At 42.1% G+C, this 115,343-nt stretch carries 109 protein-coding genes, 8 tRNA genes, 3 pseudogenes and 1 riboswitch (2 of these 121 running past the window's edge); of the genes and pseudogenes, 90 read left to right on the top strand and 30 right to left on the bottom strand.

Annotation, left to right across the window (positions count from 1 at the left end):
* The 4 genes in view from H8Z79_RS09520 to H8Z79_RS09505 are tightly spaced (at most 25 nt apart) and all read left to right on the top strand, a layout consistent with a single transcriptional unit that may run on beyond the window.
* Positions 1-647, top strand: the final stretch of a protein-coding gene (locus H8Z79_RS09520) for an aminopeptidase (protein WP_118039011.1). The gene continues 745 nt to the left of window position 1, outside the view; the window shows 647 of its 1,392 coding nt (coding positions 746-1,392); its start codon lies off the left edge, out of view; its stop codon occupies positions 645-647.
* 25 nt (positions 648-672) lie between these two features.
* The gene (locus H8Z79_RS09515; protein ID WP_015543155.1) at positions 673-1,386 is read left to right on the top strand and encodes an ABC transporter ATP-binding protein; all 714 of its coding nucleotides are present in this window, start codon (positions 673-675) and stop codon (positions 1,384-1,386) included.
* A complete protein-coding gene (locus H8Z79_RS09510; RefSeq protein WP_118039012.1) occupies positions 1,383-3,200 on the top strand; it encodes an efflux RND transporter periplasmic adaptor subunit in 1,818 nt (605 codons plus the stop codon). The genes H8Z79_RS09515 and H8Z79_RS09510 overlap by 4 nt, the downstream gene beginning before the upstream one ends.
* Entirely contained in the window at positions 3,200-4,432 is a 1,233-nt protein-coding gene (locus H8Z79_RS09505) for an ABC transporter permease (protein WP_118039013.1), read from the top strand. The genes H8Z79_RS09510 and H8Z79_RS09505 overlap by 1 nt, the downstream gene beginning before the upstream one ends.
* Positions 4,433-4,540: 108 nt before the next feature.
* Here H8Z79_RS09505 and sdaAA read toward each other — a convergent pair whose 3' ends face one another.
* Complete coding sequence (sdaAA, locus tag H8Z79_RS09500) at positions 4,541-5,413, bottom strand: L-serine ammonia-lyase, iron-sulfur-dependent, subunit alpha (RefSeq protein ID WP_118039014.1); 873 nt, start codon at positions 5,411-5,413, stop codon at positions 4,541-4,543.
* 12 nt (positions 5,414-5,425) lie between these two features.
* Positions 5,426-6,094: an L-serine ammonia-lyase, iron-sulfur-dependent subunit beta gene (gene sdaAB / locus H8Z79_RS09495; protein WP_118039015.1), complete on the bottom strand. Its 669-nt coding sequence runs from the start codon at positions 6,092-6,094 to the stop codon at positions 5,426-5,428.
* 256 nt (positions 6,095-6,350) lie between these two features.
* Here sdaAB and H8Z79_RS09490 point away from each other — a divergent pair.
* The 3 genes from H8Z79_RS09490 (at position 6,351) to H8Z79_RS09480 (ending at position 8,292) form a co-directional block, all read left to right on the top strand.
* A tRNA-Arg gene (locus H8Z79_RS09490) sits at positions 6,351-6,424 on the top strand.
* A gap of 774 nt (positions 6,425-7,198) precedes the next feature.
* Positions 7,199-7,699, top strand: a complete 501-nt coding sequence (locus H8Z79_RS09485) for a nitroreductase family protein (RefSeq protein ID WP_118039016.1) — start codon at positions 7,199-7,201, stop codon at positions 7,697-7,699.
* A 32-nt stretch (positions 7,700-7,731) separates the two neighbouring features.
* Positions 7,732-8,292, top strand: coding sequence for an NUDIX hydrolase (locus H8Z79_RS09480; RefSeq protein ID WP_118039017.1), 561 nt, complete (start codon positions 7,732-7,734; stop codon positions 8,290-8,292).
* A 76-nt stretch (positions 8,293-8,368) separates the two neighbouring features.
* Here the strand turns inward: H8Z79_RS09480 and H8Z79_RS09475 are convergent, their stop codons facing one another.
* Complete coding sequence (locus H8Z79_RS09475; RefSeq protein WP_225876952.1) at positions 8,369-9,013, bottom strand: Crp/Fnr family transcriptional regulator; 645 nt, start codon at positions 9,011-9,013, stop codon at positions 8,369-8,371.
* Positions 9,014-9,261: 248 nt separating this feature from the next.
* On the opposite strand from H8Z79_RS09475, the gene H8Z79_RS09470 reads away from it, so the two are divergent.
* Positions 9,262-11,052, top strand: coding sequence for a flavin reductase (locus tag H8Z79_RS09470; RefSeq protein ID WP_118039018.1), 1,791 nt, complete (start codon positions 9,262-9,264; stop codon positions 11,050-11,052).
* Between the two features lie 2 nt (positions 11,053-11,054).
* Here H8Z79_RS09470 and H8Z79_RS09465 read toward each other — a convergent pair whose 3' ends face one another.
* Both H8Z79_RS09465 and H8Z79_RS09460 read right to left on the bottom strand, forming a co-directional pair.
* Positions 11,055-11,423 carry a DUF3783 domain-containing protein gene (locus H8Z79_RS09465; RefSeq protein ID WP_118039019.1) on the bottom strand — a complete coding sequence of 123 codons (369 nt, stop codon included), beginning with the start codon at positions 11,421-11,423 and terminating at the stop codon, positions 11,055-11,057.
* Positions 11,424-11,446: 23 nt separating this feature from the next.
* Positions 11,447-11,719, bottom strand: coding sequence for a hypothetical protein (locus H8Z79_RS09460; protein WP_015543187.1), 273 nt, complete (start codon positions 11,717-11,719; stop codon positions 11,447-11,449).
* Positions 11,720-11,908: 189 nt separating this feature from the next.
* Between H8Z79_RS09460 and H8Z79_RS09455 the strand changes: the two genes are divergently transcribed.
* A complete protein-coding gene (locus H8Z79_RS09455; protein WP_118039020.1) occupies positions 11,909-12,898 on the top strand; it encodes an aldo/keto reductase in 990 nt (329 codons plus the stop codon).
* 372 nt (positions 12,899-13,270) lie between these two features.
* Here H8Z79_RS09455 and H8Z79_RS09450 read toward each other — a convergent pair whose 3' ends face one another.
* Complete coding sequence (locus tag H8Z79_RS09450; RefSeq protein WP_118039022.1) at positions 13,271-14,455, bottom strand: M20 family metallopeptidase; 1,185 nt, start codon at positions 14,453-14,455, stop codon at positions 13,271-13,273.
* A gap of 397 nt (positions 14,456-14,852) precedes the next feature.
* On the opposite strand from H8Z79_RS09450, the gene H8Z79_RS09445 reads away from it, so the two are divergent.
* The 14 genes from H8Z79_RS09445 to H8Z79_RS09380 all read left to right on the top strand — a co-directional run bounded on the left by H8Z79_RS09445 (position 14,853) and on the right by H8Z79_RS09380 (position 28,200).
* Positions 14,853-15,698, top strand: coding sequence for a hypothetical protein (locus H8Z79_RS09445; RefSeq protein ID WP_015543191.1), 846 nt, complete (start codon positions 14,853-14,855; stop codon positions 15,696-15,698).
* Positions 15,699-15,947: 249 nt separating this feature from the next.
* Complete coding sequence (locus H8Z79_RS09440) at positions 15,948-16,706, top strand: Ig-like domain-containing protein (protein ID WP_118039023.1); 759 nt, start codon at positions 15,948-15,950, stop codon at positions 16,704-16,706.
* Between the two features lie 84 nt (positions 16,707-16,790).
* Positions 16,791-18,854 (top strand): CAP domain-containing protein, encoded by a 2,064-nt coding sequence (locus tag H8Z79_RS09435; RefSeq protein ID WP_182279201.1) that lies wholly within the window; start codon positions 16,791-16,793, stop codon positions 18,852-18,854.
* A gap of 553 nt (positions 18,855-19,407) precedes the next feature.
* Complete coding sequence (locus H8Z79_RS09430) at positions 19,408-20,196, top strand: SH3 domain-containing protein (protein ID WP_147348539.1); 789 nt, start codon at positions 19,408-19,410, stop codon at positions 20,194-20,196.
* A gap of 140 nt (positions 20,197-20,336) precedes the next feature.
* Complete coding sequence (locus H8Z79_RS09425) at positions 20,337-20,993, top strand: hypothetical protein (RefSeq protein ID WP_118039025.1); 657 nt, start codon at positions 20,337-20,339, stop codon at positions 20,991-20,993.
* 164 nt (positions 20,994-21,157) lie between these two features.
* Positions 21,158-21,355, top strand: coding sequence for a hypothetical protein (locus tag H8Z79_RS09420; RefSeq protein WP_015543198.1), 198 nt, complete (start codon positions 21,158-21,160; stop codon positions 21,353-21,355).
* Entirely contained in the window at positions 21,352-21,783 is a 432-nt protein-coding gene (locus H8Z79_RS09415; protein WP_118039026.1) for a hypothetical protein, read from the top strand. The genes H8Z79_RS09420 and H8Z79_RS09415 overlap by 4 nt, the downstream gene beginning before the upstream one ends.
* 75 nt (positions 21,784-21,858) lie before the next feature.
* On the top strand, positions 21,859-22,350 hold the full coding sequence (locus tag H8Z79_RS09410; RefSeq protein ID WP_015543199.1) for a hypothetical protein: 492 nt from the start codon (positions 21,859-21,861) through the stop codon (positions 22,348-22,350).
* Entirely contained in the window at positions 22,350-22,754 is a 405-nt protein-coding gene (locus H8Z79_RS09405; protein WP_015543200.1) for a DUF2500 domain-containing protein, read from the top strand. The genes H8Z79_RS09410 and H8Z79_RS09405 overlap by 1 nt, the downstream gene beginning before the upstream one ends.
* A 130-nt stretch (positions 22,755-22,884) precedes the next feature.
* Complete coding sequence (locus tag H8Z79_RS09400) at positions 22,885-24,096, top strand: hypothetical protein (RefSeq protein WP_015543201.1); 1,212 nt, start codon at positions 22,885-22,887, stop codon at positions 24,094-24,096.
* 17 nt (positions 24,097-24,113) lie between these two features.
* Complete coding sequence (locus H8Z79_RS09395) at positions 24,114-25,604, top strand: serine/threonine-protein kinase (RefSeq protein ID WP_118039027.1); 1,491 nt, start codon at positions 24,114-24,116, stop codon at positions 25,602-25,604.
* A 21-nt stretch (positions 25,605-25,625) separates the two neighbouring features.
* On the top strand, positions 25,626-26,486 hold the full coding sequence (locus tag H8Z79_RS09390; RefSeq protein WP_015543203.1) for a hypothetical protein: 861 nt from the start codon (positions 25,626-25,628) through the stop codon (positions 26,484-26,486).
* 285 nt (positions 26,487-26,771) lie between these two features.
* Positions 26,772-27,638, top strand: a complete 867-nt coding sequence (locus H8Z79_RS09385; protein WP_015543204.1) for a hypothetical protein — start codon at positions 26,772-26,774, stop codon at positions 27,636-27,638.
* Positions 27,639-27,696: 58 nt separating this feature from the next.
* The gene (locus H8Z79_RS09380; RefSeq protein WP_015543205.1) at positions 27,697-28,200 is read left to right on the top strand and encodes an NUDIX hydrolase; all 504 of its coding nucleotides are present in this window, start codon (positions 27,697-27,699) and stop codon (positions 28,198-28,200) included.
* Positions 28,201-28,249: 49 nt separating this feature from the next.
* Here H8Z79_RS09380 and H8Z79_RS09375 read toward each other — a convergent pair whose 3' ends face one another.
* Positions 28,250-28,912, bottom strand: coding sequence for a Crp/Fnr family transcriptional regulator (locus tag H8Z79_RS09375; RefSeq protein WP_015543206.1), 663 nt, complete (start codon positions 28,910-28,912; stop codon positions 28,250-28,252).
* 150 nt (positions 28,913-29,062) lie between these two features.
* Between H8Z79_RS09375 and H8Z79_RS09370 the strand changes: the two genes are divergently transcribed.
* The 3 genes from H8Z79_RS09370 to H8Z79_RS09360 all read left to right on the top strand — a co-directional run bounded on the left by H8Z79_RS09370 (position 29,063) and on the right by H8Z79_RS09360 (position 31,024).
* Positions 29,063-29,773: a 4Fe-4S dicluster domain-containing protein gene (locus tag H8Z79_RS09370; protein ID WP_118039028.1), complete on the top strand. Its 711-nt coding sequence runs from the start codon at positions 29,063-29,065 to the stop codon at positions 29,771-29,773.
* Between the two features lie 116 nt (positions 29,774-29,889).
* A complete protein-coding gene (locus H8Z79_RS09365) occupies positions 29,890-30,681 on the top strand; it encodes a ParA family protein (protein WP_118039029.1) in 792 nt (263 codons plus the stop codon).
* The gene (locus H8Z79_RS09360; protein WP_182001911.1) at positions 30,668-31,024 is read left to right on the top strand and encodes a hypothetical protein; all 357 of its coding nucleotides are present in this window, start codon (positions 30,668-30,670) and stop codon (positions 31,022-31,024) included. Before H8Z79_RS09365 ends, H8Z79_RS09360 begins: the two co-directional genes overlap by 14 nt.
* A gap of 101 nt (positions 31,025-31,125) precedes the next feature.
* On the opposite strand, the gene H8Z79_RS09355 is transcribed toward H8Z79_RS09360, so the two are convergent.
* Positions 31,126-31,608, bottom strand: a complete 483-nt coding sequence (locus H8Z79_RS09355) for a DUF2798 domain-containing protein (protein WP_015543209.1) — start codon at positions 31,606-31,608, stop codon at positions 31,126-31,128.
* Positions 31,609-32,032: 424 nt separating this feature from the next.
* Entirely contained in the window at positions 32,033-33,502 is a 1,470-nt protein-coding gene (locus tag H8Z79_RS09350; protein WP_118039031.1) for a helix-turn-helix domain-containing protein, read from the bottom strand.
* A gap of 312 nt (positions 33,503-33,814) precedes the next feature.
* Between H8Z79_RS09350 and H8Z79_RS09345 the strand changes: the two genes are divergently transcribed.
* From H8Z79_RS09345 to H8Z79_RS09320, 6 genes are read left to right on the top strand one after another with little or no spacing between them, the layout of a single operon-like run.
* Complete coding sequence (locus tag H8Z79_RS09345; protein ID WP_182279202.1) at positions 33,815-36,706, top strand: InlB B-repeat-containing protein; 2,892 nt, start codon at positions 33,815-33,817, stop codon at positions 36,704-36,706.
* A gap of 15 nt (positions 36,707-36,721) precedes the next feature.
* A complete protein-coding gene (gene lepB, locus H8Z79_RS09340; RefSeq protein WP_118039033.1) occupies positions 36,722-37,207 on the top strand; it encodes a signal peptidase I in 486 nt (161 codons plus the stop codon).
* 52 nt (positions 37,208-37,259) lie between these two features.
* Entirely contained in the window at positions 37,260-37,718 is a 459-nt protein-coding gene (locus H8Z79_RS09335; RefSeq protein ID WP_015543215.1) for an NUMOD4 domain-containing protein, read from the top strand.
* Between the two features lie 29 nt (positions 37,719-37,747).
* A complete protein-coding gene (locus H8Z79_RS09330; RefSeq protein WP_015543216.1) occupies positions 37,748-38,788 on the top strand; it encodes a DUF7601 domain-containing protein in 1,041 nt (346 codons plus the stop codon).
* Positions 38,785-39,549, top strand: coding sequence for a class B sortase (gene srtB, locus H8Z79_RS09325; RefSeq protein WP_015543217.1), 765 nt, complete (start codon positions 38,785-38,787; stop codon positions 39,547-39,549). The genes H8Z79_RS09330 and srtB overlap by 4 nt, the downstream gene beginning before the upstream one ends.
* Positions 39,546-40,283 (top strand): Spy0128 family protein, encoded by a 738-nt coding sequence (locus H8Z79_RS09320; RefSeq protein WP_015543218.1) that lies wholly within the window; start codon positions 39,546-39,548, stop codon positions 40,281-40,283. Before srtB ends, H8Z79_RS09320 begins: the two co-directional genes overlap by 4 nt.
* A 149-nt stretch (positions 40,284-40,432) precedes the next feature.
* Here the strand turns inward: H8Z79_RS09320 and H8Z79_RS09315 are convergent, their stop codons facing one another.
* Positions 40,433-40,711: a type II toxin-antitoxin system HicB family antitoxin gene (locus H8Z79_RS09315; RefSeq protein WP_015543219.1), complete on the bottom strand. Its 279-nt coding sequence runs from the start codon at positions 40,709-40,711 to the stop codon at positions 40,433-40,435.
* 469 nt (positions 40,712-41,180) lie between these two features.
* Between H8Z79_RS09315 and H8Z79_RS09310 the strand changes: the two genes are divergently transcribed.
* From H8Z79_RS09310 to H8Z79_RS09180, 28 genes and pseudogenes are all read left to right on the top strand, one after another.
* Positions 41,181-41,522, top strand: coding sequence for an Anthranilate/para-aminobenzoate synthase component I (locus tag H8Z79_RS09310; protein ID WP_015543221.1), 342 nt, complete (start codon positions 41,181-41,183; stop codon positions 41,520-41,522).
* Complete coding sequence (locus tag H8Z79_RS17415) at positions 41,512-41,736, top strand: chorismate-binding protein (protein ID WP_334298099.1); 225 nt, start codon at positions 41,512-41,514, stop codon at positions 41,734-41,736. The genes H8Z79_RS09310 and H8Z79_RS17415 overlap by 11 nt, the downstream gene beginning before the upstream one ends.
* Before the next feature lie 83 nt (positions 41,737-41,819).
* The gene (trpC, locus tag H8Z79_RS09305; protein WP_118039034.1) at positions 41,820-42,656 is read left to right on the top strand and encodes an indole-3-glycerol phosphate synthase TrpC; all 837 of its coding nucleotides are present in this window, start codon (positions 41,820-41,822) and stop codon (positions 42,654-42,656) included.
* Positions 42,657-42,676: 20 nt separating this feature from the next.
* Positions 42,677-43,312, top strand: a complete 636-nt coding sequence (locus H8Z79_RS09300) for a phosphoribosylanthranilate isomerase (RefSeq protein WP_118039035.1) — start codon at positions 42,677-42,679, stop codon at positions 43,310-43,312.
* 123 nt (positions 43,313-43,435) lie between these two features.
* Positions 43,436-43,858 (top strand): annotated as a pseudogene (locus H8Z79_RS09295) (hypothetical protein); the annotation flags it as partial.
* Positions 43,851-44,558, top strand: coding sequence for a tryptophan synthase subunit alpha (gene trpA / locus H8Z79_RS09290; RefSeq protein ID WP_118039036.1), 708 nt, complete (start codon positions 43,851-43,853; stop codon positions 44,556-44,558). The pseudogene H8Z79_RS09295 and the gene trpA, both read left to right, overlap by 8 nt.
* A 490-nt stretch (positions 44,559-45,048) precedes the next feature.
* A complete protein-coding gene (locus H8Z79_RS09285; protein WP_015543226.1) occupies positions 45,049-45,873 on the top strand; it encodes an AraC family transcriptional regulator in 825 nt (274 codons plus the stop codon).
* A gap of 180 nt (positions 45,874-46,053) precedes the next feature.
* A complete protein-coding gene (locus H8Z79_RS09280) occupies positions 46,054-46,671 on the top strand; it encodes a DUF4867 family protein (RefSeq protein WP_072522900.1) in 618 nt (205 codons plus the stop codon).
* Between the two features lie 58 nt (positions 46,672-46,729).
* Positions 46,730-48,211 carry an L-fucose/L-arabinose isomerase family protein gene (locus tag H8Z79_RS09275; protein ID WP_118039037.1) on the top strand — a complete coding sequence of 494 codons (1,482 nt, stop codon included), beginning with the start codon at positions 46,730-46,732 and terminating at the stop codon, positions 48,209-48,211.
* Between the two features lie 165 nt (positions 48,212-48,376).
* Positions 48,377-49,834, top strand: coding sequence for a xylulokinase (gene xylB, locus H8Z79_RS09270; RefSeq protein WP_118039038.1), 1,458 nt, complete (start codon positions 48,377-48,379; stop codon positions 49,832-49,834).
* 433 nt (positions 49,835-50,267) lie between these two features.
* Positions 50,268-50,350: riboswitch (ZMP/ZTP riboswitch) on the top strand.
* A gap of 67 nt (positions 50,351-50,417) precedes the next feature.
* A complete protein-coding gene (locus H8Z79_RS09265; RefSeq protein WP_118039039.1) occupies positions 50,418-52,103 on the top strand; it encodes a formate--tetrahydrofolate ligase in 1,686 nt (561 codons plus the stop codon).
* 397 nt (positions 52,104-52,500) lie between these two features.
* The gene (locus H8Z79_RS09260; RefSeq protein ID WP_118039040.1) at positions 52,501-53,259 is read left to right on the top strand and encodes an IclR family transcriptional regulator; all 759 of its coding nucleotides are present in this window, start codon (positions 52,501-52,503) and stop codon (positions 53,257-53,259) included.
* Positions 53,260-53,418: 159 nt separating this feature from the next.
* Entirely contained in the window at positions 53,419-54,417 is a 999-nt protein-coding gene (locus tag H8Z79_RS09255) for a sialidase family protein (protein WP_118039041.1), read from the top strand.
* Positions 54,418-54,439: 22 nt separating this feature from the next.
* Positions 54,440-55,360 (top strand): dihydrodipicolinate synthase family protein, encoded by a 921-nt coding sequence (locus H8Z79_RS09250; RefSeq protein ID WP_118039042.1) that lies wholly within the window; start codon positions 54,440-54,442, stop codon positions 55,358-55,360.
* An 18-nt stretch (positions 55,361-55,378) separates the two neighbouring features.
* On the top strand, positions 55,379-56,356 hold the full coding sequence (locus H8Z79_RS09245) for a Bug family tripartite tricarboxylate transporter substrate binding protein (RefSeq protein WP_178706139.1): 978 nt from the start codon (positions 55,379-55,381) through the stop codon (positions 56,354-56,356).
* A gap of 60 nt (positions 56,357-56,416) precedes the next feature.
* Positions 56,417-56,887 (top strand): tripartite tricarboxylate transporter TctB family protein, encoded by a 471-nt coding sequence (locus tag H8Z79_RS09240; RefSeq protein WP_117943328.1) that lies wholly within the window; start codon positions 56,417-56,419, stop codon positions 56,885-56,887.
* Between the two features lie 12 nt (positions 56,888-56,899).
* Positions 56,900-58,417 carry a tripartite tricarboxylate transporter permease gene (locus H8Z79_RS09235; RefSeq protein WP_118039043.1) on the top strand — a complete coding sequence of 506 codons (1,518 nt, stop codon included), beginning with the start codon at positions 56,900-56,902 and terminating at the stop codon, positions 58,415-58,417.
* On the top strand, positions 58,414-58,890 hold the full coding sequence (locus tag H8Z79_RS09230) for a YhcH/YjgK/YiaL family protein (RefSeq protein ID WP_118039044.1): 477 nt from the start codon (positions 58,414-58,416) through the stop codon (positions 58,888-58,890). Before H8Z79_RS09235 ends, H8Z79_RS09230 begins: the two co-directional genes overlap by 4 nt.
* Before the next feature lie 350 nt (positions 58,891-59,240).
* Positions 59,241-61,031, top strand: a complete 1,791-nt coding sequence (locus H8Z79_RS09225) for an aminopeptidase P family protein (RefSeq protein ID WP_118039045.1) — start codon at positions 59,241-59,243, stop codon at positions 61,029-61,031.
* On the top strand, positions 61,001-61,588 hold the full coding sequence (locus H8Z79_RS09220; RefSeq protein WP_118039046.1) for a TetR/AcrR family transcriptional regulator C-terminal domain-containing protein: 588 nt from the start codon (positions 61,001-61,003) through the stop codon (positions 61,586-61,588). The genes H8Z79_RS09225 and H8Z79_RS09220 overlap by 31 nt, the downstream gene beginning before the upstream one ends.
* 256 nt (positions 61,589-61,844) lie before the next feature.
* The gene (fucO, locus tag H8Z79_RS09215; protein ID WP_118039047.1) at positions 61,845-62,990 is read left to right on the top strand and encodes a lactaldehyde reductase; all 1,146 of its coding nucleotides are present in this window, start codon (positions 61,845-61,847) and stop codon (positions 62,988-62,990) included.
* Positions 62,991-63,499: 509 nt separating this feature from the next.
* Positions 63,500-64,051: a class IV adenylate cyclase gene (cyaB, locus tag H8Z79_RS09210; protein ID WP_118039048.1), complete on the top strand. Its 552-nt coding sequence runs from the start codon at positions 63,500-63,502 to the stop codon at positions 64,049-64,051.
* 188 nt (positions 64,052-64,239) lie between these two features.
* Positions 64,240-64,758, top strand: a complete 519-nt coding sequence (locus tag H8Z79_RS09205) for an RNA polymerase sigma factor (protein ID WP_015543233.1) — start codon at positions 64,240-64,242, stop codon at positions 64,756-64,758.
* The gene (locus tag H8Z79_RS09200; protein ID WP_118039049.1) at positions 64,758-66,230 is read left to right on the top strand and encodes a DUF4179 domain-containing protein; all 1,473 of its coding nucleotides are present in this window, start codon (positions 64,758-64,760) and stop codon (positions 66,228-66,230) included. Before H8Z79_RS09205 ends, H8Z79_RS09200 begins: the two co-directional genes overlap by 1 nt.
* 182 nt (positions 66,231-66,412) lie before the next feature.
* Positions 66,413-67,207, top strand: coding sequence for a pyrroline-5-carboxylate reductase (gene proC / locus H8Z79_RS09195; protein ID WP_118039050.1), 795 nt, complete (start codon positions 66,413-66,415; stop codon positions 67,205-67,207).
* A 274-nt stretch (positions 67,208-67,481) separates the two neighbouring features.
* Entirely contained in the window at positions 67,482-68,375 is an 894-nt protein-coding gene (locus tag H8Z79_RS09190) for a beta propeller repeat protein (protein ID WP_015543236.1), read from the top strand.
* A gap of 110 nt (positions 68,376-68,485) precedes the next feature.
* On the top strand, positions 68,486-68,875 hold the full coding sequence (locus tag H8Z79_RS09185) for a BlaI/MecI/CopY family transcriptional regulator (protein ID WP_118039051.1): 390 nt from the start codon (positions 68,486-68,488) through the stop codon (positions 68,873-68,875).
* 6 nt (positions 68,876-68,881) lie between these two features.
* Complete coding sequence (locus tag H8Z79_RS09180) at positions 68,882-70,627, top strand: M56 family metallopeptidase (protein WP_118039052.1); 1,746 nt, start codon at positions 68,882-68,884, stop codon at positions 70,625-70,627.
* Positions 70,628-70,667: 40 nt separating this feature from the next.
* On the opposite strand, the pseudogene H8Z79_RS09175 reads toward H8Z79_RS09180, so the two are convergent.
* Positions 70,668-71,003: pseudogene (locus tag H8Z79_RS09175) on the bottom strand (LysR family transcriptional regulator substrate-binding protein); the annotation flags it as partial.
* A gap of 68 nt (positions 71,004-71,071) precedes the next feature.
* Between H8Z79_RS09175 and H8Z79_RS09170 the strand changes: the two are divergent.
* The 4 genes and pseudogenes from H8Z79_RS09170 to H8Z79_RS09155 all read left to right on the top strand — a co-directional run.
* A pseudogene (locus H8Z79_RS09170) lies at positions 71,072-71,239 on the top strand (peptide ABC transporter ATP-binding protein); the annotation flags it as partial.
* A 67-nt stretch (positions 71,240-71,306) separates the two neighbouring features.
* Complete coding sequence (locus tag H8Z79_RS09165) at positions 71,307-71,762, top strand: MarR family winged helix-turn-helix transcriptional regulator (protein ID WP_118039054.1); 456 nt, start codon at positions 71,307-71,309, stop codon at positions 71,760-71,762.
* On the top strand, positions 71,759-73,057 hold the full coding sequence (locus tag H8Z79_RS09160) for a cytidylate kinase family protein (protein WP_118039055.1): 1,299 nt from the start codon (positions 71,759-71,761) through the stop codon (positions 73,055-73,057). The genes H8Z79_RS09165 and H8Z79_RS09160 overlap by 4 nt, the downstream gene beginning before the upstream one ends.
* 262 nt (positions 73,058-73,319) lie before the next feature.
* Positions 73,320-74,003, top strand: coding sequence for a DUF6198 family protein (locus tag H8Z79_RS09155; RefSeq protein WP_072523449.1), 684 nt, complete (start codon positions 73,320-73,322; stop codon positions 74,001-74,003).
* Positions 74,004-74,007: 4 nt separating this feature from the next.
* Here H8Z79_RS09155 and H8Z79_RS09150 read toward each other — a convergent pair whose 3' ends face one another.
* A complete protein-coding gene (locus H8Z79_RS09150; protein WP_187002813.1) occupies positions 74,008-74,481 on the bottom strand; it encodes a DUF1700 domain-containing protein in 474 nt (157 codons plus the stop codon).
* 228 nt (positions 74,482-74,709) lie between these two features.
* Between H8Z79_RS09150 and H8Z79_RS09145 the strand changes: the two genes are divergently transcribed.
* The 12 genes from H8Z79_RS09145 to H8Z79_RS09090 all read left to right on the top strand — a co-directional run bounded on the left by H8Z79_RS09145 (position 74,710) and on the right by H8Z79_RS09090 (position 89,879).
* Entirely contained in the window at positions 74,710-76,359 is a 1,650-nt protein-coding gene (locus tag H8Z79_RS09145; RefSeq protein WP_118039057.1) for a response regulator, read from the top strand.
* Positions 76,356-77,792, top strand: coding sequence for a sensor histidine kinase (locus H8Z79_RS09140; protein ID WP_118039058.1), 1,437 nt, complete (start codon positions 76,356-76,358; stop codon positions 77,790-77,792). The genes H8Z79_RS09145 and H8Z79_RS09140 overlap by 4 nt, the downstream gene beginning before the upstream one ends.
* 145 nt (positions 77,793-77,937) lie before the next feature.
* Positions 77,938-78,975 carry an ABC transporter substrate-binding protein gene (locus tag H8Z79_RS09135; protein ID WP_015543255.1) on the top strand — a complete coding sequence of 346 codons (1,038 nt, stop codon included), beginning with the start codon at positions 77,938-77,940 and terminating at the stop codon, positions 78,973-78,975.
* A gap of 164 nt (positions 78,976-79,139) precedes the next feature.
* Complete coding sequence (locus H8Z79_RS09130; protein WP_118039059.1) at positions 79,140-80,669, top strand: sugar ABC transporter ATP-binding protein; 1,530 nt, start codon at positions 79,140-79,142, stop codon at positions 80,667-80,669.
* Positions 80,662-81,720, top strand: coding sequence for an ABC transporter permease (locus H8Z79_RS09125; RefSeq protein ID WP_118039060.1), 1,059 nt, complete (start codon positions 80,662-80,664; stop codon positions 81,718-81,720). The genes H8Z79_RS09130 and H8Z79_RS09125 overlap by 8 nt, the downstream gene beginning before the upstream one ends.
* Entirely contained in the window at positions 81,720-82,733 is a 1,014-nt protein-coding gene (locus H8Z79_RS09120) for an ABC transporter permease subunit (RefSeq protein WP_118039061.1), read from the top strand. Before H8Z79_RS09125 ends, H8Z79_RS09120 begins: the two co-directional genes overlap by 1 nt.
* A gap of 107 nt (positions 82,734-82,840) precedes the next feature.
* Complete coding sequence (gene araA / locus H8Z79_RS09115) at positions 82,841-84,340, top strand: L-arabinose isomerase (protein WP_118039062.1); 1,500 nt, start codon at positions 82,841-82,843, stop codon at positions 84,338-84,340.
* 75 nt (positions 84,341-84,415) lie between these two features.
* Positions 84,416-86,020, top strand: coding sequence for a xylulokinase (locus H8Z79_RS09110; RefSeq protein WP_118039063.1), 1,605 nt, complete (start codon positions 84,416-84,418; stop codon positions 86,018-86,020).
* Positions 86,021-86,101: 81 nt separating this feature from the next.
* Positions 86,102-86,797 (top strand): L-ribulose-5-phosphate 4-epimerase, encoded by a 696-nt coding sequence (locus H8Z79_RS09105; protein WP_118039064.1) that lies wholly within the window; start codon positions 86,102-86,104, stop codon positions 86,795-86,797.
* A gap of 700 nt (positions 86,798-87,497) precedes the next feature.
* On the top strand, positions 87,498-87,929 hold the full coding sequence (locus H8Z79_RS09100; protein WP_182279203.1) for a hypothetical protein: 432 nt from the start codon (positions 87,498-87,500) through the stop codon (positions 87,927-87,929).
* 272 nt (positions 87,930-88,201) lie between these two features.
* The gene (gene surE / locus H8Z79_RS09095) at positions 88,202-88,993 is read left to right on the top strand and encodes a 5'/3'-nucleotidase SurE (RefSeq protein WP_118039065.1); all 792 of its coding nucleotides are present in this window, start codon (positions 88,202-88,204) and stop codon (positions 88,991-88,993) included.
* A gap of 22 nt (positions 88,994-89,015) precedes the next feature.
* Positions 89,016-89,879: a YitT family protein gene (locus H8Z79_RS09090; protein ID WP_207726345.1), complete on the top strand. Its 864-nt coding sequence runs from the start codon at positions 89,016-89,018 to the stop codon at positions 89,877-89,879.
* A 45-nt stretch (positions 89,880-89,924) separates the two neighbouring features.
* Here H8Z79_RS09090 and H8Z79_RS09085 read toward each other — a convergent pair whose 3' ends face one another.
* The 7 genes from H8Z79_RS09085 to H8Z79_RS09055 are packed head-to-tail and all read right to left on the bottom strand — an operon-like array spanning position 89,925 to position 97,204.
* Positions 89,925-90,440, bottom strand: a complete 516-nt coding sequence (locus tag H8Z79_RS09085) for a hypothetical protein (RefSeq protein ID WP_118039066.1) — start codon at positions 90,438-90,440, stop codon at positions 89,925-89,927.
* A 26-nt stretch (positions 90,441-90,466) separates the two neighbouring features.
* Positions 90,467-92,095: a BCCT family transporter gene (locus H8Z79_RS09080; RefSeq protein ID WP_225876951.1), complete on the bottom strand. Its 1,629-nt coding sequence runs from the start codon at positions 92,093-92,095 to the stop codon at positions 90,467-90,469.
* 14 nt (positions 92,096-92,109) lie between these two features.
* Positions 92,110-92,697 carry a glycerol-3-phosphate responsive antiterminator gene (locus H8Z79_RS09075; protein WP_118039224.1) on the bottom strand — a complete coding sequence of 196 codons (588 nt, stop codon included), beginning with the start codon at positions 92,695-92,697 and terminating at the stop codon, positions 92,110-92,112.
* 23 nt (positions 92,698-92,720) lie between these two features.
* A complete protein-coding gene (locus tag H8Z79_RS09070) occupies positions 92,721-93,929 on the bottom strand; it encodes an FAD-binding oxidoreductase (protein WP_118039068.1) in 1,209 nt (402 codons plus the stop codon).
* Positions 93,922-94,887 carry an FAD-binding protein gene (locus H8Z79_RS09065; protein ID WP_187002812.1) on the bottom strand — a complete coding sequence of 322 codons (966 nt, stop codon included), beginning with the start codon at positions 94,885-94,887 and terminating at the stop codon, positions 93,922-93,924. Before H8Z79_RS09065 ends, H8Z79_RS09070 begins: the two co-directional genes overlap by 8 nt.
* A 4-nt stretch (positions 94,888-94,891) precedes the next feature.
* Entirely contained in the window at positions 94,892-95,722 is an 831-nt protein-coding gene (locus H8Z79_RS09060) for an electron transfer flavoprotein subunit beta/FixA family protein (protein WP_118039070.1), read from the bottom strand.
* 12 nt (positions 95,723-95,734) lie between these two features.
* Positions 95,735-97,204 (bottom strand): FAD-binding oxidoreductase, encoded by a 1,470-nt coding sequence (locus tag H8Z79_RS09055; RefSeq protein WP_118039071.1) that lies wholly within the window; start codon positions 97,202-97,204, stop codon positions 95,735-95,737.
* Between the two features lie 501 nt (positions 97,205-97,705).
* On the opposite strand from H8Z79_RS09055, the gene H8Z79_RS09050 reads away from it, so the two are divergent.
* From H8Z79_RS09050 to H8Z79_RS09030, 5 genes are all read left to right on the top strand, one after another.
* The gene (locus H8Z79_RS09050; protein ID WP_118039072.1) at positions 97,706-98,968 is read left to right on the top strand and encodes an MFS transporter; all 1,263 of its coding nucleotides are present in this window, start codon (positions 97,706-97,708) and stop codon (positions 98,966-98,968) included.
* A 64-nt stretch (positions 98,969-99,032) separates the two neighbouring features.
* Positions 99,033-99,821, top strand: coding sequence for an SDR family oxidoreductase (locus H8Z79_RS09045; protein ID WP_072522931.1), 789 nt, complete (start codon positions 99,033-99,035; stop codon positions 99,819-99,821).
* Between the two features lie 45 nt (positions 99,822-99,866).
* Positions 99,867-101,297: an FGGY-family carbohydrate kinase gene (locus H8Z79_RS09040; protein WP_118039073.1), complete on the top strand. Its 1,431-nt coding sequence runs from the start codon at positions 99,867-99,869 to the stop codon at positions 101,295-101,297.
* 95 nt (positions 101,298-101,392) lie between these two features.
* Positions 101,393-102,196, top strand: coding sequence for an electron transfer flavoprotein subunit beta/FixA family protein (locus H8Z79_RS09035; protein ID WP_118039074.1), 804 nt, complete (start codon positions 101,393-101,395; stop codon positions 102,194-102,196).
* A gap of 2 nt (positions 102,197-102,198) precedes the next feature.
* On the top strand, positions 102,199-103,221 hold the full coding sequence (locus H8Z79_RS09030; RefSeq protein WP_118039075.1) for an electron transfer flavoprotein subunit alpha/FixB family protein: 1,023 nt from the start codon (positions 102,199-102,201) through the stop codon (positions 103,219-103,221).
* A gap of 389 nt (positions 103,222-103,610) precedes the next feature.
* On the opposite strand, the gene H8Z79_RS09025 is transcribed toward H8Z79_RS09030, so the two are convergent.
* Both H8Z79_RS09025 and uraA read right to left on the bottom strand, forming a co-directional pair.
* Positions 103,611-105,743: a glycogen debranching protein gene (locus H8Z79_RS09025; protein WP_118039076.1), complete on the bottom strand. Its 2,133-nt coding sequence runs from the start codon at positions 105,741-105,743 to the stop codon at positions 103,611-103,613.
* 11 nt (positions 105,744-105,754) lie between these two features.
* A complete protein-coding gene (gene uraA / locus H8Z79_RS09020) occupies positions 105,755-107,005 on the bottom strand; it encodes a uracil permease (protein WP_118039077.1) in 1,251 nt (416 codons plus the stop codon).
* Between the two features lie 388 nt (positions 107,006-107,393).
* Between uraA and H8Z79_RS09015 the strand changes: the two genes are divergently transcribed.
* From H8Z79_RS09015 to H8Z79_RS08990, 6 genes are all read left to right on the top strand, one after another.
* Complete coding sequence (locus H8Z79_RS09015) at positions 107,394-107,594, top strand: hypothetical protein (protein ID WP_015543263.1); 201 nt, start codon at positions 107,394-107,396, stop codon at positions 107,592-107,594.
* 167 nt (positions 107,595-107,761) lie between these two features.
* A complete protein-coding gene (locus H8Z79_RS09010) occupies positions 107,762-108,073 on the top strand; it encodes a rhodanese-like domain-containing protein (protein WP_118039225.1) in 312 nt (103 codons plus the stop codon).
* Between the two features lie 89 nt (positions 108,074-108,162).
* Positions 108,163-108,708, top strand: coding sequence for a phosphodiesterase (yfcE, locus tag H8Z79_RS09005; protein ID WP_015543265.1), 546 nt, complete (start codon positions 108,163-108,165; stop codon positions 108,706-108,708).
* A complete protein-coding gene (locus tag H8Z79_RS09000) occupies positions 108,705-109,856 on the top strand; it encodes a THUMP domain-containing class I SAM-dependent RNA methyltransferase (protein ID WP_118039078.1) in 1,152 nt (383 codons plus the stop codon). The genes yfcE and H8Z79_RS09000 overlap by 4 nt, the downstream gene beginning before the upstream one ends.
* On the top strand, positions 109,853-110,437 hold the full coding sequence (locus H8Z79_RS08995; RefSeq protein WP_118039079.1) for an XTP/dITP diphosphatase: 585 nt from the start codon (positions 109,853-109,855) through the stop codon (positions 110,435-110,437). Before H8Z79_RS09000 ends, H8Z79_RS08995 begins: the two co-directional genes overlap by 4 nt.
* Entirely contained in the window at positions 110,434-110,910 is a 477-nt protein-coding gene (locus H8Z79_RS08990) for a metallophosphoesterase family protein (protein ID WP_118039080.1), read from the top strand. The genes H8Z79_RS08995 and H8Z79_RS08990 overlap by 4 nt, the downstream gene beginning before the upstream one ends.
* A gap of 271 nt (positions 110,911-111,181) precedes the next feature.
* On the opposite strand, the gene H8Z79_RS08985 is transcribed toward H8Z79_RS08990, so the two are convergent.
* The 7 genes from H8Z79_RS08985 to H8Z79_RS08955 all read right to left on the bottom strand — a co-directional run bounded on the left by H8Z79_RS08985 (position 111,182) and on the right by H8Z79_RS08955 (position 111,862).
* A tRNA-Leu gene (locus H8Z79_RS08985) sits at positions 111,182-111,262 on the bottom strand.
* Positions 111,263-111,345: 83 nt separating this feature from the next.
* Positions 111,346-111,418, bottom strand: a tRNA-Lys gene (locus tag H8Z79_RS08980).
* Between the two features lie 11 nt (positions 111,419-111,429).
* Positions 111,430-111,501 (bottom strand) — tRNA-Gln (locus tag H8Z79_RS08975).
* Between the two features lie 8 nt (positions 111,502-111,509).
* Positions 111,510-111,583: transfer RNA gene (locus tag H8Z79_RS08970), tRNA-His, on the bottom strand.
* Between the two features lie 5 nt (positions 111,584-111,588).
* Positions 111,589-111,662 (bottom strand) — tRNA-Arg (locus H8Z79_RS08965).
* Positions 111,663-111,685: 23 nt separating this feature from the next.
* A tRNA-Gly gene (locus tag H8Z79_RS08960) sits at positions 111,686-111,756 on the bottom strand.
* A 31-nt stretch (positions 111,757-111,787) separates the two neighbouring features.
* Positions 111,788-111,862: transfer RNA gene (locus H8Z79_RS08955), tRNA-Pro, on the bottom strand.
* A gap of 276 nt (positions 111,863-112,138) precedes the next feature.
* Here H8Z79_RS08955 and H8Z79_RS08950 point away from each other — a divergent pair.
* From H8Z79_RS08950 to H8Z79_RS08940, 3 genes are all read left to right on the top strand, one after another.
* On the top strand, positions 112,139-112,873 hold the full coding sequence (locus H8Z79_RS08950; RefSeq protein ID WP_118039081.1) for a sigma-70 family RNA polymerase sigma factor: 735 nt from the start codon (positions 112,139-112,141) through the stop codon (positions 112,871-112,873).
* Between the two features lie 104 nt (positions 112,874-112,977).
* Positions 112,978-113,352: a metal-dependent transcriptional regulator gene (locus H8Z79_RS08945; protein ID WP_015543269.1), complete on the top strand. Its 375-nt coding sequence runs from the start codon at positions 112,978-112,980 to the stop codon at positions 113,350-113,352.
* Between the two features lie 20 nt (positions 113,353-113,372).
* Positions 113,373-113,537 carry a hypothetical protein gene (locus H8Z79_RS08940; protein ID WP_182279205.1) on the top strand — a complete coding sequence of 55 codons (165 nt, stop codon included), beginning with the start codon at positions 113,373-113,375 and terminating at the stop codon, positions 113,535-113,537.
* A gap of 78 nt (positions 113,538-113,615) precedes the next feature.
* On the opposite strand, the gene H8Z79_RS08935 is transcribed toward H8Z79_RS08940, so the two are convergent.
* Both H8Z79_RS08935 and H8Z79_RS08930 read right to left on the bottom strand, forming a co-directional pair.
* Positions 113,616-114,518 (bottom strand): DMT family transporter, encoded by a 903-nt coding sequence (locus H8Z79_RS08935; RefSeq protein WP_118039226.1) that lies wholly within the window; start codon positions 114,516-114,518, stop codon positions 113,616-113,618.
* Positions 114,519-114,684: 166 nt separating this feature from the next.
* Positions 114,685-115,343, bottom strand: partial view of an NCS2 family permease gene (locus H8Z79_RS08930; RefSeq protein ID WP_118039082.1) — the end only. The gene runs 718 nt beyond the window's last position; only the last 659 of its 1,377 coding nucleotides appear in the window; its start codon lies beyond the right edge, outside the window; its stop codon occupies positions 114,685-114,687.

Genomic DNA, 115,343 nt, shown 5'->3' with positions numbered 1-115,343 from the left:
GTGGACTTGACAGGAGCATGATTGCAGCATACGGACAGGATGACCGTGTATGTGCATACACCTCCTTTGCAGCAATGCTGGAAATGGAAACACCGAAACGTACAAGCTGTTGTCTGCTGACAGACAAAGAAGAGATTGGCAGCGTCGGAGCAACCGGCATGCAGTCCAGATTCTTTGAGAATACAGTCGCAGAGCTCCTTGGCGGAATGGGATGTTATTCAGATCTTGCACTTCGCAGAACACTCGGCAATTCCTTTATGCTTTCTTCTGACGTAAGCGCAGGTTATGACCCGGCTTATGGTGAGTGCTTCGAAAAGAAAAATGCAGCATATCTTGGCCGTGGTATCGTTCTTAATAAATTTACAGGGGCAAGAGGAAAATCCGGTTCCAATGATGCAAATGCAGAATACGTGGCAAAGGTACGCAAGGTTGTTGACGACAGCAATGTTGCATTCCAGACAGCAGAACTTGGTAAAGTTGATGTCGGTGGCGGTGGAACGATTGCCTATATCGCTGCACTTTACGGTATGAATGTCATTGATAGTGGGGTGGCTGTTCTGAGCATGCATGCACCGTGGGAGGTGACAAGCAAGGCTGATATTTATGAGGCAGAAAAAGCATATAAGGCATTTCTTGAAAATGCATAAAAGCTGACAGCAGAGGAGAACAGAAATGGATGATACGTTAATCAAAGTAGAGGATTTGTGCAAGATTTACAATCCCGGCGAAAACGAAGTGCGGGCACTGGATCATGTCAGCCTCGAAATTAAGAAGGGAGAACTGGTGGCAATTATCGGACAGTCCGGATCAGGCAAGTCGACATTTATGAATATGCTCGGCTGTCTGGATGTGCCGACATCCGGTAAATATTATCTGAATGGAACGGACGTGTCCGAAATGTCGGACAATGAATTGTCTGAGGTTCGAAACCGTGAGATCGGATTTATCTTTCAGGGATTCAATCTGATCGCGAATCTGAATGCGATTGAAAATGTAGAACTGCCGCTGATCTATCGTGGCATTGACCGTAAGACAAGACATCAGCTGGCAATCGATTCTCTGAAAATGGTCGGACTTGAAAAACGTATGGACCATAAACCGAGTGAGATGTCAGGAGGACAGCAGCAGCGTGTGGCGATCGCAAGGGCAATTGCCGCTCAGCCACCGGTCATTCTCGCGGATGAACCGACTGGAAATCTGGATTCTGCCTCAAGCAGGGAAATACTCGGAATCCTCAAAAAGATGCATAAGACCGGAAGAACGGTCATACTGATCACGCATGATAACGGGATTGCTGCACAGGCAAGACGCGTGGTGCGGATCATGGATGGCAAAATAGAATCTGATACGATCAACCCGGATTTTGATCAGGAGGCAGCTGAATGAAGGTAAGTGGGAAAAAGAAAAAATCAAAAAAGAAGCTTGTGATCGGAGTCGGTATACTGGCGGTTGCTGCTGTGGCAGGTGCCAATATTTGCGGAAGCAGAAATGCAGCAGAAAATGCAGTGCCACAGATTGAAGTAGTAAAAGCTGTACGCGATAATGTACAGCAAACGGTGGAAACCAGTGGAATGGTTGTAAGTGAAGAACAGAAGACTTATTTTTCACCTGTCAATGCGAAGGTTGATGTAGCTGATGTCAAAGAAGGCGAAACGGTAAAAGCAGGGACAAAGCTGATTGAATTTGACCAGAAGGATCTTGAGCGCGAGGAAAAGAAAGCAGAGCTGAATGTAAAAAGTGGAAAGCTGGATATGCAGAATACGCTGAATAAATCAGCTGAAGCTGTACAGAAGCAGCAGAATGCGCAGGGCAATGCTGCATCTTTGAAACAGCAGGTAGCTGCGCAGGAGGATTACATAGCAAATATAAAAGCAAGGATTTCTCAGGCAAATACGAATGCACAGGTGGCAGCAGCGCAGGAAGAGGCAAGAAAACAGGCGGATGCGACCGCGGCTCAGGCGGCCCGGGCAGAGGCTGTTCAGAAGGCATATGCGGCAGCACAGAAGAAATATCAGAATGAGACACTGCCGGCATATCAGACGCAGCTGAATACGCTTGCTGATGAAATGAATCAGGCACAGACTACATACAATCAGACAGAAACAGATTATCAGATGGCATTCCAGACATGGAGCAGTGAGCAGAGTGATGAGAATGCCGCGGCTTTAGACGTGGCAGAGAGTGCCAGAAACGATGCGCAGATTGCATATCAGAATGCAAAAAGTGCCTACGAAGATTACAAGACACAGAAACCGGCAGCACCTGCGATGAATGATGTAAACAGTGGAAGCGTTTCAGACGGAAACGAGGCAGACAGTATTTTTTCTGATTCTGCGGAGACTGTTACGAACAACGGTTCAGACACGACTGTGACGGCAGATACTTCTGCTCTGGAAGCTGAACTTGAAAAGGCAGGCAACACACTTGCTGAACTGCAGTCCAGACTGTCTTCACAGCAGGCAGTTGCGGAGGCTGATCCATCAGCAGTCACTGCAGAAGAAAAAGAAAAGATGGAGATTACAAATAACCTTTCCGAACTGGATCAGATGTCTGCACAGGAACTTGTCGAGGCGGCGAAAAAGGGTATTACAGCGGACTTTAACGGAGTCATCACAAAAGTTTCTGTAGTAGAAGGTGCGATGACTGCTCTCGGGACAGAACTTTTTACCCTTCAGAATACAGATAAAATAAATGTTAATATCAATGTTTCTAAATATGATTATGACAAGCTGAAAGAAGGGCAGAGTGCCGATATTACTCTGGCCGGCAAGACGTATGAAGGCGAAGTAACAAGTATCAGCCATGTGGCAACACAGAATGAAAAAGGTGCATCGCTGATTTCAGCAGATGTGCGTATCAAAAATCCGGATGCCGATATTTTCCTTGGTGTTGATGCAAAAGTAACAATTCATGCAGAAGAGGCCGATGATGTTGTGGTGCTTCCGTCAGAGGTAGTAAATATCGGAAAAGACGGTTCTTTCTGTTATGTTATTGAAAACGGTGTTATCACCAGAAGGGATATTACAACAGGAATCAGCTCAGACGATTATGTAGAAGTGACAGCAGGGATCAAAGAGGGAGATGAGGTTATTCGAGACCTCGGCTCACTTGAAGAAGGAATGCAGGCGGAAGCGGCTTTGCATGAATCTGCTGATAATGGAAGCCAAAGTAATCTGACAGATGCAGAGGAAGGTGCCTGATGGGCGGTTTATTTGAATATATAAAAATGGCTGTTCAGAATATCCGTGCCAATAAGGGACGTTCCTTTCTGACGATGCTGGGTATTATTATCGGTATTGCGTCGGTTATTGCAATCGTTTCTATCGGCGAAGGAACCAAAAATCAGATGAACAGTGAAATTGACGGTATCGGTGGCGGGCAGATTGCAGTCAGTGTCAGTAATGATGCAATAACAGAATCGGAGTTTATCACGGCAGAGGATGTGCAGGCCGTCCGGGAGATCAATACCGTAGAGGGAGTCAATGTGTCGGAGAGTTATGATGGAGAAACTGTGACAGGAAAAGGAAATTTTTCCATCATGCTGACGGCAGAAGGTCCGGATGCAAAACTGCTCAATAATTCCGAGATGAAATATGGAAACTATTTTGGCGAAAATGAGATAGAGGAAGGTAAAAATGTATGTGTGATTTCGGATGCTGATGCAAAGCGTCTGTTTGGGACAGATGACGTTGTGGGAATGAATCTCGATATCACCTGTTATGATTCATCAAAATCTTTTCGCATCATGGGTGTGACAACACAAAAGGAAAATGGAACGTTTGTCAGCTATACATATGATGGGATGCCTGTTGCTGTCAATATTCCATATTCGTCAATGGAAGATCTGGTCGGCGCGGCGGATGAGTTTTATTCACTGACGATACAGGGAGATAAAACGCTGGATTCTCAGATTATTGCAGATCAGGTAGTGCACGTACTTGAAAAACGTCATCAATGTGCAGGTGAAGAATATTTTCAGGTGCAGAGTTTTCAGGATGTGATGCAGTCAATGAATGAAATGCTTGGTATGGTGACAGCTTTTATTTCATTTGTTGCAGGAATTTCGCTTCTGGTTGGCGGTATTGGTGTTATGAATATTATGCTTGTTTCAGTTACCGAAAGGACAAGAGAGATCGGCATCCGTAAATCCCTTGGAGCAAAGACTTCCTCAATTATGCTTCAGTTTCTTGCAGAAGCTGCGATACTGACGGTAATCGGCGGTCTGATCGGAATTATATTGGGAATACTGGCAGCATATGGAATCTGTTCTTTCATGAGCGGAAGTATCGGAATGACGATCACCCCGGGAATCAGTCCGACTGTGATTTTTGCAGCAACATTGTTCTCCTGTGCAGTCGGTGTGTTTTTTGGTATTTATCCGGCGAAAAAAGCGGCGCGTCTGAGCCCGATCGAAGCGTTAAGGAGAAATTAAGTGAATTGATTTTATAAAATATAGGAAAATGTAAGTGAAGAACAATAACGAATCTGGATTAAGAGACAGATTCGTTATTTGTTCTTTACGGTTTTTTCCCTGTGTTGTTTAACTACATATATGACATGATTCACATGCGGACGGTGCGGTCGCACAGCCGCCGAGTGCAGTTTCTCGCAGTTCAGCCGGAAGTTTTTTGCCGACGGTGTACATGACGTTGATCATTTCATCGAGCGGAATCAGCTGTGTGATTCCGGCAAGCGCCATTTCTGCGGCAACGAGGGCATTTGCAACACCGGCGGCATTGCGGTTCTGGCATGGATATTCGACAAGACCACCTACCGGGTCACAGACCAGTCCGAGCATATTCATGAGAACAGTAGAAGCCGCGTAGGTACACTGTTTTGAGGTGCCGCCCAGCAACTCCGTAGCAGCAGAAGCAGCCATGGCAGCAGCAATTCCGGTCTCTGCCTGACAGCCGCCGACAGCGCCTGCGACTGTGGCATTTCTCATTGCAAGATAACCGATCGCACCGGCATTAAAAAGCGCCTGCTGAATCTGTTCATCAGAAAAATGATAATGTTTCTGGACAGCCAGAAGAAGTCCGGGTACGATTCCGGCGGAACCGGCAGTCGGAGAGGCAACGATCAGCCCCATGGAAGCATTTGTCTCAAGTGTTGCCATGGCATAAGTGATCGCGTCATCCAGAAGATTACCGCAGATACTTTTGCCGGAAGTTTGATGTAAGGAAAGTTTTTTTGCCTCACCGCCAATCAGGCCGCCCATAGATTTGACTGTTTTTTTGACTGGAGAAAAAGCAGCGTCTTTCATAATTTCCAATACACGTGCCATACGTGCATCTACATCTTCGGCAGTCGTTTCTCCGAGGATGATCTCACGCTGACGCATAATTTCAGAAATCGGAAGATTTTTTTCTGTACATAATGTCAGAAGTTCTACAGCATTTTTAAATTCTTTCATGATTTTCCCTCCTTACATCTGCACGATCATAACTTCGTGGATATTCTGGTTCAAACGAATCGTATCGTCGATATCCTCCGGAAGATGTCCGTCTGATTCTACGATCGTATAAGCAATTTTACCTTTGGACTCGCGGAAAAGACGCATAAAGGCGATATTGACGTTGCGGTCGCTGAGGCATTTGGTGATGTATGCCACAACTCCGGGTTTATCCTGATGAGTTACGATTACAGCACTGTATTCGCCCGTGAAATCAACCTGTACGGAATTAATCTTTACGATGCGTACTTTGCCACCGCCGAGTGATTCGCCGCGGACAGTCATTTCCTGATTTTTTTCGTTGATCATATGAATATCAACTGTATTTGGGTGCACATCCGTCTCAATTTCATTTGGTGTGAATGAAAAGGAAAGTCCATTATGGTCTGCAATTTCGAAAGAATTTCGGATGCGCATATCGTCTGTGGCAAATCCCATGATACCGCCGAGCAGAGCTCGATCCGTTCCGTGGCCTTTGTAGGTGCGGGCAAAAGAGCCGTAAAGAGTAAATTCTACTTTTTTCAGAGGCCCGTTGATCATTTTCTGCGCAAGAAAACCAATGCGGGCGGCGCCGGCTGTGTGGGAGCTGGACGGACCGATCATATTTGGCCCCATGACATCGAATACACTGATAAAAGACATGTTCATTCTCCTTAAAATTTGTATAAAAATAGTGTTTACACTTATGCAAAAAAATACAATGGATGTCCTTGTGATTGTATTGTATCATTCCCTGAAGAAGGAAGCAAATTTATTAAAAGGAAAACGGCAGAATAGAATATATAAAACTGTTTAAAATAAAAAAATAAAAAAAATAGAAAAAAGTGTTGACAAATTGTTTTATTTACAGTAGAATAAATTTTGTTGTGAGCGACAAGTACTTGCAAATCAATAAAATGTGCGTTTAGCTCAGCTGGATAGAGCGTTTGGCTACGGACCAAAAGGTCGGGGGTTCGAATCCTCTAACGCACGTCATAAAAAATGGGACAGGACATAAAGTCTTGTCCCATTTTTTATTCGAGTCCAGTCGGACTCGAACGGGTTCGATCTACATTTCATTTCGGTCGTTGCTAAACGCGTGCCACCGGCACGCAGCAACCTCTAACGCACGCTATGGCGAAAGGCTGGAAATCTTGAAAAATAGTTTCCGGCTTTTTTTGTGCTTGTTGATTTGAGTTCGAACCTGTGACTTCCTGTGACAAGGCAAATTCGGGCAAAACCAGTTGGCAAATGCCTTTTCCATGATACTCAAACTTTCTTCTGGAGTCAGTGGATTGTAGATATACCCTAATGTTGCTGTGGTGTTGTGTAGAAGATGACTGCGAGAGGAGTAAGTTGTCTGGAGGTCAACGAAAATATAGGGGCCGAATGACTATGGAAAGGATAAGCTGTGTGGAGACCAACCAAAATTGTGGTGCTAGATGACCTGGGAAAGAGTAAGTCTGCTGGAAACCAACATAATTTAGATAAAATGGTTGGCCAGTGATAGAGCAAGTATCTTGCAGGTCATTGAAGGTAATAAAATTGGATGGTTTGTATATGAGTAACACCAAATTAAGCCAATAAAATGAATATATAATGGTCCCTATAGTTGAAGTGATTTTACCAAAAAATCAGAAAAATATGATAGAAAAAAACTGTTATTGTGAGAATTAATTGCGGATGAAGTGAAGATATTTGTTAGCTTTATAAAATATACATGTTATAATAGAACTATCTTAAATAGTAAGCAAGGGGGCATGCAATATGAACAGTATTTTTCACAGAATCAGTGTAAGAAAATATGAAGACAGACCAGTGGAAAAGGAAAAAATTATGGAGATCCTGAGGGCGGGAATGCAGGCACCAAGTGCATGTAATCAGCAACCATGGGAATTTTACGTGGTGACAGATAAAGAAAAAATCCAGAAATTATCCAAAGTAACACCATATACCGGCTGTGCGGCAGGGGCACCGGTAGTCATCGTTCCGGTGTATCATACAGAAGGTCTTGTTGCGCCATCTTTTGCGCAGATTGATATGGCAATTGCGCAGGAGAATATCTGGCTGGAAACAGATGCGCAGGGTCTTGGCGGTGTATGGTTTGGTATCGCACCAGTGGAAGACCGGATGGAAGAAGTACACAAACTTCTGGAACTCCCGGAAAATGTGAAGGTATTTTCTATGTTTGCACTGGGGTATCCGGCAGAAACAAGACCTCAGCAGAATCGTTTTGAGCCTGAAAGAATACATTTCATTGAGAATTAAAAACTAATACGGATAAGAAGGAAAGAATAAAAATGGAATTATTTGATGTTATAGACAGCAAGGGTAATCCAACCGGACAGATCGCATCAAGGGAAAAAGCGCATGCAGAAGGAATTCCGCACAGGACAGCACATATCTGGATTATCCGTGAAAAAGAGGGCAGAGTACAGATACTCTTACAGAAACGATCACAGAATAAGGATTCCTTTCCGGGAAAATTTGATACTTCTTCTGCAGGTCATATTCAGGCAGGAGATGAACCATTGGAATCTGCACTTCGGGAACTGAAAGAAGAACTGGGAATCAGTGCAGTACCGGAACAGCTGCATTTTGCCGGAACCTTCCCAATATCTTTTGCCAGAGAATTTCACGGGAAAATGTTCCGGGACGAAGAGATTGCATTTGTTTATATTTTCAACGAACCTGTAAATACAGACGAACTTATTCTTCAGACAGAAGAGGTAGAGAGCGTTCAGTGGTTTGATCTGGAGGAAGTCTGTGAAAAATGCGAAAAACACAGGGATATCTTCTGCGTACCCACTGGAGGTCTGGAAGTGGTACGGAAATATCTGGATAAGGTAAGAACTGCATGAAAGATGGAAACCGTGCGGAGAGTAAGTCAAATGAAAGTCCGCGTAAATTGGATGTTCCAGACATGAGAAAATCCAGTCACTCCTGCAGACGGATATTCCTTCCTTTTTTGGTGAGAATCCCCTCTTTTTCCAGATTTTTCAGCTCTCTGGTCATGGCGCTTCTGTCCACGGTAAGATATTGAGCCAGTGCGGTATAAGACATAGGAATCTGTACGCTATGGCTGTGAGTCTGGCTGGAAAGGTTGTTCAGATATGCCAGTAATTTTTTTTTGGTCGTGGTTCTGGATAATACATAAATCCGTTCCATTTGCTGCCTGGACTGCATAGCCGCCATCTGCAGCAGATTGCTGACCATCTGACTGTGATGGTGGCATGCTTTTTCACATCTTTTGATCACATGATCATAATCAATGAACATTACCTTTGTTTCTTCTTCGGCGGTCACATAATAATGCTGAGAGTCTGCCGGGAGAAGAAACGGTTCTCCAAAAACAGCATCTTTCTTAAGCTCATCGATCATATATTCATTTCCTTCTTCGTCGCAGCAGTAAAGAATTGCTCTGCCATAAAGAACCAGGCCGATCTTGTTCATAGAACGGGAATATTCCATGATCGTCTCTCCATTTCGGAAAATATCTTCTCTTGCATGAAAACAGACGCGCATTCGTTCCTGCTCTTCAGGAAGAATATCCGTAAAAAGTGTAATATGTTTTTCCATCATGTTTCCCCCTTTTTCCAGATTATAACATATTTTTTCAGGCAGATCATTAATTTGTGACTTTTGCAACAGAAATTCCTGCGCCATTCTGTTATTCTTTTAACAAAGTTATGAATTACAACAAAGTTACAGAATACAGGAAACAAAGACTATAAAACAAATAAAAGTAAAACAATAAAACTAAACCAGCACAAGTAAACAGAAAAAACGGAAACTTAATTATTCAATCTAAAAGAAACGGAGGAAATTATATGAAAATCACAGATACCATCAAATACGTAGGTGTAAACGATCACCGCATTGATCTTTTTGAAGGACAGTACAAAGTTCCGGGTGGAATGTCTTATAATTCTTATGTGATTCTGGACGAAAAAATAGCGGTTATGGATACCGTAGATGCAGATTTTACTCACCAGTGGCTTGACAATATCCAGCAGGTTCTGGATGGCCGTAAACCGGATTATCTGATTGTACAGCACATGGAACCTGATCATGCAGCCAATGTTGCAAATTTCCTGAAAGTATATCCGGACACTACAGTAGTTGCCACAGGTAAAGCGTTTGGCATGATCCGCAACTTCTTTGAACTGGATCTGGAAGGAAAGAAAATAGAAGCAGAAAACGGCAGTACACTTTCTCTCGGATATCATCAGCTTACTTTCGTATTTGCACCGATGGTTCACTGGCCGGAAGTTATGGTTACTTATGACAGCACAGAAAAGGTTCTTTTTTCCGCAGATGGTTTTGGCAAGTTCGGAGCGCTTGATGTGGAAGAACCATGGGATGACGAGGCAAGAAGATATTTTATCGGTATCGTAGGAAAATACGGTGAACAGGTACAGAAACTTCTCAAAGCAGCGGCCACTCTCGATATTCAGAAAATCTGTCCGCTTCATGGACCTGTTCTTACAGAAGATCTCGGACATTATATCGGGCTTTATGACACATGGTCTTCCTATACGCCGGAAGATGACGGAATTGTGATTGCCTATACTTCCGTATATGGACACACCAGAATGGCAGTTTCTCTTCTTGCTGAAAAATTAAAAGCAAAAGGATGTCCAAGGGTTCTGGTTTATGATCTTGCAAGAGATGATATGTCCCAGGCATTGAGTGATGCTTTCCGCTATTCAAAACTGATCCTGGCAACCACCACTTACAATGCAGGTATCTATCCGTTTATGAATGATTTTATTACCCGACTGGTAGAACACAATTACCAGAATCGTACCGTCGGCCTTATTGAAAATGGTTCATGGGCACCTCTGGCAGCAAAGATTATGAAAGAAATGATGTCTAAGTGCAAAAAAATCGACTGGCTGAAAAACTCTGTACACATCTGGTCTGCTGTAAAAGAAGAAAACCGTAAACAGATCGATGATATGACAGATGAACTTTGCAAAGAATATATTGCAAAAGATGATACTCTTGCAAACAAAAATGATATGACTGCGCTTTTCCGCATCGGTTATGGCCTTTATGTAGTCACCTCCAACGATGGAAGAAAAGACAATGGTCTTATTGTAAATACAGTTACTCAGCTGACGGACAATCCTTATCGTGTGGCTGTAAATATCAACAAGGCAAATTATTCTCATCATGTAATCCGGCAGACAGGTGTTCTCAATGTAAACTGCCTGTCCATAGATGCACCGTTCTCTGTTTTTCAGCAGTTTGGCTTCCAGTCCGGCAGAACTGTCGACAAATTTGCAGGACAGAAGATCAACCGTTCCGGAAACGGACTTGTATTTCTGGATAAATATATCAATGCATTCATGTCACTGAAAGTAGAACAGTATGTCGACCTTGATACGCATGGAATGTTCATCTGCAGCGTTACAGAAGCCCGTGTTATGAGTGATCAGGATACCATGACTTACACTTATTACCAGCAGAATGTAAAACCGAAGCCGGAAACAGAAGGCAAAAAAGGTTTTGTCTGCAAAGTCTGCGGCTATGTCTACGAAGGCGATGAACTTCCGGAAGACATCATTTGCCCGCTGTGCAAGCATGGAGCTGTGGATTTTGAACCGATACAGTAAAACTAAATAAAACGCAGATGTTCTTTAAACAGCTCCTGATATAATGCTTCTGCAGTCCAGAAGATATTGTGTGGAGTAATGATCGCTTTTAACGGAATAGACGCTGCGCCGGTCTGCTTATAGTCGGCGAGAAAGGCATCCATCTGTGTGGAGTCGGTCCCGGAGAATACCATCATTTCGAGTGGGAAATCCGGGCCGATATAATTTGTTTTTTCTTTGTGAAAGCCCTGGATTCCGGCAAGAAAGCCAAGCTTCTGCCCATAATTTATCCGGGAAATTTCTTTTACCAGCATTCCGTTTTTCAGGGCAGTACTGCGAACCGCTCTGAGTTTTTCTTTTTCGAGTCCGAAAGTTAATATAATCTGTGCCATTTTTCTACCTTTCTAAATCAGTTTTAGAGCCCATTCTGATACACGTCATTGATCACGCTCTGGGCCTGTTCCAGTTCTTTTTTCTGAATGATTGCATTTCGGTCACTTAAGATCGCAAGCATTTCATCTATGAGGTCTTCAATCCGCGGATTGCTTATTCGATAGAGATATCCGAGCATCCGGGTGGCAGTATAATCTGTATTCATATTTTTATATGCAATCTCTGCACAAAGTTCTTTGGGATATCCTTTGCTGAGTAAAATTTTATATAATTCATCAGTACGTTCTGATGCCATGATCTGTCACTCCTCTATAGTATTTCCATTTCGTGTTTTTATGTATCTTGATTATAGCAACAAATAAATCGAATGGCTATTCCATTTTCGGAAAAGTAAAAGCCTCACAAAATTTCTTGACTTTCGATATATTTGAACAGATAATCTTCTATAGAAGGAATTTGAATATCATTTTGGAGGGTGAAGGAAATGTATACAGCAGCAAAAGAACGATATACACAGATGGAGTATAAGCGCTGCGGAGACAGCGGTTTAATGCTTCCGAAGGTGTCTCTGGGACTGTGGCACAATTTTGGTGACACAGCGAATTTTGAGAATATGAAAAAGCTTTGTTTCACAGCATTTGACAATGGTATCACACAGTTTGACCTTGCAAATAATTACGGACCGGAGCCGGGAAGTGCCGAGAAAAACTTCGGCCGTATTCTGAAAGAGGATCTTGGAGTTTACCGAGATGAGCTGATCATTACAACAAAAGCAGGATATGATATGTGGGAGGGCCCTTACGGGAACTGGGGAAGCCGCAAATATCTTCTTGCAAGTCTTGATCAGAGCCTGAAACGAATGGGACTGGAATACGTCGATATTTTTTATCATCACAGAATGGATCCGGAAACTCCTCTTGAAGAGACAATGGGAGCACTGGCAAGCGCGGTGCAGAGTGGAAAAGCAATCTATGTCGGTCTTTCCAACTATGACGGCCCTACACTGGAAAAAGCAGCTGCAATCCTCAAAGAGCTGCATTGTCCGTTTGTAATTAACCAGAATCGCTATTCTATTTTTGACAGAACTGTAGAAAAAAATGGATTAAAAGATATGGCGGGCAAACTGAAAAAAGGTCTGATCACATTCAGCCCTCTTGCACAGGGACAGCTGACGGACCGCTATCTTCATGGTATTCCGGAAGACAGCCGAATCCGTACAGATGGAAGATTTTTAAAAGAAAGTACACTGGATGAGCACAGGATGGATCAGATTCGTAAGCTGAATGATCTGGCAGCGCAGCGAGGCGAGAAACTTGCCGACATGGCACTCGGATGGCTGCTTCATCACGACGAAGTTACAAGTGTACTGATCGGTGCATCAAAACCGCAGCAGATCCTTGACAATGTAAAAGCGATCAGCTGTGCACCATTTACAGAAGAAGAATTGAAACTGATTGATAAGATTTCAGCGTAATTATGGTGGAGTATACTTGATTCAGTACAACTTTTGGGGAAGGTATGAAACGTTTAAGGAGAAGAAGGATGGAACGATCAGTAAGATATGGAATACTGCCTTTGAAGCGCAGAAGCTGCAGGATCTTCTAATGTATCCCAAGAAGATTCTGTCCGATCGGATAGAGACATCTGAAGAGAAATATTATTACTATGCTGTAATAGCATCAGAGGATCGAAAGAGCATTATTTTATGCGATGAGAGTGCGAATACGAAAGACCTGAAGATAAAGAAGAACAGGAAATCCTTAAAACGATCGTCAATTGTGTGTAACATACATCAATGAGAACCTGCTTCAGGAGTTCCTGCCACACCTGAGTAAAAACAAAATTTTTAAGATTTTTCTTCCAGAAAATCGTACGCAAATTGTGCGTACATCGCAGCTCCGCGTTTTAAGACACTTTCATCTACGGTATAGTGATCGTTGTGATTTTTGGCGGTGATGCCAAGAGATTTATTCTGGCTTCCGACCAGCCCGAAGACACCCGGAACTTTTTCCATATAGTAGGCGAAGTCCTCACTGATCATCATTTTTGGGAATGGTTTCAGACAATCAGTACCGTACATTTTGGCAGCGGCATTTCTTGCAATCAGTACCAGATCTTCATGCTCATTGATGATCGGAGCCGGAAAATATTCAAAACTCAGAGTAGCCTTTGCTCCCATGGAAGCAGCTGTATTTTCAGCGATTCTGCGGAGCAGAGGCTCTGTTTTTTTGCGCATTTCAGGGGAATGGGTACGCGTAGTTCCCTCCAGAACGACCTTATCAGCAAGAATATTAAAGCGCTGTCCGCCTTCTATCTTACCGACGGTGACAACCAGTGGATTCAGAGGATCATTCATACGGGAAACGATTGCCTGAATTTCTGTGATGATATAAGCGGCAGTCAAAATCGCATCAACACCCTGATGCGGGGTGGAACCATGAGAAGAAACACCCTCGATTTCAATTCGGAAATTGTCACAGCTTGCCATACGTGGGCCAGATTCAAAATTCATGTAAGGTGCATCCAGCTCTCCCCAGATATGTGTGCCGTAAATGGCATCTACATCGTCCAGAAAACCATGCTCGACATAGTACTGTGCACCGTGGCAGGATTCTTCTGCAGCCTGAAGGATGATCTTTACATTTCCTTTTAGGTCTTCTTTTTTTGCCATCAGCATACGGATTCCGCCCAGAAGCATGGCAATATGGCAGTCATGTCCGCAGGCATGCATGACACCTGGATTCTGGCTGCAAAATGTAAGCCCGGTGTGTTCTTCGACAGGAAGTGCATCGATATCTGCACGAAGAGCGACTGTCTTGCTCTCAGGGGTAGCTTTGCCTCCCTCGATCATCGCCCAGAGACCGTTATAATCCGGATAATAGTGAGGAGTCAGCCCCATTTCTTCAAGTAGTTTTCCAATCTGTCCGGTGGTGTTTTTTTCCTCAAAAGAAAGCTCCGGATGCGCATGAAAATAACGCCTCTGCTCGATGATCCAGTCTTCATTTTGTTCTGCCAAATCCTTAAAATTCATATCAATTTCCCCTCATGTATGCTGATGATAACTGAGTAATATTATCTATTTAAGATGCCATATTTTATGAAATAATAGTAGCGAAAGTAGTAAAGAATGTCAAATGATTTCAGGGATAGAAATAAATGAAAGTTAAGAATAATTTGTCGAACATTTTTTGTTGACACTGCGCGTTTTTTCTTTTACATTATGTAATATACAGACAGTTGCAGGGAAATTGTCGATTACAATTTGTTATATCTATTATTTTCTAATGAATATTCTTATCTCGATTTCAGAGAAAATACCAACATAGAAATCATATAAACAGCAGAAAAGTATGTTGTCTGTAGTATTTTTTTTTGCTATATTGTAATTAGGTGATTTCTTTGAATACTTTTTTGCAGAAAGGATTCAAATGAAAGAAGAAATCAGTGTTACAAAAGAAGAAAAATCTTCAGTATATCAGCACGAAGATGCAATCATGAAGAGTATGATGCAGTTTTTTGCTAATGAATTATTGCCATATTTAGGAATCCATGAGAAAGTTATTGGAATCGCACCTACTGAATCTACTATATTGGAATTTCATAAGTATTTTCAGGACAATAACCTGATTATGGAAGATGGAAGCTGGAAACATTTCGAGTTTCAGAGCAGTAGTAAAGGCATTAAAGATTTGAAAAGATTTCGTTCGTATGAGGCGGTAATCAGTTATCAGTACAATGTTTCGGTAACAACATGTGTGCTGTTTTCTGGGAAAATTAAAAATCCGGTGACAGAATTTACGGAGGGACTGAATACATATCGAATAATGCCGATTATTATGGCAGATTGGAATGCAGATGAGTTTTTGATTGAACTGAGGCACAAAATAGACGAAAACGAAAAAATAACAAAAGAAGAATTAATCAGACTGGTTCTGATGCCGTTAATGGGTGGAGAATCAGCGCAGAAAGAGCGTATTACAGGTGCGTTCAGAATAATAGAAAAAGCAAAAGATATTTCGGAGGAGGATGTCCGAAGATTGGAGGCAGTGATATACACAATGGCTGACAAATTTTTAGAGAAAATTGATCTGGACGAAGTAAGGAGTGAAATGCGAATGACAGAGTTGGGAAAAATGCTATATAAAGAAGCCGAAAAAAAGGTTAAATTGGAATCAGCCAAAAATCTTCTCGGAATATTAAATGATGAACTGATTGCCGAAAAGATTGGAATACCGTTAGAAGATGTATTGAAATTAAAAGAAGAAATGAAATAGAATATTGACTATAAAACAGGAGCTGTCTATAAGATGGTTCCTGTTTTATTACAGGTAAAACAGGAAAAAAAGGAAAGCATCCTGGGAAACCTGGGTTCTACGAGCATCGTTGCAATATAAAGTATAGTATTTATAGAAATTAAAAAAATTTTTAAAAACTTAAAACCATCCGGGCTATTTAAGTGTCTATTAGACAGAAAGGCTAAAAAAACAACATTTTGATGGTATTGCGAAAGGGGAAAAAAGAAAATGAAAAAGTATGTAAAAAAAGTTTCTGTAATTATTTTAGCACTTCTGGTATCGCTGGCAATGGTAATGCCGGTATCGGCGGCATCTGTCAGCCTGAATCGCAGATCAGCATCCGTGACTGTTGGAAAAACGGTTAAATTAAAAGTAAAAGGAACACGTAAAAAAGCAAAATGGAGTTCTTCCAATTCCAAAATTGCTACAGTAAATAAAAATGGTGTTGTAAAAGGAAAAAAAGCCGGTCAGGTAAAAATTACTGCCAAGATTGGAAAAAAGAAACTGACATGTAAAGTAAATGTCAAGAAAGCAAAAAGCAAAGCTAAAACCAATACTAATACTGCACAGAACACAAATGTAAGAAAAGTGGTGGCAAAAGGAACGACATATGACCATGGAATTACCTATGAAGCATATCTGTATAATGACAGAACAATTGAAGTAGAAGTTACTAATGGAAGTAATTCTGGTATTGCTTTTGGATGGTCAACCAGTGATTTTAATATGGCTGTAAAAACAACTGCAGGTACTTATAATATTCCTGTAAATGTATTGAAGTCCGTAGAAAATGGGGGCGTAAGTTACCAGAGAGTGCAGCCGGGCGCAAAATCTGGCTGGATAATTACTCTGGGAAATAAAATACAGGGGAATGTTCAGAGCGTTATTTTCAGTGGCATTTATCCACTGAATGCAAATGGGCTTCCGACTTTTGACTGGAGCAGCAGAACCTATATTAATTATAGCGTCAGCATGAATTTAAGATAATTCAGAAAACGGTAAATAGTGGACAAAAAGAGAATCCAGAGTGAAAGTCTTAGGTTCTCTTTTGCAGATATGTGGAGGGGCAATATGAAAAAAGCAAAGACAAAAATCAGAATATGGATGTACCTGTTATTGTCCATAGTTGGTATTATACTGGGCGTGGTAACCTGTCAGGCCGACAACAATGTTCTGATTCCAATTACAGGTGTCTGCCATTACGGCGAAGCACAGAGATTTGTAAAAATTTTAAATGAAAAAAGAAAAGCAAAGAATCTTGCAGAATTAAAGCCCACCAGTGGGTTGACTGAAGCAGCTATGCAGAGAGCAGCAGAAATAGTAGTCAGTTTCACACATCGTTGTCCGTATAATGAAAATTCTACAGGGTGCTATGATGCGTTGGAAAGACTGGGATTTGTATATTCTAATCGAGGAATTACCCGCGAAGATCAGTATGGAACTATTTATGTGGCTAAAACAGGAGATTTTTATTTAGTTCATGAAAACATAGGTTCCGGATTTGGAAATGCGGAGACAGCAGATTATTTTTGGTCTGGATCACCATTACATAACGCTGCTATGATGGCATCCGAGATAAGATATTGTGGAGTAGGTGTTCTGGATTACCATAATACGTCCTATTGGGTGTTTGTGGGATCAGGAGATCCGTGTGGGGAGGTCATTAACACGCAGAGTGATAAGGAGAGGACTTTTCATGTAATTGCAGATGTACAGCAGTTACAATTAGAAACAGGAGCAAGTTCTATTCGGCTGCAGTATGGAACATCTACAAGAGACAATATGGAATTTTGTACAAAGTATTCAGAGGGATATACGTTCTATGCAGAGTCCTCTAATTTTTTTACGATTACAAATAATAATCCGGAACTTATTTCGGTAGACAGTCTGGGAAAAATCAGAGGTAAGAAAGTCGGAACCGGAAGTGTTACAGTCAAAATAAAAAACGGAGGAACTTATACAGTTCCTGTAACGGTTGAAAGACAGACAGGAGCACAATATGGAACCGAAGTAAAGAAAATCACAGCGTCACTTGAAAAAACAGAATATACATATAATGGCGAAGCGATTGAACCCAAACCTGTAGTCAGAGATATGGATGGTACGATTATGAAGGAAGGCACAGACTATGTGCTGGAATATGAAAACAGTGCAGGTTGCCCTCCGATTTCTACAGATGTGGATAAAGAAACAATATATGCCTGCGTGCGTATATATTCTGCCAAAGGATCTTCATATGGAAATTATGATGGCGCGCTATTGGCCAAAGTAGATTATCATATAAATACAAGCCGAAGCTATTATGAAATGACACTGGATAAGAAAATCTATGAAGGGATTCCGTACAGAGAAATAGAGCCGAAAGTAACTGTGAAAATTAAATCCAGCGGAAAGATTCTGAAAGAAGGCGTAGATTATTTCCTGCGCTACGATAACAATTATGTACCGGACAGCGGAATCAATGAAGGACAGATTACAGTATATTCCACTCTGAAAAATCAAAGTACTCATTGTACGGTGAATGGGAAGTTGATGAATTATCAGGGAACTCCTGTATATGGAATTCTGAAATTTCAGATAAAAAACAAAGATGAAAAAATCACACCTACAGTAAAGAATAATACAACAGTAAATACTGTAAAGATGAAAGCGTCATTCAAAAAGACAACAGTTGTTTATAATGGAAAGGCTCAGAAACCACAGATAAAAGAAGTAAAAGTCGGAAATAACAAAATTTCATCGAAATATTATTCGATATCCTATAAGAATAACAAGAACGTAGGAACCGGATATGCTGTAATCCGAGGAAAAGGAAAATATAAATCTTATTCCTGTACTGTGAAGTTTAAGATCATTCCGAAGTCGACAATGATTAAAAAAATAACTGCAGCAAAAAATACTGCAAAAGTAAAGTGGAAAAAGGTGAGTGGTGCAGGCGGTTATCAGATTCAGTGTTCGACAAGTAAGAATTTTAAGAATGCAAAGACAAAAACTGTAAAAAATATTACTGCTTTAAAGATATCAAAGCTGTCAGGAAAGAGAACATATTATGTAAGAATACGAAGCTGGAAAAAAGTCGGAAAAAATGTATATTACAGTGGTTGGAGCAAGGCGAAAAAAGTGAAAATAAAGTAGTGGATTTGAATTGACAGGATATATGCAGGGGGGTATTATAAAGCCATGAAATGCAAATAAAGAAGGGAAGAGAAAATAAAAGAACAAAGAAAAAAGCAAGAATCAAGAGTCTTCAATATAATGTGAATGGTCCTTTGACAATAGGATTTGTCATCTTGAATCAGGGAATAGGTTATAATATTTTCATCAGATGGATGTCGTATTAAAATATAAAGGAAAGAGTATTGCTACAGGATCATTTGGCTGGAATAATAAATGCATTTCGCCGCGTCCGCATGATGATACTATATGGGCTAAATTTACGAAGCAGCAGGTTAAAAGTGTAATAGATTTAACAAAATATGGTAATGATGTATGGTCTAGTATTGCCGCATACTAAGCAATAAATTGATTAGTATCAGTTGTGATGAAAATCCTCTTATGTAGAGTTAGGTTATTTAACTTGTCTGCTTAAGGGGATTTTTATTTTATAAAAATAAAACCAGTTACCGAAGTTAAGTGTTAAAAGATAAAAGGAATGCTTTCGAAAACAGATGGAAAGGAAAGAAAGAGAATGAAAATGAGTAGTGCAAGAACAGTTCTGATACTTGTAGCTGCCTGTTGCATATTCGGCTACGGGGGATACCGTTATGCAGGAGAAAAGTTACAGAAAAAGTACGATAAAGATCTTGAGGATATGCGTGATACGCTGAGTGAGCAGGCGCAAAAAGAAGAAACGGCAGAATTAGATGCAGATACAGAGAAAAATACAAACGATTTCGGAATTTCAGACGAAGAAATTAAAGAAACTATGAAGTTGCTTCGAAATACGGACGTCTACATGATTACAAGTGATGAAAAGATGAATATCCGCAAAGGGCCATCCACACAGGATGAAATTATTGGTAATATCGGACGTGGAAGCGTAGTGATGGCCACAGGAGAAAAATCGCAGGATCAAAAATGGGCGCGTGTTCTGTGGGATGCCGAGAATGAGCAGGAAGCATGGATGTACATAGCCGGAACCACGACAAAACACCTGGAAGGGAATGCAATTCAAGTGCTTTCAGAAATTGGTCTGTACTATAAGGAGGTGGCGAATCAGTCAATTAATGCGCACAATCAGGTTGTAGAAGAAGCAACCAGCAAATTAAATGCTGCATCCTCCAGCGCGCAGGAAATGTATGAGGAATATCAGAAGCTTGGCGATAAGTACGATACTGTTGTAACAGAATATAATACATTGACTGGGGAGTACAATAGTTTACAGGAAAAGTATAATGGACTATTGGCAGAATACAACAATCTTGTAGACACATACAATCAACTGAAAAATATATATGAAGATGCTTTTGCTCAGTAAGATTTAAATATTTGATAATTTTAAATACATTTTGACTATGATTAAGTCAAATGATTCTGTGAATTATATAGACAGAATAAAGTAAAAATGTAATAATAAGAAATATTAATAGCTGAGGCTAACAGGAAGGAGAAAAAAGATTGAAAAAAACATGGAAAAAATTAATGACAGTCATAATGGCGGCAATAATGCTTCTGATGACAGCGACACCGGCATTTGCAGCGAATGATACGGAATTGTATATTTCGGATAAGCTGACCCTGTCACTGTATTCTAAGGAAACAGTCAAAAATGCTTATTTTTCCAATACGTCATATATTGCATATTTAGGAAAAGGAAAGGTATCTGTAAAATCAAGTAATCCAAAGGTTGCAACTGCAAAGGCAAAATCTCAGATGCTTGAAGTTGTAGCAAAGAAACCGGGAAAGACAACAATTACTGTAAAAAAAGGATCAAAAAGCTATCGTTGTAAATTAACAGTAGCCAAATATGCAAGTCCGGTCAGCTCGATAAAAATTGGCAAGACAACGATTTCAGGAAAGAAATTCAACAAAAACGCTTATATCTACCAGAAATATTCCAAATATGCTGGCAAAAAGGTTGCAATCAATGTCAAAGCCAAAAAAGGATGGAAATTACTGGAATTGAGCTATGGCCAAAGAAACTGGAAAAAGGCAAAGAACATTAAAAACGGTTCAACAGTACGTGTAAAAGGCGGCGCAGGATTTGGAGTACTGGCATGCATGCAGAATACAGCTACACAGCAGATAGAGTTCGTTATTGTGCTTTATAAATAATATGGCAAAAGCTTATGTTGGGATTATGCTCAACATAAGCTTTTTGTGAAATAACTATTGTTGGGTTGAAGACGGAAACTTGTATTCTACGGTAGTGATAAGACAGAGGGGTATAGTAGTTATATGTTAAATGAGACTGGAACATTAAAGTTGGGAGGAAAGATATGAAAAAGATAATTACTATTATACTGCTATTTTTATTGGCAACAGGGCTGAGTGCAGGAACAGTTTGTGCAGATAATAAAGAAGATAAAAAGGAACTGGTACAAAATTGGTGTACAAATATCAATTCGGCTCAATCAATAGAGGAAGCAGAAAATATATCTGTTCAGATGAAGTGGAAGAAGGCAGGTTATATGTGATTCAACAGATAAAAGAGGCGGGAATATTGGAAGTAACTTCTGCTGAACTCGTTGACACAAGTGACGACAGAGAGTCGGTACTATTTACGTATACAACAGAAAGCCAGCAAGAAAACTATGGATTTTTATTGTTTTATAAAAACGCCGATGGTGAATATGTGGAATGCCAAGATACCGAAATTCAACAGAAAATAACAGAAGAACATCTTTGTAATATATGCAATGGAACTGGCAGTGTACTTTCAGCAGATGCTGTAGCATGTGCAATTTGTGGAGGAACAGGACAACAATATATGCCAAATCTTTATTATGATGCAGTCATGGGATGGACAGGTGGATATATAGGATGTAGTGGATGTGGTGGAAGTGGTTACACATCTGGGTATAATATTTGTAGTAACTGTAATGGAATAGGTATAGTTTACTAAATAATCTAGAACAAAACATAAATCTGTTTTTATAAATGCTTTACGTTTTTTGAAAGGAAGGAGAGTAATATCAAAATGGCGCGAGTAACGAAAGATGATTTTAGTCCGATAAAGGTGCTTATTATTGAAATATTTGTACTCGGAGCATTGACTGTTTTTACTTTATATTGGGGTGGATTATTATTCAATTCCGGTGCAGAAATTTGTGGTCATGCAACTTTTGAAGGAATGACTATAAAAGTTGACCAGAAACAGGGAAATATGATAAAGGTAATATTTGATAATCCAACAGATACAGAAATGAATATAGGTGGTTGGGATGCAAAGCAGGAAGCCTGTTTGACAACAACAAAAGGTGAGTATTGGTTTGACTTTGACAGTTTCATGGGATATACAATTCCTGCACATTCGAAAAGAGAAGCAATATTGGCATTTAATAATGTGGAGGGAGAGGCAATTAATTTAAAGATTGATTGTATCCAAACATTGGTACACGGTCTGCCGGCTTTTGGAGGTTCTAAGGCAATTGAAATTGATTTTACAAATGACGATAAGGAGGAAGACTGATGTTTTATTTGGAAAAAGGTGTTTCCTATATATTTAACTTCATTTCATTTGAAAGAAAATCTCCGGAAATACTGATAATATTGGCAGTAACATGTATAGTACTATATTCTGTTGCAAGAGGAATAGCAAATAGTTTATCTCCTAAAAAAACAGTTAAGGCAGTGGCTACGAAAAAGAAAATTGTAGAGACTACGCATTACCAAAATAATATGCCTACGGGAACAAGCAATGATTATTATATAACATTTGAAACAGAGAATAAGGAGCAATTTAAGATGAGTGTATCACGAAAAATTTACAATAATATTTCAGTGGGTGACAGTGGAATTCTAATGCGAAAAGGTTCTCGCTTTGTGGCTTTTCATTGTCTGGAAAACTCGGGTGAGCAGGAAATTAGCGAGTAGAGTGATAGATACATAAAAGAAACTGACCGAAGTTGTCTAAGTAAGATGACTTCGGTTTTTTAGAAATTCAACTTTTATATATACAATAAAAATGATAATATAAAAATATAAATAATCGAGGAAGTGTAAAATGATATATGATGTAGATTTTGAGGATACAATACGAGAATTTGATTATACAAAACGAGCGATAAAAGGAATGCATCGTATTGTTAATTCAGAAGAATTTCAAGAGATGGATTCGGAAGCCATATTCGAGTATCTATATCAGGGGATGGAGTTAGTTTCATTTAAAGACTATCTCAAAAGATATTTATATGAACGTGCCGGAATCAGAGAAAAATTTTCTGAAATAGATGATTCGGTGTACAGAGAAATAATTAATGATGCATTTAATGAGAATGCGGCTCCGCATTCATTTAATCCGACAACAAAAAAATGGACAGCGATTATGAAGGGATGGCTTTCAGCGTCTTGTGTGAAGAGGCAGACAGTATTTCTTTTAGGATTTGGATTGAGAATGCAGGTAGAGGATGTATCGGATTTTCTGGTGAAAATTATAAAAGAAGAAGACTTTAACTTCTATGATCAGGAGGAAGTTATATATTGGTACTGTTTCAGTAATCATAAGGGATATTTACAGGCTAAAAGATTATTAGAGAAGTATGACAAAGAGCTTCCGGCAGAAAGTTTTAAACAATATTCAGGAAAAAAATTTGAGGAAATATGGAATCATGAGGATACAGAAGAAATAAAAGAAGAAAAGCTTCTACAGTATTTATCATGGCTAAAGTCATCAGGAATATGCGAAAATAACAGGAAAAGAGCTTATAGAAGTTTTGAATCACTTTTGGAAAATGCCAAAGAAATAATTGCCGATATTTATAATAGAGATGCAGAAGAAGCAAATAAGAAACAAAAATGGAATGCAGAAAAAATAACACCGGGAGATGTAGAAAAAATCATTTGTAGTGGGATTCCGATGAATGAAAATGGGAATTTAAAAAGGATGTCGGCATCATTATTGCAAAAACAATTTCAACAATACAGAATTAGTCGCCAACGCATTGATGGGATTTTAAAAGGAAAGTTGCCAGTAGAGAGATTTGATATATTAACATTAAATTTTTTTATTTATTCTCAGAGAGAGGAACAATCAGCAGAGGAACGTTGTCGTGGTTTTGTAAAAAATACAAATGCAATCTTAAGAGGATGTGGGATGCTGGAAATTTATCCGGTTAATCCCTATGAAACGTATATATTGATCTGCTTATTATCAGAATGTCCATTGGCGATATATTCTGATATTTGGGAGCTGTCTTATCAAAATGAAACAATTTAGGAAAGTTAGGTGAGTGAATGCCTGAGGTTAAGCTGCCAGAAAAATGGAGTGAATGGAAAGTTATAGAACAGGTAGGAATGGGATCTTTCGGTACGGTTTATAAAGCTGAAAGAAAGCTGGGAAGTAACTGCTTTTATAGCGCAATTAAAGTTATACGTATTCCACTGGAAGAACAAGATATAGAAATTCTGAGGAGAGAATACAAGGATGAACAAAGTATTCGATTGTATTATGGAAATCTTGTTCAGGCATGTATAGAAGAAATTCATACAATGGATCAGTTAAAGGGAAATTCTAATATTGTATCTATTGAAGATTATTACGTAGAAGAATTGAAAGAAAAGGTTGGATGGGTAATTTATATTCGAATGGAGTATCTCCAAAATTTAGCGCAATACATTCAGGTAACACAACTTGACGAGAAACAAATTGTTCAAATTGGAATCGATATTTGTAATGCATTGGAGCAGTGTGAAAAGCTGCAGATTGTACATAGAGATATAAAGATAGATAATATTTTTGTATCTTCACTGGGGTGCTATAAGCTGGGGGATTTTGGGATTGCCAGAAAATTAGAACAATCAGTGGGCAGTTACTCTTCAAAGGGAACATTTTCCTATATGGCACCAGAAGTTTATCATGGGGAACATTACGGTATGCAGGCTGATGTTTATTCACTTGGGCTCGTTATATATAAGATTTTAAATAAAGGACGAGATCCTTTTGTCGATGTCACAAAACAGATGATATATTACCGTGACAAAGAAGATGCTTTTCAAAAACGAATGTCGGGAGAGACATTGCCCTTGCCGGTTGAGGCTTCTGAAAAACTGGGAAAGATAATTATAAAAGCCTGCGATTATAATCCGATACATCGTTATAAAAATGCAGAAGAATTTCGGAAGGCACTTGAGATAGCAATGAAGCCAGAACGTGCTTCTCCGTGTATAAAGCCGGATAAGAATAAAAAAACGTCAAAAGATAAGAAAAAAAAGAAGATTAATGTAACAAAGATAATTATGATTCCACTTGTGGTTTTTGTATTGGGACTGGGAATATGGGGAGTCAACAAAGTTGTAAAAAAACGGGATTTGAACGAATTTTCTATATCGGATGATACGACATGGAAGGAAATTGAAGCAGAAGAAAACAGTGCAGAAGAGGAACAGGAAGCGAAAGTGAATAGTGAAGAATATGAAGAGGAAACAGTAAATGTTTCAGATGTAGCAGGATTTGAAATTGCATATAGTGGAAAAATAAAAAGATGGATAAACAAAAACAAATTGAAGGAGATATTGGAAAAAAAAACAACAGCAACTGAAGAAAATATTGATAAAATTGTAGAGAATTTTAAAGATCAATTAAAATTTAATGTGGATATTGAGAATCTGAAGTTGGGAGATGAGATTATATTAAGGTATGAACCAGATGTGAATTATTTAGAAATTCTGGCTAATGCCCAGATTAAATTAAAATTTTCAAATAAACACGTTATTTATAAAAATTAAAACAAAAGGAGAGCGGAAAATATGAAAAGGAATATAATTTTATTAAGCAGTATAGTAATGTTGTCATTAGTAACTTTTAATGACTGTTATGCAGCGACAGAGCAGAAAACAAAGTTAGAAGTAGAAAAAATTGAACCTGAGGAATTTGAAGGTACACTAACAGAAGAAAATTCGTTTTGTGACACGTATACGTTTACAGCTGAAAATGCAGGTACATATGCTGTGAAATTATATGGGCAGACTGCAAATGTAGCAGTGGCATTTTATGTATATGATTATTTTGAAAATAAAATAACAATGGATTATGGAGCTGGAACTTTATATAAAAGTTTTGTATGTGAGGAGGGAAAAGAATATACAATAAAAGTAAAAACAAATACAGAGTGCTCAGAATATAAATTTTTATTGTATAGACCAAATGAAAAATATGAGTTGAACGGATTTACTCAAGTTAGTGATACTTTAATGTGTCGAGATTCTGCTAATCGTTATCTGTTTACAGCACCAGTGGACGGTGAATATGGATTTGGGTTTGATAAGGAAAGTTGTACCAAAAATGTTGATTTCATATGTGGCATTTATGACCCGGAGGGGCAGGAACTATCAGATGTTTGGGTGACTCATGATGGCATGATAGAAGTTACTCTTGAGAAAGGACAAACATATCCAATAAAGTTATATACAAATGCTGGAGATTGTGGAGAGTACGTATTAGAAATAGCCTATCCAGAAGGTGCAATATCTGAAGATACTATTACAGAATCCACTGAAGAAGTTAAGGAAGATACATCTATTGAACAGCAGTTAAAAGACTTGCAGGATGAAAATGCAACACTGAAGAAAATTCTTGAAGAAAATGGAATCGATTATGATGAGAACTAGTATTTGGAAGGTAAACTTATAAGCATATCCATCACTACAATAAACTGCTAGCAATTCTATCCTCCTTGGTAAGTGAAGCTCCACCCATCTATCTGCTTAAATACTCATAAACTATTTGCTTTTTTGAACTCCTTTTTGCTATTGTGGGAACTTGTTTTCTACGACAACAGAGTTACAAAATAATACAATACAATAAAGTAAATAAAAAATTAAAACCAAACGGGAGAATTAAGTGTCTTATAGGTGAAGTGAAAAAAATATGTAATATCAAAAGGGGAAATGAGAATGAAAAAAGGAAAGAAATGGATGGCATTAACAGGGGCATTGGCGATTAGTGTGATAGCATTAACAGGTGGAAGTGGCGCAAAGGCAGTACAGGCAGATGCATCGGATGAAGAAGTGTTTGAAGCAACGCAGGAGCTGAGGGATGAATTAAAAGAATATGCAGGAAATGATTATGAACATTTTGCAGAGTTATACAGAGATACTTCTGAGGAAACTATAAGAAATGATTTTGACGTGACAGAAGAAATGCTAAATAAGATAGGAAATTATGACCGCCAAATATTTCAGGTACTTGCAGAAGCAGATGGGTACTACGCAGTGGGAAATACTTTTTATATTGTAGCGGGTACACATCCAAATACACACATGGAATGTGGTTCTTATATTTGGCTGGTTTCTGAAAAAGATGGCGAATGGAAGTTCGACTATAGTGATGGAGCGAACGAAAAGCTATCGGATAAAATAGTTGATTTATATCCGGCAGGATATGCTCAGGCTGCAAATGAAGGAAAGAATACAGCCTTTTTTGGAACTGCTAATTATATGTACGTAGATGAAACAAAGGTCTATGAAGGCTGCAGTAATAGTGAGTTGAAATATATGTATCAGAATGATGACGGAAGTGTAGTGTTGGGAATATGGCTGGCAAATGGAACAAATAACAACATTTATTATTCGACAGGAACACTTACTGTAACCGATGAGACATTGGGTACTGTAATTGATCTTTCGGATTTGAATGTAGACACGTCAGTAAAAGCAATGAATAGTCGTGTGGTAGAACTTACCATACCGGCTTCAGAAGTTATGACAGGAACTCAGGGCTGGGGAAGGTTAGACAGTAATTTTGGCGTTGACTACAAATAGAAAGATACAATTGTAAAAAACACAAAATATTTTTTACAATTCAACAGGGAGACAAAAAATGGAATACTGGGACATTTATGATAGAGATAAGAAGCCAACAGGCCGTACAATGAAACGTAACGACTGGTGCCTGAAGGACGGGGAATACCACTTGACGGTACTTGGTGTGGTAGCGCGTCCGGATCACAAATTTCTGATCACGAAACGAGTCATGACGAAAGCATGGGCACCGGGATGCTGGGAGGTTTCCGGCGGAGCTGCACAGGCAGGTGAAGAGTCCCTCGAGGCGGTACTTCGTGAAGTAAAAGAAGAGACCGGGCTTGATGCACGGGATGCCGGCGGCGGTTATTTGTTTACTTATAAGCGTGAAAATCCGGGCGAAGGTGACAACTATTTTGTCGATGTATACCGCTTTATTATGGATGTTAAAGATGAAGATCTGCATCTGCAGGAAGCAGAGACAGATGGCCACATGTTTGCAACTCTGGATGAGATCAAAGCCTTTGCCGCAGAGGATAAATTCCTTCATTATGACAGCATCAAACAGGCGTTTGAATTCTGATAAAGTTGTCGTATTAAACCCGGCAAAATGCGATAAAAGCAAGTGCAATCTAGTCGATATCTTTTAATACAAAACTATTTTTGTGATAGTCCAGAAGCCCTTCTTTTTTCATTTTACCGAGTTCTTTTGACAGGGCGCTGCGATCCAGACTGAGGTAATCTGCAAGCTGCTGGCGGTTCAGCGGAATGTCGATGTAACGGCTTTTCTGCAGTCCTGCCTGATAGGAAAGATAGGAGAGCAGACGATCGCGGATCTTCTTGGAAGAGGTGTGCAGGATGCGGCGTGAGAGCAGCAGGTTTTTGCGTGCGCTGATTATCGCCATATTGTGGATCAGATGCGAATATTCACCTTTTCCGGAGGCGGAAAGCCTGAAAAGCTCCGGTACATTCAGAAAGAGGATTTCTGCTTCTTCCATTGCGATGACATCGACCATCATCGGTTCACCGGGAACACAGGCATAAGCTTCTGCAAACACTTCCCCGGTGTGTGCAAGACTGATGATATTTTTATTGCCCCACAGGTCGTTGTTTTCAATCTGGACAGTACCGTATAATACGATTCCTACGTCAGTGACAGAAGTTCCGGCAAGATAAACCGGGGCTCCTTTTTTATATTTTTTTGTAAAAGTTTTCAGCCCGTGCAGAAGCTTTTCTGTCTCAGCGAGGGAACACCCCTGAAAAAGTGATGTGTGGGAAATCAGTTCATAATCCATAACAATTCTCCGTTTTTGCTCAGTTCGTGGCTATAACCACATATTTTTTCTTATTAGTTTAGTATTCTTTGTGTACAAGGTCAAGGCACCAAAAGAAAAAGAGTAAGAAGAAAACAATAAAAATAAATAACAAAAACAGGAGGATATCTTATGATCAGAAGAATTATTCATATAGACGAAGAAAAATGCAACGGGTGTGGTGCGTGTGCGGCTGCCTGCCACGAGAGTGCAATCGGAATGGTTGACGGCAAAGCGAAGCTTCTGCGTGACGATTACTGCGACGGACTTGGTGACTGTCTGCCAGCCTGTCCGACCGGTGCGATCACATTCGTAGAGAGAGAAGCAGCAGCTTATGATGAAGAAGCGGTACTTGCAAATCAGCGAAAAAAAGCAGAAGAGAATAAATCAGCACATCATATGAGCGGTGGATGTCCGGGAAGCCGTATGCGTCAGATGAAGCGTGAGGCGGCAGCAGCTCCGACTGAAAATAAAATGGAATCTCAGCTGCAGCAGTGGCCGGTGCAGATTAAGCTTGTGCCGACTCAGGCACCGTATTTTGAGGGCGCGAAGCTTTTGATCGCGGCAGACTGTACTGCCTATGCCTACGCAAATTTTCATCAGGATTTTATCAGAGGGAAAGTTGTTTTAGTGGGCTGTCCGAAACTGGACAGTGTAGACTACAGTGAAAAACTGGAGGAGATTATCCGAAGCAATAATATCAGCAGTGTGACGGTTGTTCGCATGGAAGTTCCGTGTTGCGGCGGCCTGGAAATGACAGCCAAAAAAGCTCTCCAGAACAGCGGAAAATTTATTCCGTGGCAGGTTGTTACAATCTCCGTTGACGGAAAAATTCTGGACTGAAACAACAGTAACAAACAACGTTACCTGCTGAAATAATATGTAATAAGCATTGCCAATTTTGACAGAATCCCTTATAATGTGACATAGGAAATGACATTTTTTATGGAGGGATTCCGATGGGAAAGACCGTGACGATCTGTTTTACCAATAACAAAGGAGGCAGTGGTAAATCTACTACCTGTTCAAACCTCGGTGCGGCGATGGCGCGTGCCGGTAAAAAAGTACTTCTGGTGGATGGAGATATGCAGCTGAATCTGTCGCTTGCATTTTTTTCGGAGGAATGGGTGCTTGAGCATGCACAGGGAGAAAATAATCTCTATTACGCAATTGGAAAACAGGCGGATCTGACAGACTATATCGTGCATACACCGTACGAGAATCTGGATTTGGTTCCATCTTCCACACTGATGAGCTCGATCGAATATGAGCTTTTTACAAAGTGGCAGAGAGAGTTTATCCTGCGGAAATGTTTGCAGAGGATCAAGGATTCTGAGGTCTATGACTACATTTTGATTGATGCACCGCCGACACTTGGCGGCTGGGTAATGAATATCCTGTGTGCATCAGATAAAGTGATCATACCCGTGGAGGCAAGCCCGTGGGGAATGTTTGGTCTGGCAAATATGTTTGAATTTCTGAATGAAGTAAAGCAGATTTCACCGGAACTTGAGGTTGCCGGAATTGCCGTTACGAAGGTCGATACCCGCAAGAATTACTTCAAACAGACCATGGAAACTTTGCATCAGCTGGAGAGTATTTATGTATTTGAACATGTGATCCGTGTAGACAGCTCAGTAGAATGGTCACAGGACAACAGTGTTCCGGTAGTAGAATATAAGAAATCCAGCAGAAGCGCAAAAGAATATACAGAATTGGCAGAGGAGGTCATGAATCGTGTCAGTAGGTAAAGACAGCATCCTGCGTGCAGCAAATGCAGATGCAAAAACAACAGAAGTAAAAGCAGAAGCAAAGCCGGCAGAGGAAGTAAAGGCTCCGGCAAAATCAGAGGCAGCGAAAGCACCGGCAGCAAAGAAAGCTCCTGCAAAGAGAACCGCAGCCAAAAAGACAACAACTGCGAAAAAAACAACAACCACAAAGAAGACAACGACAAGAAAGAAAACTGTGAAGACATCTGTTCTCACACCACAGAATTCTGAAGAACTTCAGGCAGCATTTGTGAAAAATGCAGAGCCGGAAACGGTTGCAGGACCGGTTCACATCAACGAAGATCTGCCGGTATATCTTCTTTAACAAAAGGATTGTCAGAGGATAATTTTTTATAACGGTAAATAAGAGCAAATAAAAATCTGGTCATGCAGAGAATCCTATGAGATCTCCACAGACCAGATTTTTTATGTATTAAGACTTGTAGCTTCATTTTCTTTAAAAATATGTCTGAAAATAAAGCGTACGATCGGACCTGCATAGATCAGCTGCCAGAAGAATGCCATTGGGAAATTCATAGCAGTTGTCTGAAGCCATACTGCGACGAACTGACTTCCGGCATTTTTGAACAGGATTGTTGCAGCAAGGCTCATCAGCGGGCACATGAATGCGACAGATGCCACAGAGATCGCAAGAATCTTGCTGAACGGATGGCTGTTTCTGAAATCAGTCATACGTGCAGCGCACATGAAAGCAAGCTTGGATACAATGAAGAAATCAAGGATGAAAGCAATCGGCCCCATGATCACAAGTTCATGAAATGCGGAGAGAAAAACTTCGTTTGACATACCGCCGATGTTGAGAGAGATGTTGTAACAGATCATCGCATAAACCATAAAAAATACCATAATGATCGTAAAAATAACTTCCTGAAATTTGTTTTTAGGCATAAAAAAACCTCCTTAAAATGATTAAATTGATACACTACTGTTTATAGTAAGTTACGTGAGCATGTGTTGTTCGTTAATCATTCATGGAGAATGTGCGTTTCCAATTAGACCATATTCAATTTTGCGTGGATTATATTAACACACAGAAAAAAAGATGTCAATTATAAATTTTGCAGTAAATAAAAACCAAAATACAAACTGGTCAGACCAAAATGGACAATTTTGTCAGAAAAGACAAAAAATTCTGCCCACAAATTCTGCCACATATTGTTTTATCTGTCGGAAATGTTATATACTGCGAACAGTTAAATGATCCGGCGAGTATGAAAACGAAAAACAGAAATACCCTGATGAGCACTGAGCATTTCAGTATTCATCAGGGTATTTTTTTGTATTTATCGGATCAAATGTAAATGACAGAAAATCAATCTGTGTCAGTCATTTTTTTCAGATGTTCGATGATTTGCTGAAGCATTGAGATGCTTTCTTCTATGCTATAAAAACAGTTTTCTTCCATATTTTCCAGATAGTCACGGAAAATTTCCACCAGTTTGGTTTCATTGATATTCAGTACAAGAATTTCTCCGACATTGTTTTTGAAGATCATCGTTCCGAAGTTTCCGCGGATGCAGAAATGAAGATTGGCAGGAAGATGATTCAGTGGTTTTTGAAGAAAACGGTAAGCACCGGATTCACAACATTTGCAGACTTCATTCAAGACATGGATTCTCTGGGCAATGGTCAGTGGGTGATAAAAAATCTCAGGAATTTCATCCGTACGTCCGGTTCGTACAAAATGCAAAAGCCCTTCGTAGGTAGAATAAATAAAAAACTGCTGATTCTGTATTTTGTACATGTTCATCTGAAAAGCCTGTTCAGCCAGCGGAAGGATCGATGTTGCCTGCGGAATTTCATAATTAAAGATAGCACGGAGCAGATCACCGGTAAAAAACGGTGTCAGGCAGGTTTCCGGCTGAATGCCGATCAGATCGTTTTCGGTAAATGCAGAGTTAAACATAGAACCAATCACCACAGCATGATTTTCCGGGGTAAGAGCCGCCGGAGTAAAAAACAGTGCACACTGATCCTGGTAGGAAGTATATATGCCATGAAGCATCCGGACAACTTCGGCAGAGCGGAAAAAGATTCCGGTCTGATAGTCGGAACTGCACAGCAGCGCAGCATCCGAAGTCAGGATCATACATGGATAAAGATTGAAACTGTGGTAATGTGCTTCGATCTTGTCGTAATAATAGTACAGCGAGTAGTCATGCCCTGCCATATAAAGCGGGAATACGCTGTGCAGATATTTCAGGTTGGTGAGCTGATGATCATCTGTAAAGGTTGTCTCGGTTCCAACGCATACAATCTGGCTGATCTTCAGCGAATCGGAAGGATTCAGGCTTGCAAGAAGATTAAACAGGAATTTGTAGTCCGGCTGCAAAAAGAGACTGATCTCACCGGAATCACGGTCTGCTTCCGAAAGGATCATCTGGTGGACATAATAGTTTATATGCTGCTGAGAAGTCAGTGAAATACAGTCGGACCGGTTTTCTGCATAAGTAACATCCGGAGTAAAAGAACAGCCGCAGAATTCTGAAGAAGGCTGATCCGGAAAATTGCAGATAAAACTTTCCACACTTTTTCTTTTATAATACGCATCTGCGCCGATTCTGGCGACATCCCAGCTTTCTTTTAATTTTTGCCATTCCATCGGAGAGAGATGCATAAACTGCGCCATTTTTTTTATGATTTCATCAGACGGAGGGTTACGCTTTCCACTGATAAATTTGTACATAGTTGAACGGTCTGTATCACAGTATTTTGCCATGGAATAGACCTTGATTTTTTTGTCATCGATAAATTGACTGAGTGTGTCGGAAAAAGCAGACATATAAGAAAACTCCTCATAGATTATTCGTTGATATAAGCATAGCATGAGATGCCCGAAAAGTCCTGTATTTATTGAAAAACAGTGGAAAAAATTTCTGAAAAAATCCGGAAAGACCGAAGAATGAATGTCGAACTTTATATGAAAAACACGAATAATATATGCAAAAATGACGCTGTAGGCTGCAATTCTGGAAGTTGTATACTCAATTACGCGCTGATAAACTATAGGTGTCACAGAAAACGGGGTAATGCTGAAACAGAAAGACATAAAAACTGTGACAAATATGAAAAAGGAGGAAGGGAGAAAAACGGAATGTTAAAAGGAATAAGAAAGATAATGGTATTCCTGTTGACGTTGGCTGTGGTCTTATCCTTTATCTGCCAGACAGATCCACAGATTTTTGCGCAGAATCCGGATGTTACTGACGATGAAGCAAAGGTGGCTGTTCAATCTGATGAGACGGCACTCCCTGAAGATGAGCAGACGGCAGAAGAGGGGTCGCAGGAGTCGGAACAAGCGGCACAGGAAGAAGTTACGAAAGAAGAAACACAGGAAAAAACTCAGGAGGCTGAGGCGATGCAGGCGAAGAATCCCGGGGCGGATGAAGCAGGTTCAGTCAGCGTACAGACAATCCTTATTGATCCGGAAACACACTTTACGGTAACCTGCCGTTTTTACAGAACAGAAGATAAATCAGAAGATCCGATTAATACCCAGATTCTTTCTGAAAATGAAATTCTGGTGAAACCACAGACACCAGTGGCATCCGGTGAAAATGCGGATAAGAAAAAATTTCTGGGGTGGTTTCGGGAAGACGGAACGGAATTTACAGCAGAGGATTTCTTGAAAACAGGTGCACAGATTGCCGGAAAACAGGACGGCATACTCACAGAAAATGTGGAACTCGATCTTTTTGCAAAGTTCAGTAATGTACATTATGTTTATTACAAAACAGATAAAGGAGAGCAGGGAAGAATCCTTCATACAGAAGCATTGGCAGATGGTGAAAAAATTATACCTGTTTCAGAAAATTATGGATACAAAGCAGAGGTGGGATATGTATTTGCCGGCTGGTCAGAAAATGCAGAGGCCGATCAACCGGACAGTGAATATACGGTCAGCAGCACAGATGGTGATTTTATCCTTTATCCGGTAGTAAAAAAAGCAAGCTGGATACGCTTTGTATCAAATGGTGGAACAGCAGTAGATCCGCAGCTGGTTTCCTGTGGTGATAAATCGCAGAAGCCTTCTGATCCGATGAAAGCAGGATATATATTTGACGGATGGTTCACCGATGAAGCCTGCAGTCAGGCATACACATTTGGACAGACGGTGGAAACAGATCTTACTTTGTATGCGAAATGGAGAGAAGGAACTGCCGGCTACAAGGTTGTGTACTGGAAAGAAACACTGACGGATGGTGTGTATGATTATGTCAGTCAGGAGTCGGCAAGCGGTGCGACCGGAAGTACTGTGAAAGCAGATACTTATGGAAAAGCTGCAAGTTATTCCTGTTTTCATTATGATTCAAAGGCATCAAAAGATGTGACGATCGCAGGTGACGGCTCTACGGTGCTGAATGTGCGGTATGCGAGAAATTCTTATGTTTTTAAATTCCATCTGAATGACGGAAATGGAAGTATTCAGATCGGAGGAAAAACATATACAGGAAGTAATTATTCGTTTATTGCAAAATTCGGTGAAGCGATTGCAGACCGATGGCCGGCCGGTAATGATGTGCAATACAGGAACAGCAGCTGGGGATGGAACTGGTATTTTAATGGATGGAAAGGCGGAAAAAATACAGAAATACTTAAAACATCAAAACGCCAGACAGTTACAGAGGACTTAATAAGGACAGATAAAGACAATGAAATACAGAATTATACAGCAGACTGGAAATCAGATCTGTATAAATTGGATGTACGTTATTGGGGACAGAATGTAGACGATGATGAATATACGGAATTAACAGATTACAGTCAGTTTGTATATGCGGCAGGAACTTTTAATCCTAAAAATATTACGGGATATGATTATGAGAAGCAGGAAGTGACAGATGGTGGAAGGGAGAATGCATACCAAACGTACAACTTCTATTACACACGAAAAACATATGACCTCCAATTCTACAATGTCAGTCAGAAGCCGGTAAAAACAGTTCAATCTATTCGTTTCGAGAAGGATATTTCCGATCAGAACTGGACACCGCAGCCGCCGCATTCACTTCCGGAATATATGACGGAGTTTGCAGGATGGTATACGACACCGGGATGTGAGGAGGGCTCTGAATTTTCCTTCGAAAATGCACAAATGCCGGCATCCAATCTGGCACTTTATGCAAAGTGGACAGCAGAGATGATCACAGTTACATTTGTGACAGGAGAGAATGCAACACAGATTCCGGAACAACAGTTTGAAGCAGATCATGTGGCGCAGAAGCCGGAAGATCCGGAGAGAACACACTACAGGTTTGTCGGCTGGACAATGGATGAGGCAGGAACGCGGCCATTTAACTTTGATCAGATTCTCACGAAGAATCTTACGTTGTATGCGCAGTGGGCAAATGAAGGCAGTTACACACTTACTTATGATGCAAATAACGGAGAAATAAATACTCCGACATTGCTTGATGCCAGACGTTATGCGGGCGGTGCCAAAGCAAAAATGACAGAAATTCCGACAGACTGGGCGGTACCGGAAAACTCGAAAGGATTTCTCTGCTGGAATACAGAGGCAGATGGTACCGGTATGGATTATTACCCGGGGAATGAATTTGTGATGCCGGAAGAGGATGTGATCCTTTATGCAAAATGGACACAAAAAAGGAAAACAACGCTTACCTATAATTACAACGGCGGTATGGTAAATGGAGAGAAAAAAGCAGACGATGTTGTGGAAATCGAAAATCCGAATGAGAACTATACAATCAATAACGATTGTGTTGATGTAAAGATGAGCGGATTTTACTTCGCCGGCTGGAGCACTTCTGCGGACGGAAGCGATAGAGTCCTTCTGAAGAAAGGTGATGTGATCCGAATCGATACATTGGATGAAGATAGCAACGTGCTTTATGCGCAGTGGAAAGAAGAAACACCGGCTCCGATGGGTATCACAGATGAGCCACTTCCGTTTGCTGTGATGTCACTTGCAGGAATCGGCGTGGCCGGACTTCTTCTGAAGCCGGCACGGCGGAAAAGATAAAAATCGGAGAGAAATATGAGAGCACTTCGTAATTTTCTGGTCAGGCTGTTTTTGCTGATCACGGTTATCGGGATTCTTTTTGGAGTGGTCTTTGGGCTAACGCCTATGGCAAATGCAGATATGCAGCCGGCGGTATGTGCGGGTGATCTGATGCTTTATTACAGATTGGACAAGAATCTGAAAAGTGATGATGTCGTGGTATTCCAAAAAGAAGGTATACAGTACACCGGACGGATCGTAGCAGTCCCCGGAGATGTCGTGGAGATTACGAATGAGTCCGATTTAATGGTTAATGAAAGTACGGTGACGGAAGAAAATATTTTTTATACGACACCGGTATATGATTCAGAGGTGGAATATCCGCTGACGCTGAAAGAAGATCAGTATTTTATTCTCTGCGACAACAGGGAAGGAGCAAAGGACAGCCGGTCTTTCGGGGCAGTTGATACAAGTGAAATAAAAGGAAAAGTCATTACCATCGTACGCCGTTCGGGTATCTGATGGATGAGTGACGGGGAAGCAAAAAAGATTACAGACAGGATAAGGTGAGAGTATGTGGCGGGATATAAAAGGATATGAAGGACTATATGAGATAAACGAAAATGCAGTTGTCCGCAGGGTGGACGGAACAGGAATTGACGGGAGAAAGGTTTCTACGCATGTGGTTGTGTCTTCACGTACGAAAAAAGGGACACGTTATATTGCACTCTGGAAGGAAGGCGGGCGCAGAACCTATATGCTCCATAAACTTTATGCGACAGCATTTCAGATGTCGGAAAATGAGGCGATACGGAGGCTGTACCGTGGTTTTACCGGAAACGGAGAAGCAATCCACAATGTATGCGGGACGCTTCTTGAAAATCTGAAACTTTACGAAAAAGAACAGGCGGAAGGAATGAATCGGAATGATGAGATCCTGTATATCCGTCAGTTTCTGGAAGAGCTGAAGACAGATATGGAAGAAAAAAACAGGTATCCGGAAGAAGTTCCGCAGAGGATGGCAGAGATGTAGCAGTAAAAAGATTTAAGGAGGAAATAGGTATGATGAGCAAAGCAAAATTTATGAAAAAAATGGCAGCTGTTGTGATAGCCGGTGCGATGATGACAGTAATGGCTGTGCCGGTCATGGCAGCGACCAGTCCGATCGGTGAAGGTGTTGACGGACTTAAGATTTCAAAGACACTCGAAAAATATGCAAACTCTTATATACCGAATACAGCTTTTAGTTTCGAGATTACTCCTGGTGCAGCGGATCCGGATAATAAAGTGGAGTCCGGTCCGGCAGGTGGTGTAACTTTTGGGAATGGATCGACGACAGGAAGTATTGAGTTTTCATCGGCAAAAGGTGACATTGGGAAAAACGAAGAAACGAAGAATGCAGCACTTACGGTCAATGTATCATCGTTTGCTGAACCGGGAATTTACCGTTATGTGATTAAAGAGAGTTCGACAAGTGGATTTGAAGGCATTGTTTATTCAGCAGAAAAAAAGATTCTGGATATCTACAAATATTCAGATGGTTCCTTTGATTATCGATTCTTTGATGAGGCAACCGGAGACAAACTGACGGAAGCAACTTTTACGAACACATATAATCATGCAGAAGGTCAGGTGCAGGATCTGACGGTATCAAAGACGGTAACCGGTAAGCTTGGCAACATGTCAAAAGAATTCGCATTTCATATTGCAATAAACAGCAGCAATGCCGGAGAAGTATATTATGTTACAAAAAATGGTGAAACAGCAATTGAACAGTGGGATGGAAGCAGTGCGGCAATCACGATGAAATCCGGTGAAAGTGTTACAATTCATGGCCTTTCTGCAAATGATTCCTATACCATTACGGAGGACGAAGCAAATGCTAACGGCTATACAACTACCATTGCAAATGCAGGATCTTCTAAAGATGGTACTGCTGCCGGAAAAATTACGGCAGATACGAACGTCAGCTATACAAATGCAAAAGATGCAACACCTCCGATGGGTATTGTAATGGATATTGCTCCATATGCAATTATGGTAGTGGCAGCATTTGTCCTTGGATTTGCATTCCTTCGTGTCAGACACTACGGAAAAAAATGAAAATAATTGTTTTTGTAGCAAAGACAGGTGACTGGCTGGTCAGCTTTGTGGCGGCAATTCTGGCAACTGTGATGCTTTTGTACGGCGGCTACGCCCTGTGGGATACGGCAATGCTGTATCAGGGGGCGTTTGCCTCCGGAAATCTGATGAAATATAAACCGTCTGTGTCGGTGGATGAGGATGATGCAAGTCTGGAAGAACTTCTGGCGATCAATCCGGATGTCCGTGGCTGGCTGACGATAGACGGAACCCATGTGGATTATCCAATCGTACAGGGCGAAGATGATATGGAATATGTAAATAAAGATGTATATGGAGAGTTTTCACTGTCAGGGACCGCTTTTTTGGACAGTGAAAACACATCAGATTTCAGCGACTGTTATAATCTGCTCTTTGGGCATCATATGGCAAATGGTGCCATGTTTGGGGATGTGGCTCGTTTTACTGACAGGACTTATTTTGAAAAGCATCAGACCGGACGACTTTTTTATACGGATGGAAGCAGCGTCAAAATTACTTTGTATGCGTGTCTTCAGACGGATGCCTATGACAGTCTGGTGTATCGGCCGGAAGTCAGGAAGCAGGAAAACATGGCAGAACTCCTTGCATATATCCAAAAAGAAGCTGTGCAGTACCGGGACATCGGAATTACTGAGCAGGATCAGCTGATCGGGCTGTCGACCTGTGCTGAAGCAGAAACAAATGGCCGTGTGATCCTATTTGGGCGGCTTGAAAAAGAAAAGCAGGTGAATCAGACATGATAGAAAAATTAAAAAAGTTATGCAGGCTGATCTGCATTTCGGTGCTGATCGGGATACTGCTCTTTCCGGGTCAGGTGATGGCGGATACAGGAGAAAACAGCTGCCGGGTCACACTTCCGGTCTCGGTTATTTACAGAAATCAGAACAGCGCTGACCGCAGAGTTTTTGAGTATGTGCTCTCTGCAAAGGAAAGCGGTGTACCGATGCCGCAGGAGACAGAACTTCGTATTACAGTATCAAATGGAATGGGCAGGGGTTCGTTTGGAATGAGCGAATATACGGAACCAGGAGAATACCATTATGAAATTTCTCAGAAATCCGGTTCTGTAAAAAATATAAGATATGATAAGAGTACCTATGAGGTGACGGTATATGTGCTGAATGATGGACAGGGTGGACTCGTATCAGAAGTCTGGGCATCGAAGAATGGGAGTGGAAGTAAAACGGATGCGATTCAGTTCGTGAATACAGGACGGACTGTAACACGGCATGCTGCGACACCGGTCACTACCCGGATGCCGGCAGTAAGACCGACTGCAGCGCTGAGAAGAGCAACGACTGTGCAGGGAAGACCGGGAGGCAGTACAACGGCTGTTTCACACAGTGTCAAAACCGTATCCAGTCCCAAGACGGAAGATAATACACCGCTTGAAGTATTTGTCGGAATCCTTGTCCTTTCGGGAGTGATGGCAGCGGCGATACTGGTACTTCGCAAACGGCAGAAAAAGCAGTAAAAGAGAAGAGGGAATTTGCTGTGGTAATGTTCCTGAAAGTAGTATAATACAAAAATACCGGTGGGATCGAATCAACATTCCACCGGTATCTGTAGTTCTGTAACATGCTGGGAAGTATCGTCTGTAAATCCATTTTCAGGTTTATTTGATCATTCATCCCAACCTTCATAAAATCTGATATTTACGGAAATATTCCGGACAATATCTCCATCCTGAAGTTCCAGATCATCCTCGTCGGAAACCGGCGGAAGCTGGCAGTCATCCTCATCAAGTTCAAGTGTGATCCAGTTGTAGGCAGCAGCATTTGCCTCTTCGATGGCCTCGTCAAGTGTGTCGCCCTCACCGTAACAGTCTTCAAGATCAGGGAAAAATCCCCGGTAAGTTCCTTTGTCAGTTTTGCGGAAAACCGCAGGATAAATAAATTTCATAGTGGATAAACTCCTTTTTATGATACGACAGTGCCTGTATGGTACTGCTTTTTTTCTTCGCTTATTATATCATATTCTCTGAAGTTTAAAAGAGGGGAATCACAAAGTTGAGAATAAAAAATGTGAAATCTGTCTAACCCTATTGACAATTAAAAAAAGTCATGGTATTTTATAGAAAATTTAATTTAATCAGTTAAACCGTTGAAGCGGAGATAAAAGCTGTTATGCGCGCACAGAGAGTCCGGGAGGGTGAGAGCCGGGTGGAAATGCAGGTATTCCGCAAAGTGCACGAGTCATTTCGTGAATCAAGGTGGCACCGCGAGTGAAGTTTATTGCTCGTCCTTGACAGAGGAAATCTTTGTCATGGACGGGCTTTTTGCGTTACAGGAAATTACTCGGTAATATTCCAATAACATAAAAAATCCATCAGACGCATTCTAAGAAGTGCATCAGGAGGAGGTAAAGATACATGTATCCTACACTGGAAAATATCAGAGAAATCGCAGCAAAAGGGCAATACAAAAGAGTTCCGGTCTGCCGGGAAGTATATGCAGACAGATACACACCGGTAGAAGTTATGAGGACTTTAAGAAAGGCAAGCAGACATTGCTATCTGCTGGAAAGCGCCAGCCAGACAGAGGTGTGGGGACGCTATTCTTTCCTCGGATATGAACCAGGCATGGAAATTACCTGTACAGATGGCTGCATGAAGATACGTCGTACAGAAGAAGAAAATAAAGAAGAAATTACAAAACAGGTCGCGCATCCGGGAGACACTTTAAGAGAGATTTTGAAAGAATATTTTCAGTGATGATATCGAACTTGCAGGTGCATCACCGGAGACTCTGGTAAAACTGGAAGATAAAAAACTGACAACATTTCCTCTTGCCGGAACGAGACCAAGGGGTAAGACAAGAGAAGAAGATCAGAAACTGGAAGCCGGTGTCCGTATGGCAGAAAAACTGATTGACAGTGGTGCGGCATTGAAAAAACTGGATGAATTTATCGCCTGCTCAAATGAGTAAGTGCTATAATAGAAAAGTCAGAGTATTGTTCCGAATGAAGGAATTGGATATCTGAACTATATAAGAAAAGGAAACTTGTTATTATGAATATATTGAATGAGATTGTCGAAAAGACGAGAGAGCGTATCGAAAGAGATAAAAAGGAAATGCCCCGTGAAGATCTGCTCAACGAGATCCGCCAGAAAAAAGTCCAGATGCTTCTGAATCCGCTGATTCAGTCTGAAACGGCAAAAACACCACACAGTTTCTACCAGGCACTGAAAAAACCGGGAATGTCTTATATCTGCGAGGTCAAAAAAGCCTCCCCGTCAAAGGGACTGATCGCATCGGATTTTCCGTATCTGGAGATCGCGAAAGAGTATAAAGCAGCCGGAGCAGCGGCTATTTCCTGCCTGACAGAACCGTTTTATTTTCAGGGTTCAGATCAGTATCTGTGGGAAATTGCATCGGAAGTGGACATTCCGGTCCTTCGAAAAGACTTCGTAATCGATGATTATATGATTTTGCAGGCAGCCGCTTATGGAGCCGCTGCGGTACTTCTGATCTGTGCGCTTCTGGATGATAAACAGCTTCGGGAATATCGTGAAATGGCAGAAGATCTCGGCATGGATGCACTTGTAGAAGCACATGATGAAGAAGAAGTAGAACGTGCGATAAAGAGTGGTGCAAGGATCATCGGTGTCAATAACCGTGATCTTAAGACGTTCGAAGTGGACATGCAGAACAGCATACGGCTTCGCAAACTTGCACCGGACAATGTGATTTTTGTATCTGAAAGCGGTATCCGAACATCAGAAGATATTAAAAAATTACATGAAAATCAGATCGAAGCTGTGTTGATTGGAGAGACACTGATGCGCAGTCCAGATAAAAAAGCAGCACTGGAAGAACTGAACGGAGCACCTCTGACGGAAGACTGAAAGCAGAGAGATGCAGGAGAATGACAGTAGAAAATTTCAACAAAACAAAGATTAAAATATGTGGTTTAAGACGCAGAGAAGATATCCTTGCAGTCAATGAAGCGAAGCCTGATTATTGTGGATTTATCATTGAATTTCCTAAAAGCATCCGCAGTGTGACGGCAGATGAGGTAAGAGAACTGTTGAATGACCTTTCACCGGATATTCAGCCGGTCGGGGTATTTGTCAATGCTCCGATGGAGCTGGTAAAAGCACTTATGGATGAGGGAACATTTGCCATGGCGCAGCTTCACGGACAGGAGAATGAGTCTTATATCACAGAATTAAAAGCACATACAGATAAGCCGGTCATCAAAGCTTTTTCCATAAAAACAGCCGATGATATGGAGAATGCATTGCAAAGTCCGGCAGATTATATCCTGCTTGATCAGGGAAGCGGTGGAACCGGTAAGACATTTGACTGGTCTTTGATTCCAAAGATTCGAAGACCGTTTTTTCTTGCAGGGGGAATCGGAGAGGAGAATCTGGAGCAGGCAATCCGGGAAATTCATCCCTTTGCGGTGGATTTAAGCAGCAGTGTAGAGACAGAAAAGTGGAAAGACCCGGAAAAGATCCGACGGGTTGTGGATATTGTAAGAAAAGCAGTACAGGATTAGAGAAGTGATTGCAGAGAAATAGAGAAGTGATTGCAGAGAAATAGGATTATTTTGAAGGAAGACATAGAGGAGAAAATCAAGCAAATGTCTAAAGGAAGATTTGGAATACATGGAGGGCAGTACATTCCGGAGACACATTATGTACTCGGTTCTGTCATGGGACCGCATCCGTTCCCGACAATTGTACGTGATTTTCAAGCTGTTATTTCTAAAGAAATCAAAGAACAGATCCTTGAAAAAGAAGGAAAACTTCCGGATGCCGTACTTGCCTGTGTCGGTGGCGGCTCCAATGCAATTGGTACATTTTATAACTTTATCGAGGATGAGGGTGTGCGTCTGATTGGCTGTGAAGCGGCTGGACGTGGTGTAAATACAGCAGAAACAGCAGCAACGATCGCAACTGGAAAACCTGGTATTTTCCATGGAATGAAATCTTATTTCTGTCAGGATGAATATGGTCAGATCGTAGTTATTACAATTTCAGGACGTGGAGATAAGGACTGTGCGGCAATAGCGCGTTACAGAGGGGAGGACATCCATGAATAAGAGAATTACAGAAGCATTTGCAAAAGGAAAGGCATTTATCCCGTTTGTTACCTGTGGGGATCCGTCTCTTGATGTTACTGAAAAAATTGTTTATGCAATGGATGAAGCAGGTGCAAATCTGCGCGCTTTATCCGGTGGGGTTACGACTGATAAAGTATTTGATATGGTAGAAAAAATCCGTAAAAGCACATCTATTCCGATGGTATTTATGACGTATGCGAATGTTGTTTTTTCTTACGGAGTGGAGCGTTTTTGTAAGAAAGCAGCGGAAGTGGGAATGGACGGAATGATCCTTCCGGATGTGCCGTTTGAGGAAAAAGATGAGTTTGCTTCTGTAGCAGAGAAGTACGGACTGGATCTGATTTCTTTGATTGCACCGACCTCTCATGAGCGTATTTCTATGATCGCAAAAGAGGCAGAAGGATTTGTTTACTGTGTGTCTTCTCTTGGTGTTACAGGCATGAGAAGTCAGATTACGACAGATATCGGGGCGATGGTTCAGCTTGTAAAAACGCAGAAGGATATTCCGTGTGCGGTTGGTTTTGGAATTTCCACACCGGAGCAGGCAAAGAAGATGGCAGCCCAGGCGGATGGCGTGATTGTAGGATCAGCTATTGTGAAGCTGTGTGAAACCTATGGGGAAGATTGCATGCCATATGTCGGAGAGTATGTGAAGAGCATGAAGGATGCAATAAGATAGATAAAGGATTTCCGGTGAGGGGGATTGATATTAAAAACTCCAGTGGAGGGGCTCACCTGTGAGGTATCCTCTGAACGTGGTTCAATTCAAAAATTCTAAAGTATCAGGAAGTACAGAACTTTGCTAGAAGCGATACAGAAAAGTGCTGAACTCGCATCAAAGATGCTCAGACAGCAGCATTTTCTGTATCAAAGCAAAAACCTGTACATTCCGATACTTGGACGAATTTTTTCAAGCGAACCAGATTCAGAGGATACTCACGGGCGAGCTCCCTGCCGCCGGAGTTTTTTGTCCCGGTGCACCGGACTTTATTTTGGGTAATGTCCCTGTACATGAGATATCGTTTTCCGTCATATAACAAATGATCAATTTTTATAAAATTTTCGCCATGTTCGCTTGCTTGTAAATGAAACTTCTTCATGTTATGATATGAATTAGTAAACTATTATTAGTAGGAGTAAATACTATATACAGGTGAGAGGGGTATGGCATGGAATTCCAGCATGAACTGGTGATCCCGGATGAGGGACTGCCATTTAAATTCTTTTTGTTTGAGGGAAGTCAGGGAAATTATGTACGGGAAAAGCACTGGCACACATCCGTTGAGATTTTTGCGGTGATGGAAGGTTCGCTGACATTTTACCTGAATGACGAGAAGCATCCGCTGAAGGCGGGAGAGCTGATGATCATTAATTCAAATGAAGTGCATTCAATTGATTCACCGGAGGAAAACCATACGGCAGTTTTGCAGATTCCGCTGAAACAGTTTGAAGATTATTTTACGGCACACCGTTTTATCCGTTTTGCGGGAAGCATACCGGAAATGGACGGAAAGCTTTCAAAACTTGTGCGTGAAATGTATAAACTTTACGGCAAACGCGGAACCGGGTATGAGTTTAAAATCCGTTCTTTTTATTATGATGTATTGTATCTTCTGGTAAATCATTATCGTCTTGATGAGGCAGGGGAGCAGGAAGTACGTCACAGCCGACGTTTGGATGCGCTTGCAAGAATCACTTCCTATATGAGAGAACATTATCAGGAAGAATTGAAACTGGCTGAAGTTGCGAATATGTTTGGCTATTCGGATGCATATTTATCCAGAATGTTTCAGAAATATGCAAATGTCAATTTTAAGACATACCTGCAGGATATCCGCATGACTTACGCATACAGAGAATTATTGAATACCGACAAGACGATCAGCCAGATCGCACTGGACAACGGATTCAGCAGCAGCCGCGCGTTTACAAGGGAATTTCAGAAGCGTTACGGCATTTTGCCGAGTGAACTCGATAAAGCAGATAAAAAATAAAGAAAGATGAAACAGGCGCTCTCGCAGGCGCCTGTTTTTTTGGAATTTTTATAAATGTTTTGACAACTAAAAAAATACAAGGTCAAAAAAGTGCACTAAAGAGGACAAAAAATCTGGCGCAATTGAAAGCAGCTCATGCTATACTGAATTCAACATAAAAAATAAAGGAGGTAACTTCAGGTGAGGATTCAGAATGTAGCAGATGATGCGTTCCGTAGATATGGTAAAGTACTGGAGGGGTATGATTTTACGGAACTTCTGAAGGAAATGAAACACACTCCGGTTCCGGAGGACGTGACATATGTTCCTTCCGTAGAAGAAATGGAAGCACTGCCGGTTGCAAAAGAACTGCAGAACAAGGGATATGGCGGTCTGCCGATTGAAATCGGATATTGCAACGGACATAACAAGAAATTAAACGGTCTGGAATACCACCGCAGCTCCGAGATCAATGTTGCAGTGACAGACCTTGTACTGCTGATCGGACATCAGCAGGATGTGGAGAAAGATTTTACATATGACACATCAAAAGTAGAAGCTTTCCTTGTTCCGGCAGGAACTGCAATCGAAGTATATGCAACTACACTGCATTATGCACCATGCCATGTAAATGAAAGCGGTTTCCAGTGCGTTGTTGTCCTTCCGAAAGGAACCAACACAGAACTGACTTTTGAAACAGCTTCCGAGGGAGAAGACAAGCTTCTCACAGCGAAGAACAAATGGCTGATCGGTCATGAAGAAGCAGCTATTGAAGGTGCATTCAACGGACTGAAAGGTGCAAATGTTGGAATCGACTGATCGTATTAAATAACAGAACTCAAAAATATATTCTATATAATATGGAGGAATTTATATCATGAATAATATACCGGTAGTAAAACTTGGAATCATTGCAGTAAGCCGTGACTGTTTCCCGATTCAGCTCTCCGAGAAGAGACGCGCAGCAATCAAAGCAGCTTATAAAGGAGAACTTTATGAATGTCCTGTAACTGTTGAGAACGAAAAAGATATGGAAAAAGCTCTCGAAGATGTAAACAAAGCAGAGTGTAACGCGCTGGTTGTTTTCCTTGGAAACTTCGGACCGGAAACACCGGAGACACTGATCGCAGAAAGATTTGACGGACCGTGCATGTATGTTGCAGCAGCAGAAGGCGATGGCGACATGATCAACGGACGTGGTGATGCTTACTGTGGTATGCTGAACTGCTCCTACAACTTAAAGATGCGTCATCTGGAAGCATACATTCCGGAATATCCGGTTGGAACAGCAGACGATATTGCAAAAATGATCGGTGATTTTGTACCGGTTGCACGTGCCGTTATCGGCGTTCGTAACCTCAAGATCATTACATTCGGACCACGTCCGCAGGATTTCTTTGCATGTAATGCACCGATCAAAGGTCTTTATGAGCTGGGCGTTGAGATCGAAGAAAACTCCGAACTTGATCTTCTTGTTGCTTTCAAAGAGCATGAAAACGATCCTCGTATCTCGGAAGTTTGTGCAGATATGGCAAAAGAAATGGGTGAAGGAAAATATTACGAAGACCTCAATGCAAGAATGGCACAGTTCGAACTTACTCTTCTTGACTGGGCAGAAGCTCACAAAGGAGCAAGAAAATACGTTGCATTTGCTGACAAATGCTGGCCGGCATTTCCGTCACAGTTTGGATTTGAACCTTGCTATGTAAACAGCCGCCTTGCTTCCAGAGGTATTCCGGTATCCTGTGAAGTTGATATCTACGGCGCACTCAGCGAGTACATCGGACTTTGCATTTCCAACGATGCTGTTACACTGCTTGACATTAACAACTCTGTTCCGAAATATATCTATGACGAAGATATCAAAGGAAAATATGACTACAAACTTACAGATACATTCATGGGCTTCCATTGCGGAAATACTCCTGCATGCAAGATGTGCGAATCCAGAGCCGTTAAATATCAGCTTATCCAGCACAGACTTCTTGAGCCGGCAGGATCTGAGCCTGATTTTACAAGAGGAACTCTTGAAGGTGACATCGCTGCTTCTGATATTACATTCTATCGTCTGCAGTGCAACTCCGAAGGTGAACTGGTAGCATACGTTGCAGAAGGTGAAGTCCTGGATGTACCGACAAGATCCTTCGGTGGTATCGGTATCTTCGCTATCAACGAAATGGGAAGATTCTACCGTCACGTACTGATCGAGGGCAACTATCCGCATCACGGAGCAGTTATGTTCGGACATTACGGAAAACAGTTCTTTGAAGTAGTGAAATTCCTTGGACTGGATGTAAAGAAGATCGGTTACAACCAGCCAGCAGGAGTAAGATACCCAACAGAAAATCCGTGGGGTTAATCTACACATTCTGACTATAACAAAATAAAACAATACAGGCATCCCGGGAGTTTTCCTGGGATGTCTTGGCAAAAAGAAAAATAAAGATAAAAAAATCGATAGCAATCGCAAACAGAATGTGCATGAGTTTTATACATATGATGGAGTGCACAGTTAGGAGGAGACATGTATTATATCGGCGTTGACCTTGGTACTTCCGCAGTAAAACTTCTTCTGATGGAAGAATCCGGCAAGATCTGTAATATCGTATCAAAAGAATATCCGCTGTTTTTCCCGCATCCGGGCTGGTCAGAACAGAATCCGGAAGACTGGTTTACCCAGAGTGTTGAGGGAATGAAAGAACTGACAGAAGGAATTGACCGCTCTCTGGTAGCCGGAATCGGTTTTGGAGGACAGATGCACGGACTGGTAACACTGGACGAAAATGATCAGGTGATCCGCCCGGCAATTCTCTGGAATGACGGACGTTCCCAGAAAGAAACAGAATATCTCAACAATGAGATCGGTAAAGATAAATTATCTGCATACACAGCAAACATTGCATTTGCAGGATTTACAGCTCCGAAGATCCTCTGGATGAAGAAAAACGAGCCTGATAAATTTGCAAAGATCGCAAAGATCATGCTTCCGAAAGATTATCTGGCATACAGACTTTCCGGATCTTTCTGCACAGATGTTTCTGATGCATCCGGTATGCTTCTTCTTGATGTGAAGAACCGCTGCTGGTCAGAAGAAATGATGGAAATCTGTGATGTAAAAGAAGAACAGCTTCCAAAGCTGTATGAAAGCTGGGAAGTTGTCGGTACACTGAAACCGGAAGTGGCAGAAGAACTTGGCTTCTCCGCAGATGTCAAAGTTGTAGCAGGTGCCGGTGACAATGCTGCAGCTGCTGTCGGAACAGGTACTGTTGGTGACGGACAGTGTAATATTTCTCTTGGTACTTCCGGAACTATCTTTATTTCCAGTAAAAACTTTGGTGTTGACGAAAACAATGCACTGCATTCTTTCTGCCATGCAGACGGAAGTTATCATCTGATGGGATGTATGCTGAGTGCAGCTTCCTGCAACAAATGGTGGGCAGAAGAAATCCTTCAGACAAAAGATTTCGCAGCGGAGCAGGCACCGATTCAGAAACTTGGTGAAAACAATGTATTCTTCCTTCCGTATCTGATGGGCGAGAGATCTCCACATAACAATCCGGATGCAAGAGGCGTTTTCTTCGGAATGTCCATGGACAGCACAAGAGCTGATATGACACAGGCTGTTCTGGAAGGTGTGGCTTTCGGTCTCCGTGATTCTCTGGAAGTTGCAAGAAAACTTGGTATTAAGATTGAGCGTACAAAGATCTGCGGCGGTGGTGCAAAGAGCCCTCTGTGGAAGAAAATCATCGCAAATGTCATGAACCTGAAAGTTGATGTACTGGAAGTAGAAGAAGGCCCGTCTATGGGTGGCGCAATGCTTGCGGCTGTTGGATGCGGAGCTTATCCGGATGTTGAGACAATCGGTAAAAAGATGGCGCATGTCGTAGATACCGTAGAACCGGAAGAAGAACTTGTGGCGAAATATGAGGAACGTTACCAGAAGTTCAGGGAGTTATACCCTGCCTTGAGACCACTCTTCTAGGGAAATGCCCTAGGACCCGTCAATGGTTTGACAACCTCAGAAAACCCCTGAGGGGGAGCATCTCGGAGTTGCGAAAGGCCGAAGCTCCCCCTCAGACTCCCCCTTTTTGGCCCCGCTGAAAAGCAAGAATATAGTTTAACCGATAGAATGTCAAAGTATCAGGATATCCTGCCTCATATATAGACGGGGGATTCTGGTACTTTTTGTATGTTTACATACATAGATAACCTGGGAGGAGTAAAAAAGCCCAGGGGTGTGCAGAGGGGACCGGCGAGGTCCCCTTTGCATAGAGTATATAGAGTCCTTGATTCTATGTGCAAAATATACAAAATTTATTTTGATTTTTTTGTACTTTTGCAAAAAGAAAAGAATAATTTTGATAATTTCTTGACGAACTAAAGCCTTTATGATAAAATTGTCTCAACAATTTAAAAGAATCTCTGATGACTGGCGGAGCAGTGGAAATCACCACATGGGAATCAGAGATTTGCAGAGCCGACCGTCTGGGCAGTATTTGAGGAAACCTCGGATACTGCTTTTTTTAACTAAAAAGTGACGCGGCGCCTACAGAAAGGAGACAATTATGGGATTCAAAAGTGACATCGAAATTGCACAGGAGTGCGAAATGCTTCCAATCACAGAGATTGCAGAAAAAGCAGGTATTGATGACAAATATCTGGAGCAGTACGGAAAATACAAAGCAAAAATTGATTACAATCTTCTGAAAGAAAGCGACAAAAAGGATGGTAAACTGATCCTTGTAACTGCAATCAACCCGACACCGGCAGGTGAAGGAAAGACCACAACAACCGTAGGTCTTGCAGATGGTATGCAGAAACTCGGCAAAAACGTAATGGTAGCTCTCCGTGAGCCATCCCTCGGACCGGTATTCGGTGTAAAGGGCGGCGCAGCAGGCGGCGGTTATGCACAGGTAGTTCCGATGGAAGATATCAACCTTCATTTCACAGGTGACTTCCATGCGATCGGTGCAGCCAACAACCTTCTTGCTGCAATGATCGACAACCATATCTTCCAGGGCAATGCACTGAACATTGACCCGAGAAAGATCACATGGAGAAGATGTGTGGATATGAACGACCGTCAGCTTCGTAACGTAGTAGACGGACTTGGCGGAAGAACAAACGGTATGCCTCGTGAAGACGGATACGACATCACAGTTGCATCCGAGATCATGGCAGTCCTTTGCCTTGCAAGTGACATCAAAGACCTGAAGGAAAGACTTTCCAAGATCATCATCGGATACACATATGGTAAAGTTGCAGAGCAGAAACCGGTAACAGCAGGTGACCTTCATGCAGAGGGCGCTATGACTGCACTTCTGAAAGATGCCCTGAAACCGAACCTTGTTCAGACACTGGAACACGTTCCGGCAATTGTACATGGCGGACCATTCGCAAATATCGCACACGGATGTAACTCCGTAACAGCAACAAAGATGGCTCTGAAACTTGCTGATTATGCGATCACAGAGGCTGGATTTGGTGCTGACCTTGGTGCTGAAAAATTCCTTGACATCAAGTGTCGTATGGCAGATCTGCATCCGAACGCTGTTGTAATCGTAGCAACTGTACGTGCCCTGAAATACAACGGTGGTGTAGCAAAAGCTGACCTCAACAACGAAAATCTGGAAGCACTGGAAAAAGGTATCCCGAACCTTCTGAAACATGTAAGCAACATCAAGAATGTATATAAACTTCCTTGCGTAGTTGCTATCAATGCATTCCCGACAGATACCAAGGCAGAGCTTGACTTTGTAGAGTCTAAGTGTAAAGAACTCGGCGTAAACGTAGCACTTTCCGAAGTATGGGCAAAAGGCGGCGAAGGCGGAATCAAACTTGCAGAAGAAGTTCTGCGTCTGGTTGAAGAGCCAAACGACTTTACTTATTCCTATGAACTGGAAGGCTCCATCGAGGACAAACTGAACCAGATCGTACAGAAAATCTACGGTGGCAAGAGAGTTGTACTTACAGCAAATGCCCAGAAACAGGCAAAACAGCTTGAGGCTCTTGGCTTCGGCAACTGCCCGATCTGCGTTGCTAAGACACAGTACAGCCTGACAGATGATCAGACAAAACTCGGTGCACCGACAGACTTCGAAGTTACAGTACGTAACCTGAAGATTTCCGCAGGCGCAGGATTCATCGTAGCTCTGACAGGCGAGATCATGACTATGCCGGGACTGCCGAAAGTACCGGCTGCAGAGAGAATCGATGTAGATGAGACCGGAAAAATTACTGGACTTTTCTAAGAAAATGTCTTTTGAACCAAAAGGTTGATCATTGCCTTAAAAGTCAGGGGAATGGTATTTTGTAAAATATGAAAACCCTATGCGAGGGGAGGGCGCTCACAGTTGCGAAGGCCGCTCTCCCCTCGCGCACCCCACCGGGCCACGCAAAGCAAGAAGTAATTCAATTAAATCAATAGAGTGTCAGAGTACCAGGATACCCTCCTCCACACATAGACAGGGTGTTCTGGTACTTTTGTATGTTTACATAGTCTCCTTGTTTGGTACTTTTGTATGAAAAACTAAAAATAAATATATGAATTTTGTCCAATTGTTATTATAATATAAATGTGCTATTCTTTAGTTACAAAATAATTTATAACAAAGTTCTGAAATACAGAACAGCAACAGGAGAACGTCAATGGATCAGGATGAGATCAAAGTTAAGTCATTAAAAAAAGCACTGGATGTTCTGAATTGTTTTCTGGTAAAGCCTACCTGGGGTGTCACAGAGATCAGCGACCGTCTTGGTCTGTACAAGAGTAATGTTTATGATATTCTGACGACACTGAAGGCAATGGATTATCTGGAGAAGGATGAAGAGACAGAGCGATATAAACTGGGAATGCAGGTTTTTGCATTGAGCAGGGCAATGGAAGAAACTTTTTCCATTATCAAGATAGCAATGCCATATATGCAGGAGCTTGCCAATTTTACAAATGAAAGAGTATATCTTGCCATTCCTCATGATGGAGAGGTTGTATATCTGGAAGCAACTTATCCGACTGAGTCTGTCAATCTGATGCGTTCTATTCTGGGTGAGAGAGCTGATATGCATTGTACCGGAATCGGTAAAGCAATGCTTGCAAATCTTTCGGAAGAAGAGATCAATGCATACCTTCAGAGGGATCTTGCTGTTTACACAGATCATACGATTTCTGATCCGGTCCAGCTTAGAGCAGAGCTTGAGGCAACAAGGCAGAGAGGATATGCAATCGATGACATGGAGCATGAGTTTGGGGTGAAATGTGTGGCAATGCCAATTTTTGACAAGACGCATAAGCTATATGCAGCAATCAGTGTCAGCGGTCTTGCGGTTCATTTTACAGATGATCAGATTCAGGAATGGGCGTTGCTGATCAAGAAATATGTAGCGAAGATCGAGAATCGTTTATCCTGAAAATACCTGTTAAGAAAGAATATATAGATAACAGACACGGTTATAAACAGCAGAAATTATTATAAATGTGAACGTGAGCTATTCGCGTTCACAAAAAAATATTTACACAACAGAACAGCGTTCTGAAATACAGAACACACTGAGACAAGGGAGGATGAAATGAAACTGATTATGGAAAAGTGTCCCACAGATATGTGTCATGCTTCCACATTACTGAAAATCGGACCGGACAGATTTCTTGCAGCCTGGTTTGGTGGGACCAAAGAAGGAAACGGTGATGTGGCAATCTGGTTCACCAGGGGAAATGAAGAACATTTTGAAGAACCGAAAATTCTGGCACAGTCCGAGGAAGCACACTGGAATCCGGTGTTGTTCCGGGTTGATGAAAAGAAGATCATCATTTTTTACAAAGTAGGAAATGAAATAAGTAAGTGGCGGACCATGTACCGGGTTTCAGAAGATAACGGAGAAACTTTTGGAGAAGAAAAAGAACTGGTTCCGGGAGATCAGGGCGGCAGAGGACCGGTGAGAAACAAACCGATCCGTCTGAAAAGTGGAAGAATTCTGGCACCGGGATCTACCGAACAGGGAATTTGGAAAGCATTTGTGGATCGTTCCGATGATGATGGAAAAACATGGAATAAATCACAGGAAGTTGAAATCAGTCAGCTGGAGTATAAGAGAGGAGAGCGAACAGTCGGAAAAGATGACAGTTCCATTCCGGTAAGTGAGCAGTCTTTTTATGGAAGAGGTGTGATTCAGCCAACTTTATGGGAAAGTATCCCGGATCAGGTGCACATGCTTCTTCGAAGTACTGAAGGCATGATCTACCGGAGCGACTCCAAAGACGGAGGGGATACCTGGACAGAAGCTTATGCCACGGAACTTCCGAATAACAACAGTGGAATCGACATGATACGTTCTGAAGACGGAAAATTATTTCTTGTATATAATCCGGTTGGAGTAAACTGGGGAGATCGAACACCGATTTCTCTTGCAGTTTCAAAAGACGATGGAAAAACATGGGAAAAAATCAGAGATCTGAGTACTGGTGAGGGTGAATTTGCATACCCGGCTATTATTCAGGATGAAGATTTTTTATATATCACATACACATACAAAAGGAAAAATATAGCTTTTTGGAAGATTAGAAAATAACAGGAAAGAGGAGGAAGAAAAAATGGAAAATCGTTTCCCGGGAGGTTCATGGCCGGTTATGCTGACTCCGTTTACAGAGGACAACAAAATCGACTATGATGGCCTGAAAGAACTGGTGGACTGGTACATCAAAAACGGTGTTTCCGGAATGTTTGCCGTATGTCAGTCAAGCGAAATGTTTTACCTGTCTCTTGAGGAGAGAGTAAAATACGCAGCCAAAACTGTGGAGTTTGCGGCAGGAAGAGTTCCGGTAATTGCATCCGGACATGTATCAGACAAGATTGAAGATCAGATTACAGAGCTTAATGAAATCGCCAAAACAGGAGTAGATGCAGTGATTTTAATAACTAACCGTCTGGCAAAAGAAGATGAAGATGATTCTGTGTGGATCGAAAACTGCAAAAAAATTCTGGAAAACATGGATCCGAATGTTCCGCTTGGTTTTTATGAGTGTCCGTATCCGTACAAGAGACTGCTTACACCGGAAACTATTTCCTGGTGTGCATCTACAGGAAGATTTTATTTCCTGAAAGATACCTGCTGTGATATTGCACAGATCCGAAAGAAGCTGGAAGTTATCGAAGGATCTAATCTGAAACTGTACAACGCAAATACAACGACATTGCTTGAATCTATGCGGGAAGGAGCAGCAGGTTTCTGTGGAGTTATGGATAATTTCCATCCGCAGCTTTACACATGGCTCTGCGAACACTATAAAGAAGAAAAAGCAAAAGAAGTTTCTGATTTCCTGACGATTGCATCGCTGATAGAGAGGCAGTATTATCCGGTAAATGCAAAATATCATCTTTCTGAGGTAGAAGGTCTTCATGTGACACTGAACAGCAGAACAAAAGATAAATCCGGACTGACAGAAACATTTAAAGAAGAAGTAAGAGATCTTAATGAACTTACAAAACGTGTAGAACAAAAGATTGTGAGATAATCAAGGGAGGAAAAAATTATGGAGTGTAAAAAAGTAGCAGCACTGGTACTCGCAGGAGCAATGGCAGTAACGACAATGGCAGGATGTGGAAGTGCAGGTGGATCAGCCAAGTATCCGAGCAAAGATATTTCCGTTATCATTCCGAAAGCAGCAGGTGGTGGAACTGATACCGCAGCAAGAGGTCTTATGCAGTATATGAAAGAAAATCTTGATGGAGCTAATTTTGTAGCAACCAACAAACCGGACGGCGGCGGTGTTACCGGTATGGTAGAAACCTCAGCAGCAAAAGCAGACGGATATACACTTGGAATGGTAACTGTTGAGCTGGCAATGTTCCCATGGCAGGATAAATGCCAGGTAACACCGGAAGATTATGCAGCAATCTGTGCACCGATCGCAGCACCGGCAGCACTGATCGTACCAGCGGATGCACCATATGATTCCGTTGATGATTTTGCAGCATACTGCAAAGAAAATCCTGGTACCGTTCAGGTAGGAAACTCCGGTATGGGAGCTATCTGGCATGTGGCAGCAGTAAGTTTTGAAAAAGAATTTGGTGTGGAACTGAAACACATTCCTTATCCGAATGGTTCCGCAGATATTGCTGCGGCACTTACCGGCGGACATATTGATGCAACGATCGCTGATCCGTCCAGCTATAAGTCACAGGTAGATGCTGGCGAGATGAAGATTCTTGGTGTTATGTCAGAAGAACGTTCCAGCATTTATCCAGATGTTCCTACTTTCAAAGAACTGGGACATGATTTGGTGATCCGTGCATGGGCAAGTCTTGTAGCTCCGAAAGATACACCGGAAGAAATTCTGACACAGCTGAGAGATGCAGCAAAGACAACCTGCGAAAGTGATGAATTCAAAGAATACTTCGAAAAACAGGGTATTGATCCACAGTGCATCATTGGAGATGACTGCCAGAAGATGATGGAAGATGACTATGCAATGTATGAAGATCTCTTAAAAGATATTGAGACTGAATAAACGGACTGTCATGCAGGCAGGAGGAAAATCCTTCTGTCTGCGTCATAGGAGGCAAATAAAATGGGAAACATGAAAAAAGCAAATTATATAATTTCTGTGATCATGCTTTTGGTCGGTGTGGGTGTTGTGGCGCTGGCTTCGTCACTTAAAATAAAAATTGGCGAAGGTGATCCGGGAGCCGGATTCTGGCCGATGATGCTTGGCATTCTGATCATTGTTTTTTCAGTATGCCTGCTGATTTCAACGATTAAAAATAAAGAAAAACTTGAAGCAAAGACATTTACGATCTCAACACCGGCAAATATCAGAGTTTATATCCTTTTTGGAATTATTGTTCTGTTCTGTGTGGTGCTGTATTTTCTAGGATTTTATATTGGTGCACTGTTGTTCATTCCGGCACTGATGTATCTGATGGAAGTACGGAGCGTAAAGAAGATTGCTCTTACAACGATTATTACACTGGCAGCTGTTTATATTCTGTTTGGCATGCTCCTGAACATTTCTCTGCCGGCACCGATATTTATGAGATAAGGAGGTAGAAGAATGTCTGACATTTTAGTAGCACTTGGCAATGTATTTACGATAGGCAATCTGGCAGGCCTTATTTTCGGAACCGGTGCAGGTATCCTGATTGGAGCAATGCCGGGACTTTCTGTAAACATGGGTATTGCGCTTTTGTTTCCACTTACGTTTGCCTTCCAGGGAGTCGGTGGAATCCTGATGCTCCTTGGTATATACTGTGGAGCGATATACGGAGGATCCATTTCGGCAATCCTTTTGAAAACACCGGGCACACCGGCATCTGTAGCAACCACTCTGGACGGATATCCAATGGCAACGAAATTGAAGCAGCCGGGACGGGCACTTGGTTTATCTACGTTTGGTTCCACATTTGGAGGAATTTTCAGTGCAATCTGCTTGATCATCTTTTCTCCGATGCTTGCATCTGTGGCACTGAAATTTTCAAAACCAGAGTACTTTGCACTTGCAGTATTCGGACTTAGTATCATCACCAGTGTTTCGTCTGGATCTATCTTAAAAGGTCTTCTGGGAGGATTCATCGGACTGTTTATCGCAACTATTGGAATTGATAATCTGAGCGGTTCTGTGCGTTTTGCTTTTGGTTCTACATATCTTCTGGGCGGTATTTCTTTCGTACCGATCCTGATCGGACTGTTTGCTTTTTCTCAGGTTCTTCAGAGTGTGGAGGACTGTTATAAAGAAAAATATGTAAAAACAGATGTAAAACTTACCAGAGTATTTCCTACATGGGAGGATCTTAAGAGAGTGTTTGTAACACTTCTCCGTTCCTCTATTATCGGAACTTTTATTGGATGTGTACCTGGAACAGGTGGTGACATCGCTTCGTTTGTTTCTTATGATCAGGCAAAGAGATGGTCAAAATATAAAGACAATTTTGGCAATGGTGAACCGGAAGGTATCGTTGCTCCGGAGGCCGGAAACAACTCTGTATCCGGTGGTGCAATGATCCCGATGCTGACACTTGGTATTCCTGGTGATGGTGCGACAGCAATCATGCTTGGAGCATTGATGGTTCAGGGAATGCAGCCTGGACCGCTGCTTTTTAAAGAGCAGGCAAGCTCTGTATATGCAATTTTTATCGGCCTTCTTCTTGCAAACGCAGTTATGGGTCTTATGGGATTTTCTCTGATCAGAGTATTTGTCAAGGTTGTAAATATTCCCAAAGAGATCCTGATTCCTGTTATTTTTACTCTTACTTTTGTTGGTGCCTATGCTTATAACAATTCCATGAATGATGTATTTGTAATGGTATTCTGTGGCTTCCTCGGATATTTTATGAATAAGACAGAGTTTTCCATGTCTGCGATTGTAATTGGTATCATTCTTGGAGCACTGGCAGAAACAAACTTCAGAGGCGCCCTTACCATGAGTGACGGAAACTTCTCCATTTTCCTGACGCACCCGATTTGCGCAGTTTTCCTTGCACTGGCAGCAATTTCCCTTCTGTCGCCGGTACTCGGACCTGTTGTAAAGAAACTTCTTGGCAAGGATAAAGCAAAACAGGAGACAGGAGTATGATTTTTGATAAAATAGAAAATCTTGATAGATACAGAGAATTTGCAGAATACGGAAAACTCATAAGAGATTTTATAAAACAGGACAAAAGTGAGCATCTTGCGGAAGGACGCTATGAGCTGGATGGTGAGAATCTGTTTGCTCTGGTGCAGACTTATGAGACAAAAGATAAAGACGATGCCCAGATGGAATCGCACAGAAAATATGCGGATCTTCAGTTTATGGAAGAAGGCGAAGAGCGTATTTATGTGGATTTTGCAGATGAACTGGAGGTGGAAGAAGACAGGACGCCAATTCAGGACATTTTGTTCTACAAAAAAGCAGGGGATCACGGGTTCAATATTCTTACAGAAGGAACATTCGGATATTATGCACCGCAGGATGCACATATGCCCTGCATAAAAAATAAAGAAAAGCAGAATGTCCGGAAAATCGTATTTAAGATTGCCGGGGACTGCCCGGCGGCCCGCCAATGATTTGGCAATCAGGTAAAACCCTATGCGAGGGGAGGGCGCTCACAGTTGCGAAGGCCGCTCTCCCCTCGCGCACCCCACCGGGCCACGCAAAGCAAGAATAAAATTTTAATTAAATCAATAGAATGACAGAGTACCAGGATACCTTCCTCCACACATAGATAGGGTGTTCTGGTACTTTTGTATGTTTACATATTTGGATAACCTGGGAGGTTTAAAGGAACCCAGGGGTTGTCAGGGGAGCGGCGAGGTTCCCTGACGGGTCTAAGGGCAGTTCCCTTAGTTGACAAACAGAAAGAATCTGTTTAACATGGATTACAGATTTACAGATTATCAGGCGGGAGGCGCAGGTTATGACAGTAAAAGAAAGGCTGAAAGCTCTTCGTATTCTTATGAAAGAAAAAGGAGTCGATGCATATCTGGTTCCGACGGATGATTTCCACGGTTCGGAATATGTGGGTGATTATTTTAAATGCAGAAAATATATTACAGGTTTTACGGGTTCAGCAGGAACAGCGGTTATCATGAAGGATATGGCAGGACTCTGGACGGATGGCAGATACTTTATTCAGGCGGCAGATCAGCTTAAGGGAAGTACGATCGAACTGTTTAAATCCGGGGAACCGGGAGTTCCGACCGTCCATGAATTTCTGAAAGAAAAACTGGAACAGAAGATGTGTCTGGGATTTGACGGACGTACAGTAAGTGCGAAAGAAGCGGAAGAATTGCAGCAGCTTCTGGGAGAAAAAGACATTAGTTTTTCGGTAGATGATGATCTGATCGGGGAAATCTGGAAAGACCGTCCGGCACTTTCATGTGAACCGGTGATGGAGCTTGATGTAAAGTGGGCCGGTGAGACAAGAGCAGATAAAATTGCAAAGATCCGCGAGCAGATGAAAGCAAAAAATGCAGACGTTTTTGTACTGACTTCACTGGATGATATTGCGTGGCTTTTGAATATCCGAGGCAATGATATTCACTGTTGCCCGGTGGTGCTTTCTTATCTGATCATGACAGATACCGAGCTTCGGTTATATGCAAATGTCAGTGCCTTTGCGCAGAAAATCTGTGAGAATCTGGAAGCTGACGGAGTGAAAATTTATCCATATAATGAAGTTTATTCTTACGTACAGGCGATACCGTCCGGCAGCAGAATCCTTCTCTCCAAATCCGGTGTCAACAGTCGCCTTGTGAGCAATATTCCGGCAGATGCGGTGATTTTGGATGAGGTAAATCTGACACTTCTTCCGAAAGCTGTCAAGAACTCTACAGAGATGGAAAATGAGCGGTTCGCACACATTAAAGACGGAGTGGCGGTTACTAAATTCATTCACTGGCTGAAAACAAATGTGGCAAAAGAGACGATCACAGAACTGAGTGCGGCGGAAAAACTCTATCAATTCCGAAGCGAACAGGAGCATTTTCTCGGGGACAGTTTCGATCCGATCATTGCATATGGAACACACGCAGCTATTGTACATTACAGTGCAACAAAGGAGACGGATATTCCGCTTGAAGCGAAAGGAATGGTACTTGCAGATACCGGTGGACACTATCTGGAAGGCACGACAGACATTACAAGAACGATAGTTCTCGGACCGGTCAGCGACAAAGAAAAGAAGTATTTTACCGCTGTTCTGCGTGGAAATCTGAATCTGGCAGCTGCGAAATTTAAGTATGGATGTACCGGATTAAACTTCGATTATCTTGCACGCGGACCACTCTGGGAACTGGGAGAGGACTATAATCATGGCACCGGACATGGCGTCGGTTATCTTTTAAATGTGCATGAGGGACCAAATGGTTTTCGCTGGAAAAATATTCCGGATCATCCGGCACCGGTATTAGAAGAAGGTATGCTTACTTCTGATGAACCGGGCTATTATCTGGAGGGAGAATTTGGAATCCGACATGAAAATCTTGTGCTTTGCAGAAAGGCAGAAAAGACTTCTTTCGGACAGTTTATGAGGTTTGAAACACTGACAATGGTTCCATTTGATCTGGATGGAATTGATCCTCAACAGATGTCTGACCATGAAAGAAAACTATTAAATGATTACCATCGCAAAGTGTATGAGACAATCACACCATACTTAAATGAGGATGAAAAAGAATGGCTGAAACAGGCAACCAGAGAGATCTGACCAAGGGAGAAAAAACGAAATACCGGCTCGCAAGAGCAATGAAAGAATGTATGAAATCCACTCTGGTAGAAAACATTACTGTAAAGCAGATTACGGAAGAATGCGGGCTTACCAGACAGACTTTTTACAGAAATTTTCTGGACAAATATGATTTGATCAACTGGTACTTTGATAAGCTTCTGGTGAAATCCTTTGAGCATATGGGAGAGGGAAAAACAGTTTACGATGCGCTTGTGAAGAAGTTTACTTATATTCAGGAAGAGCAGACATTTTTTGCTGCGGCATTTCGCTATGATGAACAGAACTCTCTCAGACAGCATGATTTTGAACTGATTCTGGAATTTTATGAAAATCTGATTTGTGAAAAAAGTGGCAAACAAGCTGGAGAAAACATCCATTATCTTTTGGAAATGTATTGCCAGAGCTCGATCTATATGACGGTCAGATGGGTGACAGGAGAGTTGACATGTACACCGGAGAAACTTGCTCAGACAGTGGTTGACGGTATGCCGGGAAAACTTGCAGAGGTTTTTGTGAAGCTTGAAATTTTAAATTGACATTACAAAAACCCTGTAAATAAAGGATTTTTATTGAAAAACAGACGCCATATAAAAAATACACTGTCATTTTTACTGAACATGAATATATAAATTTGGAACAAATCACGAAAGTTACAGGAAACGTTACACTTAACGAATTTTGTAACTTTCTTTTTTATGGATGCATTGTTAATATAATGACAAAGTTGAAGCAAATAATGCTGTACAGATGCAAAAGACAATGTGCAGGCAAGTAAGAAAGGAATGTTTAATCATGGCAAACAGAATCAATTTGAATGGAACCTCTTATCACGGAGCAGGCGCAATCGCTGAGATCGCAAACGAAGCAAAAGCACATGCATTTAAGAAAGCTTTTGTATGTTCCGACCCGGATCTGATTAAATTTAATGTTACAAGTAAGGTAACAGATGTCCTTGAAAAAGATGGTCTGGAATACGAAATTTACTCTGATATTAAGGCAAACCCGACAATCCAGAACGTACAGAATGGTGTGGTCGCATTTAAAAAATCCGGTGCAGATTATATCGTTGCAATCGGTGGCGGTTCTTCTATGGATACTGCAAAAGCAATTGGAATTATCATTGCGAATCCGGAATTTGAAGATGTAAGAAGTCTGGAAGGCACTGCACCGACAAAGAAACCTTGCGTACCGATCATTGCAGTTCCGACAACAGCAGGAACCGCTGCAGAAGTTACTATTAACTACGTTATTACTGATGTTGAAAAGAAACGTAAATTCGTATGTGTTGACCCACATGATATGCCGATCATCGCAGTTGTTGATCCGGAAATGATGTCTTCTATGCCTAAGGGCCTGACCGCTTCTACAGGTATGGATGCACTGACACATGCAATCGAAGGATATACCACAAAAGCTGCATGGGAAATGACAGATATGTTCCATCTGAAAGCAATCGAACTGATTTCCAAATCTCTTCGCGGTGCAGTAGAAAACACAAAAGAAGGCCGTGAGGGAATGGCACTTGGACAGTATATTGCAGGTATGGGATTCTCAAATGTAGGTCTTGGAATTGCACATTCCATGGCTCATACACTGGGTGCTGTTTATGATACACCTCATGGTGTTGCATGCGCAATGATGCTCCCGATCGTTATGGAATATAACCAGGAATGTACAGGTGAAAAATATCGTGAAATCGCCCGTGCTATGGGTGTCAAAGATGTAGATTCTATGACACAGGAAGAGTACAGAAAAGCTGCAATCGATGCAGTCAGAAAGCTTTCTGTTGATGTAGGAATTCCGACAAAACTGGAAGCAATTAAAGAAGAAGATCTTCAGTTCCTTGCAGAATCTGCACACGCTGATGCATGCGCACCGGGCAACCCGAAAGATGCAAGTGTGGAAGATCTGAAAGATCTGTTCAGAAAGATTATGTGATTTAAAGAATCATACAAAACCGCAAAGGGACGTTGCTCGTCACTTTGTACACCCTGGGCTGGGTGTGAATAAGAAATTTTGTTGTATGGGGAATCCTTTGAAAATATCTCCTGGTGTTTCGGAAGGGGAGATTTTCGTATGAAGGATTCCTCTTTTTTTATTGAATTTTTGAGTCTGGGAAGATGGTAAGGCAAGGCTTTCCTGCGAAATGACATACTATGGGAGAAATAGCAGAAAAGTGAATCTGTATTAGGAAAGCCTGATTATTAAAAGTCAGGTTTGAAATGAGTTCTGAATGACTACTATATAATATGAGGTGTACTGTTCATGATATTTATACTGTGATATATTAGATGAAAAAGATCTGTCATTTTACAGGCAGTAAGAAGTGAAGTTACCTTAGTTCAGATGAGTTGTATGTTTTATAAGTGTTGAGAAATCAATCTGTATCAGTAACAGAAAATAACTGGTAATTGGACAGTATTTTAATGTAAGGAGCAGGAGCAAATATGAGTGTAGAAGTTGAGATTAAACTAAAGATAAACAGCAGGACAGATATAGAGAGGGTTCTGGAAGAAACGGGTTTTGTGAGAGCAGATCTTGTTCTGGAATCGGATACTTATTATACGTCAGATCATCATGATTTTGCCGCTTTGGATGAGGCTTTTCGTGTACGCAGTACGGAGAATCGAATGACAGGCAAGAGGAGTGCAGCCATTACATACAAGGGGGCAAAAATGGATAATATTTCCATGACCAGACAGGAGTTGGAAACAACTGTAGGTGATGCCAAAATCTGTCGTAAAATACTCGAACACATCGGTTTTCGACCGGTACCTCCGGTAGAAAAGCTGAGACAGTATTTTCACAAGGAGAATATCACAGCGTGCGTTGATACTGTTACCAATCTTGGGGATTATCTGGAACTGGAGATTATTGTTGAAACAGAAGAAAAAAAAGAAGCAGCACTGGATAAGGTTAAAGAAATACTGCAGACGATCGGCTATTCTATGCAGGACACCACGAGAACTTCTTATCTGTCCATGCTGCTTGCAAAGTAGTACAATAACATGCCACAGAGCCATACCCCTTCCAGTGACTCTGCGGTATTTTTTGCATGCGGAAATTTTTATGAAAAAATCTGCATCCTTTTTGGTGTTTTGCGCGTCTAATAAGTAGAAGCACATAAACAAAGCTTTTACACAACATTTCCTGATGACCGGTCAGATACAGGAGAATGGAGACTACGATGAATGAATTTTTGATACGAAAGGCGAAGAAAGGCGATAAAGATGCTTTCTGCCGGCTTATGGATGAGCAGGTGCAGAGCATGTACAAGGTCGCTTCTGCATATCTGAAAAATGATGAAGATGTTGCCGATGCGATACAGGATACTATTCTTTCCTGCTATGAAAATCTGAAAAGTTTGAAGCAGAACAGGTATTTTAAGACATGGATGATACGTATTCTGATCAATAAATGCAGAGATATTCTGCAGAGAAAAAAACAGATCACATATACGGATCAGATGCCGGAGATGCCCTTTTATGAAGAGGAGTATGCATCAAAGGAATGGGCACAGGTGCTGGAGCCACTGGATAATAAATATCGACTGGTTATTCTTCTGTATTATATGGAAGGATTTAATATCCGGGAGATCAGTGACATTCTGGATATGAAAGAAAGCACTGTAAAATCGCGGCTTCAGCGAGGAAGAAAACAGGTTGCAGAAATGTATCAGTATAAAGTCAGGGAGGGACGCGCTTAATGACGAATCTTAATAATAACGAAATGGATTTTCAGGAAAAACTTCAGAAAGATACAGAGATTCCGGTCATTGTACATGAACGGATCAATCAGGCATACCGCATGATTGAAAATGATACTGCCATGCAGAAAAAGGCTCCGAAAGACCCATATCACTGGATGAAAGTCGGAGGCAGAATTGCCGGTGGTGTGGCAGCAGCTTTGGCCGTTGGTTTTGTATTTTATGCGACAAATCCGGTCATGGCAAAAAATATTCCGGTTGTTGGTGGACTTTTTGACATCTTACAGGACAACGTAAGCTTCTTTGGCAATTTTGCAGATCATGCAACGACGCTGGAGACGATTGATGGGGCTGAGGCAGAAGGAACCGGAAATACTGCTTCCGACAGTGAGAAGGGAAATCAGACAGAAAGCAATACGGCAGGGAAAGAAGAAACTGCCCCAAATGCTACGGCAACAAAAGAAGATACCGCCTACACCAAAACCGCTGACGGTCTGACGATCACATGTTCCGAAGTATTTGCCAACAGCCAGGCAGTTTACATGACGATGCAGCTTAAAAGTGATACGCCATTTCCAGAGACGGAAACCATAGCAGAAAGCGGTACACCGGTTATTGACCTGGATATGACCGGTGGCGTTGATTTTAATGCAGATGCAGATCCGGTCATCGATGGTCAGGTGGAAGGGCAGTTCCTGGATGATAAAACTTATGCATGTATTTTCCGTTATGATCTTGCACAGGCGTCGAAAGATTATACGGAATATAATGAAAAGTATAACGAAATGACACAGCAGGTACTGGATGAGATGGGCGTGACACAGGATGATTTAAATGATGAAACGGATGAAGGATATGCGCTGCTGGAAGAATTTATCAATAAAGTATCTGAGCGTGGTGGAGAATATCAGAAATATATTAAAGATATTGAGATTCCGGATACCTTTAATCTGCATCTGGATATCACGAAGGTAAGAGGACTGGAAGCAGATTATGAATGGTCAGAAGATGACTATGAAAAATATGGAACAGATGCGGGCTACTACAAATATGAAGGTGACTGGAACTTTGATATTCCGGTTACAGTAGACGATTCTCAGACCGAGGTTCTGGAACTGAACGATACAAATGATGCAGGTATTGGCCTTAAATCTGTAATCCGTACACCATATGAGCTGACCGTAAATGAGCTTTATGAAGACGGCTCTGACAGTGATTGTTTTATGGTAGCGCTTGACGCGAACGGAAATAAACTTCCATATAATGATTCTGCCGGAAACTGCAATATTTTTGCAATCCAAGACAGAGACATTTCCACAGTTGATATCTACATTCTGGATTATACTCAATACATGGATGAACTGAAGGGACCGGATAATTACAACAATAACGAAAACAAACCGGAGGGACAGAGGTGGAGTGATCTGCTTGATCAGTACGCAAAATACCATAAAACGTTACACTTTAAATAAGCAGGACAATAACAATAGAGAATGTTCAAAATAAGAAGATAGTATTTTACTTTTTGTGTGAAAACAGGTATGATATAGATAAAATATTACTATAGAATTGTAAAGTGACGAAGAGGAGGCGCTGATAGTATTGTCAGTACCTGCATATGATCTGATGTTTTCACACAAGGAGGAAGATTATCATGAAAATTGGTTTTATCGGTTGTGGAAATATGGCGACTGCCATGTTAAAGGGAATTCTGAAAAGTGGTGAAGTAAAGAATGGAGATATGATCGCATCTGCAAAATCAGACAAAACCCGTGAAAAGATTGAGAAAGAACTGGGTATTCAGAAGGCAGACACAAATGCACAGGTTGTGGATTTTGCAGATGTTGTTTTTTTGGCAGTGAAACCGCAGTTTCTGGAAGAAGTGCTGGATGAAATCAAAGATAATGTAAAAGAAGGACAGATTTTTATTTCCATTGCACCGGGTAAAACTTTGCAGTGGCTCGGGGAACATCTGGGAGAAGGGACAAAAATCATCCGTACGATGCCGAACACTCCGGCGATGGTCGGCGAGGGCATGACAGCACTCTGCGTCAATGAACAGGTGACGGAAAAGGAAACACTTCTTGCAGTAACTCTCTGCAATACTTTCGGTAAAACAGAAGTGATCCCGGAACGTCTGATGGATGCAGTGGTTGGAGTTTCAGGAAGCTCCCCGGCATATGTATTTATGTTTCTTGAGGCGATGGCAGATGCTGCCGTGGCAGATGGAATGCCGCGTGCACAGGCGTATAAATTTGCTGCACAGGCCGTACTCGGAAGTGCAAAACTGATGCTGGAGACAGGCAAACATCCGGGCGAACTGAAAGATATGGTATGCTCACCGGCAGGAACGACGATTCAGGCAGTACGTGTTCTGGAAGAAAAGGGACTGCGCAGTGCTGTGTTCGAGGCACAGTTGGAGTGCGTAAAGAAGGCAAAAGGAATGTAATTTTTCTGAGAAAACAGAATAGCAGGTACGAGATTTTTCCACTGTAATAGAAAGCCGACAGTTACTTACTGTGAACGGGGAATATTACAGTGGATTTTTTTTATAGTAAATTACTCCGTAATGTTCCAATAAAGTCGAGGAGGTGGCAGTGGTACAGCTAGCACCCTAAAATTCTACAATTGTAGAAAAAAGAATTGACAGAAATGTTCTACAGATGTAGAATGAAAATAACTTCTACAAAAGTAGAAAATAAAAATCAAAGGGGGAATCTATTATGAAGATGAAATCTGCAAAATTAATGACACTGATGACAGCTGTGGCGCTGGGCATTTTTTCCGGTGGAAATGTTATGGCCGCCGGGAATGGTGATTTTTATATGCAGCCACCGGCAGATTCCGGATGGCAGAAGGCGAATACGGAAGGGGCTTATGCAAGTTACACAAATGGCAGTGATTATATAATTGTCTATAAATATTCGGTGGATGATGATAAGGTGGAAATTGCCAGATGTGATGATACATATGAGGCATGTTATCAGACGATTTATTCTGAGGGAAAAAGCTTGTATATGGCGGTTGGATATGCAAAAGATGCAGATGATATCAGTGAAGTAAGAAAACTGATAGAGGACATTTCCTATCCGGGAAATCCGTCTTCTGCAAGGCAGGAAAGTGATGCAGTTACTTATGATTCTACATCCAAGAATGCATCTGACAGCCAGAGTGTGGGAGCGGCCTCCTCTTCTTCAGATGCAGACGGAAGTGACTCGGATGGGGAAAGTTCTTCAGAAGAAAATGCAGATGTTCTTTCTACAGCTACTCTGACGTTATTTGACAGCAATGGAAACAGTGTTTCTGTAGACAGAATCATTTATAAAAACTATGACAGTGAATATATCGGTGATGATGGAACAGTCTACACGACCGACGATGAGATTTATTTTACAGACCAAAACGGTAAGACCTGGCAGGCATTGAATGATGATACACATTATATGGGAGCAGAGCTTGAACAGCACACCCTTACAGATGCAGACGGCAACAGCGTGACAGTTACACAGACTACAAATGGAGATTACTATTTCCGTGATGATAATGGGACAGGATTTACTGATAACGGTGACGGAACATGGAGTGATGAGAATGGAAACAATTATACAGAAAACTGATAAGTGAGTTGTCTCGTTTTGAAAAGGAAACAGTTGTAATTGGTTGCGGATATGATACAATTAAAATGATCCTACATTTGTAGAAATTAGTGACAGAGGGAGGCGAAAAAGTGAAAAAAGCATATCAGAGGCTTCCGGAATCAGAACTTGATATTATGCTTGTTCTGTGGAATGGCACTCCGCCGATGACGCGACCGGAGATCGAAAAAGTAATCAATACCAGGAAAAATCTTGCACCAACAACAATCCTGTCATTGTTGACCAGACTGGAAGCCAAAAATTTTGTAGAAGTGACCAAGCAGGGAAAAATGAATCTATATACGCCGTTGATTTCACAGACAGATTATCAGGCACATGAGAGCCAGAGCGTTCTTGAGAAACTCTATGGAAATTCACTGAAAAAATTTGTAACATCCCTTTATCAGGGGAAAAAAATCAGTTCGGAAGAAATTCATGAGCTCAGCGATTTTCTTAAGGAGATGGAAGACAGGGAGGAATAGTGGATTGTGGAAGTATTTGTTTTGCATATTCTGAAATTAAATATTATTGCGGCAATTGTGATTTTACTTGTGAAATTGCTTGCGCGTCCACTTAAAAATAAAGTATCAGCCAGGTGGAAATATTTTATATGGATGTTTGTCGTGCTCAGCCTTCTGATTCCGATACGTTTGCCGGCTACAGTTTCAATTGTGGATTTTAAAGTGAAGCAGTCTGTCACGGAAAGCGGTGGTCAGAGGAAAGTGCAGACTACAGAGTTCTCTGATACTGCACAGCCTGTGAATGAAAATATACAGAATCTCGCAGGAGTTTCCATTCAGAAGCCATCGGCTATTCATGAGAATGGTAAATGGGCGGGAATTGCAGCAGGTATTTTTCTTGCAGTCTGGCTGACTGTGGCAATCCTGAAAATGGCGGGAGAATTTGTGGCGTACTATCTGTCAGTGAAAAATCTGGAGAGAATGAGTCTTCCGGTCAGTGATCCGGTAAGCATTCAGATATACAGAAAGGCATGCAGAAACAGACATATTCGAAAAGCTCCGGAGCTGAGGCAGAATGCAGGACTTACGACACCGCTTCTGGCCGGACTTTTTTGTACAAGACTGTATCTTCCGGCAACCGGTTATTCGGCAGAAGAACGAAAACTTGTATTCTATCATGAACTGACACATTATTATCACAAAGACCTCTGGTATAAGATGCTTCTTCGAATCGGTGCTTCTGTGTACTGGTTTAATCCATTTCTTCTTCTGATGTTGAAGGAGGCAGATGAAGATATTGAGAATCTGTGTGATACGGCAGTCATACACAGCGTGAACAGGAAGGAATGCAGTATGTACAGACAGTTGCTTCTTCGAACTGTTGCGATGGATAATCAGGTTCCGTATGTAACAGCGAGCCTGAATGACAGCGGAATGGTATTCAGGGACAGAATTATGTATATGATAAATATACGAAAGCTTCGAAGAGGAATCCTTCCGGGAATTCTGATGGCGGCGCTTTTAGCAGGTGGTAATCTGGCGTTTAATATTTCGTCAGAACTAACGGAAGGTGCAGTGTCTGCCGGTACGGAAAGAACCGGTCAGGCAGAGGGGAATGAGATTCGTAATGAGAATCCGATGCAGCAGCCAGAGAAGACTTCTGAACTGGTAGATATGCAGGAAATCACGGAAACACAGAGCGGGCAGGATGATACAGAAGTAACGGCTACAGAGAATATGTCACAAAATGTGGAAAAACCCACAGAAAAAAATGCTACGGAAATGTCATCTGTATCTGACGGGGAAAACAATGCGCAGGCAACGGAAAATACAACCTCTGAAAATGATTATCCTACCGATGGTGATGGCTATTATTATGAGCAGCTGCCGGACGGAGTGCCATACACCAGTGGATTCAGTGGTTCTTCCGGAGTTGCATCAATCGTGGCAGCTGGCGAAGGTGATACCGAATCCAGAGTTCTTTACGATAACGGAAACGGAACTTATTCTGATGATAATGGCTTCCGTTACAGTTATCAGGGAAATGGTACCTGGGCAGACGCCAATGGAAATTCCTATAGTACATGGAATGATGAGAATTATAATTCCGGAATCGAACTGGAGCAGCGTGAGCTTCAGGGCGTCAATGGAACGGTGGATATAAAAGAGACTACAAACGGTGATTATTATTATCGTGATTCAAACGGTGTAGGCTATACCGACAATGGTGATGGTACCTGGACTGATGAGAATGGAAATACCTATACGGAATAGAAATATCCCGAGTGAGTCACACGTTGACTGATATTAGAATTTAAAAAGTATTTATATGCTCCTGAATTGCAGCGATAAACTGCTGCGCGGCAGGAGAGAGACCGGCATAGGAACGGATACCGATACCAAGTTCTCTGGAAAAATTGGGTTCCAGAGGCAATGCCTGAATCTGGGCACGTGCATTTCCGATAACAAGGTTTGGAAGCATGCTGATTCCGAGATTATTGGCAACCATAGAGATCACCACATGATCATCCATGGAGGAAAAACGGATATCCGGTTCGATGCCGGTTTCTTTCAGTACCTGATGGATGCCATAATCGATACCTTCCGCGGAAATAACGAAAGGCTGATTGGCCATTTCTGTGATTGGGAAAGCTTTTTTGTTAGGGCAAGGCCCTGTTTTACATTGTGAAGTTTTTCGTTGATCCGAAAAACGGAACTTTAAATGTTATGAAAGATCTGGCAAAAGAGGGTATGACAATGATCGTAGTCACTCATGAGATGGGATTTGCCCGTGATGTGGCGGACCGGGTTATTTTTATGGCAGACGGATATGTGGTGGAAGAGGGAAAACCTTCGGAAATGAATACATTTGACATTTTTATATAAAATAGTTATAATTCTAACGTTTGGAATTATAACTATTTTATTTTGCCCGAAAGGAAGGGAAAATGACATGGATACATCATTACATTATCTGACAATGGCAAATCAGATGCTGATCCAGAAGCGATTGCTGGAGCGTGTGAAAGCTTCGGGGCTTACGCTTGGACAGCCCAAAGTGCTGGATTATCTGAAAGATCATGACGGTGCCAGCCAGAAGGAAATCGCAGCCGGATGTTTAATAGAAGCCGGATCACTGACCTCAATCCTGAATCGTATGGAAGAAAAAAATCTGATTGAACGCCGGATGCTTAATGGCAACAGGAGAACCTTTCATATTTTTATGACTGAATCTGGAAAAAAAAGCCAGAAACTGGTTGAGGAAGTTTTCAGGGAAATTGAAACGACTGCCTGGAAAGATATTTCGCCGGAAGAAGCAGAAGCTTTTATGGCGGTTTATCATAAAATTTATAAGAACCTGTCTGAGGCAGGCTGTGAACATACAGGGAAAGAGGGAAGTAACAAATGAACAAACTAAAAAGATATGTGATTTTTCTGATCGGGCTTTTTGTGAACTCGCTCGGTGTCAGCCTGATCACGAAAGCAAGTCTTGGAACATCGCCAATTTCATCGATTCCATATGTACTGAGTCTCAGCTTTCCGTTTACACTTGGAAACTTTACAATATTTTTCAGTATATTTCTGATCTTGCTGCAGCTTTTGATCCTGCGCAAAAACTTCAAGCTGGAACACGTATTACAGATTCCGGTTTCCATCATCTTCGGATATTTTATTGATCTGACGATGCTTCTGTTTGCATGGGTAAATCCACAGGTATATATCATGAAGATTATTTATCTGCTGATCGGATGTCTGATCCTTGGTTTTGGTGTATATATGGAAGTGCTGGCGGATGTTGTCATGCTGCCGGGCGAATCTTTTGTCCGTGCAATTGTTCTGACATGGAAGACAAACTTCGGAACGACAAAAATCTGTTTTGATGTGTCAATGTCAGTGATCGCAGCAATCCTTTCATTTGTATTTACCGGACGTCTTAACGGAGTGCGTGAAGGTACGATCATTGCGGCACTTTTGGTTGGATTCATCGCGAGGGTGGCAGGTAAAAAACTCGCGTTTGTAAAACCGATGCTGTTCCCGGAAGAATATGCCGGAGAGAATGCAGAAAGTACAGACAAAGTGCAGGCTGACAGCAAATCAGTGCATGCTGCACAGCGTAATGTAATTCTGATCGGCAGACAGTTCGGAAGTGGTGGACACGACATTGGAAAAGCACTTGCAGAAAAACTCGGATATGCTTTTTATGATCAGGAAATTATTGAGATGACTGCCGGAACAACAGGGTATACACCGGAATTTATTCAGAAGAATGAAGAAATGATGACAAGCAGTTTCCTGTATGATCTTGTGAATCAGATGTATATGTATGCGCAGGCAGACGAGGAAGCACCGAAGGATAAAATCTACGAGGCAGAATCTAAAGTTGTAAAAGAACTGGCAGAAAAAGGAAACTGTGTGATCGTAGGCCGCTGCTCGGATTATGTGCTGCGGGATAACCGTAACTGTCTGAGAGTCTTTTTCTCTGCTCCAATGGAAAACAGAATGAAACGTGTTATGGAACGTCGGCATCTCTCTGAAAAAGATGCAAGACAGAAAATCCAGAAGGAAGATAAATGGCGCGCAGATAATTATCGTTATTATACGGGACGTATCTGGGGCGCTGCAGGGAACTTTGATCTGACAGTGAATACAGCGCTTGGAGAGGATTACATTGAGATGTGTATCCGTGAGGCGATGAAACGATAAGATAAATACAAAAACAACAAAATAAAGATATAAAAACCGACAGGTATTCGCTACAATAAAAGCAGAAAATACAGGTCGGTTTTTATATTATATAAGGCAGGATAAGATACCTGTCAGACAGAGAAAGGCAACAGAAATGGTAAGAATCAGTGATATTATACGTGCAGAATTAGATAAAAAAATTTTTCCTCTTTAAAAACAGATGCCAGGGTGCTAAGATAGGCAGGGCGAAAATCAATTATTACGGAGGAAATATAAATTGATAGAAAAAAACGAGACACAAAAGAAAAAAGATCTGCCGGTGCTGCGGGGTGAACTGGCATTGCTGGTGGTTGTACTGATCAACAGTCTGGGCGTTGTGCTGATGCTGTATTCCGGATCCGGAATTTCTGCAATCTCCAGCGTACCATATGCATTCTCAGAAGTATTTACGAAGGTTTCCCTCGGCACCTGGACCTATATTTTCCAGGGACTGCTGGTATTATCCCTGATGATTATGCGAAAGAAATTTGTCGCACCGTATCTTTTCAGTTTTGTTGTTGGATTTGCATTCAGCGAAATGCTCGATGTACATGAGATGTGGATTAATGTGCTGCCGACAGCAATCGGATACCGGGTCATTTATTTCATTATCAGTTATCTGCTTCTCTGCATCGGAATCGCACTTTCCAACCGCTGCGGCCTGCCGATCATTCCGACAGACCTGTTCCCGAGAGAGCTGGCAGATATCACGAAAGTACAATACTCCAGAATCAAGATAGGATATGATGTTACCTGTCTTACAGTAACTGCACTGATGACCTTAAGTATCCTCGGACATCTGGACGGACTCGGAATCGGTACGATCCTTGCCGCATTTACCATGGGAAAAGTAATCGGAATGATTGGTGACAAAATGGATCAGCATGTAAGATTCGTATCCTTTATGACAAAGAAAACAGCATAAAAAGCTATTGTTTACGAAACTGCGAAACGATGTACATAATTACACCGGCAACGATCACAACCGGGATCAGGATACCGAGAATCGTAACCAGCAGAAGTAATACGACAGCAGCAATCAAAATGACAGCAACTTTACCGTACCATGTGGAAAGATCCAGCTTAAAGCTGTGCTTCTTAACATGCCCCCGGGCGGAATCGGAGCTGTCATATTTGTTATAATCGGAATCTGCTTCATTGTATATAGCAGAATATGTGCTTCCGTTCTGCGGATTGCCGGCACCGACTTCTGTATCAAGAAGCGTCCGGGCAATCAGGCGGGGATCTCCGAGATCATTTAAAATATCGGTTTCGGTACGGCCTTTTTGCTGTTCGTCTTCGATATAATTGCGATAATACTGCACATGAGCAGCAACACTTCCTTCCGGTATCTGACCGGAAAGCTGATTATATAAAATATCAAGAAATTCTTTTTTACTCATCATTTATCTCCATATGAAACAAATTTATATCAGGATTTACACCCATTTTTCAGATTGGCAATATCATACCACACATATCCACATCGGCAAAGAGATTGAAGTATTAAATTTTTCTAAAAACAGTACTGCAAAATTGCGACAAAAAAGGAACTTGTCTGACAAAAAAGGAACTGGTATAGTATATAGCAGAGACTCTATATAATGAAAAGCAATAAGAGGGGTGGAGCAATGTTAAAGATTTTTCTGGCAGAAGATGAGGTCATTGTAAGAGAGACCATTAAACGTATGATTCCGTGGGAAGAACTTGGCTTTGAACTTGTGGGAGAAGCTGCGGATGGAGAGATGGCACTTCCATTATTGATCAGGCAGAAACCGGATCTTCTGATTACCGATATAAAAATGCCGTTTATGGATGGATTGACGCTTGCAAAGCTGGCAAAGAAAGAACTTCCAGAACTTAAAATTGTTATTCTTAGCGGATATGATGATTTTAATTATGCAAAACAGGCAATCAACATCGGAGTTGAGGATTATCTTCTGAAACCGATCACAAAAAATGCATTGATCGAGCGGCTTTCTGAAATACGAAGCCGTTATGAACACGAAAAGACACAGAAAGAATACTATGAGAAATTCCAGAGAGAAATGCAGGCTTATGAGAAGAACAGCAGCCGGGATTTTTTTGAAGCACTGGTACGTGGCTCCATGGATATGATGGAGGTATATAAAAAAGCTGAGAAACTGGGAGTGGATATTGTAGCAGAGGCATATAATATCCTGATTTTTACGATGAATTCCGAGGAGGATTTTTCAGGTCAGAAGGAAGGCTATTCCGAGTGGGAGGCAGAGACACTGGAAATGCTGGAAGAATTTTTTTCAGGGCATCCGTCAGCAATGCTTTTTAGAAGTAATATTTTTTCCTACGGTGTCCTGCTTAAAGGACAGAAAGAAAGCATAAAAGAAATTACAAAAGAATGCGTGGGAAAAATTCAGGGAATCCTGAATCGGAAAGAAAGCAAAAGAGAATGGTTCCTTGCAGTGGGACAGCCTGTTGAACGACTGAGCCAGATAAAGAAAAGTTATCACACAGCATCCAGAGCTTTTTCACAGAGATATCTGTATGGTGAAAATATTCTTTACTATGATGAGATGGAAATGATGGAGCATCGCAGTGGTCAGGCAGATACAAATGATAATGCCTATCTGAAAAAAGTGGATGTTAATGCACTGAATCCGGCTATTTTGCAGAAGTTTTTAAGCAATGGTATTCAGGAAGAAATCGAAAACTTTGTAAAGGACTATTTCTATGCAATCGGGCAGGAACCGATGGAATCACTTGTATTCAGAAATTATGTGATTCTGAATGTACGTTTTTCGGTGATTACTTTTCTGAAAGGTCTGGGTTGCGATACAGAAGGAATGGAACCGGAAAATACAGAGGAAATCCTTGTGGAGAGCGGAAAAAATATAGAAAATGCCATTGCATACGCGGAAAAAATGATTTCTCGGGCGATCACGATCCGGGATCAGAATTCCGGAAATAAGAATCGAAGCATTTTGAAGACAGCAGTGGATTTTATTGATGAACATTACATGGATGAAGATATTTCACTCAATACAGCTGCAAATGTTGCGAATGTGAGTTCCAATCATTTCAGTGCACTGTTTAGTCAGAATATGGGGCAGACTTTTATTGAATATCTAACTTCATTGCGTATGAATAAGGCAAAAGAACTTCTTCGATGTACCGGTATGCGGTCCAGTGAGATTGCGGGAGAAATCGGCTATAAAGATGCACATTATTTCAGTTATCTGTTCAAAAAGACACAGGGCATGACGCCGAGCGATTACCGTAAAGTACGGGAGGATAAAGCATGAGAGGCGTAGTTCCCAAAGTAAAAAAGCAGATGGGGCTTGAGAAAAAAATGAACCGTTTGCTTTTTAGTACGATGATTCCAATGGCGTGCCTGCTGGCTATTTTGCTTCTGATCTTCTGGCAGTATGCCGGACAGTATAATAAACTGTCAGAGAATCTGGCTGTCAGCAGTAAATTTAATCTGAGCTTTAAGGATGAGCTGGATCTGGAAATGTATTATCTGGCAATCGGTTCAAAGGAAGCCAGTGAACTGGATGATGTACTGGGACAGGTAGAAGATGCTCAGAATATCATGGAGAAGCTGCGTCAGAATACATATCATGCCAGTGGGGTGAAGTGTCTGAACAGTCTGGATGCTTATCTGGATAATCTGAAGAAACGAATGGTCCAGCTGATGGAGATCAAAGAGTATGACAGGCGAATGGAATTTATGGACAGCAACATTCGTATTATTACAGGTCTGATCATGCAGGAGATGCAGAACTATATTTATAATGAGTCCATGTACCTGGTACAGGTGGAAACAAGTCTGACGCATAGAGTCAAAATCCTGATCTCAGGAATGGCAGTGTTACTGCTTGCAACGCTTGGAATCCTGATGCGCAGATCGTTCCGCCTGACAGGAGGAGTCATCCGTCCAGTGACGGAGATGCTGGATAAGGTAAAGAAAGTCGGTCGCGGAAATTTTGATGTTCTTCCGGTAAGTGCAGAGATTGTGGAGATTGAGGAACTGGATCAGGGAATCAATAAGATGGCACACCGGATCAGCGGACTTTTGGAGAATGTCCGGCAGGAGAAGGAAATGCAGCATCTGACAGAACTGCAGCTGATTCAGGCGCAGGTGAATCCGCATTTCTTATATAATACACTGGATACGATCGTCTGGCTGATCGAAGGTGGTATGACGGAAGATGCGGTGGAGATGATCTCCAGTCTTTCGATTTTCTTCCGAACATCACTTTCCAAGGGAAATGATATCATTCCTCTTTCAGAAGAGAAACGGCATACGTTGAGTTATCTGGAGATTCAGCAGTTCCGCTACAGAGATATCCTGGAATTTGAGTTATCCATTCCACAGGAGCTTGATGGGGTACAGGTGCCGAAACTTTCCATTCAGCCGCTTGCGGAGAATGCTCTTTATCATGGAATCAAGAACCGGCGTGGCAAAGGCAAGATTACGATCACCGGAAGGGAAGAAGAGGATGCAATCGTTCTTACTGTCAACGATAACGGTCAGGGAATGTCACAGGAGAGGCTTCATGAAGTGCAGGAAGCGATACGCACAGGAGAACGGGCCGGATTTGGGCTTGCAGCAGTAGCGGAACGAATTGCTTTGTACTATGGACCGGGGTATGGAATGACGATTTCATCTGAAGAAGGTGTTGGAACTACCGTGGAGATCCGTCTTGGAAAAAATATTCAACCGAAATCGTAAAAAATCCAACTTGTTAAAATTAAGACAGATAAAAGAATAAAAGTATGAACTTTTTTCCGAAAATAATCCATGGAGTTTTCGTAACAAATTGCTATAATAAAATCATCTTAAAAAACACGAACAAATGTAAAGGGAGGATTACAAAATGAAGAAAAAAATGGTGACAGCACTCTTGGCAGTATCAATGCTCGCAGGACTTTCCGCAGTGAACGTAATGGCAGCGGATGACGACACAATTACAGTTGGTTTCTCACAGGTAGGAGCAGAATCTGACTGGCGTACTGCAAACACAGAGTCTATGAAATCCACTTTCTCAGAGGAAAACGGATATGAACTGATCTTTGATGATGCACAGCAGAAACAGGAAAATCAGCTTACAGCAATCCGTAACTTCATTCAGCAGGAAGTTGACTATATTGTACTTGCACCTGTAACCGAGACCGGTTGGGACACTGTTCTTCAGGAAGCAAAAGATGCAGGAATCCCGGTAATCATCGTTGACCGTATGGTAGATGTATCTGACGACAGCCTTTATACCGCATGGGTAGGCTCCAACTTCAAACTTGAAGGTCAGAAAGCAATGGCATGGCTGGATGCATATCTGGAAGCAAAAGGCCGCGGCGATGAAGAAATCAACCTTGTTGATATTCAGGGAACTATCGGAGCATCTGCTCAGATTGGACGTACAGAAGGATTTGATGAAGCTGTAGAAGCTCATGACAATTGGACAACACTTGCTCAGCAGTCCGGTGAATTTACACAGGCTAAAGGTCAGGAAGTTATGGAGTCCATCCTGAAACAGAGCGGCGATGACATCGATGTTGTATACTGCGAGAATGATAACGAAGCATTCGGTGCAATCGATGCAATCAAAGCAGCAGGATACGAAGTTGGAGGCGAAGAAGGACAGATCCTTGTAATGTCCTTTGATACAACAAACGCAGGACTTACTCAGACACTTTCCGGCGAGATTACATGTGATACAGAGTGTAACCCACTTCACGGACCACGTGTAGAAGAAATTATCCAGAAACTGGAAGCCGGCGAAGATGTTGACAAACAGGCATATGTAGATGAAGTTGCATTTGCAGCTGACGATACTGTAACAAAAGTTACAATCGATGGAACAGATTATGACATCACACCGATCACTCAGGAAATTATCGACGGACGTGCATACTAATCTTGAATAACTTGAAAATAAACTGAAGCGTAGTTATAAGAAATGAGCCCGGGGCGTGGAACAGGATCCAGATCAGAAGGATTTTATGGGCCACGCCCCTTTTGCGCTCAAAAACAGGCAAAATAAAGGGAAAATGAAAGAAAACAGGGAATGGAGGAAAGAAAATGGAACAAAACATTGTTTTGGAAATGCGTGATATAAGTAAAAATTTCACCGGTGTCCGTGCCCTTTCCCATGTGGATTTTACACTTCGAAAAGGTGAGATCCATGCACTGATGGGAGAAAACGGAGCCGGAAAATCAACACTGATCAAAGTTCTGACCGGTGTACATGAATTCGAAAGTGGTTCCATTCATATGAATGGTGAAAATAAAGATATCATCAATAACTCACCGCAGGAGGCACAGGCAAATGGTATCAGTACCGTATATCAGGAGGTAAACCTCTGTCCGAATCTGACAGTTGCGGAAAATCTGTTTATTGGCCGTGAACCGCGAAACAAGGCAGGAATGATCAGCTGGAAGGAAATGAATGCACGTTCTGCAAAGCTTCTGGAAAGTCTGAATATTAATGTTCCGTCGACACAGATGCTGGACGAATGTTCCGTAGCGATCCAGCAGATGATCGCAATCGCACGTGCAGTTGATATGAAATGTAAAGTACTGATTTTGGATGAGCCGACTTCCTCTCTGGATGATGAAGAAGTTGAGAAACTGTTTGTACTGATGCGTCGTCTCCGCGGTGAAGGGGTAGGAATTATTTTTGTTACGCATTTTCTTGAACAGGTATATGCAGTCTGTGACAGAATCACAGTCCTTCGAAACGGGGAACTTGTAGGAGAATACGAAACTAAAGATCTTCCGCGAGTTATGCTGGTTGCCAAGATGATGGGTAAAGATTTTGATGATCTGGCAGACATCAAGGGAGACCATAAAGATAAAAAAGTCTTCTCAGATACACCTGTTATTGAAGCAAAGGGTATCGGGCATAAAGGAACGATCAAACCGTTTGACCTTAAGATAAATAAAGGAGAAGTAATCGGACTTACCGGACTTCTTGGATCCGGACGTTCTGAACTGGTTCGTTCCATTTACGGTGCAGATAAAGCAGATTCCGGTACACTGAAAGTAAACGGAAAAGAAGTAAAAATAGGCAGTCCTCTGGATGCGATGAAACTTGGCATGGCATACCTTCCGGAAGATCGTAAGGCAGAGGGAATTATTGCAGATCTTTCTGTAAGAGAAAATATTATTATTGCAATGCAGGCAAAGAAAGGCATGTTCCATCCGATGAGTCGCAAAGAGATGGAAGAAGCGGCAGATAAGTATATTGATATGCTGCAGATCAAGACAGCAAGCCGTGAAACTCCAATCAAGAGTCTTTCCGGTGGTAACCAGCAGAAAGTTATCCTTGGACGCTGGCTTCTGACAAATCCGGAATATCTGATTCTGGACGAACCGACACGAGGAATCGATATTGGTACAAAGACAGAAATACAGAAGATTGTGCTTGATCTGGCAGATCAGGGAATGGCAGTAACCTTTATCTCATCAGAAGTAGAAGAGATGCTTCGTACGTGTTCCAGAATGGCTGTTCTCCGTGATGGAGAAAAAGTAGGCGAACTGGAAGAAAGTGAGCTTTCACAGAGCAACATCATGAAAGCAATTGCAGGAGGTGACGATAAGAATGAATAACAGTAAATTAAAAAAGATCACACATGCGAGACTTTTTCTTCCTATCGTGTGTCTGATCGCGGTCCTTCTGATCAATGTGATCAAAACACCGGATTTCTTTAATATTACAATTCGAAATGGCGTTCTTTATGGATATGTTATCGACGTTATCAACCGAGCATCAGAACTTGTTATTCTTGCTGTTGGTATGACGCTTGTTACGGCGGCATCCGGTGGACAGGATATCAGTGTTGGTGCGGTTATGGCAGTTGCAGCAGCTGTGTGCTGCCAGATTTTATCAGGTGGAGCATCTTCTGTAACAGCTTATCAGAATTCTATTATTCTTGCAGTTGTGGCAGCACTTCTTGCTTCTGCACTGTGTGGCGCATTCAACGGTCTGCTTGTAGCAAAATTGAACATTCAGCCGATGGTCGCAACTCTGATCCTTTATACTGCAGGACGTGGTATCGCACAGCTTGTTACCAACGGACAAATTACCTATATCCGTGTACCGTCTTTCCAGATGGCAGGTGGATATATCGGTAAATCCCCGGTTCCGACCCCGGTACTCTTTGCAATCGTAACTGTTGTGATCGTAGCTCTGATTTTGAAAAAAACAGCTCTCGGACTTTATATCGAAAGTGTTGGTATCAATGGTAAGGCGGCAAGACTGGTAGGTCTGAACTCCACCATGATTAAATTCCTGACTTATGTGATCTGCGGTGCGCTTGCAGGGATCGCCGGTCTCGTAGCATCCAGCCGTATCTATTCTGCAGATGCAAATAATATCGGACTGAACCTTGAAATGGATGCCATCCTTGCTGTTGCACTTGGCGGCAACTTCCTCGGCGGCGGTAAGTTCAGCCTGATTGGTTCCGTAATTGGAGCTTATACAATCCAGGCATTGACAACTACTCTGTATGCAATGAATGTAAAAGCTGATCAGCTTCCTGTTTACAAGGCAATCGTTGTTATTATCATTGTTACTTTACAGAGTGATGTATTTAAGAAATTCGTAGAAAGTCACAGAAGCAAAAAAGTTTCCGTTGCAGCAGAAGGAGGTCAGAAATAATGAAACAGAGAAAGAAAATGACAAGTACCGGATTTCTGCTGCTGATCACAATTGTCCTGTTTTTCGTTATGTATGCAGCAGGTATGGTGATTTTTGCAGACAAAGGTTTTGCTAAACCGCAGATGTTTCTGAATCTTTTTGTATCTAACGCAGGTCTTCTTGTAATTTCCTGTGGACTGACGATCGTTATGATCACAGGCGGTATTGATATTTCTGTTGGTTCCGTAACAGCGCTTGTCTGCATGGTTATGGCAGACCTTATGGAAAACAAAGGGGTAAGCGCATATGTTGCAGTACTTGCAGCACTTTTGATCGGTCTTGCTTTTGGCATCGTACAGGGCTTCCTGGTAACCTATATGGGCATCCAGCCATTTATCGTAACACTTGCAGGTATGTTCTTCGGACGTGGCATGACAGCAATCATCAGCACCGATATGATTTCCATTAAGAATGAATTATTTTTGAAATGGGCAAATTACAGATTCTATATGCCATTTGGTTCCACAAACAAAAAAGGAAAATTTATCCCGGCATATATACCGCCGACAGTTGTGATCGCAATTGTTGTAGTTCTGATCATTGCCATCCTTCTGAAATATTTTAAATTCGGACGTAAACTGTATGCAATCGGTGGAAACAGACAGAGTGCTCTTATGATGGGACTTGATGTAAAGAAAACAATGTTCCGAGCTTATGTACTGGATGGTTTTCTTGCAGGTCTAGGCGGATTCCTTTTCTGCCTGAACAGCTGCGCAGGATTCGTAGAGCAGGCAAAAGGTCTTGAAATGGATGCAATCTCATCAGCCGTTATCGGTGGAACACTTCTTTCCGGCGGTGTTGGTACCCCGATCGGATCTATGTTCGGTGTACTGATCAAAGGAACGATTTCCAGTCTGATCACTGCTCAGGGTACTTTATCAAGCTGGTGGGTACGAATCGTACTTTCCGCACTGCTCTGCTTCTTCATTGTTATCCAGTCTGTACTGGCATCTGCGAAAAAGAAAAAATCGTGAGATATTAGAAAATTAGAATATTCTTTAAAAAATACAATGTACTCGAGCTGTCAGGAATGATAGTATACCTAAAATGGCAGTATATGAAAACTGGAGGATCTTGAATTATGCTTACAGGAAAAAATTATAAATTCTGGTTCTGCACAGGTTCACAGGACCTTTATGGAGATGAGTGCTTAAGAAAAGTAGCAGAACATTCCAAAATTATTGTAGAAGAACTGAACAAATCCGATGCACTTCCGTTTGAACTGGTATGGAAGCCGACTCTGATCACAAATGAGCTGATCCGTAAAACATTCAACGAGGCAAATGATGACGATGAATGTGCAGGTGTGATTACATGGATGCATACCTTTTCACCGGCAAAATCATGGATTCTCGGTCTGAAAGAATACAGAAAACCTCTGTGCCATCTGCACACACAGTTCAATCAGGAAATTCCGTATGACACGATCGATATGGATTTCATGAATGAGAACCAGTCTGCACATGGTGGCAGAGAGTACGGTCATATTGTTACCCGTATGGGAATCGAGCGAAAAGTAATCGTCGGACACTGGGCTGATAAGAAAGTACAGGAGAGACTGGCATCCTGGATGCGTACCGCAGTCGGAATCATGGAAAGCAGTCATATCCGTGTATGCCGTGTTGCCGATAATATGAGAAACGTAGCCGTTACCGAAGGTGATAAAGTAGAAGCACAGATCAAATTCGGATGGGAAGTCGATGCTTATCCGATCAATGAAGTGTGCGATTATGTGAAGGATGTTTCAAAAGGCGATATTGATGTTTTAGTCGAAGAATATTATAATAAATATGACATTCTTCTTGAGGGCAGAGACCCGGAAGAATTCAAACGTCATGTAGCAGTACAGGCAGCAATTGAGATCGGATTTGAGAGATTTCTGGAAGAAAAGAATTACCAGGCAGTCGTTACTCATTTCGGCGATCTTGGCGGCTTACAGCAGCTTCCGGGACTGGCAATGCAGCGGCTCATGGAGAAGGGATATGGATTTGGCGCCGAAGGTGACTGGAAGACAGCGGCAATGGTACGTCTGATGAAAATCATGACTGCAGGTGTGAAGGATGCGAAGGGAACTTCTTTCATGGAAGATTATACATACAATCTTGTTCCGGGTAAGGAAGGCATTCTTCAGTCACATATGCTGGAAGTTTGCCCGACCATCGCTGACGGTAAGATCGGTATCAAAGTATGCCCGCTTTCTATGGGTGAAAGAGAGGATCCTGCAAGACTGGTGTTTACCTCCAAGACAGGCCCGGCAATTGCAACTTCTCTGATCGATCTTGGTGACAGATTCCGTCTGATCATCAATGATGTTGAGTGCAGGAAGACAGAAAAACCGATGCCGAAACTTCCGGTAGGAAGCGCATTCTGGACTCCGCAGCCGGATCTGGCAACAGGAGCTGAGGCATGGATCCTTGCCGGCGGTGCTCACCATACTGCATTTTCCTATGACCTTACAGCAGAACAGATGGGTGACTGGGCTGCTGCAATGGGAATTGAAGCTGTCTACATTGACAAAGATACGACTATCCGCAATTTCAAGAATGAGCTGAGATGGAATGAGCTTGTATTCAGGAAATAAAGAGTTACTGCGAATGAAGTGGACAGTAATAACAAAGCGGATGTGACAATCAAAACATTCGGGAGGATTTACAAAATGAGTGTAAATGAAGCAAAGACAGCAATTTTAAATAACAAAACAGCGCTTGGAATCGAGTTCGGATCTACAAGAATCAAAGCAGTTTTGGTGGATGATAAATACAATCCGATCGCATCCGGAAGCTATGATTGGGAGAACCGTTACGAAAACGGTGTCTGGACATATTCTCTGGATGATATTCATAAAGGTCTGCAGGGCTGTTACAGCGACCTTGTGAGGGATGTAAAGGAAAAATATGACGTGGAGCTTACCAGCGTCGGAGCACTTGGAATCAGTGCCATGATGCATGGCTACATGCCGTTTGATAAAGAAGGAAAGCTTCTGGTACCGTTCCGCACATGGCGAAATAATATTACCGGTGAAGCTTCCGGGAAACTGATGGAACTTTTCCAGTATAATATTCCACAGAGATGGAGTATTGCACATCTGTATCAGGCAATCCTGAACGGAGAAGAGCATGTAAAAGACATCGATTATATGTGCACTCTGGAAGCATATGTGCATCGTTTGCTGACCGGAAAAAGAGTTCTTGGTATCGGTGATGCGGCAGGTATGTTTCCGATTGACTCCACGACAAAAGATTACAACCGGGAGATGGTAGAGAAATTTGACAAACTGGTAGAGCCTTATGGATTCCCGTGGAAACTTCGTGATATTATGCCGGAAGTCATGGTTGCCGGACAGGATGCAGGTACTCTGACTGAAGAAGGTGCGAGATTCCTTGACCCGACAGGCAAACTCAAAGCAGGCATTCCGATGTGCCCGCCGGAAGGTGATGCAGGAACCGGTATGGTGGCAACCAACAGTGTAAAACAGCGCACCGGTAATGTTTCCGCAGGTACTTCTGTATTTGCCATGATCGTTCTGGAAAAAGCACTTTCCAAACCATACAAAGAGATCGATATGGTAACAACACCGGCCGGTGATGCAGTTGCCATGGCACATTCCAACAACTGTACTTCTGATCTGAATGCATGGGTAAATGTATTTAAAGAATTTGCAGAAGCAATGGGTATGGAAGTGGATATGAACAAACTGTTTGGAACTCTTTATAATAAAGCTCTGGAGGGTGATCCGGATTGCGGCGGACTTTTGTCCTACTGTTATTTCTCAGGAGAGCATATGACAGGATTTGAAGAAGGAAGACCGTTGTTTGTACGTTCTCCTGAAAGCAAATTCACACTTGCAAACTTTATGAGAACGAATCTTTATACCTGTCTCGGAGCAATGCGTGTAGGTTTAAATATTCTGATCGATCAGGAGCATGTCAAGATCGACAGACTTTTAGGACACGGCGGACTATTCAAGACCAAAGGTGTCGGACAGCAGATTCTTGCAGATGCAGTGAATGCACCGGTATCTGTTATGTCAACTGCCGGTGAGGGCGGTGCCTGGGGTATTGCGCTTCTGGCTGCGTACCTTGTGGACAAGAAGGATGGCGAGACTCTGGATGAGTTCCTGGATAACCGTGTATTTGCAGGAAATGAGGGAAGTACACTGGATCCGGAACCGGAAGGTGTCAAAGGATTTAATGAATTTATGGACAGATATCTGAAGGGACTGCCGATCGAAAGAGCAGCAGTAGAATCTAAAATCTGGTAATAAGATAAAATGAAGATTGAGAACGTAAGTTGCTGTGAAAGAAATGAATGGCGATTTACGTTCTTTGTAAAGGAGAAAAATATGCTTGAAAAATTAAAAGAAGAAGTTTACAAAGCAAACATAGATCTTCCGAAATACGGACTGGTTACTTTTACATGGGGAAATGTCAGCGGCATTGACCGTGAAAAGGGATTGTTCGTAATCAAGCCGAGTGGTGTGGAATATGATAAACTCAGACCGGAAGATATGGTAGTTGTTGACCTGAATGGAAACAAAGTTGAAGGTGAATATAATCCTTCTTCAGATACACCGACGCATGTGGTCCTTTATAATGCGTTTCCGGAGATCGGTGGAATCGTACATACACATTCAGAATGGGCGACGAGCTGGGCACAGGCAGGAAGAGCAATCCCGTGCTATGGCACAACCCATGCAGATTATATTTACGGAGAAGTTCCGTGCGTGCGGAATCTGACAAGGGATGAGATCGAAGAAGCGTATGAAAAGAATACAGGCGTGCTGATCGCAGATTATTTTAAAGATCTTGATTATAAAGCTGTTCCTGCAGTGCTCTGCAAGAATCATGGTCCTTTTACATGGGGAAAGGATGCACACGAGGCGGTTCATAATGCTGTTGTGCTTGAGGAAGTGGCGAAGATGGCATGCCGCTGTGAACTGATCAATCCGCAGGTAAAATCGGCACCGCAGGAACTGCAGGATAAGCATTACTACAGGAAACACGGGGCGAATGCATATTATGGACAGATAAAAAAGTGATAAAGGATTCCCGGTGAGAAGAGAATGATAAAGTGAAGACTTCAGGAGGAGGGCTGCCTGTGAAGGATCCTCTGGAGCTGGCTCAAATCAGAACTTCTAAGATACCAGGATATACAGAACTTTGTTAAAAACGATACATAAAATATCGAACTCGCATCACAGATGCTCAAACAGCGATATTTTATGTATCAACACAAAGCCCTGCATAATCCGGTATCTGAACGAAGTTCTTCAAGCGAGCCAGATCCAGAGGATACTCACAGGCAGCTCGCTCGCTGGAGTCTTTCTTTTTATCCAGCTATTTCTCCCCGTACTTTATCCGGGGTAGCGGAACGCGGCCCCGGGGCTTCCCTGAGGCTCCGAAAATACAGGGAGGATGGTGGAGATTTCTCGATAACTGGCTGTAAAACAAAAACTCTGCACAAAGATTGTCTGACTTCTGCAAGAGTTCATGGAAGTACTTTGAGATGGAATGTCTGCGTTATGTATCAAAAATATATTGTCTGAGCGTCAGCGAGGTATATATTTTTGATGCATGTATTTAGCAGACAGAACATATCATTAGTACTTCCGGACTCTGAAGCCGTCAGCATATCTTGTGCAGAGTTATATTGTTTATAGCCCTTTATCGAATACTACACCATGAAGGCTGTATTTCCGGAAACAGGTCCCCGATGTTTAAAATATGAATTATTTCTTCTTGAAATGTTTTAGAGCAAATAGTACTATAAATTCAAAGCATATTTTCTATAAGTATGAGGCATATGAAAATCTGATTGGGGAACCGAGACTGGAATTAAAAGTAGTTACCCTGAATATCAATGAAAGTCATAATAATGAACTGATGGAACAGTGTCAAATATTGAGAGAATATGCACAGTATGTGGCACGGGTACGTAAATATACAAAAGAGATGGAATTTCTCAGGAAAAACAAATCGGAGGTCATTGCGATGAGCATATTCGAGTATGACAAAGAAGAGGAAGAGAAAAAACTTCGGAAGGCGGAGTTTGAAGCTGGTGAAGAGAGTAAGGCAAAGGAAATTATTGGGTTGATGTTAAGTGCTGGTGAGCCGGTAGAAAAAATAGCCCAGTATACAGGCTATACCATAGAAGAAATACAAAAGTCATAAAGGATTCCCGGTGAGAAGAGAATGATAAAGTGATGATTTCAGGAGGGGCTGTATGTTAAGAATCCAGTGGATATTCACATGCAGTCCGCACGCTGGAGAAGAATTTAAAATTTCAACTTTCAGGCTGTGCAATGTATTGAATTTGATTGACACAGTAATCAGACAGATGCTATAATTTATCTATAGAAAACCGTAGAGAAAGAGAGAAAGGTATTCCTGACACTAGTGTGTTGAGAATGCCTTTTTTCTGTTTATGAAGCAGGAGAGCGCCTATGAAAAAACATAAGATTATGATTACAAACGATGACGGAATACAGTCAGCGGGATTACGGGCGGCGGTGATGGCTGCAAAAGAATTTGGAGATGTTATAGTAGTAGCGCCGGTAACACAGCAGACAGCAATGGGAAGGGCATACCCAAGAACAGAAAATGCGGGAATCATCCAAAAGGTAGACTATGCAATGAAAAATGTAGAAGCTTATGCGGTGAATGGATCTCCCGGGTATTGTGCCGCCTTTGGATTGATGGAGATTATGGAGACAGCACCGGATCTGGTGATCAGTGGAATTAATTTTGGCTGCAATATGGGGCTGGCACTGACATGCAGCGGTACACTAGGAGCAGCATTTGAGGCAAGCAGTGAGGGTGTGCCTGTTATGGCTGTTTCATTAGAAACAAAAGCAGAAGATATTATGGCCACTTCTTCCGAGTCAGTAGGTTTCGGTAAGGCAACGGAAGCAACAAAGCTGTGGATTGGAAGAGTTCTGGAAGAAGTATATGAAAAGAAAAACGAAGCATATCGTTTCCTTAACATTAATATTCCGGCAGGAGACATTGATGTTAAAGGCTATCGAATGACGTTTGTAGAAAACCAGAATTATTATGTGCTGCGCAGACCACCTGAAAGAGACTGGAGTAAGCCATATTGTTTAAGCTTTTCAATTGATGTTGACGAGGAAAAGCTTCACAGGGGAAGTGACATCCAGACAGTCTGTCAGGACAGGCTTATATCTGTGACACCGATAACTATGGATATGACAAGAAACACATTGAGCAGATTCTGATAAATCAGAAGAGGGCAAAGGTATGGTGGAAAAACTGAAAAAAGTAGGACTTATGATACTGAGCTGTGTTTTGTGCAGTATTGCTGTAAACTGGGTGGCGCTGCCTAATGGCTTTCCAGTGACAGGAATCGCCGGAATATCTATGGTACTCGAAAACTGGACAGGTATTAATTATGCAATCATATATTATGGGATTACACTTCTGATCCTTGCTGCAACTTTTTTTGTACTTGGGATAGCAGAGGTGAGAAGTATTCTGTTTTTGTCTGTATTGTATCCGGCAGTTTTGTGGATATTGAATCATATGACAATATCTGTTGTTTTGGAGGAAAGACTGATCGCGGTAGCTTTGTTTGGTGTGTTGTATGGCGGAGGTGCCGGGATTGTTCTTAGAATAGGCTATTCTTATGGTGGGATGGATACACTGTCAAAGATATTAAAAAAGCTGTTTTTCAAAAGTGGTGAGATCAGGTATATCATGTTGGGCGCTGACAGCTGTATCATGTTTTTCATGCTGACAGTTTTTTCGTTAGACAAGCTTGCTTATGCATTTGTCGGGCAGCTTATAACGGTAAATGTAATGAATTATATTATATTTAACGGTCCATCACTTTATGATGTTCAGATTATAGGAGAAGAAACGTCAGAAATTCGGAGATTTATGATCGAGATCCTGCATAAATCTATGACAAGTCATGAGGTTGTCGGAGCATACACGGACAAGACAAGAATTCAAATGGACTGTGTATGTACATCCGTGGAATACGTGAAATTAAAAGAATTTATATTTGAACAGAAAATAGAATGTTTTATAAAGGTAACGCCACTGATTTCTGTATTTGGGGCAAATAAGGATTTCCGAAGGCTGAAGGATGAAATATTATAAAATAAGAAAGCGTATCGAACGATAAGTCCGATACGCTTTTTGTGATCAATGCAGTAATTTATGAAACATCTGATCGAGGTTCTCTTTCTGCCCATTTTTCAGAATCCGTTTAGGAAGACATAAGGTAGTCTGCGCATCTGCACGGATTGCATATATGGTATCTGTTTCAAGAACACGGCTGTGCTTGTCTTCGCCAAGCGTTACGATGCAATGTCCGGTTTGGGTATCCCGGGACTGAGGGAGAGTGATCTGACCAAGCTGATTGACTGTGAATTGGTAATTTCCATTGAGCTTTGCGACCTTTGCAGCCCCCTTCCGTGCGGAAAAAACAGGGTAGTAAAGTAAATAAAAGAGAAGGACTGCTGCAAATATGGCAAGAAGACAAAGATGGACTTTGCGTGTATCCAAACCATAGAAGACCAAGGACAGGACTGCAATGGCAGTCAGGAGTATGCCATAGATTATTTTTTTCTTACGGGTCAATCTTGTAGCTAGAAGATAAAATGTATCATAGGCTTCCTGATAGGATAAGCGATAATGAAATGTGTAGTTGAAATCCATATATATCAGCGCCCTCCTTCGTTTAATTATGTAGTTTGAGTTTTTGCTTCTTTTTTTCGTGTTTTTTCTTCGTCCTGTTCGGATTTCAGGCGTTTGGATGGAATTGGCCGTCCAAGTTCATCATAGTCTTCAGTGAAGGTATCATATTTGGCAGGATTGCACATAACCTTCATGAAAGAAATCGAAATAATGATCAAAAGAAAGACAATCGGGAATCCACCAAGGTTGGACAGATATTTCAGTGCATCTGTTGATTTGAAAGCTCTTACAAAGATTACACAGAGGACACCAATGGTAATACCCCATACAAGCTTTAACCATGCAGGAGACTCTGCGTCGTTTTCGGATATGGAATCGGTACACAGACCTGCCATCGCGTTTGTATTGGAATCTGATGCAGTGATAAATGAAACAAATACGATTGACAGGAATACAGCAATACTGATTACCGGTATCGGGAGCTGTTTCAGAACTGCATAGGTAGCAGAAGCGGTACCTCCGGCAAGCATTGCATCGTTAATTCCTTTGCCAGCCAGTTCATAATATACAGAAGAAGCTGAGAAAAGACCGAGCCATGCTACCGAAAACAGAGCAGGGAATACAACGATAACCCGGATTGCTTCTTTTATTGAGTAACCTTTGGAAATCTTACCAAGGAAAATGGAGGTTACAGGCATCCATGCCATCCAGTTGCACCAATAGAATACTGGCCACCACATTGCCCAGCCGTCTCCGTCAGCAGCAGAAATGAAGAGGGAGGACTGGCAGAAGGTGGAAACGAAAGCACCAAAGCCTTCAACAGTCAGCTTCAGGATATAAGCGGTAGGTCCAAAAAGAAATACAAAAAGACCTAAGACCATGTAAATTCTGGAGTTAATAGTTGAAAGGATACGGATACCATTCATAACACCGGAGATTGCGGAGGTAACAAAAGCTGCAACAATGATAACTGCGATGATCGTCCAGGTAGAAGGAGTGGATGATACTGCATCATTTGTGATACTGCTCGTTCCGTCAGCTACAAGAAAGATGGCAGATCCCATACTTGCTGCCATACCACATACCAGTGCGAAAAGACAGATACAGTCGATAACAGGAGATGCCTTATCTGCCATTTTGCTGCTGAATGCAGGGAAAAGCATGGAACCGATAGAGTATTTCTTTTTTGCATTATAAAAAAGAAAAGCAAAAAGGATGGCAGGCATTCCATAAATGCACATTGGTGTAAAGGTCCATTCCAGAAAGATATCTTTCATAAGGAAGGTGATTGCCTCCGGAGATTTCGGAGTAATATTTCCCGGAGGTGCGTAATAGTGATACATTGGCTCCGCACAGGCCCAGAGAAGAATTCCGGCAGCCATGATCGTGCAGAGTACGATCCATATGTAGTTGGTTTGGTTCAGAATAGGCTTTGCTTTACTTCCACCGATACGAACATTTCCGAAAGGTGAGAAATATGCTGCAACAACAAGTACAACACAGATAAATGCCATTAATGCGAAAAGCCAGTCAAAATTACCGAGAATAAAAGAGGTAACAGTCATGATTAACGCATTAAATGTCTCTCCGTTCACAAGATTGAGGATAATTGTTGCAATTACCAGTAACCAGGGGATAAGAAATACAGCCCATCGTATATTAGATTTCTTTGTCATATGCTTCATCCTTTCTAGTCAAGAGTAGCCCAGATTTCCTCATTAGTTGTTGAAATGGCGATAGCTCCTGCAGACAGTGCACCCATGACATCACTTTTATCCAGAACAAGTCCACTGACAACCAGCGGTTTGCCGTTGATTTCCTCAAGTGCATAGGTGATCATTTTGGTCAGCCCGGCTGGCATCATTTCAACAATATCAGGAGAGGTTTCTCTGACATGCTTTTTGATATTGTTGTAAGTCAGGCGATCCAGCATAAAAAATCGCTGAATAGTGATAAGCTCCAGTTCGTTCCCCCTTTTTATAAGCTGCGGTTTGGTGCTGATGATACCGCTTGCTTTTGTATATTTTTTGATGAAGTCAACGCTGATTTCCCTGCTGGCAAGACCATTGATCAGGTCAAGATGAACGATTGCGGTTTTTCCTGCCGCAACAACTTCATCCACGATATCTGCGATGGTACAGATATTGCCGTAGAGTATGTAGACAATTTCGCAGGGTGCTGTTTTGCATGCCTCCAGAAGAGAATCATTGTTGATCGCTGCAATGATCGGGCAGCGTTCCATGCTTTCATAAAATGATGTAAAATGTTTTGAACTCATATAATCCTCGCTTTCTTTTACAATCAAATCCATGTATTTGCTATATTTTTGCTTTTTTGGTAGTCTTCAAAATTTTCAGGCAGGAAATTTACCTGAATATCGGAATTCTTGATGTGTGCATAAATGGAGGCACATAAATTTGCATCCTCCAGCGCCTGTATGATAGACAGGATGGTTTCCTGAAAACTGCGTCCTCTGGACAATGGCTTTACACCAAGTCGGATAATCCGATTGTCTTCATGGTGTTTCCGCTCGATAAACTGAATAACACTTTCTGTTGCAGCATGCCGAAGGCTGTGCATTTTGCGAATTTCTGTATATCCGGTGAGTGCCCAGGCAACATCGGGATCACTTCCGTATTCCGAAGTAATATCTATCAGCTCCATCAGTGCTTCATCCTGTGATTCTTCATTTCCTGCAATTTCCACGTAGATGACTGCTTTTGCGTCGGATGGAAGAGCGGGAACATCCTTTAATACAGAAATTAGTTCTCTTGAGGTATTTATCATTTTTATTGCCGTATTTCCTATATATTCCATGGAAATTATCAGGACATCTTTATTATCAGGAACATAATTCTGCAGCTTGTCGGCACATGCCAGCGCATTGCTCTCTGTATCAAAAAAGAAAGCGGCTCCGCATATGTTTGCCGGGCGTTTCAGAAGCTTCAGAGTTGCTTTTACAATACAGGTACCGGCAGGAAGCTGGAAGGGTTCGGGAATATCTGACAGAACTTCTGTGTGGCCGTTGCTGTGCAAAAGCGTAAGCTCGCGAAGATACAGGTTTTTAGTGCCATAGTAACAAGACGTCATGCCATAGGCACCGGTTGCGATTACACCACCTACAGTTGCACTGGATTCAGTGGGGGAAGGCGGCCATATATAATCATCAGTTTTCAGACTGCGCCGGATTTCCTGTGCAAGCTGGTCTAAAGTCACACCGGCCTCCACGATGGCATACCCTTCTGTGTCAGAAAGTTTTTGGATTTCCCGAATATGGTTCATTCTGGAAAAATTGATAATGCTGCCACCCTGCGGAACACTTCCGCCTTCTACTCCGGTGTTTGCACCCTGAAAGGTTATAGGAGCCGGAAGCGGGGAAGCGATGATCTGAAGCAGTTCTTCCGGAGAAGAGGGAAATGAAATAGTATCTGCAAAGCCTTCCTGTTTGGATTCGTCAGAAAGAAAACTGATATATTTTTCATCCACAGGATGAATCAGTTTTTTATTCATTGTGCTGATATTCCTCCTTAACTAATTTTGAAAATTTGGTAAATATTTCTGTACAGTCTCCACAAATAGCAAGGTCAGATTTTTTGGTGATCGGGGCGTCTTTATCAGTATTTATACTGATAATATGTTTGCACTTTTCTACGCCTGTATAAAAAGCAGGAGCACCGCTGACTCCGAGAAGAATGGCAAGATTATTTTTTAATATAGTACCGCTGACACCAATAAGACGATCTACAGGGAGCCATGCGTTCATGACACATGGTCTTGAACCTGCCACAGGAAGATTTATTTCATCGGCACAGTTCTCTACAGCTAAAACATGTTCTTTGTTGGAAAGTCCAAGTCCACATACGAGGATGCAGGGGGAATCTGTAAAAGATTCTTCTTTGACAACAGGAGTGAACTGCAGCTCATAGCCTGTAGATAAGGCAGTACGGTCATAGGATACTTCCACGGATTCGGAGTGGCTGGGAGAAGCAGCCTCGTCATAGCTCTTATTGATAGAGACAAGACATGGTTCACCAGTTAGTTCGAAAGAACCGAGTATATGTCCTGAGCAGATTTTTTTCTTTGCGAGAAAAAGGTTGCTTTTCCTGCAAAGTGAGGTGATGTCGGTAATACAAAGTCCTTTAAGACGTACACTTAAGCGAGCGCAAAGCTCGTTGCCCCAGATGTCTCCGATGAACAGGTATAAAGAGCTGCCATTATCCTGAGTAGTAAGATAATCAAGACAGATCTCCGGTACATACTGGTTGGAATAAACGTATCTGACATGGAAAACAGGCATAAGCTCTGTAATTGAATCCAGAGCCTGTATATTCTCAGCAGAATATTTATGAAAAACAATGGCGTATCCATCGTCCCTTTTTAAGTTGTTTTCTGAAAGAAAATGCCCAAGCTTTAGAAGCTGTTCTCTGACATTGTCGTAAAAGTTATTTATGATCAGTGTATATTTCATAGATCTATATCCATTTTTTGTAGTAATCAAACAGGACTCCGGCAGCTTTTGAAGCATCTGTCTCTTCAAAAATTTCAGAATCTCTCTGCTGTAATACAGGTTCAATATTTGTGAGACGGACAGTACCGGTTGTGGCTGGATTTAACTCTTCTGGAAAAGAAGAGGCTAATTCAGCTTCATGGTAAAGCGTGATCTTTTGGCCTCTGCTCTGCATTCTCTGACGGAGGGTAGGAACCCGGAGAAAGGTATTGGCAATATTACCGATTATCAAAAGGGAGGGACCGTGAACCGTCTCAGTACATATTTCAGCATCACGCTGTGATATGACTGAAAGACTTCCGTCGCCTGCAGGTGAAATACCTGTTACATTTGAGATACAGCGTATTCCGAGATATTCTGCCAGTAAAAAGGGGACTTTTCCCTGTGCGCCATCACCGCTCTGCAGACCACACAGAATAAAATCAAAAGCGGTCTGTTTTTTTATATAAGAATACAAAAGGCCGGCAGTTCTTTCAGAAGAAAGATTTTCTGTCGGAGAAGCATCATCAAGCTGAATAAGGTCTGTACCGGTAAAGCCAAGGGCAGCCATACGTTCTAGAAATGATTTGGTCTTCTGGTCAGATACTGTAACAGCGGTACATTCACAGCTGATATCAGACGAAATGGAGGCTTCCCGAACACGGCAGGAGAGCTCCAGTGCACTTTCGTCGTAACAGTTTAAAATTTGTTTCAGATAGCAGGTGTCTATATAACCAGACGAGCTGCCAGAGATCCAGTCATCCTCCGACAGCAGGTCCAGATCTGCTATTGTATGAAAGCAGTTTAATATTCGCATAATCCTCTTAAATTAGAAAATCCATGGGTTTTTATCATTTCTGTTGACAGGAATCAGTGTTCCGATATTCATGATACCGTTTGGATCAAATGCTTTTTTCAGTGTTTCCAGCATGTAAATGGATGAGCCGTATTCTTCATATACGTAGTGTGCTCTTGCCTTTCCAAGTCCATGGTGATGAGCAATAGAACCACCGAAACGAACGGTTTCCTCACAGATAATACGGTTGATCAGGTTGTGATATTTATTCATTTCTTCCTCTGGTTTGCAGTCAACTACATTGTAATAGTAAGTGAAATATACATTTGTTCCGTTGATGTAGCTGTGTGAGGAATGACCTCCGATCATTGTGAGATCCGGAACCTCTTTTGGTAAACGATCCATAACAGCTTCATAAATATCATTGATGACATCCCAGCATCCGGAAATTTCTGTAGTGATTCCAATGTTGTCTGTGGCAAGGATTTCTTCACGTTCTTTGGCAATTTCTTCCGGCCCCCAGTTCAGATGAGCAAACCATTTTTCGATAAGAACAGGATCAACAGGAGTGATGCCAGGGAGCTCTTTTACAAGGGCGTCGATACCGTCTGCAGTTGCACGGGTAATCGCAGCAGGACCCTCAGCCATGAAGAGAAGAACATTTTTGCCATCAGCCCAGTTAAAATGGGAAGCAGAGTCAGCAACGTCATAAAGTCGTGCAACGGAAGGCTTGTATCCTTCAACCATAACACGGCGAAGTCCTTCGAAACCTGTCTTCATTTCATCTACTTTATAGCCAAGATAGATGTTGTTTTCCGGCTGATATTTGAAAATTTTTACGGTTACCTCTGTAATGAAGCAAAGAGCACCTTCATTTCCAAGAACGATGTGGCGGATATCCGGTCCTACAGATCTTCTCGGAACATTTTTGATACGGCATACTTTGCCACCAGGGAATACAACCTCACAGCCTACCAGCATATCTTCAATTCCACCATATAATGTAGAAAACTGACCGATACTTCTTGTAGCAACAAGACCGCCCATCTGAGCAAGTGGCTTGGACTGCGGTGAGTGTCCTGTAGTGTAACCCATTGCACGAAGATCATCATCCAGCTTCTGAAGCGGAACACCACACTGACAGGTAACCTGCATATTGGTAGTATCTACTTTAAGAACCTTGTTCATGGTAGAACCATCTATTACGATGGAATTTTCTGCTAAAGTTTCAAGACCGCCTTCAATAGCAGACTGACCGGTACGCGGAACAACGTTGATTCTGTTGTCATCAGCAAATTTAAGAACCTTTGCGACCTCATCTGTATTGTGGACATAGATAACAGCAGCCGGGGTAGGAAGTGTATAAACCTTATGACACTGTTCGAATTTACGGTAGCGATCAAGGCTGCTTTCTTTTAAGACAGTTTCATCGGTAACAACCTGATCTGCTCCTAAGATGTTAATAAGTTCCCCAACGATTTTTTCTCTGGACAGTGTAGACATTGTTTTTTCTCCTTTCATATATAAAAACTATCCGTATGTGATGAGCTGGATTATGTGTTCTTTTTTTATGGAGGGAGAGTTTCAGAAAACAAAAAAACCCGTTCCAACACAGAAGAACAGAATCCACTCATGTTGAACGAGTTACATTTCTCTAACGTCTCTTACGTAACTTTATATAGATGATAGCGCAGAAATGTCGAAAATGTCAATATGATGATTGGAAAAATAAGAAAATTGTAAAAAATGCATAAAAATACTGCAAAATTGTGTGTAAAAACAACGAAAAATGGTTGAAATACAAAAAAATAGTTGTGTGATATTGACAATGCAAAAAATGGGTGCTATATTCTAAGCATCAAAAGCAATTACCGGAGAGATGAAGAAGAGAGAGGTAATTCTAAGCACATGATATGTGATAGCAGTGTGTTTAGAATTAACTCTCTCTCTTTTTGTCTGATCTGGTAAATGCAAAACTTACTACTTTTTTAGAAGGAGGAAAATATGGACAAAGCAGCAATCAAAAAATGGGGTACGCTTTTATTGTTGGCAGCAGGAGCAGGCATCATCTTCCAGCTTCCGTATATAAGAGAAACATTTTATCCCCAGATTCAGTCAGCTATGGGACTGACAAACGCACAGATGGGTCTTCTCTCATCAGGATATGCAACCATGGCTACACTTTCTTATTTTATAGGCGGAGCAATTGCTGACAGATTTTCACCGAGATTAATGCTGACGGTATCCTTTATCGGTACAGGGCTTCTCGGACTGTGGTTTTCTACATTCCCAAGTTTTACTACAGCAAGAATTATTTTCGTATTAATGGGTGTTACAAGTATCATTACATACTGGTCAGCATGTATCAAAGCAACACGTGCCCTTGGAACACCGGAGGAGCAGGGACGTCTCTTTGGGCTTCAGGAAGGTCTTCGTGGTATCATCAATGCGATCGTAGTATTCGCAATGACGGGAGCTTATGCTTATTTTGCCGCAACATCTGAAGTATTTGGTGCTTCTATGGCAATTAAGGTATGTGCGATCGTAGATATCATTATTGGTATTCTGAACTTTATCTTTATCCGTGATTCTGAAGAAGATAAGAAAGAAAAACCGGAAAGTGTTGTTGAACTGACAAAGGGTCTTTTCAAATGTCTTACTATTCCGAGAGTATGGATCCTTGTTGGTATCATCTTTACAGCATATAGTGTTTACGGTCTGATCGGTTATGTAAATACTTATGCAGTTAATTACTATGGACTTTCTGCAACAATGGGTTCTACACTTGGTGGAATCAGATATCTCCTTCAGGGTGTTGGCGGTATCGTCGGCGGTATTCTTGCAGATAAGCTTCATTCACGTATCAAGGTTGTAGGCGGCGGAGCCGTATTACTTGCAATTTCATTTGCACTGTATATCGTACTTCCGGTAAATGGAAGCCTTGTAATGGCAATTATTGTTAACTTTATCATGGGTCTGATCTTTATCTACGCAGTAAGAAGCCAGTATTTCGCAATTCATGATGACGCAGGCATTCCGATGGCACTGAGCGGACGTGTTTCCGGTATTGCTTCTGCACTTGGATATGCTCCTGACTTATTTATGTACACCTTAGTTGGTTCCTGGATGGATAAATATGGAGCAGCAGGTTTTAAAATGACATGGGCTTACGCAGCAGTTGCAGCACTTCTCTGTGTAGTACTCAGTGTAGTACTGAGCAAAGTGATCAAAGACGGCAAAGCCATTGATGCTGATAAAGCACTTTAATTAGACAATTAAATAGGGAACATATTAATATATTATCAGAACTGAAAGAAAAGAGGAATTTGACATGAAAAATATTAATGATTTTAATATGGACTTTTTTTCACTGAAAGGTAAAAATGCAATCGTTACAGGTGGCGTCAGTGGACTCGGACAGGCTTTTGCTCTGGCACTTGCAAAAGCAGGCGCAAATATTTTCGTATTTGCAGCAGTAGATGATGACGGAACAACGCAGAAGCTTATCGAGGCATGTGGTGTTAAATATGCATTTATGCTCGGCGATATTACAGAGGATGGTATCTGTGATAAGGTTGCTGATAAATGTGTAGAAACCTTTGGAAGTATAGATATTCTTGTTAACTGTGCAGGTATCTGCAAAATTGCAGATGTTCTTGATTTCGGAAGAGCAGAGTGGGATCCGATGATCGCAATCAACCTGACAGGTGCTTTTGATCTGAGCCACGCAGTTGCAAAATATATGATTCCACAGAGAAGCGGACGAATCATTAATATCTGCTCACTGTTCTCTTTCCTTGGCGGACTCGGCTCACCGGCATACGCTGCTATGAAGGCCGGCCTTTCCGGACTGACAAAAGCATATGCAGATGAACTTGGCAAATATGGCATTACAGTAAATGGTATTGCACCGGGATATTTCCAGACAGCTATGACAGCAGGAACAGGAAGTGGAAACGAAGACGATCCGAAATACATCAAGATTAAAGAACATATTCCGGCAGACCGTTGGGGCGAACGTCAGGATCTGATGGGAGCTATGGTATTCCTTGCAAGTAAAGCAGCAGATTATGTAAACGGAACATTACTTGTTGTTGATGGTGGATATCTGGTAAGATAAAGCTTTCAGATATGGCAATATTACGATGGATAAGCAGGTAGAGATATGAGCAAAAAATATTTAATGGGAATCGACGAAGGCTCCCAGAGCGCAAAAATTACTATTTTTGATATAGAAGGCAACATTGTATGCGAGGGAAAGGCTCCTCTTCGACCATACAATCTGCCAAAACCGGGATATGTAGAGCATCCGGATGATGACTGGTGGAATGCAATCTGTAAAGCAAGCAGGAACTGTATGGAAAAGTTTGCGGGAGATCCGAAGGATATCGTGGGAATCGGACTGTGTACGATTCGCTGCTGCCGGGCATATCTGAAAGAAGATGGCACACTGGCACAGCCGGCATTAAGCTGGATGGACATTCGCCTTTCACAGCCATATACACATGAGAATCCAGATGTAAAATATATTGTTGCATCTTCCGGATATATTACTCACAGACTGACCGGTGAGAAGAAGGATACAATTGCCAATTATGAATATGGCTGGCCGGTAGATGTAGATAACTGGAAATGGTCAGATGATCCAGAAGCATATAAAGCGACCGGTATGCCAAGAGAAATGTTGTTTGATCTTGTTATGCCGGGGGATATACTTGGTTATGTTACAGAAGAGGCAGCGAAAGCTACAGGGCTTCCGGTCGGAACACCGGTAGTTGCCACATCCAATGACAAAGCAGTAGAAGGTCTTGGAACAGGCTGTATGGGAGATTCCACTGTTTGTATCTCACTTGGAACATATACATCGGCAATGATGGAGGGCAAAGAAAACTTAAAAGGTACCAGTTATGCATGGCCGAAATTTTCCTGCATGCCGAACAAATATCTTTATGACAGTAATGGAATCCGCCGCGGTATGTGGACAGTAAGCTGGTACAGAGATATTCTTGGAGAAGGATATGCGAAGCTTGCAAAAGAACAGGGAATGTCCCCGGAGGAAGCTCTCGGCAGGGAAGCTGAAAAGGTACCGGTTGGAAGTGACGGTCTGATGACTGTTCTGAACTGGCTTGCAAATGTAGATGCACGTTACCAGAAGGGAATTATGATCGGCTTTGACGGACGTCATACAAGAGGCCACATTTATCGTTCTATTCTGGAAGCAGTTGCGATGACAATGAAGCGTCATGTTACTGATATGTGCAATGAGGTAGGCACAACGATCAATAAGCTGATCATTACAGGCGGTGGTTCCAACAGTGATCTGTTTATGCAGATTTTTGCAGATGTATTTGATATTCCGATAGTACGTAATGAAGTAAATGGCGCAGCAGGTCTTGGTTCGGCAATCTGTGCCGCTGTGGCAGCAAATGTATATGATTCTTTTGAAAGTGCAGTAGAACATATGGTAAGAATCAAAGATACATTTACACCAATTGCTGAAAATGTGGAAATATACGAAAAGCTGCTTCCTGTATATTCTGAGATTACCGGATGCACAGATCCGATATTGAAAAAATCCTACGAGATTTTTGATTAAACAAAGTACGGCTGAAAAAGTATGTAAGACAGAGATAGGGATATGTTTAAAAACATATCCCTATTGATGTATAATGGATAAAAAAGGAGAGCTTTATGAATATTTGTGTATGTGTGAAGCAGGTTCCGGATACTGCAGAAATACGAATTGATCCGGAAACAAACACATTGATCCGAAGTGGTGTTCCAAGTATTGTAAATCCATTTGATCTGTATGCACTGGAAACAGCTTTTCGGCTAAGAGAAGAAAAAGACGGAAAAATCTGGATTATCAGTATGGGACCTGCACAGGCGGAAAAAGCGGTAAGAGCATGTCTGGAGATGGGGGCAGATGAAGGAGTGCTTATTTCTGGCAGAGCATTTGGCGGATCGGATACCTTTTCAACTGGATATATTTTATCAGCAGGGATACGGGCAATAGAGGAAGCTGAAAATATAAAATTTGATCTGATCCTGTGTGGCAGACAGGCAATAGATGGAGATACGGCACAGGTAGGACCGGAGCTTGCAGAGCATCTGGGAATATCTCAGATCACAATGGCGCAGAGAGTATTTTTTGAGGAAGAAAAAATAATAGTCCGGCGAAGCAGCAGGGAAGGGTATGATCTTATAACGACGGAGCTTCCGGCAGTGATTACGGTGCTGAAATCTGATATTCCTCCACGGTGCCCGACATTGAAAACAAAGTTGGTCGCAAGAAAAAAGACAGTAGTTGTTCTTGATGAGACAAAAATGAAGGGGATTGTACTGGAACATTGCGGGCTGAAAGGATCACCGACAAGGGTTATCTCGACTTATGTGCCAACGGCAAAGAAAAACGGATATTTTATTGAAAATAAGGATGGACAGGCTGCGGTGGAAGAATTGATGGACAGACTGCAGAAAGATGGGGTGTTTTAGATATGGATACATATAAAGGTATCTGGGTTTTTGTGGAAACAGAGCAGGGATATACGCAAAAAGTCAGCTACGAGCTTATCAGTAAGGGAAAGGCTTTGGCTGAAGAAAAGAAATGCCGGATGACAGCTGTTGTGATCGGGAGTGATATTGATGCAGTTATAGGGGAAGCAGCAGCATATGGTGCAGACCAGATTATTGCCGTGGATGCTCCTGTCTATGAGTATTATTCTACGGACGGATATGCCGTAACCATGACGGAGCTGATCCGCAAATACAGGCCGGAAACGGTGCTGATCGGTGCGACTGATAATGGAAGAGATCTGGCTCCTCGCATTGCGTGTGCGCTTCAGACAGGACTGACAGCAGATTGTACGGGGATTGGAATTGATGCAAAGACAGGCTGTATCGCATGGACACGCCCGACATTTGGTGGGAACCTGATGGCAACGATCATTTGTCCGACAGAGCGCCCCCAGATGGGAACAGTTCGTCCGGGAGTGTTTGCGACAGGCCTTTATGAAGAAGAGAAAAAAAGAAAAATACTTGAAAAGGAGGAATGTGAGGTAGAGCTTATCCGGGAGAAAGCGAGGATAACAGAGCGGCAAATCCGTACAAAATTACTGAAGCGGATAAAAGAAATCACAGAAACTGTAGAGCTTGAAGGGGCGGAGATCATTGTTGCCGGAGGAAAAGGAATCGGTGGTGAAGGGGGCTTTAGTGAACTTAGAAAATTTGCCGATTCAATAGGCGGTGTGATCGCCTGCAGCAGGGCAGTGGTGGAAGTTGGCTGGCTTCCGCAAAATTATCAGGTAGGGCAGTCAGGGAAAACGGTCAGCCCGAGGATATATTTTGCCATTGGAATTTCGGGAGCTGTTCAGCATCTTGCAGGTATAGCGGGAGCTGATACAGTGATTGCGGTAAATACGGATCCCGAGGCAGAAATATTTAAGCGGGCAGATTACGGAATTGTGGGAGACTATAAAGAAATCTTGCCGATATTGAGCGAAAAAATAAAGAAAATTTGATAATTTTCTCCCCGTACTTTATCCGGGGTAGCGGAACGCGGCCCCGGGGCTTCCTTGAGGCTCCGGAAATACAGGGAGGACGGAGGAGGGGGATAATTATTGGATGGAGAACAAAAAAACTCTGCACAAAGATTGTCTGACTTCTGCAAGAGTTCGTAGAAGTACTTTGAGATGGAATGGCTGCGTTATGTATCAAAAATATATTGTCTGAGCGTCAGCGAGTTATATATTTTTGATGCATGCATTTAGCAGACAGAACATATCATTAGTACTTCCGGACTCTGAAGCCGTCAGCACATCCTGTGCAGAGTTATATTTTATATGGTCAGCCAATATTATCGAAAATCACACCGCGAAGTCTGTATTTCCGGAAACAGGTCCCCGATATTTTAATAATCCTTCCCTGTAAACACAGCTACGCTCCTCGATCTCATTACAAAGCTGTGATCGATCCGCGCCGCTTCCTCATCCGGATAGCAGTATTTTCCATTGCCGTCACCGTAAGTGTTGACATTCAGATGCCATGCACCACGTCCGTGAAGGTTCGGAAGAGTGATAGTAACATCTTCCCAGAAAGTATTGACCGCAATATAGATCAGATCATCGTGTCCTTTTTCCTTATCATATCCTGCAAAGCTTACACAGAATGTACGTGCATCACGCGGAATATCTGTCTGATCAGCATTTACATTGTGTGTATGGATCGGATCCATGCCACAGACAGAAGTAGGAAGCTGTTTGTGGATGACAGGATGCTGTTTACGGAATGCAATCATAAATTTGAAAAATTCAAACAAATCTCTATTCTTTTCCAGCATTCGCCAGTCAAGCCAGGAAGTAATATTGTCCTGACAGTAGCTGTTGTTGTTGCCAAATTTTGTATTGCCGAATTCATCTCCGGAAAGGAACATCGGCGTTCCACGGCTGCACATTAGTACAGCACAGGCGTTGCGGATCATACGGCTGCGAAGTGCGAGCACTTCCGGATCATCCGTGTCACCTTCCACACCACAGTTCCAGCTTCGGTTGTCGTCGGCACCATCGGTGTTGTTCCAGCCATTTGCCTCGTTGTGCTTTTCATTATAGGAATAAAGATCATAAAGCGTAAATCCGTCATGGCAGGTAAGGAAATTGACACAGGAATTATAACCGGCATAATTATTGTGATTATGATCATAAAATCCTCCATAGAGATCTCCGGATCCGGAAATACTCCATGCGGCATCCCACGCATTCCAGCACTCACCCTTCAGAAAACTTCGAAGGGCATCTCTGTAACGGCCATTCCATTCTGCCCAGCGGCCGCTTGCAGGGAAACTTCCTACCTGATAAAGTCCGCCGGCATCCCACGCTTCTGCAATCAGCTTGACATTGCTGAGGATCGGATCGTTTGCAAGAGTACGGAGAAGTGGGGGATTGTTCATTGGTGAACCATCTTCATTTCGTCCGAGGATACTTGCAAGATCAAAACGAAAACCATCGACACGATAGTTGATCGTCCAGTAGCGTAAACATTCCAGAATGAGCTGCTGAACAACCGGATGGTTACAGTTCAGAGTGTTGCCACAGCCACTGAAATTGTAATAATTTCCGTCTGGGGTGAGCATGTAATAAATGTTGTTGTCCAGTCCCTTGAAGCTGATGGTTTTGCCCTTTTCGTTGCCCTCCGCGGTATGGTTGAATACAACGTCCAGGATGACTTCAATACCGTTGGCATGAAGCTCACGAATCAGCGTCTTAAGCTCAGTGCCCTCCTGGTTGTGCTCATTGGCTGCAGCATAGCTGCTGTTCGGTGCAAAGAATCCGACTGTATTGTAGCCCCAGCATTCGAGAAGCTGTTTGCCGTCAACAGTACGGGAATTCATGGTTTCGTCAAATTCAAAGATCGGCATGAGTTCTACCGCGTTGATTCCGAGTTCTTTAAGGTATGGGATTTTTTCCATCAGGCCGGAAAAAGTACCTCTGTGTCTGACACCTGAAGACGGATGATGTGTAAAATCACGAACATGTAATTCGTAGATGATCAGATCACAGAGCTCTTTTTTTGACTGTGGAGTATCACCCCAGTCAAAACGGTCGCGGACAACTCGTGCATGATAGTTGTGATCCCAGCGGATTCCCCACGTACGCTGTCCTGCGACAGCTTTTGCATAAGGATCCAGAAGGATATTGTTTTTGTCGAAGAGAAGCCCTTTTTCCGGACGATAAGGACCATCCACACGATATGCGTACTCAAATTCTTCGATGTTAAGTCCATAAACGATCATGGAATAGACATCGCCAATCTTGTAGGCATCCGGGAATGGAATGACAGCAAAAGGCTCTTCCTGTGCGCGGTGGAACAGAAGCAGTTCGCAGGAGGTTCCGCCGCAGGTATGGATAGTAAAATTCACTCCGTTTTGAAGCGGAGTGGCTCCGTTCAGATCATAGATGCCCGGGCGCACAGGAAATCCGGAGATTTCCGCCATTGGCACGGATTCATATGGATGATTGGATATAAATTTCTGATGATACGATTTCATTTTTTGCTCCATTATAAGTCGTTAGTAAGACGTAATTTGTCAAGAATATAGAAAATAAGGCTCAGGATCATGGCAACCACACACGCAAGAACCATTCCTGTAAGCTTGACATTTCCGAGATTCAGTGCGATTCCGGAAAGACCGACGATGAAAACAACAGAGGTCAGCGCGAGATTACGGGATTTGCTGTAATCTACCTGATTATCAACCAGCATACGCAGACCGGAAGTTCCGATCATACCATACAGCAGGAATGAAATCCCGCCGATAACAGGTCCCGGAATCGTGTTGATCAGGGCGGCAAGTTTACCGAGGAAAGAACAGCAGATGGAAAGAACTGCAGCGCCTCCGATAACCTGTACACTGTAGACTTTTGTCATTGCCATGACACCGATGTTTTCTCCGTATGTTGTAGTCGGTACGGAACCGAGACATCCGGAAATCGTAGTAGAAAAGAAGTCCGCAAAAAGAGAACGGTGAAGTCCCGGATCTTTCAGAAGATCTTTGCCTACGATCTTGCTTGTTACGATCTGATGTCCGATGTGTTCGGAAGTTACCAGAAGCAGTGCCGGAAGAATAGTAAGGATGGCTTCCAGATTAAATATCGGTGTTTGAAAATTTGGAAGTGCGAAGAAAGCCGCTTCCTTTACTGCGGTGAAATCAAGGATTCCACATGCGGCAGCAGCAACATAACCTGCGATGATCGCGATCAGGATCGGAATAACGGACAGGAAACCGCGGAAAAGGATCTGGCCGAATACGGCAACTCCGAGTGTGATCAGGAACACAATTACATTTTTCATATCAATGTTTTCGTCCAGAAGACCGGCTGTGCTGGCAGCGCTTCCGGCAAGTTCCAGACCGATCAGTGCCACAACAGGTCCCATAGCTGCGGTTGGAAGAACAATGTCGATCCAGTTTGTTCCGCACTGACGGATGATCAGCGCAACGATCATTCCGCAGATACCGAGAACCACAAAACCGCCCAGTGCGTACTGGAAACCGAATTTTGATGCAACCAGAAGCCCCGGTGACAGGAATGCAAAGCTGGAACCCAGGTAAGCAGGTGCCTTGCCTTTGGTGATCAGAATAAATAAAAGTGTTCCGACACCGTTCATCAGAAGAACGATGGCAGGGTTGATTCCAAACATAAACGGAACCAGAACAGAAGCGCCGAACATGGCAAACATGTGCTGGATACTTAAAGGAATCAACAGATTAACAGGTACTTTGTCCTCTACTTGGATGATTTTTCTCTCCACTTTACCCTCTCTTTCTCATCTGCCCAAAGCAGATAAACTCAAATTCCAGACAATTATAACACAGCGCGGTTACTATGGGAACTTATTGACGAAATGTTGTTGCTTTTTTCAATAATTTATATTATAATCATCAGTGTAAAAAGGATTTACCCTTCAAAAATTCTTTTTTACATAACCCCTTATTTAATTATTTATACTCCCCTTGAAAGACCTGGTAGCTCCCCTACCGGGTCTTTCTCTTTGTCATTTTATAATTGTAAAAAATGAAATGGATAATATTGGAAAGACGAATATTATTTCGTAAAATTCTGAATAAACTTTCAGGTTCGAGGAACAATAACTGATGTAATGAAGTTGCATTACAAAATGAACCAGGAGGAATGTACAAATGGCAAAAAATTATGAGAGTGAAAACAAGGCAAAAAACTATACGGCTGACAAAACTTCCAACAGCAGAAATGCAATGGACAGCCAGAACTGCGGAAAAAACAGCTCAAAGAACGCTTCCAGAAACAGCTCAAAGAACAAAGCTTCCAATGCATATGATGCATACGACAAAACACAGGATGATTATTCTGACAGATACTAAAGAGAATTGCAGGTAAGATTTTCCCTTCTTATCAGAGAGGCCGACAGAGGTTGGCCTCTTTTTTCGAGTTTGCGAAAATAATAATTTTATATAGAGGAATGGAAGCTGATGAAACTGCACACACAAAAAGACAGGGACATATGATAAATAAAAAAGGAAGGTTTGTCATGTTTCCGATTGAGACGATTTCTGCGAAGATGCTTGATTATTATGTCGGGCGTTCGGATGCGTTGATCATAGACCTGCGGGATACGGTTTCTTATCACAAAAGTCATGTAAAAGGAGCAGTTAATGTTCCGTATGGAGAACTGGAAAATGGATATGCTTTTCCAAAAGAAAAAATGATTGTTTTTTACTGCGACAGAGGTGGTGCCAGTATGGCGGCGGCAAGGGAATTTGTGCGCAGAGGATACAAAACACGATCGGTCATAGGAGGATTTGCGGCATACAGAGGAAGAAATCTTGTAATTTCCAGATAACCATGATAAGGTAGAATGTAAAGAATAACTGCTGGTGCAGCCCGGGCAGGAGCTGTGGGAGTGAATCGGCAGAGCAGAGGAGAATTTATATGAAATACATGTTTGCATCTGATGTGCATGGTTCGGCATATTATTGCCGTAAAATGCTGGAAACATATAAAAAAGAACAGGCAGAACGCCTGGTATTACTGGGCGATCTGCTTTACCACGGACCCAGAAATGATCTTCCGAAGGAGTATGCTCCGAAGGAAGTGATCAAAATGCTTAACGGTATGAAGCAGGAAATCTATGCAGTACGTGGTAACTGCGAAGCAGAGGTAGACCAGATGGTACTGGAATTTCCGGTGATGGCAGATTATTGCATTCTGGCAATCGACGGGCTGACTTTTTATGCGACACATGGACATGTCTATAATGAAAATAATCTTCCGCCGTTTTGTCCGGGAGATATCCTGATCCATGGACATACACATGTGTTGAAAGCAGAGCAGAGAGAGAATTACATCCTTCTGAATCCGGGTTCCGTATCTATTCCGAAAGAAGGAAATCCGCCGACTTATGCGGTTCTGGAGGATAAAGTTTTTACGATTAAAGATTTTGACGGAAATATTGTCAAAGAAATGAGGCTCGGATGAAATATATGGAATTGATCGCACCATGCCATTTTGGTATGGAGGCAGTGCTGAAGCGCGAGATCCTTGATCTGGGATACGAGATCAGCAAAGTAGAAGATGGTAAAGTAACTTTTCTTGCCGATGCGGAGGGAATCGCACAGGCGAATATGTTCCTTCGTACGACAGAGAGGATCCTTCTCAAAGCAGGAGAGTTTAAAGCGGTCACATTTGATGAACTTTTTGAAAAAACAAAAGCAATCCCGTGGGAAGAATATATTCCGAAAGACGGTAAATTCTGGGTGGCAAAGGCAAACTCCGTGAAGAGTGCGTTGTTCAGCCCATCTGATATTCAGTCCATTATGAAAAAAGCAATTGTTGAAAGACTGAAAAGCGTTTATGGAATTTCATGGTTCCAGGAAGATGGGGCAAGCTTCCCGATCCGTGTTTCTTTTATGAAAGATATTGCAACGATCGGCATCGATACTTCCGGTGTTTCCCTTCATAAGAGAGGGTATCGTCAGATGACTGTCAAGGCTCCGATCACTGAAACACTTGCAGCAGCGCTTATCATGCTGACTCCATGGAATAAAGACAGAATCCTTGTCGACCCGTTTTGCGGAAGTGGTACTTTCCCGATTGAGGCGGCAATGATCGCGGCAGATATGGCACCGGGAATGAACCGTTCTTTCCTTGCAGAAGACTGGAAACATCTGGTTCCGCGTAAATGCTGGTATGATGCGCTTGAGGAAGCGCAGGATCGCGTCAATACAGATATCCGGACAGATATTCAGGGATATGACATTGATTCCGAGGCGCTGAAAGCGGCACGTTCCAATGCAAAGATGGCAGGTGTGGACGGACTGATTCATTTTCAGCAGCGTGCAGTAAAGGATCTCAGCCATCCGAAGCCGTATGGTTTTATTATCACCAATCCACCTTATGGCGAGCGGCTGGAAGAGAAAGAAGCACTCTCACAGCTTTACCGTGAGATAGGGGAGAGTTATAATCGTCTGGATAAATGGTCGATGTATCTGATCACATCCTATGACAGGGCGGAGAACGACATTGGAAGAAAAGCGGACAAGAACCGTAAGATATACAACGGAATGCTGAAAACATATTACTACCAGTTTTTAGGTCCGAAACCGCCAAGGAGGAAAAAAGATTGAAAAAAGTAATTTTTGCAACAGGAAATGAGGGGAAAATGAAAGAGATCCGTGAAATTCTGGGGGATCTTGATATCGAACTTCTTTCCCTAAAAGATGCCGGTATTCATGCAGATATCGTAGAAGATGGCAAAACTTTTGAGGAGAATGCGCAGATCAAGGCAAAAGCTATCTGTGAGCTTACAGGTGAGATTGTGCTGGCAGATGATTCCGGACTTGAGATTGATTATCTGAATAAAGAACCGGGAATTTATTCTGCGCGTTATATGGGGGAAGATACTTCTTACCACATCAAGAATGCGAAGCTGATCGAACGACTGGAAGGTGTGCCGGACGAAAAGAGGACTGCAAGATTTGTATGTGCCATTGCAGCAGCCTTCCCTGATGGAAGTGTGAAGACTGTACGCGCAGCGATGGAAGGCCGGATCGGATATAAAGAGAGCGGAGAAAACGGCTTCGGTTATGATCCAATCTTTTATCTTCCGGAATATGGCTGTACTTCAGCAGAAATTTCCATGGAAGAAAAAAATAAGATCAGCCACAGAGGAAAGGCACTGCGGGCAATTAAGGATGAACTTCGATGAAGGTACTGATCGTCAGTGACACACATGGCCGTGATGAAAATCTGGAGCATGTGGTAATGAATGAAGCACCGTTTGATATGTTTGTACATTGTGGTGATGTGGAAGGCAGAGAAATCTTTATTGAGGCACTTGTGGAATGTCCGTGCTGCATTGTGTCGGGAAATAATGATTTCTTTTCGGATCTTCCGAGAGAAGAGGAGATTGAGCTCGATGGAAATAAAGTGCTGGTGACGCACGGGCACTATTATGGAGTATCGATGGATATTTCCGGTGTGGCGGAAGAAGCTGCGTCCAGAGACTGTCAGGCGGTCTTTTTTGGACATACACACAAGCCGGTCGTTGAGGAAATAGATGGAGTACTTGCAATTAATCCCGGAAGTCTGTCTTATCCGAGGCAGCATGGCAGAAGACCAAGTTATGTTGTCTTAGAAAGCAAAAATGGAAAGATGTCGGCGGAGATTCGATATTTGTGATGAACGAGCCACTGTTCTGCAGAAGAATGTGAAACTGCAGGAGAGTGGCTTTTATGTTGCCGGAAAAATTTTGCACGGGGATGACTTAGAGAAAAATAAGTGCCGGAGGAGTCAATGAAATTTGCGGGCTACGGATGACTTGCTGAAGAGTAAGTAGAAATTAAATCAAAGAATTGGCAAAATCTGAATGATTTAAATAAGAGTAACAGAATCGAGGGTCAATCTGATTGGCAGAATGAAAAAAGAGACCGGTCAGGTCCCTTTTCGGTAGTGCGGATAACAGGAGTTGAACCTGCACGTCATAGACACCAGAACCTAAATCTGGCGCGTCTGCCAATTCCGCCATATCCGCTTATGTGTATTTAGATATGCAACTTCCGTATTTTTTATACAGGTATTGAAAAAGCACTATCAAGACGATAGTGCTCATTTCAATGAGACATCGGGGATTCGAACCCCGGACAACTTGATTAAAAGTCAAGTGCTCTACCAACTGAGCTAATATCCCATATTAAAAGACTGGGCTAGCTGGATTCGAACCAGCGAATGCAGCAGTCAAAGTGCTGTGCCTTACCGCTTGGCGATAGCCCAAAAGGCAGGGTGGATACAGGGATTCGAACCCTGGGCCTCCAGAGCCACAATCTGGCGCGCTAACCAACTGCGCTATACCCACCACAGCGTGCCTGAAGGGATTCGAACCCCCGACCCACGGCTTAGAAGGCCGTTGCTCTATCCAGCTGAGCTACAGACACATTTCTCTGCTATCTTACAGAGAAGCGGGTGATGGGAATCGAACCCACGTATCCAGCTTGGAAGGCTGGTGTTCTACCATTGAACTACACCCGCATGGTCGCTGAAACGGTATTTGTTTACAGCATCGGGGTGACAGGATTCGAACCTGCGGCCTCCTGGTCCCAAACCAGGCGCTCTAGCCAAGCTGAGCCACACCCCGTTAACGGTATTTAGTTGTCCGCGTTTTGCTTTGTCGCTCGACGCAAGACATATTATATTATAGCAATATTCAAATGTCAACAACTTTTTTTATATTTTTTTCAAAAAAAGTTTGAATATCGCAGGAAGCCTTATTTTTCAAGGCTTTTCGGATGAAAAAAGTTTTTGATTTTTATAAAATCAGAATAAAAAACATCGAAATGAGATACATTTAGTTGGAAAAAATACAGAAGAATGTTACAATAAAAAACAGCCAAAAGAAATAAGGAGAATCAAAATGAACGTACAGGAGTTTCAGAATAAATTAAAAGAAATTCAGGAAATTGCGAAACAGAATAAAAATACATTAAAAGCAGCTGACATTCGAGATGTTTTTGACGGCTGTGATCTTGATAAGAATCAGCTTAGCGGGGTGTTGAAATATCTGACTTCTCAGGGAATTATGATTGAAGGGATGGAGAAGGCTGAAAAAACTGCGAAAGAGCCGGAATACAAGAAGGTTCCGCTGACACAGGAGGAAGAATCATACCTTCATGATTATCTGGATAACCTGCCTGTTGTTGCAGATGTTGATCTTAACGACTTGTTTGAGCAGCTTTCGAAGGGAGAGCAGCCTGCTGTGCAGACACTTGCTTCTTATTATATGAAGGCGACGGCAGAGATTGCTGCGGATATGAATGCGGAGGAAATTCTTTTTGCAGATCTGATTCAGGAGGCGAACTTAAGCCTGATTCAGGCATTGGATAATGCCGGTGAAGAACTTCGTGACGAAGCATGGCTTCTTGGTGAAGTACGGAAAGGTATACGTCAGGTGATCGAAGAGCAGACACAGGTGAAATTTGCCGATGACAGTCTGGTTGCCCGGGTAGAAAAGCTTGAGAGCGCTGTCCGTGAGCTGAATGATGATGAGGACGATAAAAATGCGTTCAGTATTGAAGAACTTGCAATTATTCTGGATATGAAGGTCGACGAGATTCGGGATGTCCTTCGCCTGACAGGTGATGATAAATAAATTTTATGAAGTTAGCTGAGAAAAACAATCAGTTGGGATTTCGGGTATTTTGTTGAATACTGAGTAAAGTTGTGGTATTATAAAGCCATATGGGAGGTATTTTTATGCAAATCAGAGAATCGGCAGAGGATTACCTTGAGGCGATCCTTATATTGTCAAGAAAAGGCGGCGGGGTTCGTTCCGTTGATATAGCCACAATGCTCGGGGTATCCAAGCCAAGTGTCAGCCATGCGATGAAACTTCTCAGGGAAGATGGATATATTGCAATGGACCGTTATGGTACAGTGACACTGATGGAAAAAGGTGCAGAGATTGCCAACAGGATTTATGAGAGACATACTGTTCTGACAAAGATGCTTGAGGGATTAGGGGTATCAGCAGATACTGCGAGATGTGATGCATGCAAGATGGAGCATGATGTCAGTGATGAAAGTTTTGAGAAGATCAAAGAGCATTTGAGAGCGAAAGGTGAAATTTAAGTAGAATATAAAAGGTCATCATGATCAGAATTGAAAATGTAACAATTCTGAAAGTGATGACCTTTTTTGTAATAGGAAATTACTCCGTAATGTTCCTATTACAAAAAAACGCTCCGCGAGGATGCGACCAGATGCATGAGGAATATGTCTGCTTAAGCAGACTGCATCTGGCGCGCAAAGCGTAGCAAGTCCCTCAAAGATTGAGGGATTCAGGGAGTTTGAAGCGGACTTGTCCGCTTTGTTTATGGAAAAATGTCTGGTATTTATAAAACTGCAGATTCTTTTTGCGGCAGCTGTGCAAGAATGATCGCACCAAACATCAGAACACAGCCAAAGATTTCACGGCTGCTTAAGTGCTGTCCGAGGATTATCCATCCGGCAAGCACGGAAATACAGGATTCCAGGCTGAGAATCAGGGAAGCGACTGTCGGGTTCATGTTTTTCTGGCCGACGATCTGCAGGGTATAAGCCACACCGCTTGACATAACTCCGGCATAAAGAATCGGAAGCCATGCAGCGAGGATTCCGGAAAGATTCGGATGCTCAAAAAGCAATGCCGGGACACCGGACAGGATGCCGCAGACCAGAAACTGGATGCAGGACATTTTTACTCCATCAACGAGCGGAGAAAAATGATCAATAACCAAAATATGACCGGAAAAAAGAACTGCACAGATGATCAGAAGAAGTTCACCTTTGCCGACTGCAAGCCCCTCTCCAGGCGTCAGACACAGGAGATAAAGTCCGTACAGAGAAAGCAGGACTGCAATCCAGATAAAGGGACTGCATTTCTTTTTCAGGAAAATACCGATGATCGGAACAATGATGATGTAGCATGCAGTAATAAAACCGGCTTTTCCAACTGTTGTGTATTTAATACCAAACTGCTGAAAATTACTTGCAAGACAGAGCATGATACCACAGCAGATGCCTCCGATAAGCAGCGTTTTGCGTCCGGATGCGGAAGATTCCCTCTTTTTTTCTGCTTCGGAATGTGTTTTGTCAAGTACTTTAATGACCGGAAGCAGGGTCAGTGCACCGATAAGATTTCGCACGGCATTAAATGTAAATCCGCCAATGTAGTCCATGCTGACACTCTGGGCGACAAAGGCGACACCCCATATGGTAGCGGTCAAAAGAAGCAGAAGCGAATTTCTGACCGGGATTGAATTCTCTTTTTTCATAATAGCAGTTCTCCTCATAGTTTCTCTCAAGTCTGTATCCATGTATTATATAGCATAGCTATACAATGTTAAAGAGTGAAAATAAAAAATGCAGGCCCTGTATGAGCAGGACCCGCATGAATAATTATAAAATCATAAATAATAAAAATCAGATGAAGATGTATTTCAGTATAAATAATACGGCAAGAATGTACATCAGGAGACTGATCTTCTTTTCTTTTGCCTTTCCTGTGATCACGTTAATGACAACGTAGGAGATAACTCCCATGGAGATACCTTCGGAAATACTGTACATAAACGGCATGGCGATGATTGCGATGAAACAAGGGATTGCTTCGGTCATGTCGTTGAAATCGATCTTTGTAACAGATGTCAGCATCAGATAACCAACTACGATCAGAGCCGGTGCAGTGGCAAAGGAAGGAATTGCCAGAAAGATCGGGGAAAGCAGAAGAGAAAGCGCAAACAGTACACCGGCTACCAGAGAAGTAAGACCGGTACGTCCGCCTTCTGCAACCCCGGAGGCACTTTCTACAAAGGTGGTAACGGTAGAAGTACCGCATACAGCGCCTACAGTTGTTCCGACAGCGTCAGAGAGGAGCGCGCCTTTGATCTTCGGAAGCTTACCGTCTTTATCGAGCATGTCGGCTTTGGATGCAACACCGATCAGGGTTCCGAGTGTATCGAACATGTCAACAAACAGGAATGCAAACATGATAACAACGAAATCCAGAGAAAATACGATCGAGAAATCCATCTTCATAAAGGTTGGCATCATACTTGGCACAGAGATTCCGTTTGAAAAAT

It is taken from the genome of Blautia intestinalis (assembly GCF_014297355.1).
In the GTDB taxonomy this organism is placed as follows: Bacteria; Bacillota; Clostridia; order Lachnospirales; family Lachnospiraceae; genus Blautia_A; species Blautia_A intestinalis.
Note: the sequence above shows the minus strand (reverse complement) of the source record. Positions and strands in the feature narration are given on the sequence as shown.

Coding starts and splice junctions, on each gene's coding strand:
- H8Z79_RS09515 (WP_015543155.1), top strand. CDS start 673: ATGGATGATACGTTAATCAAAGTAGAGGATTTGTGCAAGATTTACAAT.
- H8Z79_RS09510 (WP_118039012.1), top strand. CDS start 1,383: ATGAAGGTAAGTGGGAAAAAGAAAAAATCAAAAAAGAAGCTTGTGATC.
- H8Z79_RS09505 (WP_118039013.1), top strand. CDS start 3,200: ATGGGCGGTTTATTTGAATATATAAAAATGGCTGTTCAGAATATCCGT.
- sdaAA (WP_118039014.1), bottom strand. CDS start 5,413: ATGAAAGAATTTAAAAATGCTGTAGAACTTCTGACATTATGTACAGAA.
- sdaAB (WP_118039015.1), bottom strand. CDS start 6,094: ATGTCTTTTATCAGTGTATTCGATGTCATGGGGCCAAATATGATCGGT.
- H8Z79_RS09485 (WP_118039016.1), top strand. CDS start 7,199: ATGAACAGTATTTTTCACAGAATCAGTGTAAGAAAATATGAAGACAGA.
- H8Z79_RS09480 (WP_118039017.1), top strand. CDS start 7,732: ATGGAATTATTTGATGTTATAGACAGCAAGGGTAATCCAACCGGACAG.
- H8Z79_RS09475 (WP_225876952.1), bottom strand. CDS start 9,013: ATGATGGAAAAACATATTACACTTTTTACGGATATTCTTCCTGAAGAG.
- H8Z79_RS09470 (WP_118039018.1), top strand. CDS start 9,262: ATGAAAATCACAGATACCATCAAATACGTAGGTGTAAACGATCACCGC.
- H8Z79_RS09465 (WP_118039019.1), bottom strand. CDS start 11,423: ATGGCACAGATTATATTAACTTTCGGACTCGAAAAAGAAAAACTCAGA.
- H8Z79_RS09460 (WP_015543187.1), bottom strand. CDS start 11,719: ATGGCATCAGAACGTACTGATGAATTATATAAAATTTTACTCAGCAAA.
- H8Z79_RS09455 (WP_118039020.1), top strand. CDS start 11,909: ATGTATACAGCAGCAAAAGAACGATATACACAGATGGAGTATAAGCGC.
- H8Z79_RS09450 (WP_118039022.1), bottom strand. CDS start 14,455: ATGAATTTTAAGGATTTGGCAGAACAAAATGAAGACTGGATCATCGAG.
- H8Z79_RS09445 (WP_015543191.1), top strand. CDS start 14,853: ATGAAAGAAGAAATCAGTGTTACAAAAGAAGAAAAATCTTCAGTATAT.
- H8Z79_RS09440 (WP_118039023.1), top strand. CDS start 15,948: ATGAAAAAGTATGTAAAAAAAGTTTCTGTAATTATTTTAGCACTTCTG.
- H8Z79_RS09435 (WP_182279201.1), top strand. CDS start 16,791: ATGAAAAAAGCAAAGACAAAAATCAGAATATGGATGTACCTGTTATTG.
- H8Z79_RS09430 (WP_147348539.1), top strand. CDS start 19,408: ATGAAAATGAGTAGTGCAAGAACAGTTCTGATACTTGTAGCTGCCTGT.
- H8Z79_RS09420 (WP_015543198.1), top strand. CDS start 21,158: ATGAAAAAGATAATTACTATTATACTGCTATTTTTATTGGCAACAGGG.
- H8Z79_RS09410 (WP_015543199.1), top strand. CDS start 21,859: ATGGCGCGAGTAACGAAAGATGATTTTAGTCCGATAAAGGTGCTTATT.
- H8Z79_RS09405 (WP_015543200.1), top strand. CDS start 22,350: ATGTTTTATTTGGAAAAAGGTGTTTCCTATATATTTAACTTCATTTCA.
- H8Z79_RS09400 (WP_015543201.1), top strand. CDS start 22,885: ATGATATATGATGTAGATTTTGAGGATACAATACGAGAATTTGATTAT.
- H8Z79_RS09395 (WP_118039027.1), top strand. CDS start 24,114: ATGCCTGAGGTTAAGCTGCCAGAAAAATGGAGTGAATGGAAAGTTATA.
- H8Z79_RS09390 (WP_015543203.1), top strand. CDS start 25,626: ATGAAAAGGAATATAATTTTATTAAGCAGTATAGTAATGTTGTCATTA.
- H8Z79_RS09385 (WP_015543204.1), top strand. CDS start 26,772: ATGAAAAAAGGAAAGAAATGGATGGCATTAACAGGGGCATTGGCGATT.
- H8Z79_RS09380 (WP_015543205.1), top strand. CDS start 27,697: ATGGAATACTGGGACATTTATGATAGAGATAAGAAGCCAACAGGCCGT.
- H8Z79_RS09375 (WP_015543206.1), bottom strand. CDS start 28,912: ATGGATTATGAACTGATTTCCCACACATCACTTTTTCAGGGGTGTTCC.
- H8Z79_RS09370 (WP_118039028.1), top strand. CDS start 29,063: ATGATCAGAAGAATTATTCATATAGACGAAGAAAAATGCAACGGGTGT.
- H8Z79_RS09365 (WP_118039029.1), top strand. CDS start 29,890: ATGGGAAAGACCGTGACGATCTGTTTTACCAATAACAAAGGAGGCAGT.
- H8Z79_RS09355 (WP_015543209.1), bottom strand. CDS start 31,608: ATGCCTAAAAACAAATTTCAGGAAGTTATTTTTACGATCATTATGGTA.
- H8Z79_RS09350 (WP_118039031.1), bottom strand. CDS start 33,502: ATGTCTGCTTTTTCCGACACACTCAGTCAATTTATCGATGACAAAAAA.
- H8Z79_RS09345 (WP_182279202.1), top strand. CDS start 33,815: ATGTTAAAAGGAATAAGAAAGATAATGGTATTCCTGTTGACGTTGGCT.
- lepB (WP_118039033.1), top strand. CDS start 36,722: ATGAGAGCACTTCGTAATTTTCTGGTCAGGCTGTTTTTGCTGATCACG.
- H8Z79_RS09335 (WP_015543215.1), top strand. CDS start 37,260: ATGTGGCGGGATATAAAAGGATATGAAGGACTATATGAGATAAACGAA.
- H8Z79_RS09330 (WP_015543216.1), top strand. CDS start 37,748: ATGATGAGCAAAGCAAAATTTATGAAAAAAATGGCAGCTGTTGTGATA.
- srtB (WP_015543217.1), top strand. CDS start 38,785: ATGAAAATAATTGTTTTTGTAGCAAAGACAGGTGACTGGCTGGTCAGC.
- H8Z79_RS09320 (WP_015543218.1), top strand. CDS start 39,546: ATGATAGAAAAATTAAAAAAGTTATGCAGGCTGATCTGCATTTCGGTG.
- H8Z79_RS09315 (WP_015543219.1), bottom strand. CDS start 40,711: ATGAAATTTATTTATCCTGCGGTTTTCCGCAAAACTGACAAAGGAACT.
- H8Z79_RS09310 (WP_015543221.1), top strand. CDS start 41,181: ATGTATCCTACACTGGAAAATATCAGAGAAATCGCAGCAAAAGGGCAA.
- trpC (WP_118039034.1), top strand. CDS start 41,820: ATGAATATATTGAATGAGATTGTCGAAAAGACGAGAGAGCGTATCGAA.
- H8Z79_RS09300 (WP_118039035.1), top strand. CDS start 42,677: ATGACAGTAGAAAATTTCAACAAAACAAAGATTAAAATATGTGGTTTA.
- trpA (WP_118039036.1), top strand. CDS start 43,851: ATGAATAAGAGAATTACAGAAGCATTTGCAAAAGGAAAGGCATTTATC.
- H8Z79_RS09285 (WP_015543226.1), top strand. CDS start 45,049: ATGGAATTCCAGCATGAACTGGTGATCCCGGATGAGGGACTGCCATTT.
- H8Z79_RS09275 (WP_118039037.1), top strand. CDS start 46,730: ATGAATAATATACCGGTAGTAAAACTTGGAATCATTGCAGTAAGCCGT.
- xylB (WP_118039038.1), top strand. CDS start 48,377: ATGTATTATATCGGCGTTGACCTTGGTACTTCCGCAGTAAAACTTCTT.
- H8Z79_RS09265 (WP_118039039.1), top strand. CDS start 50,418: ATGGGATTCAAAAGTGACATCGAAATTGCACAGGAGTGCGAAATGCTT.
- H8Z79_RS09260 (WP_118039040.1), top strand. CDS start 52,501: ATGGATCAGGATGAGATCAAAGTTAAGTCATTAAAAAAAGCACTGGAT.
- H8Z79_RS09255 (WP_118039041.1), top strand. CDS start 53,419: ATGAAACTGATTATGGAAAAGTGTCCCACAGATATGTGTCATGCTTCC.
- H8Z79_RS09250 (WP_118039042.1), top strand. CDS start 54,440: ATGGAAAATCGTTTCCCGGGAGGTTCATGGCCGGTTATGCTGACTCCG.
- H8Z79_RS09245 (WP_178706139.1), top strand. CDS start 55,379: ATGGAGTGTAAAAAAGTAGCAGCACTGGTACTCGCAGGAGCAATGGCA.
- H8Z79_RS09240 (WP_117943328.1), top strand. CDS start 56,417: ATGGGAAACATGAAAAAAGCAAATTATATAATTTCTGTGATCATGCTT.
- H8Z79_RS09235 (WP_118039043.1), top strand. CDS start 56,900: ATGTCTGACATTTTAGTAGCACTTGGCAATGTATTTACGATAGGCAAT.
- H8Z79_RS09230 (WP_118039044.1), top strand. CDS start 58,414: ATGATTTTTGATAAAATAGAAAATCTTGATAGATACAGAGAATTTGCA.
- H8Z79_RS09225 (WP_118039045.1), top strand. CDS start 59,241: ATGACAGTAAAAGAAAGGCTGAAAGCTCTTCGTATTCTTATGAAAGAA.
- H8Z79_RS09220 (WP_118039046.1), top strand. CDS start 61,001: ATGGCTGAAACAGGCAACCAGAGAGATCTGACCAAGGGAGAAAAAACG.
- fucO (WP_118039047.1), top strand. CDS start 61,845: ATGGCAAACAGAATCAATTTGAATGGAACCTCTTATCACGGAGCAGGC.
- cyaB (WP_118039048.1), top strand. CDS start 63,500: ATGAGTGTAGAAGTTGAGATTAAACTAAAGATAAACAGCAGGACAGAT.
- H8Z79_RS09205 (WP_015543233.1), top strand. CDS start 64,240: ATGAATGAATTTTTGATACGAAAGGCGAAGAAAGGCGATAAAGATGCT.
- H8Z79_RS09200 (WP_118039049.1), top strand. CDS start 64,758: ATGACGAATCTTAATAATAACGAAATGGATTTTCAGGAAAAACTTCAG.
- proC (WP_118039050.1), top strand. CDS start 66,413: ATGAAAATTGGTTTTATCGGTTGTGGAAATATGGCGACTGCCATGTTA.
- H8Z79_RS09190 (WP_015543236.1), top strand. CDS start 67,482: ATGAAGATGAAATCTGCAAAATTAATGACACTGATGACAGCTGTGGCG.
- H8Z79_RS09165 (WP_118039054.1), top strand. CDS start 71,307: ATGGATACATCATTACATTATCTGACAATGGCAAATCAGATGCTGATC.
- H8Z79_RS09160 (WP_118039055.1), top strand. CDS start 71,759: ATGAACAAACTAAAAAGATATGTGATTTTTCTGATCGGGCTTTTTGTG.
- H8Z79_RS09150 (WP_187002813.1), bottom strand. CDS start 74,481: ATGAGTAAAAAAGAATTTCTTGATATTTTATATAATCAGCTTTCCGGT.
- H8Z79_RS09145 (WP_118039057.1), top strand. CDS start 74,710: ATGTTAAAGATTTTTCTGGCAGAAGATGAGGTCATTGTAAGAGAGACC.
- H8Z79_RS09140 (WP_118039058.1), top strand. CDS start 76,356: ATGAGAGGCGTAGTTCCCAAAGTAAAAAAGCAGATGGGGCTTGAGAAA.
- H8Z79_RS09135 (WP_015543255.1), top strand. CDS start 77,938: ATGAAGAAAAAAATGGTGACAGCACTCTTGGCAGTATCAATGCTCGCA.
- H8Z79_RS09130 (WP_118039059.1), top strand. CDS start 79,140: ATGGAACAAAACATTGTTTTGGAAATGCGTGATATAAGTAAAAATTTC.
- H8Z79_RS09125 (WP_118039060.1), top strand. CDS start 80,662: ATGAATAACAGTAAATTAAAAAAGATCACACATGCGAGACTTTTTCTT.
- H8Z79_RS09120 (WP_118039061.1), top strand. CDS start 81,720: ATGAAACAGAGAAAGAAAATGACAAGTACCGGATTTCTGCTGCTGATC.
- araA (WP_118039062.1), top strand. CDS start 82,841: ATGCTTACAGGAAAAAATTATAAATTCTGGTTCTGCACAGGTTCACAG.
- H8Z79_RS09110 (WP_118039063.1), top strand. CDS start 84,416: ATGAGTGTAAATGAAGCAAAGACAGCAATTTTAAATAACAAAACAGCG.
- H8Z79_RS09105 (WP_118039064.1), top strand. CDS start 86,102: ATGCTTGAAAAATTAAAAGAAGAAGTTTACAAAGCAAACATAGATCTT.
- surE (WP_118039065.1), top strand. CDS start 88,202: ATGAAAAAACATAAGATTATGATTACAAACGATGACGGAATACAGTCA.
- H8Z79_RS09090 (WP_207726345.1), top strand. CDS start 89,016: ATGGTGGAAAAACTGAAAAAAGTAGGACTTATGATACTGAGCTGTGTT.
- H8Z79_RS09085 (WP_118039066.1), bottom strand. CDS start 90,440: ATGGATTTCAACTACACATTTCATTATCGCTTATCCTATCAGGAAGCC.
- H8Z79_RS09080 (WP_225876951.1), bottom strand. CDS start 92,095: ATGACAAAGAAATCTAATATACGATGGGCTGTATTTCTTATCCCCTGG.
- H8Z79_RS09075 (WP_118039224.1), bottom strand. CDS start 92,697: ATGAGTTCAAAACATTTTACATCATTTTATGAAAGCATGGAACGCTGC.
- H8Z79_RS09070 (WP_118039068.1), bottom strand. CDS start 93,929: ATGAATAAAAAACTGATTCATCCTGTGGATGAAAAATATATCAGTTTT.
- H8Z79_RS09065 (WP_187002812.1), bottom strand. CDS start 94,887: ATGAAATATACACTGATCATAAATAACTTTTACGACAATGTCAGAGAA.
- H8Z79_RS09060 (WP_118039070.1), bottom strand. CDS start 95,722: ATGCGAATATTAAACTGCTTTCATACAATAGCAGATCTGGACCTGCTG.
- H8Z79_RS09055 (WP_118039071.1), bottom strand. CDS start 97,204: ATGTCTACACTGTCCAGAGAAAAAATCGTTGGGGAACTTATTAACATC.
- H8Z79_RS09050 (WP_118039072.1), top strand. CDS start 97,706: ATGGACAAAGCAGCAATCAAAAAATGGGGTACGCTTTTATTGTTGGCA.
- H8Z79_RS09045 (WP_072522931.1), top strand. CDS start 99,033: ATGAAAAATATTAATGATTTTAATATGGACTTTTTTTCACTGAAAGGT.
- H8Z79_RS09040 (WP_118039073.1), top strand. CDS start 99,867: ATGAGCAAAAAATATTTAATGGGAATCGACGAAGGCTCCCAGAGCGCA.
- H8Z79_RS09035 (WP_118039074.1), top strand. CDS start 101,393: ATGAATATTTGTGTATGTGTGAAGCAGGTTCCGGATACTGCAGAAATA.
- H8Z79_RS09030 (WP_118039075.1), top strand. CDS start 102,199: ATGGATACATATAAAGGTATCTGGGTTTTTGTGGAAACAGAGCAGGGA.
- H8Z79_RS09025 (WP_118039076.1), bottom strand. CDS start 105,743: ATGAAATCGTATCATCAGAAATTTATATCCAATCATCCATATGAATCC.
- H8Z79_RS09015 (WP_015543263.1), top strand. CDS start 107,394: ATGGCAAAAAATTATGAGAGTGAAAACAAGGCAAAAAACTATACGGCT.
- H8Z79_RS09010 (WP_118039225.1), top strand. CDS start 107,762: ATGTTTCCGATTGAGACGATTTCTGCGAAGATGCTTGATTATTATGTC.
- yfcE (WP_015543265.1), top strand. CDS start 108,163: ATGAAATACATGTTTGCATCTGATGTGCATGGTTCGGCATATTATTGC.
- H8Z79_RS09000 (WP_118039078.1), top strand. CDS start 108,705: ATGAAATATATGGAATTGATCGCACCATGCCATTTTGGTATGGAGGCA.
- H8Z79_RS08990 (WP_118039080.1), top strand. CDS start 110,434: ATGAAGGTACTGATCGTCAGTGACACACATGGCCGTGATGAAAATCTG.
- H8Z79_RS08950 (WP_118039081.1), top strand. CDS start 112,139: ATGAACGTACAGGAGTTTCAGAATAAATTAAAAGAAATTCAGGAAATT.
- H8Z79_RS08945 (WP_015543269.1), top strand. CDS start 112,978: ATGCAAATCAGAGAATCGGCAGAGGATTACCTTGAGGCGATCCTTATA.
- H8Z79_RS08940 (WP_182279205.1), top strand. CDS start 113,373: ATGATCAGAATTGAAAATGTAACAATTCTGAAAGTGATGACCTTTTTT.